This is a genomic window from Chitinibacter tainanensis DSM 15459 (assembly GCF_000429785.1).
GTDB classification, from domain to species: domain Bacteria; phylum Pseudomonadota; class Gammaproteobacteria; order Burkholderiales; family Chitinibacteraceae; genus Chitinibacter; species Chitinibacter tainanensis.
In genome coordinates, this window is sequence record NZ_AUCN01000017.1 from 55,623 (window position 1) to 166,710 (window position 111,088).

Genomic DNA, 111,088 nt, shown 5'->3' on the forward strand with positions numbered 1-111,088 from the left:
TTACCAGACGCAATATCTCAATCGCCTGATCGAAGGCGCGCGTGAGCTGGCCAGTCAAAAAGTCGGCTTTAACGCCAACGGCTGGCTGGATGCGGCCAGTGGGCAAACGGTAGCCAGCCTGCAGGCCAATGTGGGCGCGCTGGCGCGCTTATTGCGCGGCAATCCGGTAGGGCTGGAAGAATTTGTCACCAGCCGCAACGATGCCGAGCTCTGGCGCAAAGTGGAGGCGCCGCTGAGCCGGCTCGAGCAGGCTGCCAGCCAGCTTTCGGCCAGCCCAAGCCGGGATGAGGCCAAGGCCCTCGCGGATGCGGCCAATGCGCTGGCCGAAGTGTTGCAGCACGAGGTGGCGCCGAAAATGAGTATTCAAATCGGCAAAAAAGCTCAGTAAAGCAAGCGAGCCAGCGGCGGGCGTGCGGGCGGTATCGCCCCGCACGCTGCCGCTGCGCCCCTCTCTGTGGGGCGGCTTGCGCTGGCTCGCCTGGGCTGGGCGTTTATTCCAGCGTATCCAGCAGCTGGCCGCCCCAGCCCCAGTTTTCTTCTCGCGTTTCTTCAAAATTGATAATCACGTATTCGCGCGGTTTGCCGGCCACCCGTTCCATGGTGGCGGTCATTTCATCGACGATTTGCTGTTTTTGTTCGCGGCTGAGTTCGCCTGCTAAACGCACTTGAATATACGGCATGAAAAAGCTCCTGATGGCTAAGGGATGCGTTGCGCGCCGAGCACTTGTCACGGTACGGTCATATTAGCGACTTATGATGCGCGCTCTGTGATGTTTGTGGGAAGACTGCGCCATGCTACACCGATCAATCGCCCTTATGCTGCTTTTGGCGAGCTGGTTGCCCGCCGCCCACGCCGACATCACGGTCGGGATTTTGGTGTCGCGCAATGCCGAGCAAACGCTGGAAGACTGGCAGCCGGTGCTGGACGATATGGCCGCCGCCATCGGGCAGAAAGTCACCGGGGTGGTCACCAGCGATCGTGACGAGCTGCTGCGCAAATTCAAAGACAAGCAAATCCAGGTGGCCCGCGTGGATAACAAGCTGGCGCTGGATGCAGTCGAAACCGCCAATGCCCAGGTGTTTGCGCGCCTGAGCCTGATTGGCAATCTGAACGAATACCGCAGCCTGCTGCTGGTGCGCAAAAACAGCGGCATTGTTGATGCAGATAGCCTACTTAAACAGCCCAAAACCCTGCGCTACGCTGGCGGCAAAACCGGAACGACCGCGGAATATCTGATTCCGCATTACCATTTATTCTTTAAGCGCAATGTCTTGCCTGAGCAGTTTTTCAAGCAATATCAGCAATTTACTGCGGAGGGCGCCTTTGTAGCGCTGGCGCGTAACCAGGCCGATGTGGCGGTGAGCAATACCTTTGAGCTGGAACAGCTGAAAGAGAAATACCCGCGCGATTTCGCCCAGATGCGCATCGTGTGGCAATCGCCGCCGTTTGCCTTTGATCCGCTGGTGCTGCGCAATGATTTGAGCAACAAAGACAAAGCGGCGATCAGCCAGTTTTTCCTTGATTACGGCCGCAAAGGCAATACGGCACAGGCGCGGCAGCGCTTGTACTATGCCGATCAGTTGGCCGGCTTTGTTAAAGCCGACAACCGCAGCCTGCGCCAAGTGACCGACTTGCAGCTATTTCATGATTTATTCCGGCTCAATTTTGATACGGCTTTAAGCCCAGCGGCCAAAGAGGCCAAGCAAAAAGCCTACTATCAGCGCTTTGATCATTTGGTGGGTTTGCTGGGTGGGGCGAAATAAATCGCCCAGCGGGCTTGACGGGCTGACTGGCCTCATCTAATATGCGCTTTCTCTCGGGGGAGGTTACCCAAGCGGTCAACGGGTCCGGACTGTAACTCCGGCGGCTTAGCCTTCGAAGGTTCGAATCCTTCCCTCCCCACCAGAATTAAAAAAACCCAGCCTTGTGCTGGGTTTTTTGCTTTCTGTCGCCAGACCGCTTTGTCTGGCGAACTGCAACGGACCGGCCCGCTTACCAGTTGCCGCCGCCTAGCAGCGGTGGCTCGGCCATTGCCAGCAACTGCTGTTGCAGCTCTTGCGTGCGCTCTTGCCAGTAGTGCTCGCTGCCAAACCAGCTAAACGCAGCCGGAAAAGCCGGATCGCTCCAGCGGCGCGCCAGCCAGGCGCTGTAATGCAGCAAGCGCAGCGTGCGCAGCGCTTCAATCAACCGCAGCTCGCGGTAATCAAAATCGGCAAATTCCTCATAACCCGCCAGCAGATCAAGCAACTGGGCCTGCTGCTCATGCCGCTCGCCCGAGAGTAGCATCCACAAATCCTGAATCGCCGGCCCGCTGCGGGCGTCATCCAGATCGACAAAATGCGGGCCGGCTTCGGTCCACATAATATTGCTCAAATGGCAATCGCCGTGCAGGCGCAGGGTTGTGAGCGCGGGCACGGCGGCATAGCACTCGGCTACAGCGGCCAAGGCCTCGCCAGCCACGTGCAGATAATGGGCGCGTACCGCCAGCGGTAAGAGCGGGCAATCGGCCAGAAAGGCCAGCGGCTCCTCACCAAAGCTCGCCAGATCAAGGCTGGGGCGGGCGGCAAATGGCGTGCGCGCGCCGACGGTATGAATCCGCCCTAAAAAGCGGCCGATCCATTCGCGCGTACCGGCTTGATCCAGCTCGGGAACGCGGCCGCCCCGACGGGGAAACAGGGCAAATTGAAACCCGGCATACGTATGCAGGGTATTGCCTTCTAACTCAATTGGGGCAACGACGGGGATCTCATACCCTGCTAGCTCTAAGCTGAATGCGTGTTCTTCCAAGATCTGAGCGCGACTCCAGCGCGCCGGGCGGTAAAACTTGGCCACCAGATGGTTGCCCCACGGGCTAGGCTCGTCCAGCCCCAGCTGGTAAACGCGGTTTTCATAGCTATTGAGCGCCAGTAAATGGCCGCTGGTGCGCAGGCCCAGCCCATCGATGGCATTCAAAATCACATCGGGGGTGAGCTCGGCATACGGGGGCAGGGTAGAGTCAGTCATGGTTGGGCCGTTTTCAATCATGGCCCGACCATACGGCAAAAGCCGCGGGCTGACCAGTGTTCGCTTTGCGTGGCAGTGTGGGGTTGGCGCTGGCGAGCGGGGCAGGGTTTGGGGATAATTGGCTGAGCAGCTGGCGCGATGCCGCTGCCTTTCGGATAAAGCTGCCCATGCCCCACTCACAAACCGCCCCGGTCGATGGCCGTCTGGCTGATCGGCTGAATCTCGATCTGCGCCAGCAGCGCCAGCGGCTGATGCTGAGCCTACTGTGCCTCGCCCTGCTGGCGATGTTGTTGCAGGCGGCCAGTGGCTACCCGCTGTGGCTGGCACTAAGCTTGCCGGCGTTGGCTGCGCTTAGCTTGGGGCGCACGGCGTGGGCCTTGCAGCAGGCCGATAGCGGCTGGGAGCCTCGCGCTGATTGGCTGGCGGTGGGGTGGTTGCCTCTGCTGGCCACCCTCGCCGTACTGGCTAGCCCACGACCATGGTTGCCCACCGAGCTGGTATTGCCATTTATGCTGCAGCCGCAGCTATTACTGATGTCGGGCCTGCGGTTTCGGCCCTACGCGCTGGCGGTGCTGAGCAATCTGGGGCTGGCCACCTTGCTGATCGTGCTGGCGCCGGCCAGCACCCTTAATCAATTGCTGGGCTTGTTATGCGTGGCGCTGGCTACCGCGCTGGGGCTTAATTCGCTGCATCGCCGGCAAAGCCAGCAACGCTGGTTGCGCAACATGCGCCAGCACGTGGTTGAAACCAGCGAAAAAATGGCCGAGCGCCAGCAAAAAATGCGCAAGCTCGCCTTTGAAGACCCGCTCACGGGGCTCGCCAATCGGCTAGAGCTGATTAATCAGCTGCGCCGCAGCTTAAAAAACCCGCTCGAAGACGCGCGCCATTGCGTGGTGTATCTGATCGACCTCGATTTCTTTAAAACGGTGAACGATGAATACGGCCACGCCGCTGGCGATGCGCTGCTCACTGAAGTGGCGCAACGTTTTCGGGGCTTGGTGCGCCGTGGCGATCTGGTCTGCCGCCTGGGTGGGGATGAATTTGTGATTGTGGTGCGGGGCGTGAGCCGCGCGGCAGAGCAAGGGCTGATTGCCGACAAAATCTTGGCGGCGCTAGCGGAGCCGGTGCTGTATCAGGGTCAGCGCTTGCCGCTGGGGGGCAGTATTGGCGTAGCGCCGTGGTTTCCGCATTTGCGCTCGCCCGCCAGCTGGCTGGCTTGCGCCGATGCGGTGATGTATCAAGCCAAAACCGGTGGGCGCAATCGCTATGTGATCGCCGACCCCGATACCCCTTATCAGGTCGAGAGCGACAAGGGGGCCGAATGAGTACGCCCCCCTTGCTGGCGCTCGAGGCGCTGAGCCTGCAATTTGCCGGCCACGCCACGCCGGTGGTGCGCGAGATTACGCTCAGCATCGCGCGGGGCGAAAAAGTGGCACTGGTGGGGGAGTCGGGCTCGGGCAAAAGTGTGCTGGCCCGCGCGCTCTTGCAGCTGGACGCCGGCTTGCAATGTCAGGGCCAGATCCGGCTCGAAGGCCAGCCTTTGCTGGGCGTGCCCGGCGTGAATTGGCGGCAGATTCGTGGCCGCCGCATTGCGATGATTTTTCAGGAGCCGATGAGCGCGCTCAACCCCTTGCAACGGGTGGGGCAGCAAATTGCCGAAGTGGTGCAATTGCATCGCGGCTGGCCGGCCGCGCAAGCCTGGCAAGAAGCTGCGCGCCTGCTGGCGCAAACGGGGATTCACGACGCGGCCAAGCTGCAGCGCTACCCGCATCAGCTCTCGGGCGGCCAACGCCAGCGGGTGATGATTGCCATGGCGCTGGCGGGCGAGCCGGATTTACTGATCGCCGATGAGCCAACCACCGCGCTGGATGTCACGGTGCAGGCGCAGATTTTAGCGCTGCTGGCGCAATTGCAGCAGCAACGCGGGCTGGCGGTCTTGCTGATTTCGCATGATTTGCATCTAGTGCGCCGCTTTGCTGAGCGGGTAGCCGTGCTGCAGCAGGGGCAGCTGGTGGAGCTGGCCGCGACCGAAACACTGTTTCAAGCCCCGCGCCATGCCTATACCCGGCAACTGTTGGCGGCCCGGCCGCAGCGGGTGGCGACGGCCGTGGCAGCTGGCGCACCGGTGCAACTGGCCGTGCAGGGCTTAAGCCATGCTTATCCGGCCCCCGGGCGCTGGTTTTGGCAAAGCCGGCTGCAAACCCAATTGCAGCCGCTGGATTTCTCGCTGGCGCAAGGCGAAACGCTTGCCATTGTCGGCGAATCGGGCAGTGGCAAAACCACGCTGGCGCTGGCATTGCTGCGTTTATTAGCTGCCGGGCGTAGTAGCGGCGAAGTGCGCTGTTTCGCACAGGTGTTCTCGGCGCTGCGCGGCGCGGCGCTGGCACGCGCGCGCCGGCACATGCAGCTGGTGTTTCAAGACCCGTTTGCCTCCTTATCGCCACGGCAAACGGTACTGGAGCTGGTGGAAGAAGGCTTGCTGGTGCATGCGCCTGCGCTCAGCGCCGCTGAGCGACGGGAGCGGGTGTGTGCGGTGTTGGCCGAAGTGGGCCTGCCGACGGATATTCTCGGGCGTTATCCGCATGCGTTTTCCGGTGGGCAACGCCAGCGGCTGGCGCTCGCGCGGGCGCTGATTGTTGAGCCGCAGATTTTGCTCTTAGACGAGCCCACCTCGGCGCTGGATGCCAGCATGCAGCAGCAAGTGCTGAGCCTGCTGGCTACGCTGCAGGCGCGGCGCGGCTTGAGTTATATCCTGATCACGCATGATCTGGCGGTGGTGCAGGCCTTGGCGCATCAGGTGTTAGTGCTTAAAGACGGCGTGGTGGTCGAGCGTGGCCCCGTGGCGCAGGTATTTGCCCAGCCGCAGCAAGCCTATACCCAGCAGCTATTGCAGGCGAGCGAGGGGTATGCGCCTGAGGCGATTAATTGAATTGGCTTTTCTGGCTATACCAGTGGTGAGTACTTCTATGGTGGCTAACCCGTTACAGGGAGCGCGCCGAGGCTGCTTTAAAACTTGATGCAGGGCCGGCCCTTGGCCAGTGAATAACATTCGCAGTTGGCAAAACGGCCATCGGGATTTATTTCCAAGACATGTGGCCCCAGCTTGCACCAGCGCCCGCTGGCGGGCTCTTGCGCATGATCCACATCCCAGTCGCGGCGGCTTTGGCTATGGGCTGGAATCTGGTAATTACCATGATCGTCATCCCACACCACCACCGCTTGCGCGCTGCGATTATTGATTTCGCCATTCAATGGCCACGGCCAGTGGCCATCGCGCTCTTTTTCCTGCTGCACGGCAAACAGCGCCGCCGCTGCGGCGGCCAGCAATAGCAATATCACCAAGACCACAGCCCGTACCCGGCGCGCTGACATCAGTTGGCCTCGCGCTTGGCTTTGCGCCAATCCCATGGTGGGGTGGGGTTACTGTCTTGCCACAAGCCGCTGCGCTGGGCGCGGGCCTGTTGCTCGGCATCCTGGTACGCCTGATAGGCGCTGCGCGCTTGCGTTTTGGCGTAGCGGGTGTAATGCCAGGCTAGGCCCGCAGCCACTTGCTGCTGATTGATGTCTTGCCCTTGGTATTCGATCCGTGCGACGCCACGGCCATAGCGATCGACATCATCAATCTGCACGCTGACGGTTTTGCGGTAAATCAGGTCGGATAAATGCTGTTTGGATTTCTGCCCGTACGGCATGGCTTTTTCTGGCGCGTCGATATAGGCCAGCCGCAATTTGTATTGCTGGCGCTCGCTATCGAGCACGGTAACGGTATCACCATCTGCCACCCCCACCACTTCACCGCTGATGCGCATACCGGCTTGCAGCTGGCCGGGCTCGGCCGGGCGCTGGCAGGCCCAGCCGATCACGGCAAAGGCCACAATCAGCATGGCGCTGAGGCGCTGTTTCCAGTTGCTGGCGGTGAAGAGGCGCAGCACGGCGCGCTGCTGTTGTTGGGTGATTTTCATGAGTGCGAACATCCTGCGCTCGGGCGCGTGACAAACCAGGTGGCCTTGATGGCCTGATACAGAATCAGCGGCCAATCAAGGCCGCCAAGGGTTGGGCGGGCAGTATACACGTCGTAATCCACCGCCTTCAATTTGCGCAAAACGCGATCGGCCGACAGCACGATAGTGCGGATTTCCAGCCCGATGCGGCCGGGTAGGGCGCGGCCCAGTGGCGAGCCGGCAACGAGCATTTTGCGTATACGCTCGCATTGAAAAGCCAGCAGGCGTTTCAATTCGGGGGTGGCCTGGCCGGCTTGCAGCATGGCTTCGCTCACACCAAACCGCGCAAGCTCATCTTGCGGCAGATAAATGCGATCTTTGCGCAGATCAATCGCCACATCCTGCCAGAAATTCACCAGCTGCAAGGCGGTGCAGATGCCATCCGATTGCGCCAGCATCCGTGCATCCTGAAAGCCGAAAATATGCAGCAAAATCCGCCCCACCGGGTTGGCCGAGCGGCGGCAATAATCGATCACTTCGCCAAAATCGGCATAGCGGGTTTTCACTACATCCTGCCGAAACGCCGAAAACAGATCTTCAAACAGGCTGAGTGGAATCTGATACTGCGCAACCACCGGTGCTAGGGCCTGAAAACGGGCGGTGAGCGGGGCTTGGCCGGCGGCAATGCGCGCTAATTCTGCGCTGCAGGCCTCGAGCGCCGCCAAGCGCTCGGCGGTGCTAGCTTCGCCCTCATCGGCCAGGTCGTCGGCGTAGCGGGCCACGTGATACACCACGGCGACCGGGCGGCGGAACCGCCGTGGCAAGAGCCAAGAGCCGACGGGAAAGTTTTCGTAATGCTGAACCGTTTGATCGGCAGATAACATGCATTTTCCTTAAAAATAGCTGACGCTCACTGGTGTTCTGGGGCCGGAATGCTATAGTAGCCAGACGTAATTGGTATTACGTGTTGATTCAATAATTTTAAGGGGATTCTGATGTTTAAAAAACTACTGCTGGGTGTGATCGCTTCAATTTCTCTGTCTTGCGCGGCGTATGCCGCCGTGGATTTGAATACCGCCACCCAGCAACAGCTGGAAGCGCTCAATGGTATTGGCCCGCAAAAAGCCAAAGACATCATTGATTACCGCAGCAAAAATGGCCCATTCAAATCTGCAGAAGACGTGATGAAAGTACCCGGTATCAAAGAAGGTACTTTTGCCAAGATCAAAAGCGAAGTGACTGTCGGTGGCAAAGCCGCCGCTGCGGCACCGGCCAAAGCGGATGCAAAAGCCACGGCTAAACCCGCCGATGCCAAAGCCGCGCCAACGGCTAAGCCAGCTGAGGCAAAAGCCGCCAAAGCGACCGTTGCGCCAAAAGCCAGCGCACCAGCGAAAAAATAAGCGGTACTGTGGCGGCCAGCACTGTCTGGCTGCTCGCGCTGCCGATAATAAAAAACCGGATCAGCTGATCCGGTTTTTTATTGAGCCAAGATGCCGAATTATTCGGTCACTTTGGCTTTGGCTACCAGGTCGTCAACCAGTTTCTGGATGCGTTGACCTTGAACTTGCTGTTCCAGTTGTGGTTTCACTTCTTCGAAAGAAGGGCCTTTGGCTTCGCGCACGTCATCCAGCTTGATGATGTGGAAACCGAACTGAGTTTTCACCGGATCAGAGATTTTGCCTTTTGGCAGTTTCGCCAGTGCATCGCCAAACTCTTTCACGTAAGCGCTTGGGTTAGACCAACCCAGATCGCCGCCTTGCGCGCCTGAACCTTTGTCCAGTGATTTAGCTTTTGCCAGCTCGTCGAATTTTTTACCTTTTTTCAGGTCAGCTTCGATCGCATTGGCTTCAGCTTCGGTCGCTACCAGAATGTGACGGGCTTTGTATTCTTTGCCGCCAAAGTTGGCTTTGATCTTGTCGTATTCTTTTTTCAGATCCGCGTCGGTGATAGGGTTGGCTTTCACATATTGATTGATGTAAGCGCCGATCACGATGCGTTGCTTCAGCATATCCAGCTGAGCCATGGCTTCTGGGCTTTTATCCAGACCTTTTTTGATGGCTTCTTGGTAAACCACTTCGTTTTTCACCAGCTCGTCTTTGATTTTAGCGCGCAGTTCTGGTGAATCTTTTTGGCCGCGTTGGGCCAGTTCTTTCACAAATGCATCAGATTTGGCTTGTGGAATGGCGACGCCATTGACGGTGGCCACAGTACCTGGGGCCGCAATCACACCGGCAGAGAGGGTGGCAGCAGCAACGGCCAGCGCCAAACGGTTTGCTTTAAACATGCGTGTTCCTTCGTTAAAAATAGCCAACATCAAAATTCATCCGGCGTGAGCGCACGGATACTCAGTGCATGTATACGATGGGGAATCAGATCAGATAAGGGCTGGTAGACCATACGGTGCCGTTCCAGCGCTTTTTTACCGATAAACTCACTCGATACAATCGTTAATTCATAGTGTCCACCGCCGCCGGCTGCACCGGCATGGCCGGCATGGGCTGCGCTATCGTCAAACAGCTCAAGGCTTTCATAGCGCAGCGGTAACAACCGTTGGCGGATTTCATCAGCCAGGCTCATGATACCAGACTCTGCTTAGGGTAAAACATGACGGAAGGGTTTTACAACCACATCGGTAAAAATCCCGTCTTTGCTGTAAGGATCTTCACTGGCCCATGCCTGCGCGGCCGCCAAATCAGTAAATTCTGCCACGATCAGGCTACCGGTAAAGCCCGCCGGGCCCGGGTCGACATGATCAATCGCCGGAAACGGGCCAGCCAACACCAGCCGGCCGGCATCGACCAAAGCTTGAATTCGCGCCAAATGCGCAGGGCGCACCGCCAGGCGGTCAGCCAGAGAATCCGGTTTGTCGGTACCGATAATCGCATACAAAGGCATGGCAATACTCTTAAAGATTATTCAGTTTTTGTTTCATTCGTGCTGTCTTCAGGCAGCATGTGTTTGGACAGGTACATGCTTTGTGCCACGACGAACAGCAAGGTCAGCACCAAGGTGCCAAAGACTTTGAATTTCACCCACAGTGCTTCCGAGAACGCGTGGAAGACATAAATATTCAGCGCGCCCATGGCGAGGAAAAACACCGCCCACGCGTACATGGTTTTGGTCCAGATCGGGCGCGGCAGCTGCATGGCGCCGCCCATGAGTTTTTCGATCAGGTTTTTTTCCCGCAGATGCCAGGCCCCAACCAGCACCACGCTAAACAGCCAGTACAGTACGGTGGGTTTCCACATAATAAATTGCTTGTTGTGGAAGATGATCGTGAGGCCGCCCATGACGGTAATTAGCACCAAGCTAATCCACAGCATCTGGTCTACATGCTTGTGGCGGAACCAGCTGTAAATCACCTGTGCAAAGGTCGCGGCGATGGTAACGCCAGTGGCGAGATAGATATCGTCGGTATAACTATATGCGCCAAAAAACAGCAGGATAGGGAAGAGGTCGAAAAGGAATTTCATATGCGCTGCGTGTTCGCCAAATGAGTTGCGGCGATTATGCAGGCAGGGGCGGCAAGACACAAGGCGAAAAAAAACGCCGACCCGGAGGGATCGGCGTCAATGACCACTGGAGATACACGAAGCATCAGCTTGCGTAACGTATAGTGCGTGTTTTGGCTGGCTAGGGTATTGATGTGGCGCAATATTTGGCGCGCTCTGGCTCAGGGAAAACCCTAGTTGTCGGGCTTTGGGCAGCGATTCGGCCGAGAACATGCAGGCGCTATGGGCGCTACGCAGATGATCGCAACAGAATAAAAAGGGAGAGGTGGCGAGCCCGACCCCCGGCACTAGCATCAAAAGCTGTGGCTGCTTCCTTCCGGACCTGACCAGGTTCACCTTCTAGCTATGCGGGGAGACCCGCCGTCGACAGCGCCGCCACTTGCGTGACAGCAACAGTGAGGCCGCGACTATATCACAGCAGCGCTACCGATTGCCAGCGCTGCTGCAAAATAGCCGGCTCGGCTCGGCCGAGCTGGGTGTAAAGCCAAGTCACTGCCGCCTCCGCGCTGCGCCGGCCGGCAGGCCAAGCCCCGAGTTGATTCAAGCTATCGCCGGTAGCATACAAACCCTGGCGTACTTCACCGGCAATACACTGGGTGCAATTGATGATAATGCAGCCGGTGCTGGCCAATAGTTGCAAGGCGTCGTGCAGCGCCTGGCAGGCGGGCAGATTGCCGCTGCCATAGCTTTCTAACACCAGCCCGTCCAGCTGTTGGCTAGTCAGCCACTGCGCCAGCAGGGTTTCGCTCCCCGGATAGAGTTTCACGGCCACGATGCGCAGGCTAGGATCAACCCATTGCGGCGCGCCGTCGCCTGCCCAGGCTTGAGTCGGGGCATTGGGCGCACCAAAGGCGGCGTCGGCATCGGCGTCGAGCTTTTTGCTGGCAACGCCAGACAAAATCTCGCCCCCAAAGGCGATCTGTACCCCCGGTGCGCCTTGCGTGGCGGCGCGCAAAGCCAGCGCCACATTGGCTGGCGCATCGCTGCCAGGCTGTAACCAAGGGCATTGCGAGCCGGTAATAATCACCGGCATCTCCAATTGGCCGAGTTGCCAGTGCAAGGCCGCGGCGGTCCACGCCAGCGTATCGGTGCCATGCAAAATGATAATGGCCTGATAGTGTGGCCGCTGTGCCTGAATGGTTTCGGCGATTGTGCGCCAGTGGGTCGGGCCCATGCTGGAGGAGTCAAGCGGCGGGCTGAGTTCATGAAAATCGATCGTCCAGCCGGGTATCGTTTGCTGGGCAAGATCTCTGATGGGCTGGGTAAGAATACCGCTCTGGGGTATTAGACCGGTTGGGCTCGGGGCGCAGCCGATGGTGCCGCCGGTGTAAAGACAGAAAATCCGTTGCATGGTCAGTCAGTTGTTGCGGTGTTAGAATCGTTTCCTTTTGCTGTACAGGATGACACGGCATGGTCATCGCCGACAATCGCAAGGCGTTTCACGACTATTTTATTGAAGAACGGCTCGAAGCCGGTATGGTGCTCGAAGGCTGGGAAGTCAAAGCCATCCGGGCCGGCCGCGTGCAGCTCAAAGAATCGTATGTGATTTATAAAGGGGGCGATTTCTACTTGTTTGGTTGCCATATCTCCCCGCTGCTCAATGCCTCTAGCCATATTCACCCGGATGTCGTGCGCACGCGCAAATTGCTGCTCAAAGCCCGCGAAATTGAAAAGCTGGCCATGAAAGTAGAGCGCGCCGGTTACACCATTGTGCCCATCAATATGCACCTTACCCGCGGCTATCTCAAACTGGAAATCGGCGTGGCTAAAGGTAAAAAGCAGCACGATAAGCGCAATAGCGAGAAAGAGCGCGAATGGCAGCGCGAGAAAGCCCGTATTGTGCGCGATCACACCAAACAGGCGCGCTAAGGTGTTTGCCTGAGCAGCGCTTTGCGGGTCCAAGTCTTGATGCGTTAATAAGCTTTGCAACAAAAAAACCGAGCCGTAGCTCGGTTTTTTATTGTGTGGTTGATTCGATCAGCCTTCGCTGGATTTGGCTTTCTCGCCAATCTTGCCTTCTTTGCCGTTGATTAGCCCGATGATGTTTTGCTTGTGGCGCACGATGAGCAGGGCGCTGATGACGGCAACGGCCATCAGGTAGGGTTCCACCGGCAGCAGCCACCAGCACAGCAGGGGCGCGCAGATTGCGGCCACAATGGCGGAGAGCGAGGAGATTTTCAGCCCCTTGGCCACAAACAACCAAATGCCCAAGGTAGCCAGACCTAGCCACAAATTCAGGGCTAGCAAAATGCCGGCGGCGGTGGCAACGCCTTTGCCGCCTTTAAAACTAAAAAAGATCGGCCACATATGCCCGATGGTGACCGCCACGGCTACTAAGGCGATTAAGACATCAAATTGCGCGCCCTGCACGCCCGCGAGGGGGGCGATTTTTTGTGCGATGAAGACCGCAACCCAACCTTTGAGTGCATCGCCCAGCAGGGTGAGGGCGGCGGCTTTTTTGTTGCCAGAGCGCAAGACATTGGTCGCTCCAGGGTTGTTGGAGCCATAGGTGCGCGGATCGGCCAGACCCATCAGCCGGCTAACAATCACCGCAAAGGACAGCGAGCCCAAGAGATAGGCGGCGATAATGAATAATACGAAGGTGAGGTTCATCCCGAATTCCACTACAATCACGAGCTTTGGATTCTAAGCTAATCCGTTCGCCCCCTCAAACGGCGTGCGGCGATAGGCCCCTGATATGGACATCATTTATCTGCAGCAAGTGCGCGCCGAAACCGTCATCGGCTGGTATGACTGGGAGCGCACCCAGTCGCAAACGGTCGAGCTGGATCTGGAAATCGGCCTGCCTTCGGCGCGGGCCTGTGTGAGCGATGATCTGGTCGATACCATCGATTACGATCAGGTGGTGACGCATTTGCGGCAGGTGATGGCCGAAAAGCACTTTTTACTGATCGAGGCGCTGGCCGAGCATATCGCGCATATTTTGCTGCATGATTTTGGCGCGCCGTGGATCCGCGTGTCGGTCACCAAGCTCAATATCTTGAAAGATGTGGGCCGCGTGGGTGTGACGATTGAGCGTGGTCATCGCCCCGTCTAAATACCCTGGCGTGTATTGCCCCTTAGACTATTAAAAACAAAGCCCGGCGGCCTATACCCCGGGCTTTATTTTTAGCTGCCGCGCGAACGTGCGCTAAGCGGGGGATTGAACTTTTACCCGTTTGCCCCCACTAATGCAGCAGTACGATTACCCATTGTCCTTTTTCACATAGGAAAATCCATGGCCCAATTTCGCCAAACCCTGATGGTGGTCTTGATGAGCACCACGCTATTTGCCTCGCACCTGGCCGAAGCCAAGCGTCTGGGTGGTGGCCGTTCGAACGGGATGCAGCGCCAAGCGCAACCGGCGCCACAACGCCAGGCTCAGCCATATCAGGCGCCGCAACAGCAGCCGGCACCCGCTTACCAGCAAAAGAAAAGTGGCAGCATGCTGGGTGGCGTCTTGGGTGGCCTAGCCGTTGGCGGTTTGCTCGGCTATATGCTGGGCAATAATGCTTCGGGCGCGGCACAAGGCGAGAGCGGTATCCCGTGGGGCACATTATTGCTGCTGGGCGGTTTGACCGCGGGTGGTGTGTGGTTGCTGCGTCGACGCAAACCGCTGGCTCCGGCAGCTAGCCCCTACCAAGCCGCGCCTGTGCTAAATCCCGCCGGTTTCCCGGCCGGTAATCCGTCACCAGCGGCGAAAACCGACTACCAGCCAACTAGCTATCAGGCACAACCACCTGCTAGTGGCGGCGGCTGGGGTATTGGCCAAGGCATTGGCGGTGGTGTGTACACGGCGCCAGCCACCCCGATTACCCGTTTGCCCGATGGTACGGAAGCGGCCGCTTTCCTGCGCCAAGCCCGCGCGAGTTTTCTGCATATGCAGGCGCTCAATTCACCCGAGCAGCTGGAAGAAATGCGTCGCTATCTGACGCCTGAGCTCTTTACCGCGCTGAAAGATGAAATTGGCAACAACAGTGATCTGGCCGAATTCCCAGAGCTGAATCTGCAATTGGTGCAGGCGGTGAGCGAAGAAGGCCGCATGATCGCCAGTGTGGAATTTGCCGGCCGCGTGAGCGAAAGCCTGAATGCACCGGCAGAGCCATTCAAAGAAATCTGGCATTTTGTGCGCCCAATGCAGGGCGATCCACGCTGGTTGCTGGCGGGGATTCAGCAAGTCTGACGTTTTATTCTGTCGTAATTGGTCAAAGCCCGTTAGGTTGTTGCGACTTAACGGGCTTTTTGTCTTACAATTTACCTTGATTTATTGCCGAAAGGTGTGCTTGTGCAGGCGCTTAAACGAATGCTGGTGCTGTTGCCGCTCACCCTCTCCCTGACCGCATGCGATCAGGTGATGGAGCTGATCAACAAACCGAAAGCCAATGGCAAGGCCATTGGTGCGGCGTGTCGCCACAGTGGGCGCGCGCTGGAAGATTGTTATCGACGCAATGCCAAAATCCCCAAAGCCGATATTTTCGCCGGCTGGAAAGAAATGAACGAATACATGCAGGCGAAAAAAATCGACATCGTGCCCCCGCCGCCGGATGTTACAACTGGGCAACTGGCGCCGGAAGAAGGCCATGGTGCCGAAGCCGACAATGCCAGTGAAGCTGGCGAAGCTGCTTCAGCTCCGAGCGAGAAAGGCAGTAAACCCGAGAAAAAAGCCGGCCATTGAGGTGACATGACGTCCATTCTGGAAAAAGTAGATGTATTTGCCGGCTTGCCGAGCGAATCATTGCTGGAATTAGAAGCGCTGGCGATTCGCCGGCATTACGCCAAAGGCGTGCCGGTATTTTACGAAGGCGAGCCGGTTGAGCATTTGCTGGTGCTGATTGAGGGGCGTTTAAAGCTCTTTCATAGTAATGACTCTGGCCGCGAGTATGTTTATGGCGTGGCCGAACCAGGCCTGTCGTTTGGCGGGATCGGCCTGCTTACCGATGAGGTGCGCACCGTCTGTGCCGAAGCCGAAGACGATTGCGTGTTTTTATCGATCGCGCGCAGTAATTTCCTCGACTTTGTGGCCACGCATCCGCAAATCAAAGACGCCCTGCTGGCGGGCTCGATCCGGCTGATTAAACATCTGACCAAAACCGTGAGCGATCTGGCCTTGAATGACGTGTATGGCCGGATACGCCGCGTATTTGAAATGCTGGCGGTCAATACCCCCGAGGGGGATCTGATCGAGGGGCAAATTACCCAGCAAGATCTGGCCGACCGGGTCGGCGCCTCGCGCGAAATGATTGCCAAGGTGATGAAAGAACTGGTGGCCGGTGGCTATGTCGAGACTGGCCGCCGCCGTATTTTGATTTTGAAAAAACTGCCCGAACGCTTTTAAGTCCGGCCTGAGTGCCGGCACGGGCGATTAACAACCCAAGCCAACCTGACTAATAGGTATTGTTATGCTGGAAATCTTAAAAACCATCCCTCTGCTGCAAGGCTTTCCGGATGAGCAACTGGAATACATCCTGGCTACTGGCCTGAAACGCACCATGCCCAAGGGCTCATTTGTGTTTCGCGAGGGTGATCCGGCCGAATCGATGTATGTGCTGATCGATGGCCGTGCACGCTGTTTTGCCAGTGATAATCAGGGCAAAGAATTTGTCTTTATGGTGGTTGAGCCGGGTGATGCGATTGGCGAAATTTCGCTGATCGACAACGAGCCGCGCGGCTGGTCATGTCAATGTGAAGAAGACTCGGTCTTCCTGATGTTTAGCAAGCAAGAATTCCGCGAAGCGCTGGATCGTGAGCCGCATGTGAAAGAGCTGGTGATTCAAAACTTGGCGGCGATGGTGCGCCATTTGTCGACCACGATGAAAAACCTGGCCTTGCTCGATGTGTATGGCCGCGTGCGCGCGCTGTTTGAATCGATGCTGGTGACCGAAGACGGCGTGGAAATGGTGAGCCAGCCGCTCACCCAGCAAGCGATTGCCGATCGAGTGGGCTCGTCGCGCGAAATGATCGCCAGGATCCTGAAAGAGCTGGTGTTCGGTGGCTATATCCGCTTGGAAAACAAACGCATCATCATTTTGCAAAAGCTGCCTGAGCGCTTCTGAGCGACGCGCAAACAAAAAGCGGCCAAGGGCCGCTTTTTTATCGCCTGCACATTGGCGGCGGTGCCGCTGTGGCGCGTGAGTGGCTTTATTGCGTGCTCACGGCGCTGGCCTTGACGGCGGCGCTGGCGGCTTTGGCTGGTGCCTGAGTCGTTTTGGCTGGCGCCGGGGTGGTTTTGGCGGCCGGTGTGGCGGTGGGTAGATACAAGGGGCCTTTGTAACCACAGGCGGCGAGGAAGCTGGCAACAGTCAGCAGGGCAAGCAGTTTGCGCATGGCGGGGCAATCAATGGCAAAATGCCAGTTTATCATGTTGGAACCAAGCGATGACCGAATCTGAATTTCTAAGCGCCAGCGATGCGATTTTTAGCCAGATTGAAACGGCGCTGGACGCGGTTGATTTTGATGTCGATCCGCTGCGCGCTGGCAATGTGCTGGAGCTGGAATTTGAAGATGGCAGCAAAGTGATTGTGAATCGCCATACGCCGAATCAAGAGCTGTGGATTGCCGCACGCTCGGGTGGCTATCACTATCGCTGGCAGGATGGGCAGTGGCGCAATACCCGTGGCGAGGGTGAGTTTTTCGCCGATCTGGCTGCCGCCATCAGCACCCATGCTGGCGCACCCTTTGCATTTGCTTAAGCTGGTCCGTGCCGCATGTTAATGGCCGAATGGGGCTGGCTGGGTGCTTTGGCCCTGTCGGCGTTTACCTCGGCTACCTTGTTGCCAGGTAATTCTGAGCTGGCCTTTGCCGCGGCTTTGCATTACCAGCCGCAGTTATGGGTCTGGGCCTGGCTGGTGGCTGCGGTGGCCAATAGTGCCGGGGGCGCGCTCACCGTCTGGCTGGGGCGCCGTTTGCCGGCGCAGCCCAAGCACCGTTGGCTGCAGCGCAGTCTGGCCTTGGCTCAGCGTTTCGGGCCTGCCAGCCTGCTGCTGTCGTGGGTGCCGCTTTTGGGTGATGCTCTGTGCGGGCTAGCTGGCTGGTTGCGTTGGCCGTGGGGGCGCGTGTTGTGTTATTTAAGCCTTGGTAAAATTGCCCGCTATGGGGTAATTGTCTACTGGCTAGTTTAAATCTATTGTTGAGCCTCATACCCAGCCTGGGTATTTAGGAGGAGCTGCATGTCCCATCCCAAGCCCACCTGGGCGCGCCGCAGTCTGGCGCTGGTACTGAGTTTGAGTTTGTGCTGGCCCAGCGTCAGCCTGGCCACCAATTTGCCCGATTTGGGTGATGTGTCGCAGCAAGGCTTAAGCCCGCAGCAGGAGCGGGAAATCGGCGAGATGGCCATGCGCGAAATTCGCCGCAGCGGCGTGCTGCTGGATGACCCCGAGGTGGCGGCCTTTCTGAATACCATGGGTTATCGCCTGGTCGAGGCGGCCGAAGTGCGCGATACCCAGTTTACGTTTTTTCCGATTCTGGATTCGTCAGTGAATGCCTTTGCGATTCCGGGGGGGGTTATTGGCGTGCATACCGGTCTGATTATTCAGGCTCAGCATGAATCGGAAGTCGCCAGCGTGTTGGCGCACGAAATTGCCCACGTTTCGCAAAACCATCTGGCGCGGATGATTGAGGGCATGAAGGGTAGCCCTTGGTTGACCTTGGCCGGTATTGCCGCCGCGATTATCGCCGGCAGTATGGGGCGCGGCGATGCGGCGGCGGCGGCGATTGCTGCCACCACCGGCGCCAGCGTGCAACGGCAGCTGGATTTTACCTACTCGTTTGAGCAGGAAGCCGACCGCCTCGGTATGCAGACGCTGCAGCGCTCAGGCTATGATCCGCGCGCAATGGCGGTGTTTTTTGAGCGGCTGCAAAACCATAACCGGATTGTGGAAAGCAATGCGCCTGAATTTCTGCGCACGCACCCGGTCACGATGAAACGGATTTCCGAGGCGCAAAATCGCGTGGGCGAGCTGAAATATCGGCAAGTGCCCGATTCGCCCGAGTTTTTATTTGTGCGCGAAAAAGTGCGCGCCATGCAGCTGGGTGGGCGCGAAGCGATTAGCTATTTCCAGAAAACCATCGCCGAGAAGCGCTACGCCAGCGAAACCGCGCAGCGCTATGGCTTGGCCTATGCCTACTTTCTGGCGCGGCAATACGAGCCCGCGTGGGCCGCGCTGCAGCAGGCGCGCGATAGCTTTGCACCCAAACGTAGTCACCCGATGTTTGAATATCTGGCCGGGCAAATTCGCCTAGCCCAAGGGCAATCGGCCGAGGCGCTGAATGTACTTGGCGCCGCCAGCGCACGTTATCCGGCCAGCAAGGCGCTGCAATATGCCTTGCTGGATGCCCTGATTGATGCCGGCCAATTCAGCCGCGCCGAGAGCGAGCTGAAAGACCAGCTCAGCATGTATCCCAGCGATGCGCTGTTTTATCAGCGCGGGGCGCGGCTGTATGCCAAGCAAGGCAAGCTGATGCAGCAATATCAGATGCAGGGTGAGTATTACGCCCGGCTGAAGGAATACAACGCAGCGCTGGAGCAATTTAACCTCGCGCTGCGCCAGCCCGAGCAGGATTTTTATCTGCAATCTGGGATAGAGGCGCGGGTGCGCGAGCTGGAAAGCTTGCTGCAAAGCGATAGCAAAAAATAAACCGGAAAAAATATGCGCCCCATATTCCGACACAAAATCCTCGCCGTTTGCGAGCAAAAAATCGCGCAGAAAGGCGAAGGGGTAGGGGTGTCGTTTTATGCATTTTTCGCCAATAAAAACGACGATCCGGAGTTGCTAATGGAAGCGGCGACGTGGTGGATCCAAACGCACAGGCTGGATCATTTTGAGAAAGCGCAGAAAATCCGGCGCATGGTGCTGGCCGAACAAAGCCAAGCTAGCGCCATCTAGCCCCGACTAAGCAAAGCTATGCGCATAGACCCAAAGCACTGATAGTCGCAATGGGTATATGCCGGAAGGCTAATTGGGTTAAAGCTTGTGGGCCAATACCCGCGCTTAGCGAATCAGCTTAATCCGCTGACGCAAGCCATCCAGATAAATCGCTGGATCGGGCGCGCTTTGATTGCGCTGCGCTTGCCAGATCATTTCGCCTAAGCATTCGAGCATATCGTGCAGGGCTTTATGCGCGTCATTGTGCTGGGCGTGGAGCTGCTGATATAGCGCGCGCACCCCGGCGGGCTGATCGATCGAAAGCTGCTCGGCAATGGCCAGGTGCAGCGATAAATGCAGGAAGGGGTTGGTGTCGCCATGCTCAGGCGGCCAATCGCGATCGATATAATCTTCACTCAGGTACGCATGGTATTCCGGATGGGCGAGCAGCACATCGACGACCACGGCTTCTAGGTCTTCCAGATGCAGGCCTTGCTGGTGTTTTTGCCAGCTATGAATAAAAAAGCGCCGAGCTTGGTCGCGACTGGGGTTGAACAGCATAGCGTTTAATCTTTAATCAAAGAGAGCCAGAAGAACGCTATTGTCGACGACCCGGTTGAATTTGGCGAGCGGGATAATCTGCCCATTGCCATAAAAGCCGGCAAACGGCACCGCCGGTAGCGTGCGTCGCAATGTGTGCCAATCCGGCTCAGTGAGCCCATCGCCCGCCATGGCGCGGCGATGGCTGGAAAATGCCAATGCCCAGCGTGGCTGTGGGCGGCCAGCGAGTTGGCTAATGATCTGGCTGGCAAAACGCTGGCTGGCGGCGCTGCTATCAAAATGCCCCCAGCGTAGTTCATCGCCCGCCTGCAGGGGCTGCGCCAGCATTACGCTATCTGTACTCAAATCTCCGCCCAACACGGGCGCCCAATGGGCCGTTTCGCCCCGTCCGGCCGGGCGAATCGCGGCTTGCAGGCTTTCGAGCGGGTATTGTCCCAGCCAGGGGGCGAGGGTTTGCAATGCGGGTTGGTCGTCGAGCCGCTGTAGTTGCAGGCCGTCGGCCGCGGTGATGGTTTGCCACGGGCCAAGCTCGCTCAACCCATCCGAGACGATGATCGAGCGCGCCTCAAGCGGTAACTGAATAAAGCTAAAGCGCTGTTGGCCCGCTTGCCACAGTGCATATTGCCCTTTGCCAGTAGCATCGCCCGCAATCGCGCCAAACTTGGTGGCGCCATCATTGAGCCAGAATTGGTTCACCGCATTGGGCGCCGCGAGGGCCAGATGGGAATTGCGCTGGTGCAAAGGGTAATCCACCGGCAGCACGAGGGCCGCTGCGGCGGGTGAATCTAGGCTCCAGTCCTGCTCGGTAAAGACCCCGGCCGCACTGGCGCCGGCAATATCAATGCTGCCACAGACACTGGCCACTGCGCGCAGGCAAGCATCGATCTGGCCGTGAAAATGAGTGGAGAGAAACAGAAACACTTTTCCGGCCTGCGTCATGCCGCCGCGGGCCATGGCCGCGCTAACGGCAGCGATGGCCACTTGGGTGCTGGCGCGTGGGCCGTGGGCGTAACCGCTGGCAGGGTGGCTTATGGTATGGTGGGCGCTATCGGCAGACAATTTTGAGATTTCTTGCAATGAGTAAAGCAGCAGGGCCGGATTTTCCACTCACGCTCGCGGATGGCCAGCAAGTGCGCTGGTCCGATTATGCGGGTCAGGTGGTGCTGGTGGTGAATGTGGCCAGCCGCTGTGGTTTTACCCCGCAGTATGCCGGATTGCAAACTTTATATCAGCGCTACCGCGCACAAGGGCTGGTGGTGTTGGGTTTTCCGTGCCGGCAATTTGCCCAAGAGCTGGCGGCCGATGCCGCGATTGGTGAGTTTTGCCAGCGTAATTATGGGGTGGAATTTCCGATTTTTGCCCCGATCAAAGTCAATGGCCCTAACGCCCATCCGCTGTATCGCTGGCTGAAAAATCAGCGTCCCGGGGTGCTGGGCACGCGGCTGATCAAGTGGAACTTCACCAAGTTTTTGCTGAACCGGCAGGGGCAGGTGGTGGCGCGGTTTGCGCCCATTACCCCACCCAGCGCCATCGAACAGGCGATAGAAAGATTGCTGTAATGGCGCTAGCGTAGGCTGGCGGATAGGGCGTTAGCGTTGATGAAGAAGGGGTTTTAGGGTAGAATCCGGCTAATTTTGTATGCGTGAAACGGGGTGGGTCTTCCTATCCCGTTTTTCTACGTGTACCCCACGGATTTATGACTTTTTTGGGCGCAACGCCCTGGAGCCGCCACGTGTCTGCACCTGCCCCCACTCCAGTACAGACGCCAGCCTTGCTGGCGCTCGCCGACGGTACTCTGTTTTACGGCGTATCGATTGGCGCCGACGGTGAAACCCTCGGTGAAGTCGTGTTCAACACGTCGCTGACCGGTTATCAGGAAATTCTGACTGACCCTTCGTACACCAAGCAAATCGTTACCCTGACTTACCCGCATATTGGTAACTATGGCGTGAACAGCGAAGACGCTGAAAGCCGCGCTGTGTTTGCCGAAGGCCTGATCATTCGTGATCTGCCTTTGATGCATTCTAACTTCCGCGCCACCATGAGCCTGGGGGAGTATCTCAAGCAAAACGGCGTGGTTGCTATTGCGGATATCGATACCCGTAAACTCACGCGCATTCTGCGCGAGAAGGGCGCTCAAGCCGGTTGCATCGTGAGCGGCCAGAATATCGACGCCGCGGCTGCGGTTGAGAAAGCCAAATCGTTTGGCTCGATGGCCGGCCAAGATCTGGCCAAAGTGGTGACGTGCGAAAAGCCATTTGAGTGGACGACGGCCGAGTGGAAGCTGGGCGTGGGTTATACCGTGCAGAGTAACCCGAAATTCCACGTGGTGGCCTATGACTTCGGCGTGAAACACAATATCTTGCGCATGCTGGCTGAGCGCGGTTGCAAACTGACCGTGGTGCCAGCGCAAACGCCGGCTAGCGAAGTGTTGGCGCTCAACCCCGATGGCGTGTTCCTGTCGAACGGCCCTGGCGATCCTGAGCCATGTGATTACGCGATTAAAGCGATTCAAGAATTGCTGGCCACCAGCCTGCCGATCTTCGGTATCTGTTTGGGGCACCAGTTGCTTGGCTTGGCTGCCGGCGGCAAAACCAGCAAGATGAAGTTTGGTCACCACGGTGCCAATCATCCGGTGCAAGACCTGGATAGCAAACATGTGATGATCACGAGCCAGAACCATGGCTTCCAAGTGGACGAAACCAGCTTGCCAGCCAATGTGCGCGTCACTCACCGTTCGCTCTTTGATGGCACGGTGCAGGGCATCGCGCTGACCGACAAGCCGGCCTTCTCGTTCCAGGGCCACCCAGAGGCGAGCCCAGGCCCGCACGATGTGGCGTACTTGTTTGACAAATTTATCGATGCGATGAGCGCCCGCAAGGCTTAACAGTATGGATGGCCTAGCCCAGCACTTTGGTGCCTTCTTCACCTCGCACCCCGCCGGTTGGCTGGGGGCGCTGGTGCTGATAGTGGGCTGCTGGCTGTTCTCTCGCATCCTCAAAATGATTATTTCTTGCGTGTTGCTGATCGCGATTGCGGCTGGCTGGTACTGGTGGACTCACCAGCAACCAACAGGCTCCGCGAATGCCGTGACAACCGTGATCGAAAACAGCGATAAACACTAAGGACGAACAATATGCCCAAGCGCAACGACCTAAAAAGCATTCTGATTATTGGTGCTGGCCCGATCGTGATCGGCCAGGCCTGCGAATTTGACTACTCTGGCGCGCAAGCGTGTAAAGCCCTGCGCGAAGAGGGCTACAAAGTCATTCTGGTGAACAGCAACCCTGCCACCATCATGACCGACCCGAATATGGCCGATGTGACCTACATCGAGCCGATTACCTGGCAAGTGGTTGAGAAAATCATCGCCAAAGAGCGTCCAGATGCCATTCTGCCGACCATGGGCGGCCAAACTGCACTGAACTGCGCGCTGGATCTGTGGCGCAATGGCGTGCTGGATAAATACAGCGTCGAGCTGATCGGCGCAACGCCAGAAGCGATTGATAAAGCCGAAGATCGGCAAAAATTCAAAGTGGCGATGGATAAGATCGGTCTGGGTTCGGCCCGTTCCGGTATCGCCCATACGCTGGAAGAAGCGCTGGCCGTGCAGGCGCAGGTGGGCTTCCCGGCGATTATCCGTCCTTCGTTCACCATGGGTGGCTCAGGCGGTGGTATCGCTTATAACATCCAAGAATTCATCGAAATCTGTACCCGTGGACTGGATCTATCGCCGACCAATGAGCTGTTGATTGAAGAGTCGCTGCTGGGCTGGAAAGAGTACGAGATGGAAGTCGTGCGTGATCGCAACGACAACTGCATTATCGTGTGCTCGATCGAAAACTTGGACCCAATGGGCGTACACACCGGTGATTCGATCACCGTAGCTCCAGCGCAAACGCTGACCGATAAGGAATACCAGATCATGCGTAATGCATCGATCGCGGTATTGCGCGAGATCGGTGTGGATACTGGCGGTTCTAACGTGCAATTCTCGGTGAACCCGAAAGACGGCCGTTTGATCGTGATCGAGATGAACCCACGCGTATCCCGTTCATCGGCGCTGGCTTCCAAAGCCACTGGTTTCCCGATTGCGAAAGTCGCCGCGAAACTGGCGGTGGGCTACACGCTGGATGAGCTGAAAAACGAAATTACTGGCGGCAAAACCCCAGCGTCGTTCGAGCCATCCATCGATTACGTGGTGACCAAAATCCCACGTTTTGCCTTCGAGAAATTCCCGCAAGCCAACAACCGCCTGACTACACAAATGAAGTCAGTGGGTGAGGTGATGGCAATGGGTCGCACGCAGCAAGAATCGCTGCAAAAAGCCCTGCGTGGTCTCGAAACCGGCATGTCGGGTTTTGATGAAATCTCCACTGATCGTACCCTGATCGAATCAGAAATCGCGGCGCCTGGCCCTGAGCGCCTGTGGTACGTGGCAGATGCTTTCCGCGTCGGCATGAGCCTGGATGAAATCCACGCGATTTCGAAGATCGATCCATGGTTCCTCGCGCTAATCGAAGACATCCTGAAAGATGAAGCCGCACTGCGTGGTCGCAATGTAGATAGCCTGAGCAAAGAAGAGCTGCGTCGCCTGAAACGTAAAGGTTTCTCTGATCGCCGTCTGGCCACTTTGCTCGGTTGCGACCAGAATGCTGTGCGTAAAGCACGTCATGCGCTGAATGTACGCCCGGTGTATAAGCGTGTAGACACCTGCGCAGCTGAGTTTGCGAGCAATACCGCCTATATGTATTCAACCTATGAGGAAGAATGCGAGGCGCAGCCAACCGACAAGAAAAAAGTCATGATTCTGGGCGGTGGCCCGAACCGGATTGGCCAAGGTATCGAGTTTGACTACTGCTGCGTGCATGCGGCACTGGCGTTGCGTGAAGATGGTTACGAAACCATCATGGTCAACTGCAACCCAGAAACCGTGTCTACCGATTACGATACTTCCGATCGGCTGTACTTCGAGCCACTGACGCTGGAAGACGTGCTGGAAATCGTGGCGGTTGAAAAACCATTTGGCGTGATCGTGCAATACGGTGGCCAAACCCCACTGAAATTGGCACGCGCGCTGGAAGCCAATGGTGTGCCTATCGTTGGTACTACCCCAGACATGATCGATGCCGCCGAAGACCGCGAGCGCTTCCAGAAGCTCTTGCATGATCTGGGCCTGCGTCAGCCGCCAAATGCTACAGCACGTACCGAGCCAGATGCGCTGCACTTGGCCCGCGAGCTGGGCTACCCGCTGGTGGTGCGCCCATCGTATGTACTGGGCGGCCGCGCAATGCAGATCGTGCATTCGGAAGACGATCTGGCCCGCTATATGCGCGAAGCGGTGAAAGTATCGAATGACTCGCCCGTGTTGCTGGATCGCTTCCTGAACGACGCGATTGAAGTGGATGTGGATGCGCTGTCGGATGGGGAACAAGTCATCATCGGCGGCATTATGGAACACATCGAGCAAGCCGGCGTGCACTCAGGCGATTCAGCCTGCTCGCTGCCACCGTATTCGCTCTCGCAAACGCTGCAAGATGAGCTGCGTCGGCAGACCGTGGCAATGGCCAAGGCGCTGAACGTGGTTGGTCTGATGAATGTGCAATTTGCGATTCAAGGCAAAGGCGACGAAGCCGTGGTGTATGTGCTGGAAGTGAATCCACGTGCTTCACGGACGGTGCCGTATGTATCGAAAGCCACCAGCTTGTCGCTGGCCAAAGTGGCTGCGCGTTGTATGGTGGGCCAGACTTTGGCCGCGCAAGGCGTTACCCGCGAAATCATTCCATCGTACTACTCGGTGAAAGAAGCGGTCTTCCCGTTCAATAAATTCCCTGGCGTGGATACCATCCTCGGCCCAGAGATGAAATCGACCGGTGAAGTCATGGGCGTGGGTACAACCTTTGCCGAAGCCTTTGTGAAATCACAAATGGCCGCGGGCACCGTGTTGCCAAGCTCAGGCAGCGTGTTTATTTCGGTGCGTGAAGGCGATAAAGCGCAAGCCGTTGAGTGCGCGGGCATTCTGGCGAAGCTGGGCTTTAAAGTGCTGGCCACCAAGGGCACTGCCGCCGCGATCGAAGCGGCCGGGGTCGCCGTTACCGCGGTCAACAAAGTGACCGAAGGTCGTCCGCATGTGGTGGATATGATCGTCAACGGTGAAATCGGCATGATCTTCAATACCGTGGATGAGCGCCGCCAAGCGATTCAGGATAGCTACTCGATCCGTCACGAGGCACTGAAAGCCAAGCTGCCAGTGTTTACGACCATCGCAGGTGCTAAAGCGGCGTGTATCGGTTTGCGTGATATGAAAGAACTGAACGTGTATGACGTACAGGGCTTGCATCGCCTGCTGAATAACTGATATTTTTACGCCTGAACACAACCAAGCCGCCATGCTCATTCGAGCTGGCGGCTGTTATTTTTACAACCGGCCGCAGTGGGGCGACCGGGTGGAGAGCAGACATGAATAAAGTGCCATTGACCGTCGTGGGGGCGGAAAAACTGAAGGCAGAACTGGCGCACCTGAAAAGCGTCGAGCGTCCAGCCGTGATTGCGGCGATTGCCGAGGCTCGTAGCCACGGCGATCTGTCGGAAAATGCCGAATACGACGCCGCCAAAGAAAAGCAGGGCTTTGTGGAAGGCCGCATTGCCGAGCTGGAAGGCAAGCTCGCCAACAGCCAGATTATCGATCCGAAGAGCATGGCCGATTCGGCTGAGGGCCGGATTGTGTTTGCGGCCACCGTGGTGCTGCAAGACTTGGATAACGAAAGCGAAGTTACCTACCAGATCGTTGGTGATGACGAAGCCGACATCAAAGAAGGCAAAATTTCGGTGTCGAGCCCCATTGCCCGCGCCCTGATCGGCAAATACGAAGGCGATGTGGCCGAGGTACAGGCACCGGGCGGCATTCGTGAATATGAAGTGCTGGCTGTTCAATACATCTAATTATTAAGAGGCTGGGTATAGCCTGCTAAGCCTTATCAAGCATTGGCTGTACGCTGATACATCGTATGGGTAATGGGTTGAAGAACCTGCTGACCACTGTGTGGATTGGCGGCATGTGGATCATCGGCATCGTGGTGGCGCCGGCTTTATTCAGTAGCCTGGATAAAGCTGTGGCTGGCATGGTAGCCGGCAAATTGTTTCATGCCATCGGCTGGATCGGCATTGTGGCCGGGCTGTTTTTGCTGATCTGGTGGATCTGGATGGATGGCGCCCGGGCCTTTAAAGGGCAAAAGCTCTGGCTGATTATCGGTATGCTGCTGTGCACGCTGATCAATCAGTTTGCGATTTTTCCGCTGATTGCCGAAATCAAACCTGCGGTGAGTAACGCCGCCGAAGGCATGTTTGGGGGCGGCTTAGCCCAATGGCACACGATTTCCAGCCTGATTTATCTGCTGCAAAGCGTGTTGGGCCTGATCTATATCTGGAAAGAATAAAGCGCAAAACAAAAGGGCGCCTTGGGCGCCCTCTTTGTTTTTAGCCAAACGCGATTAAGCGGCTTTCTTTTTGGCTTTAGGCAGCAGGATTTTTGGTTTGTCGGTATTGCTTGGGCGGTAGATCAGCAGCAGTTTGCCCAGAAGTTGCACCGGTGCCGCGCCCAGATCGGCGCAGATTTGTTCCATATACTGCTTGCGTGCTTCGCGATCGTCGCCCAGTACGCGAACTTTGATCAACTCGTGTGCGTCCAGATTAACGGCTATTTCCCGCATCACCGCATCAGTGAGACCATTGTTCCCAATCATCACCACCGGATTAAGGTGATGCGCCAAGCTGCGCAAATGACGGCATTGATCCGGGGTAAGTTCTAACATATTGATTAAATCCTTGAATTCTTGACTAACAGGACAGTTTAACCGATGGCAGGTATCAATTCCAGTAGTGCTTGGCTGCACGAGCATGTGAACGACCAGTATGTCCAGATGGCAAAAAAAGAAGGCTATCGGGCTCGCGCAGCCTACAAACTGCTGGAAATCGACGAAAAAGACAAACTCCTCAAGCCCGGCTTGTGGGTGGCTGACTTGGGCGCTGCGCCCGGCAGCTGGTGTCAGGTGGCCAAGAAAAAGGTCGGTGGCAATGGCCGGGTTTTTGCCTTGGATATCTTGGAAATGGATCCCATCCGCGATGTGGAGTTTGTGCAGGGCGATTTTCGCGAGCAGGAAGTCCTTGATCGTTTTAATGCCTTATTGGATGGTCGGCAGGTAGACCTTGTAATCTGCGATATGGCCCCCAATATGAGTGGTAATGCCGTAACCGATCAGGCGCGCAGTATGTATCTGTGCGAGCTGGCCCTCGAATTTGCCCGTGAACAACTTAAACCTGGCGGACATTTTCTGGTCAAAGTCTTCCAGGGCAGTGGTTTTCAAGAATATATGGCGGAAATGCGGGAAACTTTTTCTGCCGTTGTGACACGAAAACCAAAAGCCTCGCGTGATCGTAGCCCCGAAGTCTATCTGCTGGGTAAGCAAAAAAAGGCTTAACGCTGCGGTTGAAGCGAGTAAAATAGTTTTGTCATTCCCAATGTTGGGAAACACAGGAGTAAGGCCGTGAACAATCTCGGCAAGAATGTCGCAATTTGGCTGGTCGTCGGCATCATTTTGATGACGGTGTTCAACCAGTTCTCCAAACATCAAGATACCTCGACCCAGGTGCCGTATTCGCAATTTATGGCGGATGTAGAGCAGGGGCGCATCGCCACGGCTGAGATTGAAGGCAGCCCGCTGCGTGGGCAATGGATTCGCGGGAAGAAAACCGATGGCAGCAATTATGCCACTCTGGCGCCATTCGATTTCCGCATGGTCGATACCCTCATCAAACACAATGTGAAATTCGCGGCTAAGCCAGAAGAAGAGCCAAGCTTGTTGATGAGCATCTTCGTTAACTGGTTCCCCATGCTGCTGCTGATCGGGGTGTGGATTTTCTTCATGCGCCAGATGCAGGGTGGTGGCAAAGGCGGCGCATTTAGTTTTGGTAAGTCCAAAGCCAAGATGCTGGATGAAAGCAATAACGCGGTGACTTTCGCGGATGTTGCTGGTTGCGATGAGGCTAAAGAAGAAGTTGCGGAGATCGTCGACTATCTGCGTGATCCAAGCAAATATCAGAGCCTCGGTGGCCGCATGCCACGCGGTATTCTGATGGTGGGCTCACCCGGTACAGGTAAAACCCTGCTCGCTAAAGCCATTGCTGGTGAAGCGAAAGTGCCATTCTTCTCGATTTCCGGTTCGGATTTCGTCGAGATGTTTGTCGGCGTTGGTGCTGCCCGGGTACGGGATATGTTCGAAAACGCCAAGAAAAATGCACCGTGCATTATCTTTATCGACGAGATCGATGCGGTGGGGCGCCAGCGTGGTGCTGGGCTTGGCGGTGGTAACGATGAGCGCGAACAAACCTTGAACCAAATGCTGGTCGAGATGGATGGTTTTGAAGGCAATTCCGGCATTATCGTAATTGCAGCCACCAACCGTCCTGATGTGCTGGATCCTGCTTTGATGCGTCCGGGTCGTTTCGATCGTCAGGTGGTGGTTTCACTGCCCGATATTCGTGGTCGTGAGCAGATTCTGGGCGTGCACATGCGCAAAGTGCCGATTGCCAATGACGTTGATGCTTCTGTTTTGGCGCGTGGCACTCCGGGTATGTCCGGTGCTGACTTGGCCAATCTGGTGAACGAAGCGGCACTGTTTGCCGCGCGCCGTAACAAGCGCTTGGTCGATATGGCCGACTTTGAATCCGCCAAAGACAAAATCTACATGGGCCCTGAGCGCCGTAGCATGGTGATGACCGAAGAAGAGCGTCGTGCTACCGCTTACCATGAATCTGGGCACGCTGTAGTGGCTGAAATGCTGGAAGGCACTGATCCGGTGCACAAAGTTACCATCATGCCGCGTGGTCGTGCATTGGGTTTGACTTGGCAGCTGCCTGAACGTGACAAGTTCTCGATGTACAAAGATCAGATGCTGAATGAGCTTGCCATCCTGTTTGGTGGCCGTGTGGCGGAAGATCTATTCGTACACCGCATTTCGACCGGCGCATCGAATGACTTCGAGCGGGCCACACGCATGGCGCGTGACATGGTGACCCGCTACGGGATGACCGAGAAGCTGGGGCCGATGGTCTACGGTGAGAACGATGGTGAGGTATTCCTTGGTCGTTCGGTGACCACGCACAAAAATGTGTCTGAAGCCACCATGCAGCAAGTGGATGCCGAAATTCGCCGCATTATCGATGAGCAGTATGCGCTGGCAGTCAAAATCCTCGACGAGAACCGTGACAAAGTTGAAGCGATGACTACGGCACTGATGGATTGGGAAACCATTGATCGCGAGCAGATTCTGGATATTATGGCTGGCCGCCCACCGCGCCCACCGAAAGATCTGCCGCCACCGCGCAAAACGGTGAGTAGCGAAGAAACGCCAAGTGGCGGGGCCGAAGTGCCTCACGCACCGGCGGCTGAAGCGTAAGCAATTACACTCAAACATCAAGGCGGCGTGAGCCGCCTTTTTCTTTGGACGATAACAGCATGCAAATTTGGCAGTGCGGCCGGTTTAGCTTGTCGCTAGAGCGCCCCTTGGTCATGGGGATATTGAATGTGACCCCCGATTCATTTTCCGATGGTGGTCGCTATGTAGGCTTGGATGCGGCTAAAGCACGCATCGAGGCCATGTTAGCTGCAGGAGCCGATATCATCGACATTGGTGGCGAATCCACACGCCCGGGGGCGACACCTGTTCCCTTGCAGCAGGAGCTTGAGCGGGTATTGCCGGTCTTGGCGCTTGCTCAGCAGTATCAGGTGCCTATTTCGATCGACACCTGCAAAACTGAAATGATGCAAGCCGCCTTGGCCGCTGGCGCCGACATTATTAACGACATTGCGGGGCTTGAAGCGCCCGGCGCCATTGCGGCGTTACAGCGTAGTCAGGCCGGGGTGTGCTTGATGCATAAGCAGGGCCAGCCACAAACTATGCAGAGCGAGCCGCACTATCACGATGTCGTCACTGTAGTAGGCGATTATCTACTGGCGCGTGCCGCAGCCGTGGTGCAAAGCGGCGTGGCCGCCGCGCGGATTGTACTCGACCCTGGCTTTGGCTTTGGCAAAACGCTGGCACACAATCAGGCGCTCTTTCGTGCGATGCGCAACTGGCAGCAATGGCCTTACCCGCTGCTAATTGGTGTATCGCGCAAGCGAATGCTAGGCGAGCTAACGGGGCGGGAGATTGCCGAGCGCATGGTGCCCAGCGTGGTGGCCGCAGTGCTCGCCGCGCAGCAAGGCGCCAAAATTATCCGTGTGCACGATGTAAGTGAAACAGTGGATGCGTTAAAGATTTGGCAAGGGTTAAAATAAGCCCGATTAAAAATTAAATCGCGAAGGATAGAGTAATGGCACGTAAGTATTTTGGTACCGATGGTGTGCGTGGTTTGGTGGGCGAAGCGCCAATCACCCCCGATTTTGCGATGCGTCTGGGTTATGCCGCCGGGCGGGTCTTGGTGGCTGAAAGCGCGAAGCAGGGGCGCAATGATCATCCTGGCGTGCTGATTGGTAAAGACACCCGCATCTCGGGCTATATGCTGGAAGCAGCACTGCAGGCCGGCTTTAATGCCGCCGGTGTCGATTGCCATCTGACGGGTCCGCTACCGACCCCGGGGATTGCTTATCTGACCCGCGCATTGCGCCTGTCGGCCGGGGTGGTGATCTCTGCCTCGCACAATCCCTACCACGATAACGGGATCAAGTTTTTTGGGGCTAGCGGTAAAAAATTGCCCGATGCGGTTGAGCTGGCGATTGAGGCGGCTATCGATGAGCCGCAGACCTGCGTAGCCTCGAAGCAAATTGGCCGCTCATGGCGGATTAATGATGCGGCTGGCCGCTACATCGAATTTTGTAAATCGACGTTTTCGAATGAACTGGATTTACGTGGCATGAAGCTGGTAGTGGATTGTGCGCACGGTGCCACCTATCACATCGCACCGCACGTCTTTCACGAGCTGGGTGCGGAAGTCGTGAGCATGGGCGCGCAACCGAATGGCTTTAACATCAACGAAGAAGTCGGCGCCACCCATCCCGAAGCGCTGCGCCTTAAAGTGCTATCAGAAGGCGCGCACTTTGGTGTGGCCTTGGATGGTGATGGCGACCGGCTGATCATGGTTGATCGCGACGGCACGATTGTGGATGGCGACCAGCTCTTGTATGTGCTGGCCCTGCATCGCCAACAAAAAGGCACCCTGGGTAGTGGGGTAGTGGGTACGCTGATGACCAACCTTGGCGTGGAAAATGCCCTGAAACAACGTGGCATTGGTTTTGTGCGCGCCAAAGTAGGTGATCGCTATGTGCTGGAGCAGCTAGATGCACAAGGCTGGTTAGTAGGCGGCGAAGGCTCAGGCCACCTCTTGTGTCTGGATAAGCACACCACCGGTGATGGCATCGTATCCGCACTGCAAGTGCTGGAGGCATTGAAAGAATCTGGCCAAACGCTGGCGGGTTTCTGCAAAGACTTGCGGCTCTCGAAACAAGTGCTGAAAAACGTGCGCATTGCCAAAGGCTTTGATTGCCATGGTTCGGAGGCGATTGCAGCCAAGGTGCAGGAAGCGGAAGCAGCTATGGGCACCGAAGGGCGTGTGCTGTTGCGTCCGTCTGGCACCGAGCCCGTGGTGCGGGTGATGGTCGAGCATACCGATGCAGTGCAAGCGCGGGAATGGGCGGATAAGATTGCCGCTGTGGTTACTGCCGAGGCTGAGCAATCGGATGCTTGATGGGGTATATGGCTGAAGTGATTATTTATTAATTACTTCGGCTATATACATGGGGTGAGTATTGATTGGCTTCAACGCTTGAATTGAACTCACAAATAAAAAGGACTGCCGCGGCAGTCCTTTTTGTTGGGGCGTTATCGCCAGTAGCTGCTTAGCCAAATTTACCGGTGATGTAGTCTTCGGTGGCTTTTTTGCTTGGTGCGGTAAAGATGGTATCGGTTGGACCCATTTCCACCATTTCACCCAAATACATATAAGCGGTGTAGTCAGACACGCGAGCCGCCTGTTGCATATTGTGAGTCACGATGGCGATGGTGTAGTCCTTCTTCAGCTCGTGCACCAGCTCTTCCACGCTTGCAGTTGAGATCGGGTCGAGGGCAGAAGTCGGCTCGTCCAGCAGCAATACTTCAGGTTTCACGGCAACGGCGCGGGCGATACACAAACGTTGTTGCTGACCGCCAGACAAACCCAGGCCTGATTGTTTAAGTTTGTCTTTTACTTCATTCCACAGTGCCGCTTTCGACAACGCCCACTCCACACGGTCATCCATCTCGGCTTTTGACAGCGATTCATACAGCTTCACCCCAAAGGCCACGTTGTCATAGATCGACATCGGGAATGGTGTTGGCTTTTGGAATACCATGCCGACTTTGGCGCGCAGCATGTTCAAGTCAATGCCTGAGCGCAGGATATTATCGCCGTTCAGGATGATCTCACCCTCGGCCCGCAGTTTTGGATACAGATCGTACATGCGGTTAAAGGTGCGCAGCAGCGTTGATTTACCGCAGCCTGATGGGCCGATGAAGGCGGTGACTTTGCCTTCCAGAATATCGAGGTTGATGTTCTTCAGGGCGTGGAAATTGCCGTAGTAAAAGTTCAGGTTTTTTACGGCGAGTTTTGCGTTATTTGGCTTGCTCATGATTTCAATCCAATCTCAATATTAATGTTGTTTCGGCTCACGCAGCATTACGCGCGCAATCACATTCAGACCCAGTACAAACAAGCCAATCAGCAGCGCACCAGCCCAAGCCAGGGTATGCCAATCTTCATATGGACTCATCGCAAACTGGAAGATCACCACTGGCAAGTTGGCCATTGGCTGATTCATGTTCGAGAAGAACTGGTTATTCAGGGCGGTGAACAGCAGTGGGGCAGTTTCACCGAGAATCCGCGCAACCGCCAGCAAGATACCGGTGGCAACACCCGCCTTGGCGGCACGCAAGGTCACAAATAGAACCATTTTCCATTGCGGGGCGCCCAAGGCATAAGCCGCTTCGCGCATGGCAGAAGGCACCAGACGCAGCATGTTTTCGGTGGTACGCAACACAACTGGAATCACCAGCAGCGACAAGGCAATACCGCCAGCCCAACCGGAGAAGTGCTCAACTTGTGCCACATAAATCTGGAACACAAACAGACCAATTACGATGGAGGGGGCTGCCAGCAAAATATCGTTAATAAAGCGTGTTGCCGGGGCTAACCAACCACGATCGCCGAATTCAGCCAGATAGGTACCGGCCATGATGCCAATCGGGGTACCGATCAGCACGCCGACCAGTGACATTTGCAAGCTACCCAAAATGGCATTGGCCAAACCACCGGCGCTACCTGGCGCCGGGGTAGTTTGGGTGAACAGCGCCATATTGATGCCGGGCAAGCCATTGCTAAACAGCGTATGCAGAATCCAGAACAGCCAGAACAAGCCAAAGCACATCGCAAATAAGGAAATGCCCAGACTGATGTAATTAATCAAACGACGGCGAGTATATAAATTCATGATGATTCCTTAGGAATGTGCGCCTTCACTACGTTGCAGACGCAGCAGCAGCAATTTCGAGAGCACCAGTACGATGAAGGTGATCACAAACAGCAGCAGACCCAATTCGATCAGTGAGGCGGTGTAGAGCTCACCATGGGCTTCGGTAAATTCATTCGCCAATGTGGCTGAAATGGTGGTGGCCGGGTCAAACAAGGAAGGCATCACTTGCTGCGCGTTACCAATCACGAAAGTCACGGCCATGGTTTCACCCAAGGCGCGGCCCAGGCCCAGCATTACACCACCGACAATCCCGTTTTTGGTGTAGGGCACAACGACATTCCAAACGACTTCCCAAGTGGTAGAGCCCAAACCGTATGCCGACTCTTTCAGCATGGGTGGGACCACTTCAAATACATCGCGCATTACCGATGAAATGAAAGGAATAATCATGATGGCCAGAATCAGTGCGGCGGTAAACATGCCGATCCCCATCGGAGGGCCGGCAAACAGCTCACCAATCAGTGGCCAGTTGGCGGTGGTTTCGGTCAGCCAAGGTTGCACGTGGTCGGCAAACAGCGGAGCAAAAATAAACAGACCCCACATCCCGTAAATAATCGATGGCACACCAGCCAGCAATTCGATTGCAATCCCGAGTGGGCGGCGCAGCCACACAGGCGCCAGCTCGGTCAGGAAGAGGGCAATACCAAAAGACAGTGGTACGGCGATCAAGAGCGCAATAAACGAAGACAGCAAGGTGCCGCGGATCGAAGGCCAGGCGCCGAATTGCTCGGTAACTGGGTTCCATTCGGTCGAAGTGATAAAGCTCAGGCCAAAAGCCTTAATGCTGGGCATGGCACCATAAATCAGCGAAATAATGATGCCGCTGAGGGTGGCCAAAACTAGAAATGCAAAAAAACGGGTGCTGCCAACAAAAAGCGCATCTTGCAGACGCTGCATTTTCATTCGCTTGGCTTGGTCAGACATCAAATTTCTCCACTGCAGACCACAGATAAACACCCAATAGGTGGTGGGCCTATTGGGTGTGTTGGAATTGCGCGATTGTAACGTCTAGATCACGTTTGGCAATCGGCGCAGAGGCTTATTTCCAAACTTTGGCGCCGCCGGCAGAGATTTGTGCGGTCCAGTTGGCTTTGATCATGTTCACAACATTGTCTGGCATCGGGATGTAATCCAGATCCAGCGCAGTTTGGTCGCCGTTAGCGTAAGCCCAGTCAAAGAATTTCAGCACTTCAGCAGCTTGTTTGCCATCAGCCTGATTTTTGTGCATCAGGATGAAGGTCGCGCCAGCGATTGGCCATGAAGTTTTGCCTGGAGCGTTAGTCAGAACCAAGAACATGCCTGGTGCTGCCTTCCAATCCGCGCCAGCTGCGGCTGCTTTGAAGTTGTCTTCAGATGGCTCTACATAAGTGCCAGTGCTGTTTTGCAGTTGGGTGTGAATCAGTTTGTTTTGTTTGGCATAAGCAAACTCAACGTAGCCGATTGAGCCTTTGATACGTTGTACGTAGTTTGCAACGCCTTCGTTACCTTTACCGCCCACACCAGTCGCCCACTGAACGGCAGTGTTGGCACCTACTTTTTCTTTCCACTCTGGCGATACTTTGCTCAGGTAGTCGGTGAACAGGAAGGTAGTGCCTGAACCATCAGAACGACGTACAACGGTGATGTTTTGGTCTGGCAGCGCCACTCCTGGGTTCAGCGCAGTTAGAGCAGGGTCATTCCATTTTTTGATTTTGCCCAAGTAGATGTCGGCCAGAACTTGGCTGCTCAGCTTCACTTGGCCTGGTTTGATACCTGGTACGTTGATGACCGGTACAACACCGCCCACCACGGTTGGGAACTGCAGCAGGCCGGCTTTTTCCAGTTCTTCTGGTTTCAGTGGCATGTCAGATGCACCGAAATCGACGGTTTTGGCTTGAATCTGTTTGATACCACCGCCAGAGCCGATGGATTGGTAGTTCAGGCCAACACCAGTTTTAGCTTTGTATTGCTCAGCCCATTTGGCATACAGCGGATATGGGAAAGTCGCGCCGGCACCGGTGATGTCGCCAGCGATTGCGTGGGTGAACAAACCAGCGAGCAGGCCAGCACTAACGATCAGTTTACGAGCTAAAGTCATGCTAATTAATCTCCAGAGCGGAAAGAGGTATCAGTTGATTCGATGGGTCGCATCTTAGTCGGTCAATGTTTCCAAAATATTACAAATATTCCAGTGGGCGTCGAAGCTAGGGGAATTCTCGGTTTGACGGGGTAGGGGGGGGTTGTTACCATGCCCCATCATCAGGTTTCGGGAGTAAACCATGGCCCAGCAAATGGTCATTGGGAATTGGAAACTGCATGGCAGTATTGGTCAGATCAAGACGGTGCTCGGTGACGTGGCGCAGGCGGGGTTAGGGCCAAATGTTGGGGTGTGTGTGCCTGCCCCTTACATCATGCTGGCCAAGCAGATCTTGCAACATACCCGGGTGCAGTGTGGCGCTCAAGACGTTAGCCAGTACCACATTGGGCCATATACCGGTGAGGTGTCGTCTGGCATGCTGGCCGACGTGGGTTGCGAAATGGTGATTGTGGGTCATTCTGAACGCCGCCGCTTGTTTGGCGAAACAACCGAGCAGGCTGGCGTGAAGCTGCGCTCTGCGCTTGATGCAGGTTTGTTTGGTGTGTATTGCGTGGGCGAGTCGGCGGAAGAACGCCGGCAAGGTATGGCTGAGAAAGTGGTGGCGGCGCAGCTTGAAGTGGTGCGTGGCTTGCCGATTGGCTTGTTTGCGGTGGCGTACGAGCCGTCGTGGGCGGTGGGGAGTGGGGTGGTGGCCTCGGGTGAGCAGATCTCACCGATGCACCAGCTGATTAAATCCCAGCTCGATAGCCGAGTGAAGGTGTTGTATGGCGGTAGCGTGAAGTCAAATAATGCTGCTGAAATATTAGGGTTTAACCATGTTGACGGAGTGTTGGTGGGTGGTGCAGCACTTTCGGCGTTTGAGTTCCTGGCAATTTGCCAAGCCGCACGCTGATTGGTACAATTCACGCCGCCAAGGGAATGGAAAAAATGAATTTTATTACGAGTTTGGTTTTGATCGTTAACGTGATTTCAGCGTTGGCGGTAATCGTTTTGGTGCTGTTGCAGCACGGCAAAGGCGCCGATATGGGCGCTGCGTTCGGTTCTGGTTCTGCGGGTAGTGTGTTTGGTGCAGCAGGTTCGGCGAACTTTTTGAGCCGTTCTACTGCAGTGGCCGCTGCATGCTTTTTTGTGACCTGCATGGGTCTGGTGCTGCTGACTGCGCCTAAGTCAGCCAAAAATGATCTCGGCGTAATGTCAGGTGCGGCGCCAGCTGCTGCCGCCTCTGCGCCAGCTTCTGCACCCGCTTCGCAAAAGATTCCTGACTAATCGGTATTGGCCGGTTGGAACGCAGCGTGCTGAAGCTGCGGCAGTGAATATAGCTAAGCCACCGCCAAGGTGGTTTAGTTATTTATAAAAAAAGCAGTATTAATAACTGCTATTCTGTCTTTTTGTATTACTTCTGAACTGGGGATTTTCATGCTGCAAGACTACTTCCCCATCCTGCTGTTCTTGGTAGTCGGTTTGCTGGTCGGGGTTGCCCCGCTGCTGCTGGGTGCTGGGGTCGGTAAGGTCTTGGGAACGGTTCGGCCAGACTCGGCAAAATTATCACCTTACGAATGTGGTTTCGAAGCATTCGAAGATGCGCGTATGCAGTTCGATGTGCGCTACTACTTGGTGGCAATTCTTTTCATTCTGTTCGATTTGGAAGTTGCGTTTTTGGTTCCTTGGGCCGTGGTGCTGAAAGAGCTGGGGATGTTCGGCTTTGTTTCCATGATGATCTTCCTGGCCATTCTGGTGGTCGGCTTCGTCTACGAATGGATGAAGGGTGCGCTGGAGTGGGAGTAAAATAATGGAAGCTCAAAGTCTCGAAAAAGGATTTGTGACGACGACCGTTGATGCTGTCATCAACTGGACGCGTACAGGTTCATTGTGGCCAATGACCTTCGGTCTGGCCTGTTGTGCGGTTGAAATGATGCATGCGGGTGCTGCCCGTTATGATCTGGACCGCTTTGGGATGGTGTTTCGTCCCTCTCCACGTCAATCAGATTTGATGATTGTGGCGGGTACCCTCTGTAATAAGATGGCGCCTGCATTGCGCAAAGTTTACGATCAGATGCCTGAGCCACGTTGGGCGATCTCGATGGGCTCCTGTGCGAATGGTGGTGGTTACTACCATTATTCCTATTCGGTGGTGCGCGGCTGTGATCGCATTGTGCCGATCGATATCTATGTGCCGGGCTGTCCTCCGACGGCTGAAGCGCTGTTGTACGGTTTGATCCAGTTGCAAAACAAGATCAAGCGTACCAACTCTATTGCGCGCTCGTGAGGTGGTCATGGCCAATAAACTTGAAGTTTTACAAACCGCACTGACGACCATTCTGGGTGAAGACAAAATTCAAAGCCTGAAACAGGCATTGAACGAAGTTACTCTCGAAGTCCCTGCTGCGCATTGGGCAGAAGTTGCGCTCACCTTGCGTGATCATCCTGAGCTGCGCTTTGAGCAGTTGGTAGATGCCTGTGGCATGGATTACAGCGATTACCAAGAGGGTGCTTGGACAGGCTTGCGCTTCGCCGTGGTCTATCATCTGCTGTCTTTCACGCACAATGTGCGTCTGCGGGTACGCGTATTCTGTGCGGATGATTCATTCCCGCTGATTAACTCGGTGGTAGATGTTTGGCCGGCAATCAACTGGTTTGAGCGTGAAGCTTTTGACCTGTTTGGTATTGTCTTCCAAGGGCATCCAGATCTGCGCCGTATCCTGACCGACTATGGCTTTGTGGGTCATCCATTCCGCAAAGATTTCCCGGTGTCTGGTTATGTAGAAATGCGTTATGACCCTGAGCAGGCGCGTGTTGTTTATCAGCCAGTAACGATTGAGCCGCGCGAGATTACTCCGCGTATCATCCGTGAGGAGAACTACGGTGGCTGCTGAAATCCGTAATTACACGCTAAACTTTGGTCCTCAGCACCCGGCTGCACACGGCGTATTGCGCTTGGTGTTAGAGCTGGATGGTGAGGTCGTTGAGCGTGCTGACCCGCATATTGGCCTGTTGCATCGTGCAACTGAAAAACTGGCCGAAAGCAAAACCTTTATCCAGTCGTTGCCTTATATGGACCGTCTCGACTATGTGTCGATGATGTCCAATGAGCATGCTTACTGCATGGCCATTGAAAAGCTGCTGGGGCTTGAAGTGCCGCTACGTGCACAGTACATCCGAGTGATGTTCGATGAAATCACGCGGATTTTGAACCACCTGATGTGGGTGGGCGCACACGGTCTGGACTGTGGGGCGATGACGATCTTCCTGTATGCTTTCCGTGAGCGCGAAGATTTGATGGACTGCTATGAAGCAGTTTCCGGTGCCCGGATGCACGCGGCCTATTATCGTCCTGGTGGCGTTTACCGCGATCTGCCGGATGAAATGCCGCAATATCAGGCTTCGAAAGTGCGTAATGCCAAAGCGATTGAAGAGCTGAACAAGAACCGTCAGGGCAGTATGCTCGACTTCTTGGAAGACTTCACTAATCGTTTCCCTACCTATGTTGATGAATATGAAACCCTGCTGACCGATAACCGGATCTGGAAACAGCGTACCGTAGGTATCGGTGTGGTTGATGCAGATCGTGCGAAAGCTTTGGGCTTTAGTGGTGCGATGTTGCGTGGTTCTGGTGTTGAGTGGGATCTGCGTAAAACCCAGCCGTATGAAGTATACGACCAGCTGGACTTTGATATCCCTGTGGGTAAAACCGGTGACTGTTATGATCGGTATCTGGTGCGTATTGAAGAAATGCGCCAATCAAACCGGATTATTAAGCAGTGTATCGCATGGCTGCGGGCCAACCCAGGCCCAGTCATTACCGACAACCATAAAGTGGCGCCACCATCGCGTGAAGCGATGAAAGCCAATATGGAAGAACTGATTCACCACTTTAAGCTGTTCACCGAAGGGATGCATGTTCCAGAAGGTGAGGCCTATGCCGCAGTAGAGCATCCGAAGGGTGAGTTTGGTATTTATCTGGTGTCGGATGGTGCCAATAAGCCATATCGCCTGAAAATTCGTGCTCCCGGCTATGTGCACTTGTCTGCGCTGGATGAAATGGCTCGTGGTCATATGATTTCCGACGTGGTGGCCATTATCGGTACACAAGATATCGTATTTGGGGAGATTGACCGCTAATGTCACTAACCAATCTTCTGTCTGCTGAGTCGATTCAGCAAATTGATCGCGAAGTGGCCAAATATCCGGCCGAACAATCTCGTTCGGCAGTGATGGGGGCTTTGCGCATCGCGCAAACAGAAAAACGCTTTCTGACCAACGAGTTGATTGAAGCGGTTGCACTGTATTTGAATATCGCGCCGATGGCAGCGTATGAAGTAGCAACCTTCTACAACATGTATGACATGAAACCAGTTGGTAAATACAAACTGACCGTTTGTACCAATTTGCCCTGTGCTCTGTCGGGCGGTTACACCACTGCCGACTATCTGAAGCAGAAACTGGGTATCGGTTTCAATGAAACAACTGCAGATGGCAAATTCACGCTGAAAGAAGGCGAATGCATGGGCGCCTGTGGTTATGCACCAGTAATGCTGGTGAACAATCACAGCATGTGTAACCACATGACGCCAGAAGCAATTGATAAAAAACTGGCGGAGCTTGAATAATGACCGTCTATGTAAAAGGTGTCGTATTCGGCGATGTGGATTTTGATAATCCCGATTGCTGGCGACTCGAAGAGTATGTAAAACGCGGCGGTTATGCGGCGCTGAAAAAAATCATCAACGAGAAAATCTCGCAAGATGACATCATTGCCGAAATGAAGACCTCAAGCTTGCGTGGCCGTGGTGGTGCAGGTTTCCCGACGGGCCTGAAATGGTCTTTCATGCCGCGTAGTTTTCCAGGTCAGAAATATCTGGTCTGTAATACCGACGAAGGCGAACCAGGTACTTTTAAAGACCTTGATATCATTGTGTACAACCCGCACGCCTTGATCGAAGGCATGATCATCGGCGGTTATGCGATGGGTATTACCGTAGGATATAACTACATCCACGGTGAAGTCTTTGAGGCTTATCAACGATTCGAAGAAGCGCTTGAAGAAGCCCGTGCTGCCGGCTTCTTGGGTGACAATATCCTTGGTTCGGATTTTAGCTTCCAACTGCATGCCCACCATGGCTATGGCGCCTACATCTGCGGCGAAGAAACTGCGCTGTTGGAATCACTGGAAGGTAAAAAAGGCCAACCACGCTTTAAGCCACCATTCCCAGCATCATTTGGTTTGTATGGCAAACCTACCACGATTAATAACACCGAGACCTTTGCTTCGGTGCCATACATCGTACGTGAAGGTGGTCAGAAATTCCTAGAGTTGGGCAAGCCAAATAATGGCGGGACCAAGCTATTTTCTGTTTCAGGCCATGTAAACCGCCCTGGCAACTATGAAATTCCGCTGGGTACACCATTTGCCGATTTGTTGGAAATGTGTGGTGGGATGCGTGATGGCAAAAAACTGAAAGCGGTGATCCCCGGTGGTTCGTCTGCGCCAGTATTGCCAGCCGATATCATGATGCAATGTACGATGGATTACGACTCGATCGCCAAAGCCGGCTCAATGCTCGGTTCAGGTGCCGTGATCGTGATGGATGAAACCGTGAGCATGGTTAGTGCGCTGGAGCGTCTGTCGTACTTCTATCACGAAGAGTCATGCGGCCAATGTACGCCATGCCGTGAAGGTACTGGTTGGCTGTATCGCGTTGTGCACCGGATTGCGAAGGGTGAAGGTCGCCCTGAAGATCTGGATTTGCTGTCACGCGTAGGGGACAACATTGCCGGGCGCACCATTTGTGCGCTGGGTGATGCTGCGGTATTCCCTGTACGTGGCATGTTGAAGCACTTCCGCCATGAATTCGAAGATCTGATTAAAGACGCACAAACAGCTAAGCCGCTGTAAGTGATCAAGATCCGGATTTTCTTTTGAATTATTGCCTTTGAATCGAGTCGAGCATGCTGGAAATCGAAATCGACGGTAAAAAGCTGACAGTCCCTGGTGGAAGCACCGTGATGGACGCTGCCAATTCTATTGGTGTGCATATCCCTCACTTTTGCTATCACAAAAAACTGTCCATTGCCGCAAACTGCCGTATGTGTCTGGTTCAGGTTGAAAAAGCACCTAAGCCACTCCCGGCCTGTGCCACACCTGTTACTGACGGCATGAAAGTCTTTACCCATTCTGATCAGGCGGTTACCGCTCAGAAAGGCGTGATGGAGTTTCTTCTGATCAACCACCCATTGGATTGCCCAATTTGTGACCAAGGTGGTGAGTGCCAATTGCAAGATTTGGCCGTAGGCTATGGCCAATCAAGCTCTGACTACGCAGAAGAAAAACGCGTAGTCGCTAATAAAGATCTGGGCCCGCTGATCTCTACCGACATGACGCGCTGTATTCATTGCAGCCGCTGTGTTCGCTTTACTGAAGAGATTGCTGGCTTCCAAGAGCTGGGCATGGCAAACCGTGGTGAATTTACTGAAGTTATGCCGTTTATTGGCAAAACTGTAAATTCAGAAATCTCGGGTAACGTGATTGATCTGTGTCCGGTTGGTGCTTTGACTAGCAAGCCTTTCCGTTACAGCGCGCGTACGTGGGAACTTTCTCGTCGTAAATCGGTTGGTGCCCACGACGGCCTTGGTTCTAACTTGATCGTTCAAGTTAAAAATCACAAAGTAATGCGCGTGTTGCCACTGGAAAATGAAGCGATCAACGAGTGCTGGTTGTCTGATCGTGATCGTTTTTCATACGAAGCGCTGAATAGCGCCGAACGTTTAACTGCGCCAATGCTGAAGCAGGGCGGGGTATGGCAGCAAGCCGATTGGCAAACTGCATTAGAGTACGTTGCCAACGGTCTGAAGCAAATCGTTGCCGAACACGGCAAAGACAGCGTTGCGGTAGTTGCTTCACCAAACTCAACGGTCGAAGAATTGTTTGCGCTGCGCAAATTGATGGCCGGTCTGGGTGTAGAGCAAGTGCAAGCATTTGCACGTCAGGCAGACTTTGCGGCTCGTACGCAAGGTGCTAAATGGTTAGGTCAAAGCATTGAAGAGTTGGCTCAAAACGAAGCGATTCTCTTGGTTGGCTCAACGCTGCGTAAAGAACAGCCACTGCTGGCACAGCGCCTGCGTCAAAGTGTGAAAAAAGGTCTGCTGCTTTCGGCTGTTAATCCTCATCGCGATGATCTGCTGACAAAAGTGGCTGCAGAGCTGCTAGTTCGTCCTGATCAGCTCGTGGAAGGCCTGCTGCAAGTCGTAAAAGCGGTGGCCGAGCAACAAAATGCTACCGTGCCTTCGCACATTGATCTGAGTGGCGTGGTTGTCTCTGCTGAAGCCGCTGCAATTGCGCAAACGCTGATTGGTAAAACCAAAGCAACTGTGCTGCTGGGTAATCTGGCGCAAAATTCAGCTCGTTTTGCAGAAGTTTATGCCGCGGCTGAAGTTCTGGCGACGCTCACTGGCGCAAAACTGGCTGTGCCAGCGATTGCTGCTAACTCGGTTGGTGCTGAGTTGATTGGCGCTGATGTGGGTGGCAATGTGTTTGCTATGCCGAAAAAAGCCTATGTCTTCCTCGGTGTTGAGCCAGAGTTTGACGCACACAATGGCGCGCAAGCGCTGGCTGCCGCTCAACAAGCCGAAATGGTTGTGGTATTGAGCCCATTCCAGAGCTGTGCGCTGGAGTACGCTGATGTCATGCTGCCAGTGTCACCGTTTACTGAGACCTCAGGGACTTTCGTAAACATGGAAGGTAAGGCACAGAGCTTTAATGGCGTAGTTCGCCCGCTGGGCGAAACCCGTCCAGCCTGGAAAGTATTCCGCGTGCTGGGTAATGTGCTGGGCTTTAGTGGCTTTGACTACAACTCATCAGAAGAAATTCGCGATGAAGCGCTGGCCGGTGATATTGCCAGTCGCCTGAGCAATACCCTGGTAACCCCAGTAGCGGTTAAAGCACAAGCTGCGACTGGCTTGGTTCGCTTGGGTGAAGTACCGGTATATGGTACCGACAGCATTGTGCGTCGTGCGCCAAGCTTGCAAGCATCTGCGGATGCAAGCCTTGCCCAAACCTTGCGTGTTAATGCGGCTACGGCCAGCAAACTGGGCTTGGTGGCAGGTGGTATGGCGAAAGTGAACCAGGCTGCTGGCGAAGCTGAATTGTCTGTGGCGATCGATGATGGCTTGCTGGACGACGTGGTGCGCGTAGCTGCGGCTACACCGTTAACCCGCAATCTGGGCGATCTGGTTGGCGCGATCAGCGTGGCTAAGGCTTAAGGGAGCGTGATGATGGAATTTCTACAAAACTCGCTTCATCTTGATCCAAACATCGCTTTCCTGATTTGGACGTTACTCAAGATCGTCTTGATTGTGGCGCCAATCATGGGGGCGGTAGCCTACCTGACCTTGGCTGAGCGCAAAGTGATCGGCTACATGCAGATCCGTATCGGCCCGAACCGGGTTGGTCCGTTTGGTTTGCTGCAGCCGATTGCTGACGGCGTGAAACTGCTGCTAAAAGAGATCATCGCGCCAAGTGCGGCCGATAAGAAACTCTTTTTCATGGCTCCGGTGATGGTATTGATCCCCGCGCTAGCAGCGTGGGCGGTTGTACCCTTTTACCCCGGGTATGTATTGGCTGATGTCAACGTCGGTTTGCTCTACGTGATGGCCATTACCTCGATGGGTGTCTATGGCGTTATTCTTGCCGGTTGGGCTTCAAACTCAAAATATGCCTTCTTGGGGGGGATGCGTGCCGCTGCGCAGGTGATCTCTTATGAGTTGGCCATGGGTTTCGCCTTGGTGGGTGTGATTATGGTTTCGGGTAGTTTGAACCTGACCCAAATCGTAGCCCAGCAGGGGGCCGGTATCGGTGGTGGCTCGATTCTGTCGTGGAATCTGATTCCACTGCTGCCACTGTTCATCGTGTATTTCATCGCTGGTGTAGCTGAAACCAACCGTGCGCCATTTGACGTGACCGAAGGTGAGTCAGAAATCGTCGCCGGTCACATGGTGGAATACTCGGGCATGAGCTTCGCGCTGTTCTTCTTGGCCGAATACGCCAACATGATTCTGATTTCTGCGATGGCATCGATCATGTTCTTGGGTGGTTGGCTGTCACCATTCCCTGCTTCATGGCCAGTGCTGGGTGCGGCGAGCCCGCTGTGGTGGGTGTTGAAGGTTGCTTTCTTGCTGTTCTGTTTCCTGTGGTTCCGGGCTACTTTCCCGCGCTACCGGTATGACCAGTTGATGCGTTTGGGTTGGAAAATTTTCATCCCTGTGACCTTGGTATGGATCATTGTGGTTGCTGCTTGGATGCAGACACCATGGTCGATCTGGTAATCGGAACGCAGAGGACAGAGGATCATGGAGAAAATGACTCATTTCTTTAAAACCTTCCTGCTGGTAGAGCTGGTGAAGGGCCTGATGTTGACTGGCCGTCACTTCTTCCAGCGGAAGATTACCGTCCAGTTCCCGGACGAAAAAACCCCGTACAGCCCACGCTTTCGTGGTTTGCATGCTCAGCGCCGCTACGCCAATGGCGAAGAGCGTTGCATTGCCTGCAAATTGTGTGAAGCGGTATGTCCGGCAATGGCCATCACCATCGAATCTGAGGCGCGCCCAGACGACAAAACCCGTCGTACGACTCGCTACGATATCGATCTGACTAAATGTATCTTCTGCGGTTTCTGTGAAGAAGCCTGTCCGGTTGATGCCATTGTAGAAACTCACATTTACGAGTATCACGGCGAGAAGCGCGGCGATCTCTACTACACCAAGCCAATGTTGTTGGCAGTTGGTGATCGGTATGAGGATGAAATTGCCAAGCGTAAAGCTGCTGATGCGAAGTACCGCTAAGGATTGCGAACCATGGATTTGAGTTTAGCGATTTTCTATGTATTCGCCGTGGTGCTGGTGTTTGCCGCATTCCGTGTGATTACAGCCAAAAACCCGGTGCACGCTGTGCTGTATCTGGTGCTTTCATTCTTTAACAGCGCGGTGCTGTGGATGCTGATGAAGGCTGAGTTCCTTGCTGTGTCGCTTATTGTTATTTATGTCGGCGCGGTGATGGTGTTGTTCCTTTTTGTGGTGATGATGTTGGATATCAACTTCGAGGCGCTGCGTAAGAGTTTCTGGAAATTCTTACCGGTGGCCGGCACCGTGGCTGGGATCATGTTGGTTGAGATGGTGCTGATCCTGACGCACCGTTATGCCAAGATCGATGCAGCTCGGATCGTTGAGCCTTCATTCAATACGGCTTCAGCCGAAGTGCTGGGTAAATTGATTTACACCCAATACTTCCTGCCATTCCAGTTGGCTGCAGTATTGCTGCTGGTGGGTATGGTGGCAGCGATTGCCTTGACGCTGCGTAAGCGCAAAAACACTAAATATCTGAATCCTGGTGATCAGATCAAAGTGAAGCGTGAAGATCGCGTCCGTATTGTCAAAATGCAGTCTGAGCCACGCATCGTTGCTGATGATGCGGCAGCTGACGACAAGCCAGCGGCTTAAGGGGACGAGATTATGTTATCGCTAACTCATTTTCTGGTGCTGGGTGCCATCATGTTCGCTGTGAGCGTGTTTGGTATCTTCATGAACCGCAAAAACCTGATTGTATTGTTGATGGCCATCGAGTTGATGCTGCTGTCGGTCAATATGAATTTCATCGCGTTCTCGCAGTATTTGGGCGACACCGCGGGTCAGATTTTCGTCTTCTTTATCCTGACGGTGGCGGCTGCCGAATCGGCAATTGGCCTCGCGATCTTGGTTGTTCTGTTCCGTAATCTGCGGTCGATCAACGTTGAAGATCTGGATAGTCTGAAGGGTTAAACCGGACAACATTAATCGGACAATAATACCAATGGACATGAAATCGATTTATCTGCTAATCCCGCTGGCACCGCTGGCTGGTGCGCTGATCTCCGGCCTTTTAGGCTGGGTGATTGGCCGCCGGGCTGCACACTGTGTCACCATCGCGGGCGTTGCAACTGCCTTTGGCCTATCCGCCTACGTGTTGAACTATCTGTTAAATGGCGGTGCGCCATTTAACGGTACGGTTTATACCTGGCTGACCGTAAACGGGGTTGACCTGAACGTAGGTTTCCTCGTTGATAACCTCACTGCCATGATGATGTGCGTGGTGACCTTCGTATCGCTGATGGTGCATATCTATACCATTGGCTATATGCATGAAGATCCCGGGTATCAGCGCTTCTTTAGTTATATTTCGCTGTTTACCTTCTCAATGCTGATGTTGGTCATGAGTAACAACTTCGTGCAGTTGTTCTTTGGCTGGGAAGCTGTGGGTCTGGTGTCTTATCTGCTGATTGGTTTCTGGTTCAAGCGTCCTACGGCGACTTTTGCCAACCTGAAAGCCTTCTTGGTCAATCGGGTGGGTGACTTCGGTTTCCTGTTGGGTATTGGCTTGGTGTTAGCGCACTTTGGTACTCTGGATTACGCCGAAGTATTTGCAAAATTGCCAGAGCTGCAAAATGCCACCATCAGCATCATTCCAGGGACTTCATGGTCTTTGATGACCGTGACTTGTATCTTGCTGTTCATCGGTGCAATGGGTAAATCAGCACAGTTCCCGCTGCATGTTTGGCTGCCAGATTCGATGGAAGGCCCAACGCCGATCTCCGCCCTGATCCACGCGGCAACGATGGTAACGGCAGGTATTTTCATGGTATCGCGCATGTCACCAATGTTTGAGCTGTCGGAAACGGCGCTGAACTTCGTCTTGGTGATTGGTGCAATTACTGCACTGTTTATGGGTTTCTTGGGGATTATCCAGAACGACATCAAACGCGTTGTGGCGTACTCAACCCTCTCGCAGCTGGGCTACATGACGGTTGCACTGGGTGCTTCGGCTTACTCGGTGGCGGTGTTCCACCTGATGACCCATGCATTCTTTAAAGCATTGCTGTTCCTTGCTGCGGGTTCGGTCATCATGGGTATGCACCATGATCAGGACATCCGCAATATGGGTGGCTTGCGTAAGTACATGCCAATTACTTGGATTACTTCGCTGATCGGTTCGTTGGCCTTGATCGGTACGCCTTTCCTGTCAGGTTTCTACTCGAAAGACTCGATTATTCTGGCGGTAGAAGCTTCTAAACTGCCAGGCGCTGGTTTTGCGTACTTCGCCGTGATTGCCGGTGTGTTTGTGACCGCATTCTACTCGTTCCGCATGTATTTCTTGGTCTTCCACGGCAAAGAGCAGTGGATGCAAAAGAAAGACGACCACCATGTGCATGGCCATGATGATCATGACCATCACCACGGGCTGGGTCCGAACGACAAACCGCATGAATCACCATGGGTAGTTACACTGCCACTGGCCTTGCTGGCGATTCCATCGCTGCTGATCGGTGCCTATGCCATCGGCCCGATGCTGGCAGGTGACTTCTTCAAAAATGTGATCTTCGTGAATCATGAAGCGCATGGCGCAATGGAAGTGGTTGCTGAACACGCCCATGACTGGGTGCATATGGGTCTACATTCATTCATGACGCTGCCGTTCTGGCTGGCGCTGGGTGGTGTAGTTGCAGCTTACGTCTTCTACATGGTTAATCCGGCGATTCCTGCAGCATTTGATCGCTTCTTCACTTCAATCGGTATTAAGAAACTGATGGAAGAGAAGTACTACATGGATCACCTGTACATCAACGTCTTTGCGGCGGGTGGCCGTGCGTTGGGTACCTTGTTGTGGAAAGTGGGTGATACCCTGCTGATTGATGGTCTGGTCGTGAATGGTTCTGCCAAGTTGGTAGGCCTGTTTGCCAGCCTGACACGTCGCCTGCAAAGCGGCTACATCTATCACTACGCATTTGCCATGATTCTCGGCGCCTTGTTGCTGCTGACGATCTGGTTGGGTGGTGTACTGCAAGTGCAGTGATCAGTGGTTCACTGATTGCCGGATTTAATTCATTACAAGTAGGTTAACTATGACGGGTAATCTCCTCAGCCTCGCGATCTGGCTGCCAGTGGTGGCAGGCTTGGTCGTGCTCGCAACGGGTGGCGACAAAAATGCGCCTGTTGCGCGCTGGCTGGCGCTGATCGGCGCTTTGGCCTCTTTCCTTGTGACCATTCCGTTGTACACAGGGTTTGATTCATACCATGGCGGCATGCAGTTCGAAGAACTGAAGCCTTGGATCGAAGCTTTAAACATCAATTACCATCTGGGTGTCGATGGTCTGTCGATGTTCTTTGTCATCCTGAACAGCTTTACCACCCTGATGGTGGTATTGGCTGGCTGGCAAGTCATTGAAAAGCGTGTAGCGCAATACATGGCCGCATTCCTGATCATGTCGGGACTGATTAACGGTGCGTTTGCTGCGCTGGATGCCATCCTTTTCTACGTCTTCTTCGAGGCGATGCTGATCCCGATGTATCTGATCATCGGTGTTTGGGGTGGTCCACGCCGCGTGTATGCATCGGTGAAGTTCTTCCTCTACACACTGCTCGGTTCGTTGCTGACGCTGGTTGCGTTCATCTATCTGTACTATCAGAGCGGCGGTAGTTTTGATATTGCCAGCTACCACCGTCTGCCACTGACGATGGCGGCCCAAACCTTGTTGCTGGTGGCTTTCTTCTTCGCTTTTGCGGTAAAAGTGCCGATGTGGCCAGTGCATACCTGGTTGCCTGATGCCCACGTTGAAGCACCGACTGGTGGTTCGATGGTGCTGGCGGCAATTACGCTGAAACTGGGTGCCTATGGTTTCCTGCGGTTTGCGTTGCCGATCGCACCAGATGCGTCGCGTGAATACGCATGGGTGTTTGTCGCGCTGTCGCTCGTGGCTGTGGTGTATATCGGCATGGTGGCCTTGGTGCAAACCGATATGAAAAAGCTGGTGGCTTATTCGTCGATCTCACATATGGGCTTTGTCACACTGGGCTTCTTTATGTTCGGTGGCGTGGCAGGTAAAGAGCTGAATGCTTGGGCGGTTGAAGGTGCCTTGGTGCAGATGATCTCTCACGGCTTTGTCTCTGCTGCGATGTTCTTCTGTATTGGGGTGATGTACGACCGTGTGCATAGCCGCAAGATCGCCGATTACGGCGGTGTGGCGAACAAAATGCCAATCTTTGCCGCCTTCATGATGTTGTTCGCCATGGCGAACTCAGGTTTGCCAGCCACTTCTGGTTTTGCGGGCGAATTCATGGTGGTGCTGGGCGCGGTACAGGTGAATTTCTGGTACGCCGTTGCTGCCGCAACTACGCTGATCTTCGGTGCGGCTTACACCTTGTGGATGTACAAGCGCGTGATTTTTGGTGACGTAGCGAATGAAAACGTGGCTGAGCTCAAAGATGTGAATGCCCGTGAATTCCTTGTCCTGGCCATTCTGGCGGTTGCGGTGTTGGGGATGGGTCTTTATCCAAAACCATTTACCGATGTGATGCACCAATCAGTGAATGATCTGATCTGGCATGTATCGCAATCGAAATTGCCACAACTTCCATAAATTTGAATACTACAAGTAGGCTAGAACCATGAATTGGACCAGTCTTAATCCTTGGGTGGCCACGCCGGAGATCTTTCTCCTGTGTGCAGTCTGCGCCATCCTCTTACTTGATCTTTTTATTAGCGATGCCAAGCGTGGTGTGACTTACGTGCTCACCTTGCTCACTTTGCTGGTAACCGGCGTACTGGTTGCCTCAGGCGTTTCGGCGCCGGCTGAGTATGGTTATAGCGAAAGCTTCTTGGTGGATCCGCTCTCCAGCTATGCCAAGCTGACCATGATTGTGGGTGTGGCGCTGGTATTGGTCTACGGCCGTTCATACGCAAAGGCTCGCGGGCTATACCGGGGGGAGCTATTCACGCTGTCCATGTTCTCCTTGCTCGGGATGATGGTGATGGCATCCGCGGTGAACTTCCTGACTCTGTATGTGGGTCTGGAACTGATGTCACTGTCGATCTACGCCATGGTAGCCCTGAACCGTGATTCAGTCGCTTCAACTGAAGCGGCGATGAAATACTTCGTGCTGGGTGCACTGGCTTCAGGGATGCTGCTGTACGGCATGTCGATGCTGTATGGCGCGACCGGTTCACTGGATGTATTTAAAGTTGCTGCGGCCATTCAGTCTGGCGCTGCCAATCAATTGCTGGTGGTGTTTGGTCTGGTATTTGTGGTGACCGGCTTGGGCTTTAAGTTTGGTGCGGTGCCATTCCATATGTGGGTGCCTGATGTTTACCAAGGCGCGCCAACCCCAATGACACAGCTCATTTCAACTGCGCCAAAAGTGGCGGTGTTAGTGCTGGCACTGCGTGTGCTGGCCCAAGGTCTGGAAGGCTTTGCCCCAGATTGGCGCGGTATGTTGATGATTCTGGCGGTACTGTCGATTGCCCTGGGTAACCTGACTGCAATTGCGCAAAGCAATATCAAACGTATGCTGGGTTATTCAACCATTTCGCATATGGGTTTTGTATTGCTGGGTTTGCTGGTCGCGAATGTCAATGGCTATGCTGCTTCATTCTTCTACGTAGTGAGCTACGTGCTGATGGGCGCAGCCGGCTTTGGTATTCTGATGCTGCTGTCCCGCGCGGGTTTTGAAGCGGAACAAATCAACGATCTGAAAGGTCTGAACCAACGCAGCCCTTGGTTTGCACTGATGATGTTGTTTGTGATGTTCTCAATGGCAGGTATTCCGGTGTTCCTCGGTTTCTTTGCCAAGCTGTCAGTGCTGAAAGAGCTGGTTAATATGCATCTGGTTTGGCTGGCAGTGTTCGCGGTGATCTTCTCGCTGATTGGTGCGTTCTACTACCTGCGGATCGTGAAAGTGATGTACTTTGATGACGCAGAAAGCCATGAGCCTTTGCAGGCTTCACTGGATGCCAAAGTCGTGCTGTCAGTGAATTGCGCACTGTTGCTGGTATTGGGCTTGATGCCAAACCAGCTGATGAGTGTGTTGATTGATGCGGTACAGCGCTCGATTGTGGTAGTAGCTTACTAACCGGATCAAGATGCAAAATCTGTTGTTGATCGGTACATTGGCGGCTTTGGCCGCCAATTTGCCTTTTCTAAGTGAAAAAATATTCTGGGTGCGTCAACCGCAAGATGAGCAGAAAGCGTTTGCTTGGCGCCTGCTGGAGATGGCGGTTGGCTTTGTACTCGTAGGGCTAGTGGCTCGGCTGGTTGAAGGTCAACAGGCCATCGTGCACACACAAAACTGGCAATTTTATGCGGTGGTGCTGGCCCTGTTTGTCGTGTTGGCTTGGCCGGGCTTTGTGTGGCGATATTTCTGGCGTCGGCCTGGATTGTAAGCTGCCCGACTTGCCAAAAAACTATGCGCCGTTTATGATTGCGCTTCTTTAGGCACGTAGCTCAGCTGGTTAGAGCACCACCTTGACATGGTGGGGGTCGTTGGTTCGAGTCCAATCGTGCCTACCAAAATTTTGAGGACAAGACATGCAACGAACGACAACAACAACCGTTTCTACTCAGAATGGTTAGCCGTTTGCAGTCTTGTTAAATGAAAGTGCGGCTAGTCCGCACTTTTTTTTTGCTTAATTCTGGCCGTTGTGGCCGCTCACCGTGTAAAGGCGGAAATCATGCCCGTAGTGACTCTTCCAGATGGCTCGCAGCGCCAATTTGAATCTGCGGTAACTATTGCTGAAGTGGCGGCCAGTATTGGTGCCGGGCTGGCACGTGCCGCGCTGGCTGGTAAGGTTGATGGTCGCTTGGTGGATACCAGCTATCTGATCGAACAAGATGTACAGCTGGCCATCGTCACGGATAAAGATGCCGACGGCTTGGAAGTGATTCGCCACTCCACGGCCCACTTGTTGGCGTATGCGGTGAAACAGCTGTTTCCAACTGCCCAAGTTACGATTGGCCCCGTGATCGAGAATGGCTTTTACTACGATTTTTCGTATGAGCGCCCATTTACACCAGAAGACCTGCAAGCCATTGAAAAGAAAATGCAGGAGCTGGTTAAGAAAGACATCCCCGTTGAGCGCTATGAGTTATCGCGCGATGAGGCAGTGGCTTATTTCAAAGGCATTGGTGAGCATTACAAGGCCGAGATCATTGAATCGATTCCGGCCGATCAGGTGCTGAGCTTGTACCGCGAGGGTGAATTTACTGATCTGTGTCGCGGTCCGCACGTGCCTTCGACAGGCAAGTTGAAAGTATTCAAGCTGATGAAAGTAGCTGGCGCCTACTGGCGCGGGGATAGCAAGAATGAAATGCTGACCCGCGTTTACGGCACGGCTTGGGCAAAAAAAGAAGATATGGAGCAATATCTCCATATGCTGGAAGAAGCTGAAAAACGTGATCACCGTAAAATCGGCAAACAGCTTGATTTGTTCCATATGCAAGACGAAGCCCCCGGGATGGTGTTCTGGCATCCGAAAGGCTGGACTTTGTGGCAAACCATCGAGCAATATATGCGCCGCAAGCTTGGGCAGCATGGCTATGAAGAAATCCGCACCCCCATGGTGATGGATCGTACTTTGTGGGAAAAATCTGGCCACTGGGAAAACTACCGCGAAGGCATGTTTACCACCGAGTCGGAAAAGCGCGACTATGCCGTGAAGCCAATGAATTGCCCGGGCCACATTCAAGTGTTTAACCAAGGCTTGCGCTCGTATCGCGATTTGCCGTTGCGTTACGCCGAGTTTGGCTCTTGCCACCGTAATGAGCCATCGGGCTCACTGCATGGCATTATGCGGGTGCGTGGTTTTGTGCAAGATGATGCGCATATTTTCTGTACCGAAGAGCAGGTGCAGGCTGAAGCCGCCAAATTCATCGATCTCTTAAAAGAAGTTTATGCTGACTTTGGTTTTGATGAGATCCTGGTCAAGCTGTCGACTCGCCCAGAAAAACGAGTAGGTACCGAAGAAGCTTGGGATAAAGCCGAGGCAGCACTGGCAGCCGCGTTGCAATCCAAAGGCCTAGAGTTCGAATATCTGCCGGGTGAGGGAGCATTCTACGGCCCGAAAATTGAGTTCACCCTTAAAGATTGCTTGGGCCGCTTGTGGCAGTGCGGCACCTTGCAGATCGATCCGAACTTGCCAGAGCGCTTGGGCGCGGAATACGTCGGTGAAGATAATGCCAAACATCGGCCGATTATGCTGCACCGCGCGGTACTGGGCTCGCTCGAGCGTTTTATTGGTATTTTGATTGAAAATCATGCTGGTGCATTCCCAACTTGGTTGGCGCCTGTGCAGCTGGTAGTGATGAATATCTCTGAATCTCAGCGTGAATATGCCCAACAAGTGACCGCCCGTCTTACGCAAAGCGGCCTGCGGGCAATTGCTGACTTGAGAAATGAGAAAATAACCTATAAAATTCGCGAACATAGCTTGCAACGCCTTCCTTACCAACTAATCATTGGTGATAAAGAGCGCGATGCAGGGTTGGTGGCCGTGCGTAAACGCAATGGCGAAGACTTGGGGCAAATGACCGTGGAAGCGTTAATCGCGCTGATTCAGGCCGAGTTGCCACAAGCCTAAGCCATGCCGAGGCACGGTTTTGTTTTTGAATGACTTGGAGTAAAGACAATAGCTGCTCAGGACAAAGGCCCGCGGATCAATGGTGAGATCACCGCGCGCGAAATTCGTTTACAAGGTGTGGATGGCGAACAACTCGGTATTGTTACGCTGAATCAAGCGCTTCAAATGGCTGAAGAAGCGGACGTAGATCTGGTTGAGATCGCGCCAACTGCGCAGCCACCGGTGTGCCGACTGATGGATTACGGCAAATACCGTTACGAAGAGGCCAAGAAGAAGCACGCTGCCAAGCTCAAGCAAAAACAGGTTCAGGTCAAAGAGATCAAACTCCGTCCAGGTACTGACGAAAACGACTACCAAGTTAAATTGCGTAGCGCGATTCGTTTCCTGAACGATGGTGATAAGTGCAAATTCACGCTGCGTTTCCGCGGTCGTGAAATGGCCCACCAAGAACTCGGTATGGCCCAGCTGAAACGTGTTGAAGCCGACTTGCTGGAACTGGCGACCGTTGAGCAACATCCCAAGCTGGAAGGCCGGCAAATGGTGATGATGCTGGCACCGAAGAAAAAATAACGGACTGACGACTGTGTCTGTTAAGGAATGGGCGTAAGCCCCGACCAACAGTCGTAACATAAGCGTGGTGGCAGGTATTAAGCACTGGGTAACCAGACGCCTGTCGCCTGATCTAACAGCTCATCGGAGCAATGCAATGCCTAAGATGAAAACCAAGAGCAGCGCAAAAAAGCGCTTCAAAGTGCTTGGCAGCGGTGGTGTTAAGCGCGGTCACGCGTTCAAACGCCACATCTTGACCAAGAAAACCACTAAAACCAAGCGTCAATTGCGCGGTACCTCTATGGTCGACGCGACCAATATGGGTCACGTTCGTGCAATGTTGCCTTACGCTTAACCAAGGAGAAGAACCATGCCTCGCGTTAAACGTGGTGTAACCGCACGTGCTCGTCACAAAAAAGTATTTGCCCTCGCTAAGGGTTTCCGTGGTCGTCGTAAGAACGTCTATCGCGTCGCCAAACAGGCGGTGATGAAAGCCGGTCAATACGCATACCGTGACCGTCGTCAGAAAAAACGTCAATTCCGTCAATTGTGGATCGCGCGTATCAACGCCGCTTCACGTGAGTGCGGTCTGGCGTACAGCCGCTTCATGAACGGCCTGAAAAAGGCTGGCATCGTGGTTGACCGTAAAGTGTTGGCTGACTTGGCTGTATTCGACAAACCAGCTTTTGCTGCTTTTGTTGAAAAAGCTAAAGCTAGTCTCGCTGCCTAATCGGTTCTGCTGATGAGAAGGGAGGCTTAGCCTCCCTTTTTTAATTCCCAGCAATTCCCAGTGCCAGAGCCTGCGCTTACAATAGCGCTTTTCCTGCAGATTGCTGTGGCAACGCGGCTGCCTTTGTAGCCGTATTGCTTCAACAATTTCCATTCACCATCAAGATCGGGCGCAAAACCATGGTTGCGAACGTGCAAACGTTACTCGATGCCGGTCTGGCCGCTCTCGCAGCGACCAATGACCCGGTAGAGCTAGAAAATGTCAAAGCCCAATACATCGGTAAACAGGGCGAAATTTCCCAATTAATGAAGCAGCTGGCGAGCTTGTCCCCCGAAGAGAAGAAAACCTTCGGCGCGACAGTGAACCAGGCCAAGCAAGCCTTTGAGGCCGCTTTAACGGCCAAGCGTGATGCCATTGCCGCGCAAAAGCTGGCGGCACAGCTCGCAGCCGAGGCGCTGGATATCACCCAACCTGGGCGAGGTCACGCCACAGGTGGCCTGCATCCGGTCACACTGGTGCAGCAGCGGATTGAAACGCTGTTTGCCAGCATGGGCTTTGCCGTGGCGGATGGCCCGGAAATCGAAAACGATTTTCATAATTTTGAAGCGCTGAATATCCCGAAAAATCACCCTGCGCGGGCGATGCAGGATACGTTCTACGTCGAAAACGCTGGCGAGCCGCTCGTGCTGCGCACTCATACTTCGCCGATCCAGGTGCGTTACATGCTGGATAACCAGCCACCAATCAAAATCGTGGCGCCAGGTCGTGTATTCCGCGTTGATTCAGATGCCACTCACTCGCCGATGTTCCACCAAATGGAAGGCCTGTGGGTTGATGAAAATGTTTCGTTTGCGGATCTCAAATCGGTGATTGTCGACTTCCTGCGCCGCTTCTTTGAGCGTGATGATCTGGAAGTGCGTTTCCGTCCGTCTTTCTTCCCGTTTACTGAGCCATCGGCCGAAATCGACGTGAAATGGTCGAAAGGCTGGATGGAAGTGGGCGGCTGCGGCATGGTGCACCCCAATGTGCTGAAAAACGTAAATATCGATCCGGAAAAATACACCGGTTTCGCGTTTGGGATTGGCCTGGACCGCTTTGCGATGCTGTATTACGGCGTGAATGATCTGCGCTTGTTCTTCGAGAACGACCTGTCATTCCTGTCCCAATTCAAATGAGCCGTGCAAAATGAAATTCTCTGAACTGTGGTTACGCAGCTGGGTGAACCCAGCTATCAACTCGGATGAATTGTCGCACTTGCTGACAATGGCCGGGCTGGAAGTAGAAGAAAACGAGCCTGCCGCACCGGAATTTACCTCGGTGGTCATCGCCGAAGTGCTGTCGGTGACTAAGCACCCTGATGCTGATCGACTGAATGTGTGTTCGGTTAATGTTGGCGAAGCCGAGCCGTTGCAGATTGTCTGCGGTGCGCCCAATGTGGCCGCCGGCCTGAAAGTGCCGTGTGCCCGGGTAGGTGCAGTGCTGCCAGGCGACTTTAAAATCAAGCAAGCCAAAGTCCGTGGCATCGAATCATCGGGCATGTTGTGCTCAGGCGATGAGCTGGGTATGCCATCCGATGTAGATGGCCTGCTGATTTTGCCGGCCGATGCGCCAGTGGGTACTCCTTTGCGCGATTATCTGACGCTGGATGATCGCCTGATGACCCTCAAGCTCACGCCTAATCGTTGCGATTGTTTGTCAATCCGCGGCCTGGCCCGCGAAGTGGCGGCGCTAACCAAAGCGCCTCTGCACGCGGTCGATACGCCGGCGGTGGCGGTAACGAGCACGCTACAGCGCCAAGTGAAACTCGATGCGGGTGATGCCTGCCCCCGGTATGCTGGTCGAGTGATTGCTGGCGTTAATCAAGCGGCGCATACCCCCGATTGGATGAAGCAGCGCCTCGAGCGTTGCGGTGTGCGTCCGATTTCTGCGATTGTCGACGTCACCAACTATGTGCTGCTCGAGCTTGGGCAGCCGATGCATGCCTTTGATCTGGCCAAGCTGGAAGGCGACATTCAGGTGCGCTTCGCCAAAGCGGGCGAGCAGATCAAGCTGCTGAACGACAAAGAATTGGCTCTCACCGACGATCTCTTGGTGATCGCCGATGAGGCAAAACCCGTGGCCTTGGCCGGGATTATGGGCGGTGCGGACACCAGCGTAGAAGCCGGTTGTACCGATATTTTCCTTGAGTCGGCCTTCTTTGCGCCCAATGTGATCGCCGGTAAAGGCCGTCGCTTTGGTTTCTCGTCGGATTCGAGCCATCGCTTTGAGCGTGGTGTGGATTTTGGCTATGTGCGGGAAGCGCTGGAGCGCGCCACGGCCTTGATTATTGATATTTGCGGTGGCGCTGCCGGCCCGATTACCGAGGCCTTGGCAGAATTGCCAGCGCGCCCAGCTGTGGCCTTGCGCGTATCCCGCGTGGCCAAAGTTTTGGGCGTCCAGCTACCAGCGGCGGAAATCTTAGATTTGTTGCTGGGGCTGGGCCTGCGTAGCAGCTTGGCTGGCGATGTGATCACCGTAACGCCACCATCGTATCGCTTTGATATCGAAATCGAAGAAGACCTGATCGAAGAAGTAGCACGGGTTTACGGTTACGATCGGATTCCGGTGGCGGCATCTAACGCCAAAATGGCGATGTTGCCGCAAGCAGGGCATCTGCGTAGTAAACACAGCCTGAAGCAAATTTTAGCTGGCCGTGGTTACCAAGAGGCAATCAATTACGCCTTTGTGGAAGCGCAGTGGGAAGCCGATTTTGCTGCCAATGCCGCGCCGATCAAGCTGATTAACCCCATCGCGAGCCAAATGAGCGTGATGCGCTCAACGCTGCTGGGTGGGCTGATTGCCGGCCTGCAACACAATATCAATCGCAAGCAAGACCGCGTGCGCCTGTTTGAGCTGGCCCGCGTGTTCAATGGCCTGGCCGCCGACACTCAACCGGAAAAAATCGCCGCCCTGGCATGGGGCGGGCGCTTTGCTGAGCAGTGGGGCGCGGGCAAAGAGCGGGTTGATTTCTTTGACGTAAAAGCCGACGTGGAAGCGCTGCTGGCGCCGCGTGTGGCCGAATTCCGCCGCGCCAATCATCCTGCCCTGCACCCAGGCCGCAGTGCCGAAGTGGTGCTGAACGGGCAGGTGATCGGCGTGCTGGGCGAATTGCATCCACAGTGGGTCCAGCAATACAGCCTGGTGCATGCGCCGGTGGTGTTTGAGCTGGATGTGGCCGCGCTCACACAAGTCGATAAATTAAAAGCCAGCGCAGTGTCTAAATTCCAGCCCGTGCGCCGTGATTTGGCCCTGCTGATGGATGAAGCCGTAACGGTGGCGGAGCTGAAAGCAGCTTTTGCCAGCGCCAAGCAAGCCATCGTGGCGGAAGTGGAAGTCTTTGACGTTTATCGCGGCAAAGGCTTGCCAGAAGGGAAAAAGAGCCTTGCATTCAAAGTGTTATTGCAAGATACTCACAAAACTTTAACTGATGAAGAAGTCGATGCTGCCATGACAGCATTGCTGAAGAAGGCAGAGAAATGCGGCGCGATCTTGAGAACATAATGCAATACGAAGCCCCTACCCTCACGCTGACCAAGGCCGATCTGGCCGATATGCTGTTTGACAAAGTAGGTTTGAACAAACGGGAAGCCAAAGACATGGTCGAGGCTTTTTTCGATGAAATCCGCAATGCCCTCGCGGAAGGTGATTCGGTGAAATTGTCGGGTTTTGGCAATTTCCAGCTACGTGAAAAACCGCAGCGCCCGGGTCGCAATCCAAAAACCGGGGAAGAGATTCCGATTTCAGCCCGTCGCGTGGTGACCTTCCACGCCAGCCAGAAACTCAAAGGAATGGTTGAAGTTCACTATGCAAAACTCCAGCAGCGTTATTCCAACCAGTGATTTGCCGCCGATTCCAGCCAAACGCTACTTCACCATCGGTGAAGTCAGCGATTTGTGCGGGGTGAAGCCGCATGTACTGCGCTACTGGGAGCAGGAGTTTACCCAGCTTAAGCCGGTGAAACGGCGCGGCAACCGCCGCTATTACCAGCATCATGAAGTCTTGCTGGTGCGGCGGATTCGGTCGCTGCTGTATGAGCAGGGCTTTACCATCAGCGGGGCACGTAATCAGCTGGGCACTTTACTCAGCGAGGCCGACCACGCGGGCAATGGCGAGATTTCTCTCACCGAAATCCGCCACGAAATCGAAGACCTGCTGGCCTGGCTGGAAGATTAAACGGCCAGCTTACCCTAGAGGCCAATGCCGCGGCATTGGCCTTTTTCTTGGCCGAACCACCCGCGCAAGCAGGTAAAATAACGGCAACCTACACGCAGAGAACAGCATGCGGCAGATTTTTCTCGATACTGAAACCACCGGTTTGCGGGTGGAAGATGGCAACCGGATTCTAGAAATCGCAGCGGTTGAAATGATCGATCGCAAGCTCTCGCCCGCCGAGCGGCATTTGCATCGCTATATCAACCCGGAACGTGATTCGGAAGAGGGCGCGCTGAATGTTCACGGCTTAAGCACCGAATTTTTGCGCGATAAGCCCAAATTCGAGCAGATCGTCGATGAATTTCTGGCCTTTGTCACCGATGCCGAGCTGATTATTCATAACGCCCCGTTTGACGTGGGCTACCTGAATATGGAGCTGGGCCGCTTGGGCCGCGGCAAGATTCAAGATTACGTCGACAAGATTACCGACACGCTGGCCATGGCCAAAGACTTGTGGCCGGGCAAACGCAATAGCCTTGATGCCCTCTGCGATCGCTACGAAGTCGATCGCTCGGGGCGGACTTTGCACGGCGCGCTGATCGACTGCGAGCTCTTGGCCGAAGTGTATATGGCGATGACCCGCGGGCAAGATAGCCTGCTGATCGACTTTGCCCCCAGTGTGGAAGAGGCCGCCAGTAACGCCGCCCGCCGTAGCGCCCGCGCGCCGCTCAAATTGGCCAGCGTTAGTGCCGAAGATCTGGCCGCCCATCAGGCCTATTTGGCTGAACTCGATAAAATCGTCAAAGGTGATTGCCTGTGGCGTACCTATGATCCGCTGCCGCCTGCAAGCGATGCAGGTGAGGCGGCCTAAATGAGCGTTTGCATGAATACCACCGAACTCAAAGCCGCCGCGCAGCAAGCGTGGGAAGACGACGATCTGGCCCAAGCCGAGCAGCATTTTCTGGCGGCGCTGGCCATCGACGAGCAGGACGCCGGCACGCATTATGAGCTGGCCCTGCTGTATAAAAACATGGAGCCCAGTAATTGGGCCAAAGCCCAGCAGCACAACGCCCGTGCGCTGGCCCTGAACCCCAGCGACGAAGCCGCCGCCTGGAATCTCGGCCTCGCCGCCACCGCCAACCGCGATTGGGCCACGGCCGCCGCCGCCTGGACCGCCTTTGGCGAGCCCGCCACGGCCGAGCAACTGGTGCAAGCGCAGCCCGGCGCCGAAATCGCCATTCGCATCCGGCTGGATAAACAGCAGGAAGTCATCTTCGCCCATCGCCTCGACCCTGCCCGTGCGCTGGTTACCGGTATTCCGCTGCCCGATCTGGGCATCGGTCATGGCGATATCCTGTTGCTCGATGCCGTACCGCGCGGTGTGCGAGAGAAAAACGGCATCAGCTATCCGGTATATGAAGTGCTTGAACGTTGGCAAGCAGGTACCCCTGCCACGTATGTGCTGGAAGCCGAAGTACCTGATGAGGCTGCGCAAGATACCCTCTTTAAGCTCGCGGCTGAGCATCAGCTGCCTGTGGCGGACTTTGATTTCAATGTCGCCAGCGAAGCCCCGAAATGGCTGGTGGTGCGCCAATACGGCGTCGCCGCCGATGAAGATCAGCCCGTGGCCGATCTGATCGCTGCATGGCTCACTACGCGTAGCGATGTGATTATTCGCGATGTGTACGTGGCGTATCCGGAAGAGTAAAACCGAGGCTACGCAGGCCGGATTTGGTGTTTGCCAAATTTGGCCTATTCAAGCTCAACCACAGCCGCATGCCTGTATTGACTGCGGGTCTTCGGTTTTAGGGAGCTTTGCTTTAGCCTACTTGCTCGCCTAGGCGGGCTCAATTGACGAATGTGTTGCCATCCACGATGAAAAAAATTGCCTTGGTGCCCGCCGCCGGTAGCGGCAGCCGCATGGCCAGCGCCACACCGAAACAATACCTTGATCTACTAGGCCAGCCGTTGATCGCGTACACGCTGCGCGCGCTGCTTGGCGCGGCGCAGATTGATCAGGTCGTCGTCGTGATTTCGCCTGAAGACGAATGGTGGGGCAGCTATGATTGGGCGGCTTTGCTCGGCAGTCTAGAGCGCCTGCAGGTGTTGCGCGTTGGTGGCGCGAGCCGCGCCGAGTCGGTGTTGAATGGCTTGGCTGCAATCGATGCTGCCGATGGGAGCTGGGTGCTGGTGCACGACGCAGCGCGGCCTTGCCTGACCAGCGCGCAGGTGGATAGCATGATTACCCAGCTAGAGTATGATCCGGTAGGCGGCATCCTGGCTGTGCCAGTGGCTGATACCCTGAAGATTGCAGCGGCAGAACAACGCATTGCGCGCACCACACCACGCGATGGCCTGTGGCAAGCGCAAACCCCACAGATGTTCCGGCACGGTGAATTACTGGCCGCGCTGCAAGACGCCTTACCCGGTCACGTGACAGAGATCACTGACGAAGCCAGCGCCCTCGAACGCCTTGGTAAATCACCCAAGCTAATTATGGGTAGCCCGTGGAATTTGAAAGTGACTTATCCGCAGGATTTAGAATTGGCGAGTTTATTGTTGCAGCGCTAAAGCCTTCATCTCATTTCGTTCTTAATCTGGAGCACAACCATGTTGCGTCGTAGTTTATGCTTGGCCGTATTTTTACTTGCCCCAACCCTGAGCTGGGCGGGTGCTTATGCCGATGATTTGCAGCGCTGCATGGTGAATTCAACCACTGCTGCAGATAAAAATGCCTTGGTGAAGTGGATGTTCGTCGAGTTTGCTGAGCATCCAAGTTTGGCTGAGTTTCGCGTCGTCGAGGCTGCGACAAAAGTGCAGATCGAGAAAAACATGGCCGTAATATTGCAACGCTTATTAGTCGATCAATGTGCCAAGCAGGCTCGAGCCGCAATGCAAAATGAGGGCATGCTGGGTTACACCAGCGCTTTTCGCGCACTGGGCGAGGCGGCAGGCATGAGCCTGATGCAAGATCCTAAGGTGTCCAAAGCGATGCAAAGTTTTGTGCAGTATGTTGATTTGGCTAAAGTACAGGCGGCCTTACAGGCGCCGACTGAGTAAGCAGAGCCAAACAGCTCGCGTCGCTCGTTCGGCAATCGCAAATTAATGAGGATGACGTTTGATGGCATTACCATTTCGCATCGGCCAAGGCTGGGATGTTCACCGTATGGTGCTGGAGCGCCCGTTAATACTTGGCGGTGTGCATATACCCTATGAAAAAGGCCTGCTTGGCCATTCCGATGCCGATGCCTTGTTGCACGCGATTACCGATGCGGTGCTGGGGGGCGCGGGCTTGGGCGATATTGGCCGGCATTTTCCTGATACCGCGCTGGAATTCAAAGGCGCAGATAGCCGCGTCTTACTGCGCGAGGCGGTGCGCCGGGTGCACGAGGCCGGCTGGCAAGTGGGGAATGTGGATGCCTCTATCCTGATTCAGCAGCCGAAAATGGCGCCGCATATCCCGGCCATGGTGGCGAATATTGCCGCTGATTTGGGCATCGAAGCCGCCTGCGTCAATGTCAAAGCCAAAACCTACGAAAAGCTCGGCCCAGTCGGGCAGGGCGAGGCGGTTGAGGCTCAGGCGGTGGCTTTACTATTACCCATAGTGCCTTAAGCCACAGACTTTGGGGCAAATACAAAAGCCCGGTTATGCCGGGCTTTTGCGTGCGGGGATTTAACCGCGTTGCTTGCGTCGTGCCATCGCTAAGCTAAGTAGGCCAAGCCCCATCAGTGCATAAGTTTCAGGTTCTGGTACTGGAGCTACGCCTTGTAATTGCACTGCGTCAATTTCTTCCCAGGCATTAAGATTGTGGTTGGTATTGACATGAATTTTCAGTGCATGGGTCAGAAAGCTGGTTGCTTGCCAGCTGGTACGAAAATCGACTACCTGACCGGGCTGACTAGTGTCGATACCCTGCCAAACGGTATGCAATTGGCCCTGGGCATCTAGGGCGTCGATTTGCGTTACGAAACCGTTACCATAGGTCTCCCTGATCAGGGCGCCAACAGAGTGCACGGGATTTGCAAAGGCAAGGGTAATAAACTCCATGCCGTTGTTTTTGTTAAGGGTTGCCCAAGCCGTGCCAATATCGCCATAGCTATTGGTATTGGGCGCACCTAGTGCCTGGGCCGCTGACCAGTTATTAGTGCCGTACTGCGAGCTGAAGCCAACAACTTGTGTGGCCCATTGTTCTACAACGGTGGCTTGAGCTGGGCTGCTGATTAGCAAGGTGGCTGCGATAGCGCTCAACAGTGGTTTGATCATATGCAAATCTCGAATTCGATGACAGAAATTCGCAGAGCATATGACAAATATTACATTTTTAGCAAGGTTTGTTTGGGGTGGGTGTAACTGTGGTCATAGTTCGACCATGACACCCAAAACAAACGCCCGAGGCAAGCTCGGGCGCAAAGTGGGTGTTGATCTTGTTGTTATGGGGAATGCGCGCTTCCCTCTGGCTTAGAAGCGATGGTTCAGACGTAGACCCACTTCGGTACGATCGCCATCCTGATTGTCGGCATTGTGGCGATACACAGCGTTAAAGCGCACGCGGGTGTATTTATCCATTTTCCGGCTGTAGCCGAATTCCAGATCCGTTTCGGTGGCGGGCGATTGCAGATCGACCGCATAGCGTTGATGGCTGATCGCGCCGGTTTCCATATCCACAATCGGTAGTTGCAGATTCATTTGCCCTGACAGCACACGTAGCGGCTGGCTCACGGCAAAGCCCAGCGCATCGTGCTCGTGCAGCAGCGCTTGCTGATACCAGCCCAGGCTCCAGCCGGCCGTGGTGGTTTGGCTATCGCCCACCAGCCCTTGGCCAGCGCTACGGGTGTTACCAAGATTAAATTGCGCCATCAGCTGGCTTTTCGCGCTCAGCGGCAATAGGCCGGTGACAGTGGTATAGAGCGTGCTGCTGCGATCAAAATCCAGCGCGCCAGTTTGCGTGCCGCTGGCACCAAGCAGGCTACCTTGCTCGATCAGTTGGCCCACGCCGAGTTTGATTTCACCAGCACCGAGTTTCTGGCTAAATTCGGCGGCCCAGCCGTTTTGTTGCAGCTGATTGCGCAGTGGCTGATTCGGGTCGGCGGCCAGATCGGTGCTATTGAGCAAGGCAAAGCGGATTTGCTGATTAGCATTGAATTGATAACCCAAGCCCATATAGCTCAGCGCTTGTTCGTTCAGATTAAAGTAGGGGTTGCTAAAGCGAGTGGTGAGCGGTAGCTCGCCCAGCTCGGCGCCGATGCCCATGAAATGCTCGATCATGCCTTGGTTACCGGTGGCGATGGTGGTGCGGTCATCCAGCTTGTGAATCAGATTGTAGCTACCCACCACGGTATTGCCTTCGCGCTCGGTCAGGCTGTATTGCAGCCGGGTATTGGGCGTGCGCTGCTCTAGCATGCCAAGCTGGCGATCCATCTGACTGAACATTTCGTTTAAACCGCCGCTGCTGCGCTGGCTGGTGAGGCTGCCCATATCGTAGCTGTAGGCGCGGCCAAAATCGTCGGTGGCAGTGAGCGCTACGCCACCAAAGACTTTGCTTTGCACCAGTTTATTGGTGCTCAGGGCCAGCGGAGCCAATGCATAATAGCCGGCGTTGTACACGGCGACTTTTGGTGCGCCAACGGGTTGCAAAGCCCGCTCGGCATTCACTAGCCCCCAGCCATACACCACATCAGGGGTGCCGGCGGCTGAGGTGCCGAGTTTATCGGCAGTTTTGAAAATGATGCTGGCGACTTGGTTGGCGCTCAGATACATCCAGCGGCTATAGATATCCGCAGCCAGGCCGGTAACCACCGGGGCGGCCATCGACGTGCCCGACATATAGGCATAGCGGTTGGCGGTGTAGGTGGAGGCGATATTTACCCCCGGCGCCACGACATAAAAGTAACGGGTGTCGCCCGCGCGATTGGAAAAGCTGGCGATTTGATTATTGCTATCGACCGCGCCAACCACAATCATTTGCCCTTTGGCCCAGGCTTCTTTGGCGTAGCGGGCCGGCCACTCGGGGTTGGCGAGGCCGCTGTTGCCAGCCGCGACGACCACGAGTTTACCGGCGTTCACAACTTGTTGGATTCCGCTAGCGCCAAAAGGCCCTGGTGCACCTAGGCTAAGGTTCAGTACTTTGGCCGATGATTTGGCCGCAAAATTCATCCCGGCATTAAAGCTGGCTTCGCTGCCCGAGCCGGCGGCATTGAGCACCTTAATCGGGATCAGTTTTACATCGGGCGCGCCACCCACCACCATGCTGCCGTCGGCAGCCGCGCCAATAATGCCGGCCACATGGGTGCCATGACCATGATCATCCATGGCGGTACGGGTGGGGGCGAAGGCGTTATAGCCGGCCAGCAGCCGCCCACGAAATTCCACATGATTGAGATCGATGCCGGTATCCACGACCGCCACATTCACGCCAGCCCCGCGCGCGCCCATCAGATAGGCGGCGTTGAGCTTAATTTTGGATTGCCACCAGTTGTAACTGTTGCGCAGTTCGCTGGGCAGGGTTTTGTTGCTTGAGATATCCTGAATCTGTACATCCAGTTCGGGCAGATTTTCTTCGGCGTGGGCAAAGCCGGTGCAGAGGATGAGGAGCAATAGAGGGCGGCGCAGAACGGGCATGGGATCGACTCCTGTGCAGTGCGTTTTCAATATTAGCGATTGCTAATCTATGCCTGCACTATGCCAATGGCAAATGCTTCCTGACAGCCGGTCTTTCTTTCTTACAGATTCAGCTGCAGGTAGTTTTACCCCGCGCTCAAGCGTGATGGGTTTGTATTAAATTGGGGTATATCTATGAATTCATTATCAAAAATAGCTTTGGCAGCAATACTTATGGTGGGTATGCTGCTGGTGCAGGCGCAAAGCCTGCTGACCTACCCGCCACGTCATCAGTTGGCCACCGATCTGGCGCCGCAGCTCCAAGCCGTGCTGCCACAGGCCATCGTGCGGGCGTTTAATGGCCAGCTGATTATCAGCGCGGCGGATGAAGCCACGCTAACGCAGGCGCGGCAATTACTGCAGGCACTGGATCAGCGCAGCAAAATGCTGCGCATCAGCGTGCGCCAGAGCGAGCTGAGTGCCACCCGCCAATGGCAGGTGGGGGTGGATGGCGTCTTGCGCTGGCCGGGCGAGAGCGAGCTGAGTTTGAATGCCAATGCCGAGCAAAACCGCCAGCAGCGCAATCTGGCGCAAACCCTTAGTGTGGTCGAGGGTGGTGAGGCGATGATTAGCCTTGGGCTGCAGCGCTTTATCCCGCAGCTGACTTTTCGCTATCGCCCCGGCTATCAGGTGCAAAGTTATGGCGGGCAATGGCAAAGCGTAGATAACGGCTTTTATGCGCAAGCAAACACGCTGGGCGAGCGGGTGCGGGTGCGTTTGCACCCATATAGCGCGACCATTGGCCGCGATGGCGTGGTGCAACAGCAGCAAGCTTATAGCGAGGTGGAAGGGCGTTTGGGTGAATGGCTGCCGGTGGGGGAAACCCGGCAGGAGGCCAGCTCCGACCGGCGGCGGATTAATGGCGTTGATCAGCAGGAAACCCAGGCTAGCTACGTGATCTGGCTGAAGGTCGAAGTCGCCAGTGCGAATTAATGGCGGGCCAGAAAATCGAGCACGGCGGCTTCCTGCACGGCGTAAAACGGATTATGCCGCAGCCGCAAGAGCTGATTGCCATGCACTTTGAGTACGCCGCGCTCACCCTGTAACAGCTGCACCAGATATTGCCCGCTTTGCAGCTGTGCCGCATCGGGTATCCCGACCACCGGATCATTCGGCGCAAAAGGCAGCGCCACATGCGAGAGGGCATACAGCTGCGCGGGCCAGCTAACATTCAAAGGCGTGCGGCTTACCGGCCCCGTGCCCTGCCGGCTTTCCCGCCACAGCTGCTGCGCGGTGGGGACGCTGCGATTGCTGATTAACACGCGCTGATAGGGTTTGGCACTGGGGTGGTCAAACCAATTGAGCGCCCATTGCGCGCGGGGCAGATTCAGCAAGGGCTGAAACGGCTGATAACGGTTGAGATCATACACCCACAGCTGATGCGGCCCGGCGGGCAGCCGTTCAAACAAAATACTAGCCACGGGCGCAGCCAGCACGGTGTCATCTACGCTCGTTAGATAGGCCTGTGTGGGCGGCCAGCCTTGTAAATCTTGCCCCGCCAGCCCGCTTTGCACCCGGCGGGTTAGCTCATCAATCTGCACGGCGGCGTTAAAAGGAAACGAGTTGTACTTGTAGGGGTCGTATTCGGGCGCCAGCTCGCTCCAGGCGGCGGCGCCAATGCCACTCAGTGGAGCCAGCAGGCGGGCATATTTGGCGTAGCCCGCGCTTTGCGTGACCGCAAGTGCCGGGGAGATTAAGGTCAGGCTGGCGATCGGGGGTAGCGCTTCGCCACCGAGCCGGGCCAGTTGATATTCACAGCCCAGCGTGGCGCCAGTGGAATAGCCGATGTAATCAATCCGGCTATGCCGCCGCGCCAGATCGCGCATGGCCAGGCGCACTGCTGCGGCGGCATCTTGCCAGCGCAAGCGAGTCAGCGCCCCGGGTACGGTGCCATGCCCAGGCAGACGCAGCCCCACCACGGTATACCCGCGCGCCTGCAAACTCAGCCCCAGCGCGCGCAGGCTAAACGGTGAATCGGACAAACCATGCACCAGCAAGGCCGCCGGCCCGCCGGGGCGGCCGGGCAAGATAAAGGTGCGATTCCAGTTGTGCTGATAATCCAGCGGATTACTGATACTGCCGCGCACATAGCGGCTAATGGCGCCCGGCTGCGGTGCTAGCTCGGCATGCTGGCGGATTTCGGCTAGCAGTTGCTGTTCTTGTTGCTGATACTCGGCCAGGGTATCAATGGCCGAGTCTTGTTTGTATTCGTGTTCTGGCACATACGTATGCCAAGGCTGCAAATCCGGCAGCTGATATAGCCACCAGCCCAGCCCGCCCAGCAAAGGCAGGCAAATACCGAGGGCGAGATAAGTCAAACGCAGAAACAGGGCGCGACGCAGCATGGCAGGGCGGAGGTAAAGTAAAAACGCATCATACGATAGCCTTGCGCTAGCCGACAGCTTCGCCGTAGCCGCGGCGCGCAACTGCCACAGCGCCAGCGTAGGTTGGGCTTAAGGCGTGCGTGCTGAGTGCAGAGGGATTAATCCGCCAGCGGCCACGGCGCGCCAGTGAGGGTATGCAGGCTGGCGCGACCCGCTTCCCAGCGTAAATAGCCGCCTGCGCCGGCATGCCAGTCGGGCAAGACCCAGCGAGTTCCTGCGGGGTATGTGTGTCGGGCCGGCTTGTGGGTGTGGCCGTGGATCATTACCCGGGTGGTGTATGCCTGTAGGGCGGCTGTAATCGCGGCCGGGTTGACATCCATGATGTCGGCGCTTTTCACCCGATTCATCTGCTGTGAGCGGGCACGCAGCTTCGCCGCCTGCTGATCACGCCAGCGCCGCGGCGTATGTAGCCACAGCCATTGCACCAGCCGGTTGCGCGCCAGACGGCGATAGCGTTGGTAGGCGACATCATCGGTGCAATAGGCATCGCCGTGCGCAAGCAAAATGCGCTCGCCATCCAGCTCAATCAGGGTTGGGTCGGGCAATATCTGTGCGCCACTGGCTGCGGTAAAGCGCGGGCCGGGCAGAAAATCGCGATTGCCGGGCATGAAATACACCGCCACGCCGTTTGCAACCAAAGCCCGCAAATCTGCGGCAATTGCCGCATCAAATGGATCGCTGAGCTGATCGTCGCCCAGCCAGTATTCAAACAGATCGCCCAGGATATACAGCGCTGCAGCCTGCGTGGCGGTGGTACGCAAAAAGGTTTGCCAGGCCGCAACGGTGGCCGGGTCGGCGGGGCTGAGGTGCAGATCGGAGATAAACAGCGTGGGGTGGGTCATGGCGGTGGGCAATGAAAAAGCGCGGCGAACCGCGCTTGGAACAGGCTTGGTAAGCTTAAGCCAGCACTTCGGCTTTCAGGATCACCACGTCTTCTTTAGGTACATCTTGGTGGAAGCCATTGCTGCCGGTTTTCACTTTTTCGATCGCATCCACGATGTCTTGGCCTTCGGTCACCACGCCAAACACGGCATAGCCCCAGCCTTGGGCGGTTTTGCTGCGGAAATTCAGAAAATCGTTGTCAGCAGCATTGATAAAGAATTGCGCAGTGGCTGAATGCGGATCTGGAGTGCGCGCCATGGCGATGGTGTAGATCTCGTTTTTAAGGCCGTTGTCGGCTTCGTTTTGAATGCTGGCGCGTTTGTCTTTTTTCTCTTTCATGCCTGGCTCAAAACCGCCGCCTTGAATCATGAAACCTTCGATCACGCGGTGAAAAATGGTGCCATCGTAATGGCCGTCAGTCACGTAATGCAGAAAGTTTTCGACGGTGATTGGCGCTTTTTCTGCGTTCAGCTCCAGTACGATGTCACCTTTGCTGGTCGTCAGTTTTACTTTGCTCATCAGATTACTCCTTGGTCGATGTCGAACCGCAATGCGGCTGGATGTTGCTTTGGTTTTATTTGGCTTTGCTCGCCTTGCTGGCGGCTTTTTCGGCTTTGGCTGGTAATTCGCGGGCGCTGCTCACCACGATGTTTTCCACCGGCTGATCGCCCGGTTTGGTCGGCGCTTTGGCAATCTGATCTACGACATCCATGCCGCTCACCACTTTGCCAAATACGGTGTAGCCCCATTTGTCAAAAGAAGGATAGTTCAGATTATCGTTATCGTTCAGATTGATATAAAACTGGCTGGTGGCCGAATGCGGGTTGGCGGTGCGGGCCATGGCCAAGGTGCCGCGATCATTTTTCAGGCCTTTTTCCAGCGCCTGTTTGGCTTCGTTTTCGACTGGCTGCTTGGTGGGTTTTTGTTCCATTTCGGCGGTATAGCCGCCGCCTTGCACCACAAAGCCATTAATCACGCGGTGAAAAATCGTGCCGTCGTAGTGTTTGCTTTTTACATATTGCAGAAAATTCGCCACCGATTTCGGCGCGGCTTCCGGGTACAGTTCCAGCACAATTTTGCCCTTGCTGGTATTGAGTTCAACTTGAGGGTTGGCGGCAGCAGCGGTCAGGCTGCAGAAGGCCAGCGTAGCGGCAAGCACAAAACGTTTCATCAGAAATCCTGCAAAACTGGGTGAATGGGCGGGAAATAATCAAACAATCATACCACGAGGGCGGTGTAGAATTGTCGGGAACAAGGAGCATGTGTGATGTTGAAATTGCCTACCGTTGACCAATTGATTGGTGAATTCGATACCGTTTTGCGCACTTTAGCGGCCCCTGCCAGCAGTGTGCGCCCGCACCCCGATCAGGGCTTGCCCGAGGCCGAGCTGAGCGCCGAGGAAAAGCGCCATGCCGCCGGCTTGATGCGGGTAAATCATTGTGGTGAAGTTTGCGCGCAGGCCTTGTATCAGGGCCAGGCGCTTACCGCCCGCAGTGATACGGCGCGTGAAGCTCTGCGGGAAGCGGCGCATGAAGAAGTTGAGCATCTGGCCTGGACTCGCCAGCGGCTGGATGAGTTGGGCAGTCACCGTAGCCTGCTCAATCCCTTGTGGTATGCCGGCTCGTTTGCCATGGGCGTCACCGCCGGGGTGATTGGCGATAAGTGGAATTTAGGCTTTCTGGCCGAAACCGAGCGGCAAGTCACTGCGCATTTGCGCAGCCATTTGGCCCAGCTGCCCGAGCAAGACGCTAAAAGCCGCGCGATTGTGACGCAGATGGCGATTGATGAAACCAGCCATGCCGAGCAGGCTGTCGCGCTGGGCGCTGCCGAGCTGCCACTGCCGGTGGCCACCTTGATGACCGCTACCTCGAAAGTAATGACCACCCTGTCGTACCGCATTTAAAGGCGGCCGCCGGTGCCTTCGGCGGATTTGCGCTAGATCAGAAAGCGGCCAAAAAGCGGCATGCCAGGTGAATTTTTGGCAGCCGCGGGCCAGTAGAACGCGATATAAACGAGCTATGGTTTTTTCTGGTAGGTGAACGCGATGTCGAATATGCTGGCCCCAAGCGGGATTGTGGATTACGTCGAGCACAGTGCGCTCGATAAAGTGGCGCTGCCGCAAGCGCGTCTGTGGGTAATGGCGATTATCGGTGGGATGTTTATCTCGCTGGGGGGCCTTTTGGCGCTGGTGGTGGCGGGGGGCTCGCCCGGGCTGGCGGCCAGCAACCCTGGCTTGCAAAAATTTGTGTTCGGGGCCGTGTTTCCGATGGGCTTCATCGCCGTCGTGCTCACCGGCGTAGATCTATTTACTTCCAATTGCGCCACCCAGATGGTGCCCCTGCAGCGCGCGCGCATTGATCTGGCCACCGTGGCTCGCGTGTGGAGTGTGTCGTATCTGGGTAATTTTGTCGGCGCCTTGCTCACCGCTTGGGCCTTTGCCTATATGACCGGTATTTTCAAGCCGGGCGAGCCGGCCACCAATTTCTTGCTGAATGTCGCGCATCACAAGCTGGAAAACCCATTTATCACCACTTTTTTTAAAGGCATGCTGGCCAATATTCTGGTCTGTGTGGCGGCTTGGCAGGCTTATTCGGCCAAAGATACGCTGGGGCGGATGATGGCCATCTGGCTGCCGGTGATGGCTTTTGTCGCACTGGGCATGGAGCACAGTATTGCCAATATGTTCTTTATACCGGCGGCAATGCTGATGGGGCTGGATGCGAGCTTTGGCGATTTTCTGCTGCACAACCTCTTGCCCGCCACGTTGGGTAATATTGTGGGCGGCGCGCTGGTGATCGGACTGCCTTATGCTTGGATTTACCAGCCTAGTGGCGATCAGCATTAACTACTAGGGGTATGGCGCTGCGAGCTCATATGAATAAAGATGCTGGCGCTATACCCGCGAGGGTATTTTGATGCGGACTTGCAGAGCTGAGTAGCCCGGTGGCAACAGGCTCGGATAGCCATACGCGCAGTTATCGCACTCATAAATATAAAAAGAGCTCGAATAGAAATAACAAAGGCCGCGTTTGCGGCCTTTGTGCTGTTCAGTGCGCCGAAGCGCTCGCTGGTGCTGGCGCTTTAGTCGGCTTCCCGCACTTCAAAATCATGGGTAATCGGCACCACTTGGCCCAGCATAATCGAGGCCGAGCAGTATTTTTCGGCCGAGAGCTTGATCGCTCGCTCTACTTGTTCGGGTTTGAGCCCTTTGCCGGTCACGATAAAGTGCAGATGAATTTTGGTAAATACTTTGGGATCGGTGCTGGCGCGATCGGCATCCACTTCCACCACGCAGTCGCGCACGTCGGCCCGGCCTTTTTTCAGGATGTGGATCACATCGTAGGTCGAGCAGCCAGTCATCCCCATCAGCAGCATTTCCATCGGGCGTGGGCCCAGATTGCGGCCGCCGCCTTCGGGCGGGCCATCCATCAGAACCGCATGGCCGGATTCCGATTGTGCAAGAAAGCTGACTTCTTCAACCCATTTCACGCGTACTTTCACGGTGCATTCCTTTCATGTCGAATTGGCGGCAGAGGGGGATTATTCTACCGGCAAATGCCCGCTTTGGCTTGTGGGCTGCGGCTTGCCAACTTTTGGTGCAGCCGTCTATCGCGTTGCACCAAATTTGCTTGCCTTACGTGGAAATGTCAGACATAATCGACCGTGACATCAGGCCTGCTTGGTGTCGTCTCCTCCATCCTCCATTTTTGGTGGACTTCGCGCAATCTGGGGTAACCGGGTTGCGTTTTTTTTTTGTATGACCTCCGTATTAATTATGCGCCGGCCTGCAAAATAGTTTTGACAGCGGGTGGCGACGTTCGCTACAATCGCCGACTTTCATTGAAATCAAAAACGTGGACTAGCAGTCATGAAAACCTTTTCTGCCAAGCCGCACGAGGTTAAGCGCGAGTGGTTCGTTGTGGACGCCACAGACTTAGTGCTGGGCCGTCTCGCCGCCGAGATCGCCAAACGCCTGCGTGGCAAACATAAAGCTGAATACACTCCGCACGTCGATACAGGCGATTACATCGTTGTGGTTAACGCAGACAAGATCCGCGTTACTGGCGATAAACTTACCTCTAAGAAATACTACCGCCACACTGGTCACCCAGGCGGTATCTATGAGCGTACCTTCACCGAAATGCAAAACAAATTCCCAGGCCGTGCGCTGGAGTTTGCTGTTAAAGGTATGCTGCCGAAAGGCCCGCTGGGCTATGCAATGATCAAGAAGATGAAGGTTTATGCTGGCAGCGAGCATCCGCACGCAGCCCAAGAGCCTAAGACCCTTGCTCTGTAAGCTACTGCGAACTTAAAGGAATTGCATCATGGTAGGTAAATACAATTACGGTACCGGCCGTCGCAAGAGCTCAGTAGCTCGCGTATTTCTGGTTAAAGGTACTGGCAATATCGTAGTAAACGGTAAAGGTCTGGATCAATACTTCGCCCGTGAAACTGGCCGTATGATCGTTCGTCAGCCACTGGAACTCACTAACAACCTCGAATCGTTCGACATCATGGTCAACGTAGTAGGCGGCGGTGAATCTGGTCAAGCTGGTGCCGTTCGTCACGGTATCACTCGCGCTCTGATCGACTTTGACGCTGCTCTGAAGCCAACGCTGAAATCAGCTGGCCTCGTGACTCGTGACGCTCGTGAAGTTGAGCGTAAAAAAGTGGGTCTGCGCGGTGCACGTCGTCGCAAACAGTTCTCAAAACGTTAATTCGTTTTTCGAGCTGCCAAGAAAGCCATCCTCTGGGGTGGCTTTTTTTACGTCCAAATTGGGCTGGCTGATGGGCACAATCTGCGCCGCTATGGCCAAAACACTGTGCTGGAATGGCGGTTTTGCTTTAATATCGCGCTGATATTCTCAGGGGGAAGTGAACATGATCAAAGTAGGGATTGTTGGCGGCACAGGCTATACCGGCGTTGAATTACTGCGTCTGCTGTCTCGCCATCCACAGGTCGAATTAGTGGCCGTAACCTCGCGCAAAGAAGCCGGCATGAAAGTGGCTGAGATGTATCCAAGCCTGCGCGGGCGCGTGGATATTGCTTTCTCTACTCCTGAAGATGCGCAGCTAACCCAATGTGACGTGGTGTTTTTCGCTACCCCGCATGGCGTGGCGATGGCGCAGGCGCGTGAACTCCTCGACGCTGGCGTGAAAGTCATCGACTTGGCGGCCGATTTCCGCCTGAAAGATCCGGTTGAGTTTGCCAAATGGTATGCGATGGAGCATAGCTGCACCGATTTGCTCGCCGAAGCCGTGTATGGTTTGCCCGAAGTCAATCGCGAGGCGATCAAAGCGGCGCGGCTGATCGGGATGGCCGGTTGCTACCCAACGTCAGTGCAGCTCGGTTTGTTGCCATTGCTTGAAAATGGCGCCCAATTGATCGAAACCAGCGGTATCATCGCCGATTGTAAATCGGGTGTGTCCGGTGCCGGCCGCAAGGCCGAAGTCGGTACACTCTTTGCCGAAGCCGGCGATAATTTCAAAGCCTATGGTGTGAAAGGCCATCGCCATTCACCGGAAATCATGCAAGGTTTGTCGGCCATTCACGGCGCGCCGGTTGAGCTGACTTTTGTGCCGCACCTCACGCCAATGATTCGCGGCATTCACTCTACGATCTATGCGCGCTTGACCGAAGCTGGCAAAGCCGCCGATATCCAGACATTATTTGAAGCGCGTTTTGCTGGCGAGCCCTTTGTCGATGTGATGCCGGCTGGTTCTTGCCCCGAAACCCGTTCGGTACGCGGCAGCAATACCGCCCGCATCGCCGTGCATCGCCCCGGCAATGGCGATTTATTGGTGATTTTGGTGGTGGAAGACAATCTGGTTAAAGGTGCTTCCGGCCAGGCGGTACAGGTGATGAATCTGATGTTTGGCCAGCCGGAAGCGGCCGGCCTAGATATCGTGCCATTGCTGCCTTAATCCATCCGCATGCCATTAAAGCGTTTATATCGCTTGCAACGGGCGCGGCTGACCGCTGCGCCACTGTCTTTGCGCCCGCAAGCCAGTTGGCGCATGCGCTGTGTGCGTGGGGTATTGCTCGCTAGCCTAGGTACTGCCTTATGTGTGGGCGGATACCTCTATGGCCAGCAGCAATTACAGCAGCAAATGGCCGCGCAAAGCAGTAGCCAGCAGGCGCGTGGCCAGCAAGCGCAACAGCAGATTGCCTCGTTGCTGAACGAAAAAGCCCTGCAAGCCCAGCAGCTTACCATTGTGCTGGCCGAGCGTGACGCCTTGCTGGCTGCGCAAAAGCAGCAACAACAAGAACTCTCTGCCACGCGAGAAACGCTGTCGTTTTTCGAGTCGTTATTGCAAAGCAATGATCGCTCGCGGCTGGCGAGTTTCGTGGCCTGCGAATTGCAGCCTTTGGAAGCGGGCAAATACCGCTACCGGCTGTTGCTGGTGCAGGGCATGAATCGCACCGATGAATTGCTTGGGCGTTTGCAGGTAAGTCTGCAATACCAGCACGAAGGCAAAAAAGGCCGCATCAGCCAAGGGCAAAGCAGCCCGATCAAGGTGCAAGCCAGGCATTACGCCAAACTGGAAGGCGAGCTAGAGCCGCCTGAGGGCGCCAGCAATCTACTGCTGGACGTCCAATTTTTTGGTGAACAGGGCAATCAGGTGCAAGCCAGTTGCCAGAAGAAAATCTGAGGAGAAGCCGTGTTTAGCAAGAAAAAAGGCAGTACCAAGATTGATAGCCTGATTGGCCAGGGCACCAGCCTGACTGGCGATGTGCAATTTGCCGGCGGCTTGCGGGTGGATGGCGTGATTGTGGGCAATGTCAGCATGGCTGATGCCAAGCAAGGCACGCTGGTGGTGAGTGAAAAAGCACGTATTGAAGGCAAGGTGCAATGCAGCCATCTGATTTTGAATGGCGAGATTCGCGGCCCGATTGAAGTGAGCCAGTATGTCGAGCTGCAATCGAAATCGCGCATTGTTGGTGATCTGGCGTATAAAACGCTGGAAATGCATCCCGGCGCGGTCATCGAGGGGCATCTGGTGCATGTGCATAACGGCAAGCGCGAAGAAGTGTCGCCAGAGGATGTGCCTCGGGTTGAGCCCAGCAAATCCTGACCAGCGGCCCCGGCAGCATTGACCGCAGCGCACGAGCAGCGGATAATAAACCCTATTGTTTTAGTCAACTATTTTCGGAGCTGTAATGACCACCGAAACCGATATGCCCATGCCGTTTGTCTTCACCGACAATGCCGCTGCCAAAGTCAGCGAACTGATCGCCGAAGAAGGCAACCCAGATCTGAAACTGCGCGTGTTTGTGACCGGCGGTGGCTGCTCGGGTTTCCAATACGGCTTTACCTTTGATGAAATCGTGAATGATGATGATACGCCGGTAACCAAAAATGGCGTGACGCTGCTGGTTGATCCGATGAGCTACCAGTATCTGGTCGGCGCTGAGATCGATTACGTAGAAAGCCTGGAAGGCTCGCAGTTCACCATCAAGAACCCGAACGCTCAATCGACTTGCGGCTGTGGTTCTTCTTTCTCGGTTTAAGCTGCACGGCTTACCAGAAGACAAAGCGGCCAAGCGGCCGCTTTTTTCTTGGCTGCCCACTATTGATGATGCCAACGCTTAGCCAATTTAGCCTTACCGATCTGGCGCAGCCGCTGACGGCGCAGCAGCAAGCCGCCGTGCTGGCTCAGCTTGATGCTCTGCAAACCGAACGGCTGCAGAGTATCTGTGAGCCCGCTCGTTTGCAGCAGGCCCTGCAGGCGAGGCAGCAGGCACAGCATTTACTGGCCGCGGCCGGGGTCTCAACACAACTGGCGCAGACAGCGGCCGGCCGCCCTTACGCGCCAGCATGGCCGGCGCTGGAGGGCTTGTCGTGGACCCATTGCCCGCACGCAGCGGCTGCTGCCTTGGGGCAGGGGAGGGTGGGGATTGATCTGGAATATCCGCGCCGCAGTACACGGATGATGGCGCTAGCGCAGCGCTATTTCAGCCCCCGCGAAGCGGCGCAACTCGCAGCCACGCCCGCCGTGGAGCTGTCCGCCCATTTTTACCTGCGCTGGGTGGCCAAAGAGGCGCTGCTTAAAGCTTTGGGTACCGGCATCGTTGGCGGCTTGGCGCGTTTTGAATTGCTGCAGACGGCGCAAGGCTGGCAACTATTGACCACCGAGCCTGGCTACTGGCAGGTGGACATCTGGCAGGTGGCGGAGCGCGGCTGGCTGGCGCTGGCCAGTGATCAGGCGCAAAGCTGGCAGGTACTGCACGCCGACATCAGTCTGACGCGAATATGCTCAATTCATAAAGCTTTGGATGGCGATCACTGCTAAGCATTCCTATAGTGGTGTTATCACGACCACAAGGCTTGGCGCATCATGCTGGAATCCCCTCACAACGGCACCGCAGTGCATAACCCTGATCTGAACTGGAGCCAAGTGCAGGAAACGATCCTGATGCTCGGCATTGTGGTGGCGCAGGTGCGGCATGCGATGCAGGATAGTGGCGCTTCGCTCAATACCTTGTCCGAGTCCTTTCAGACTACTGCCACCCACATTGAAAGCTTGCGCGACGCTTTGCTCGAAGTCGGCCAGCAGCTACCGGCGGAATTAGCGATCGAGAGCAAAGTGGAAGAAATCCAGCAACAAAATGTGCGTTCGGTGATGGCATTTCAGTTTTTTGATCGGCTCTCGCAGCGTATGGATCATGTGTGCGGCACCATCAGTGCGCTGGCTGAGCTGGTCTCCGACCGGCAAGCCATGTTTTTGCCGCATGAGTGGCATCGCTTGCAGCAGCGCATTCGCTCGCAATACACGATGGAACAAGAAAAACAGCTGTTCGATGCCATTTTGCAGGGCATGCCGATTGCCGAAGCGATTACGCTGGCCGGGAATGTGCAGCTGGCGGAAAGTAAGCCGCTGGCGGGCGATATCGAGCTCTTTTAGTGAATTCATCTGCGCACGATCTATTCAACCCGGCCCTCGCCGGGTTTTTATTTAGATGGGGTATCATGCTGGCCATCAGAATCTGATTACTGTTGCGATGCATACCCTCGAACAACTGCGCAGCGGCGCGCTGCATGGACTGCGCCGGCTGGATCTCGCCGCCGATCTTACCGAGTTTCCCCGCGAGATTTTTACGCTGGCAGATAGCCTTGAAATCTTGAATCTCAGCGGCAATCAGCTCAGTAGCCTGCCCGCCGATTTACCGCGCTTGCGGCAGCTTAAAGTGATTTTTTGCTCGAATAATCGCTTTACCGAGCTACCGGCGGTATTAGGGCAATGCCCAGCGCTGGAGATGGTGGGGTTTAAAAGTAACCAGATTCGTGTGGTGCCGGCTGCGGCTTTGCCAGCGCGTTTGCGCTGGCTGATCCTCACCGATAATCAGATTGGCGAGCTGCCCGCCGCGCTGGGGCAGTGCACGCGGTTGCAAAAGTTGATGCTGGCGGGCAACCACTTGCAGCACTTGCCGGCAAGCCTCGCCCAGTGCCAGCAGCTTGAATTACTGCGCATCGCCGCGAATGATTTTCACTCCTTGCCCGCCTGCCTGTGGGACTTCCCCGCGCTGGCCTGGCTGGCGTTTGCGGGTAACCCCTTCAGTGCCGAGCTTGAAGCTGCGGCCTTGCAGCGCTCTGTGCCGGAAGTGGTATGGCCCGCGCTGCAGCTTGGCGAGCGGCTGGGCGAGGGTACTTCGGGGCAGATTTTTGCTGCCAGCTGGCAGGGGCAAGCCACGGCAGTGAAATGCTTTAAAGCCGGGCTGGGGAGTGATGGCTGGACCGAATCTGAGCTGGCTGCCAATCTGGCCGCTCCGCCTCACCCGAACTTGATACGGCTACTGGCGCGGGTGCAGGATGCGCCCGCAGGGCAGGCAGCCCTTTTGTTTGACCGCATTGGGGCCGAATTTAGCGTAATGGCTGGCCCGCCGAGTTTAGAGAGCTGTACCCGCGATGTGTATCCTGCAGATCTGCGCTTCACACGAGCGCAAGCAGAGGCCATATATGGGGGTATTGCCAGCGCGGTCAATGCCATGAACGCTGCTGGGCTAATACATGGCGATGTATATGCGCATAATCTGCTCTGGTATGGCGAGCACAGCTATCTGGGAGATTTGGGCGCGGCCAGTTTGTTTGATCCGGCCGATCAGCCATTAGCGCGTCGGCTGCAGGTGATTGAGGCGCGGGCCTTGGCGCATTTGCGTGCCGAATTGTTTAGCCGGGTATCTGCTGACTGATATTGCGTAGCACGCGGCGCAGCTCGGTAATATCCACTGGCTTGGCGAGGAAATCATCCATCCCGGCGGCGAGGTATTGTTCGCGCGAGTCGCTCAGCACATCGGCGGTGAGCGCCACAATCGGCAAGCTGAGCCATTCGCCGCCCAGGGCGCGAATTTGTCGCGTGGCCTCGGCGCCGCCCATGATCGGCATTTGCCCATCCATCAGCACCAGGTCGTAGCGTAGCTGCTGCACCATCTCTAAAGCTTCCTGGCCATTGGTGGCGTAGGCCACTTGCTGGCCCATTTTTTCCAAAATGCTGCCGATGACCTTCAAATTAACCGGGTTGTCGTCCACGGCCAGCACATGCAGTGGGCGAATACCGCTATTGTCCTGCAGGATCGGCCGTAGTTGCGGCGGTGGGCAGTCTTGGCGAGGTAGCTGAATATGGAAGGTGGAGCCGCGCTGCGGCTCGCTCTGCACGCTGATATTGCCCCCCATCAGCAGCACCAAATTGCGCGAGATTTCCAGCCCTAGCCCGGTGCCACCATATTTGCGGGTGGTGGTGGCATCGGCCTGGCTAAAGCGCTGGAATAACTGGCTGAGCGTTTGCTCTGACATGCCGATGCCGCTGTCGCTAATACTGATATGTAGGCGCTGCGGGTCGCTCCAGACATGCAGATGCACGCTGCCTTGCTCGGTAAATTTCACCGCATTACCTAGCAGATTAAACAGCACTTGCCGCAGGCGGATTTCATCACCGAGCTGCCAGGCCGGCAAATCATCGGCCAGATCCAAGCTTAAACTCAGCTGTTTGGCCTGGGCCTGCACAGTAAACAGCTGATGCACTTCGCGGATTAGCTGCGGCAGCGAGTAAGTTTGCTGGCTGAGTGAGAGCTTGCCTGATTCCAGCTTGGCCACATCCAAAATATCATTGAGCAAGGCCAGCAAATGCCGCGCCGAATGGCCGGCGGTGTCGATAATCTCACGCTGCTCTTGATTGAGCGGCGTGTCGCCCAAGAGCTCCAGCATACCCAATACGCCATTCATCGGCGTGCGGATTTCATGGCTCATATTGGCCACAAACTGGCTCTTGGCGCGGCTGGTTTGCTGAGCCAGCTGGCTGGCTTCTTCCAGAGTGCGATTCAGGATTTCCAATTCCAGCCGGCGGCGGGTGGCGCTGGCGTGCTGGCGGTAAATCAGCAGCATCACCACCACTAGCAAAACAAACTGAAATACGGCAATGGCGGTGGAGACTTTGAGCTGTTTTTGCACCGTGATCGAGCGCATTTCCGCTTCCACCGCCGCATTATGATTGGCTTGCTGCACAAAGCGAGCCACGCCTTCATCCAGCTGGATTAGCTCGCGGCGCAGCTGGGTGAGCCACAGTGGGTCGTATTTAAAATGCAGCTCGGCATTCAGGCGCTGATCGGCAAAGGTGATCAGCCGTTGTAGCCCCTGCATGGTGGGCTGATTGTCGGGGGATTGGCTCAGTGGCAGGCTGGATTTACCATTTAGCAAAATCTCGACCCGGCTGACAAAAATATCGTAGCGGGTTTGCAGTTCTTCCAGCTCTTCGGGCCGACCCTGGTTGAGCAAGGTGCGGTCGATTTGCCCGATCAGCCGGTGGTATTCGAGGCTGAGCTGGGTATAGGGCCAGACCGGGTTGTCAAAGCCCATCGGCGCGAACTGGCGCAGCGTGCCCATTTGGCGCTGCTGCAGCACCAAGAGCGCCACAAAGCTGCAAAACAAAAAAATGGCAGCGCCGATCAACAGGCGCATTTCCATTTTTTGCCAGCGGCCGTAGTTGAGTTGCATCGATTATTTCACAGCGATTTTGTTGATTTGCCAGGCCGAGCGTGAGTAATACAGCTCGCTTTGCAGCTTTTTATTGCTGTCATAGGGGTAAACCAGAAACAAGGGGCCTTTATCGCGCGCCTGTAGCGGTTTGCCATTGTGCATGCGCGCCAGAATCGGCTGCCATTCGGCGGCATCGGCCAGCGGCACGGTGGTGATGTAGTCGTTCAGCGCTTTGATTTCCAACGTTTGCCCCTGCGCCCCTACTAGCTGCAGTACATCTTGCAGGCGCGGGCCACGGAATACGCTCACGCCCGGATACCATGGTGTACTGGTGCGGATTTCGACCCAAGGCAGTTTATCCAAGAGCTGCGCATCCAGAGCGGCGAGCTCACCTTGGTTTTTATGGCTGATTTTCCCGCTGAAGGTCACAAGTACTTTGCCACTGGGCGCATCCAAGGCCCAGCTGGGCAGGGCAAGCCCCAAGGTCAGGGCACACAGTAACAGGCAACGGCGCAACATGTTGAATTCCTTGATTGTGAGGCTGTGCACTCAGGTTAGACTATTCACACCATTCTGGCTTACATACTCGCGGCTTTGCCGCGTATTGGTGCGGGCCTTGGTGCATAAAAGAAAACCGGCCCCGCAGGGCCGGTTGGTGGGGTATATGCTAGCAGAATTTATCTAGCTTGCCTTATAGGGCTATACCCGAGGTGGTATTAGTCTTGCAGCGCCAGCATCAGGCCATTCAGACGTTTTACGAACGCAGCTGGGTCGGGCAGCTGGCCACCTTCGGCCAGCAGCGCCTGATCAAACAGCAATTGCGTCCAGTCGCCAAATTGGCCGCTGCTGCTTTGGGCTTTCAGCTTGTTCACCAGTGGGTGGCTTGGGTTCACTTCCAGAATCGGTTTGCTGCCTTGAACATCTTGGCCGGCCGATTTCAACAGGCGCTCCAAATTCGCGCTCATATCGGTGTTTTCCACCACCAAGCACGCCGGGCTATCGGTCAGGCGGTGGGTTACGCGAATGTCTTTCACCGATTCGCCGAGCACGCCTTTCATTTGCTCCAGTACGTCTTTGAGCTCGGTCGCGGCCGCTTCTTGCTGTTTTTTCTCTTCTTCGTCGGTGAATTTTTCGAGGTCTAGCTCACCTTTAGCCACCGATTGCAGTTTTTTGCCTTCAAATTCGGTCAGGCCGCTAAACGCCCATTCGTCCACGCGGTCGCTCAGCAACAAGACTTCGATGCCTTTCTTGCGGAAGACTTCGAGGTGCGGGCTGTTTTTTGCGGCGGCAAATGAATCGGCGGTGATGAAGTAGATCAGCTCCTGGCCATCTTTCATCCGCGCGATGTAGTCTTTCAGCGAGACGGTTTGTTCGGCCGAATCGGTATGCGTTGAGGCAAAACGGCACAGGCCGGCAATGCGCTCTTTATTCGCAAAGTCTTCACCGACGCCTTCTTTCAGTACGCGGCCAAATTCGCTCCAGAATTTCGCATATTTCTCTTGCTCTGCCGCATCTTCCGAATTAGCCAGGCCTTCGAGCATACCAAGTACTTTTTTCACGCAACCGGATTTGATTTGCTCGATGTCTTTGCTGTGCTGCAAGATTTCGCGCGATACGTTCAGTGGCAGGTCAGATGAGTCGATCACGCCGCGGATAAAGCGCAGGTATTGCGGCAGCAATTTTTCGCTGTCTTCCATGATAAACACACGGCGCACATACAGCTTCACGCCGTGACGACGCTCGCGATCATATAAATCAAACGGCGCGCGTTGCGGCACATACAATAGCTCGGTGTATTCCTGCCGACCTTCGACTTTCGCGTGGCTCCAGGCCAGTGGCGCTTCAAAGTCGTGGGCAACGTGTTTGTAGAATTCGGTGTATTGCTCGTCGGTAATCTCAGACTTGCTGCGCGTCCACAAAGCATTGGCCTGGTTAACGGTTTCGTCACCTTCCGCAGGCTTGATCGAGCCGTCTTCGTTGTAGCCGGCTTGGGCAGCCATCACGATCGGCAGGGTAATGTGATCTGAGTATTTACGGATAATGCTGCGCAGGCGCCAATCGCTGAGAAATTCCTCTTCGCCGTCTTTCAGGTGCAGCACAATCTCGGTACCGCGGCTCTCTTTTGCTACGTCTTCGAGCGTGAATTCGCCATCACCAGCCGATTCCCAGCGCGTAGCGGCGGTTTCGCCGGCGCGGCGGGTGGTTAGGCTGACTTTGTCGGCCACGATAAAGGCCGAATAAAAGCCCACGCCAAATTGGCCAATCAGATGCGCGTCTTTTTGTGCGTCGCCTGAGAGTTGGCTGAAAAATTCTTTGGTGCCCGAGCGCGCGATGGTACCGATGTTTTTGATGACCTCTTCGCGGCTCATCCCGATACCGTTGTCGCTGATGGTGACGGTTTTGGCGTCTTTATCAAAGCTCACGCGGATTTTCAGCTCAGGGTCGCTGCCGTACAGGCTGTCGTTATTGATGGCTTCAAAGCGCAGCTTGTCGCATGCGTCAGAGGCGTTGGATACCAGCTCGCGCAGGAAAATCTCTTTGTTGGAATACAAAGAGTGAATCATCAATTGCAGCAATTGTTTAACTTCGGCCTGAAAGCCTAGGGTTTCTTTACTCATGGTTCTTCTATCCCTGTGGGGTTACAGACAAGTAATAGAGCCGCGTTGGCGGCGATCTTTGTCTAAATGGGGCTAAGTTAATCGGCTTCAAGACCCTGCATACACTACGGGTATGGCGTTGCCTTGATGACACGAGACTGACGCGTACATCGGCGGCGCAGCAGGGCAGTGGTATAGTGGGCGCAGCATGATGGATGCGGCGAAACGGGGTGGCAGACGATGTTGCGACGGGTGGTGTTCAATCAGAAGGGCGGGGTGGGCAAATCCACCATTACGGTCAATCTGGCGGCGGTGGCTGCGGCGGCCGGCAAGCGGGTATTGGTCGTTGATCTTGATCCACAGGGCAATTCCACCCATTACCTGATGGGGGTATCGGGCGAGCAGCTCGAGCCCAATCTCGCCGGCTTTTTCGAGCAAGTGCTGAATTTTTCGCTCTATGCCAAAGGCCCGGCCGAGTTTATCCACGCCACGGGGCTCGACAATCTATTTGTAATGCCCTCGCATCCGGCAATTGCCGAGCAGCAAAGCAAACTCGAATCCCGCTACAAAATCTACAAATTGCGCGAAACGCTGGCCGAGCTCACCGGCCAGTTTGATGAGGTGTATATCGATACGCCGCCGGCGCTTAATTTCTTCACTCTCTCGGCGCTGATCGCCGCCACCGGCTGCCTGATTCCGTTTGATTGCGATACTTTCTCGCGCGATGCCTTGCTGGGGCTGTTGGCGCGGGTAGAGGAAATTCGCCAGGATCACAATGCCGATCTGCAAATCGAAGGCATTGTGGTCAATCAATTTCAGCCGCGCGCCAGCCTGCCGCAGCGGCTGGTGCAAGAGCTGGAAGCCCAGCATTTGCCGGTATTGCAAACCCGGCTGTCCAGCTCGGTGAAGGTGCGCGAATCGCACGAACGCAGCCTGCCGCTGGTGGCGCTGGATCCGCGCCACAAATTAGCGCAAGAATTTGTCGCCCTGTACGCTGAATTAGCCAGTGCTGATCAAGCAGCGTATATTGCCGAGTAAGCCATGTATGACGAGGACGTTGCAATGAATCCCACCGCCAAACCCGGGCGTGTTCTGATCGTCGATGACGAACCATTCAATCTGGAAATTCTCTCCGAGCATCTGCACGATGCCGGCTACGAGACTGCCACCGCGATGGATGGAGAAGAAGCGTGGGAAGTGCTGCAAAGCGATCGCATCGGCTTTGATACCATCTTGCTCGACCGCATGATGCCGCGCATGGATGGCATGCAGGTGCTGGCCAAACTCAAGCAGCACCCCGAATTCCAGCATGTGCCCGTGATTATGCAAACCGCGGTAGGTGCGGCGGAAAACGTGCAAGAAGGCCTCGCCGCGGGCGCGTATTACTATCTGATCAAGCCGTTTCAACGCGAAATGCTGCTGGCGATTGTGGCTGCCGCGGTGGGCTTTCACACCGAGCGCAGCCAGCTAGAGCGCGAAATCGCCGAGCACGCCGATTCGTACAAATTGCTGGTGAATGGCCAATTTCACTTTCGCTCGCTCGACGAAGCCCGCCAGCTGACCTTGCTGCTCTCCCGTGCCTGCCCCGATCCGCAACGGGTGGCGCTGGGCTTATCCGAGCTCTTGGTGAATGCCGTCGAGCACGGCAATTTGGCGATCAGCTACGGCGAAAAAACCCGCCTCTTGCAAACCGGCCGCTGGCAAGATGAAGTCGAAGCTCGCCTGCAAGACCCAACGTACAAAGATCGCGTGGTGGTGGTGCAATTTGCCAGCGCGGCCGAAGAAGTACAGATCCGTATCAAAGACGAAGGCCGCGGCTTTGATTGGCAGCCCTTCCTCGAGTTTTCACCCGAACGCGCCTTCGACCCGCATGGCCGCGGTATTTCAATGGCGCGGATGCTCTCGTTCGACAGCGTGGAATATCAGGGCTGTGGGAATGAAGTGCTGGTGCGAATTAAGAAAAACTGATGATTCAACAAAAAACCGCCGTGAGGCGGTTTTTTGTTGGGGCGGCTAACGACCCATTTCCGACACTTGACTCGTTCTTTTAAAGCTGCAACATTGGTGCCGATTAATTAAATTGATACTTATTTGTTTGTCCGAAACAGGTTAAAGAGTATGGTTTGTGTGAGGGTATTCCACAATGCAGACATTAAAAACACCACTCATTATTTTTACCGTAGTGACAGGCCTAATTGTGCTGTTATTTTACGATAATATTCGCGGCTATTACCGCTTCAAGGCGATTTGCGAAAAAGAAGGTGGACTGCGGGTTTATCAGAAGCTGGAGCCGGGAGTGGGATGGATGGCGGATAGCGAGTACTATGCAAGGTCAGCCGCATTGCTAAAAAATGTTGGATTCGCACGTTACACCAACCCAACCACTCATATTTCCTACGATATCCGTTACCTTAAAGGAAATCCTGGAAATGACGCATCATTTGACAAGAGACCTGCTGATTTAGCCCTGCCTGTATTGTATGCTTGGGAAAGGGTTAGCGTCCAAATTCAAGGGGAGCTTCGATTGAAGCGTTTTGGCTATGAGATTACCGATTTACAAAAACAACAACTTGTTGCTCGTATATATGAATTTAGCTATAGCCAATTTAATCAAGACAAAACCTTGCTTGCGGCTCCATCTTTGAGATTTTGTGCAAGTGACGATATTTGGGCGTCAGAGAATGAAGCAAAACTATTCAAAAATTAAAAGGGAAATACAAAGATTATGGTCAAATGACAGCTCTTGGCCGACAGCAGTCCGCCCCCATTTCGCCTAGTCTAATCTTTTTTCCTAGTCGCAGCAGCTTGCGTGTACCGCGTGGTGTTTCGGTGCGACGGCGGTGTGCTAGGCAAATTTCTGCGCAGTGTGTCTTCCGCTGTTTGCGTTGCGCTACTTGATATGCTGGCATCTATACCTGCCTTGGTATTGCTGTGAAATCTATGAAAATCAAGGCTTCTGTCGCTATACGTGTTTGCGAGTTGGCGAAGTGGGTTCTTAAGTGCCATTCCTCGCGCGTAGACTGAATCTTGCGCTCAGCAAAAACCCCGCTAGTGCGGGGTTTTTGTTTGGTTCAGGGTGAAGCCCAGTAGGTTTACAGCTTGATGCGCTCGGCCAGATAAGCTTTCACTTGCTCTGTATCGGCGGCGATGGCGTCAAAGTGCTGTGGCAGCTCTTCGAGACCAGCCAAACCGGCTGGGCGGGCTGGCGGTTGATTCAGGGCTTCGAGCATGGTGGTTTCAAACTTGGCCGGCAGGGCGGTTTCCATGATGACCATCGGCACGGCCGGGTTGCGGTGCGCTTTGGCGGCTTTGTAGCCATCGGCGGTGTGCGGGTCGATCTGCACGCCAAATTGGGCGAATACTTCGCGGATATGCGCCACGCGGTCGGCGTGGGTGCTGGCTTCAGATTTAAAGCCATACACATCGCGCATGCGGGCAAAGTCTTCGGCTGGCAGATCAAAGCCGCCACCACTTTCTACTGCTTGCCACATGGCGGCCAGCTTGCTGGCATCGCGCCCCACCAGATCAAACACAAATCGCTCCAGATTCGAGGCTTTGGTGATGTCCATCGATGGGCTGGTGGTTTCGTAGGTGCGATCGAGCCCACGTGGGTGGTAGCCTCCGGTTTTGAAGAATTCGTCCAGTACGTCGTTTTCGTTGGTGGCCACGATCAGCTGACCAATCGGCAAGCCCATCTGGCGGGCGATATGGCCGGCGCAGATATTGCCGAAATTGCCCGATGGCACACAGAAATCGACGCTATCGCCCACGGCGCGGCCGGTGGCGGCGATAGTGGCGAAATAGCCTTTGAAGTAATACACCACCTGCGCCACGATGCGGCCCCAGTTGATCGAATTGACCGCGCCGATTTTGTATTTGGCTTTGTAGGCCGCGTCTTTGTTCACGTCTTTGACGATGTCTTGGCAGGCATCGAAAAAGCCGTGGACGGACAGGTTGTAGATGTTTTCATCTTGCAGGCTGAACATCTGCGCGCGCTGGAATGGGCTCATTTTGCCAAACGGCGACAGCATAAAGACATTCACGCCTTTTTTGCCGCGCATGGCGTATTCCGCCGCCGAGCCGGTGTCGCCCGAGGTGGCGCCCAGAATATTTACTTGCTCGCCTTTGGCGGCCAGCACGTATTCGAACAAATTGCCGAGCAATTGCATCGCCATGTCTTTGAAGGCCAGTGTCGGGCCGTTCGACAGCTCTTGCACGTACAGCGTGTCATCGAGCTTAATCACCGGCGTGATCTGGTCGGCGTCGCTGGCATTGCGGCCATTGCAGTACACGGCAGCGGTGTAGGTTTTGTCGATCAGCGCTTTCAAGTCGGCCGCCGGAATGTCATCCACAAAGCGGCTGATCACGGCAAATGCCAAGTCGCGGTAGTTCAATGTGGCCAGCTGCGCGAGCTCGGCGGTGGCAAACTGCGGGTAGCTTTCCGGAATCGACAAACCACCATCGGCCATCAGGCCACCAAGCAGGATATCGCTAAATTGCTGGGCGGCAACGCCACCGCGGGTAGAGATGTATTTCATGGGTATAGGCCCGTGATGTTTATTTTGATTGATCTGTGTTTAGATACCTTGGTTGGGTATCATTGAGTGGTGGTCTTTTTCTCACCGCTTTGCAGTTGCTCTTTTAGAATCGCGGAAGCGCAAGCAAAAGCGAGCTGCATGGTCTTACCGCCAATCTGTTTTTTGCTGGTCTCCGCACTTAACTGCGTATTTGCATCCGCACTGAGTAAAACCGCTTTAAGTTGTGGGTCGCGGATGAGGTTGCCCCCAACGCAATTGCAGAGAGATTTTTGATCCAGCGTGAGATCAAATTGGGCTAAGTTTTTGCCCAATGAGGCAAGGCCACTGGCATCGCGCATGCATGAACTGACCAGTGCATAGCGGAAAATATCCAGTTTCAGCTCATCGGTATTGGCTTTTTCATCCGCAAAAGTAAAACCAGTCAGTGTGCAGCTCAGCAGTAATGAGATCAGTCGATGGCGTAAAAGCACACGCATAAAGCACCTTGTGTAGGAAAAGAGCGGCATTAAAGCGCCGCTCATAGCCAAATTAGCCGTTTAAGTGTTCCAGACGCAATTTCACAATCTTGCCATTGCACGACGCCAGTGCTTCGATCTTGGCAATGGCGGCGTTGACGTTTTTCTCGACCGCGGTATGGGTCACGATCACGATCTCGGCGCTGTCACCGGCAGGTTTTTGCAGCATGGCATCTACCGAAATCTGGCCTTCGGCGAGGATGGTGGTGACATCGGCCAGCACACCCGGCAGGTCTTTCACGCTCAGACGCAGGTAGTAGCAGGTTTCCACTTCGTCGATCGGCAGAATCGGCAGATTGGCCATCGCGCTAGGCTGGAAGGCCAGATGCGGTACGCGGTGCTCTGGGTCGGCGGTGTGCAGGCGGGTGATATCGACTAGGTCGGCAATCACCGAAGACGCGGTCGGCTCGGCGCCGGCGCCCGGGCCGTAATACATGGTGGCGCCCACGGCATCGCCTTTGACCAGTACGGCATTCATCACGCCATCCACATTGGCAATCAGGCGGCCAGCCGGAATCAGGGTGGGGGATACGCGCAGCTCAATGCCGTTTTCGCGGCGGCGGGTCATGCCCAGCAGCTTGATGCGGTAGCCGAGTTCCGCGGCGTATTTGATGTCGGCGGCTTCCAGTTTGCTGATGCCTTCCAGGTAGGCTTTGTCGAACTGCACCGGAATACCAAATGCAATCGCGCTCATGATGGTGAGCTTGTGCGCGGCATCGTGGCCTTCGATGTCAAACGTTGGATCCGCTTCGGCATAGCCAAGGCGTTGGGCTTCAGCCAGTACGTCGGCAAAAGCTGAGCCTTTATCACGCATTTCGGTCAGGATAAAGTTGCTGGTGCCGTTGATAATGCCGGCCACCCATTCGATCTGGTTGGCGGTCAGGCCTTCGCGCAGCGCCTTGATCACCGGAATACCGCCCGCAACGGCGGCTTCAAACGCGACCATCACGCCTTTGGCTTGCGCTTTGGCGAAGATTTCGTTGCCGTATTCGGCGATCAGTTTTTTATTAGCGGTAACAACGTGTTTGCCGTTTTCGATTGCGGCCAGCACCACGTCTTTGGCGATGGTGGTACCACCGATCAATTCAACCACGATGTCGATCTCGGGGTGGTTGACCACGTCCATCGCGTTGTCGGTGATGATGACGTCATCGCCACACAATTCTTTGGCACGCGCCAGATCACGGTTGGCGGCCATTTTGACCACGATAGGGCGGCCAGCACGGCGGGCGATTTCATTGGCATTGCGTTGCAATACGGTGGCAGTGCCGCCACCAACAGTACCGACACCACACAGGCCTACGTTAATTGCTTTCATGTTCATTTCCTTGCAAGCCGAGGTCGAACCTCGCAGTTTTTTAAGAATAAGGTGCTTATTTGCTGGCAAATTCGCCGGTGCCATGCCGTTTGCGCCAATTTTGCAAGAAGCGGGCCACACGGCTCAGCGCTTCGGTCAGATCGTCGACATTTGGCAGGAAGACCACGCGGAAGTGATCGGGCTGATGCCAGTTAAAGCCAGTACCTTGTACCAGCAGTACTTTTTCTTCGGTGAGTAATTCCAGCATCAGCTGCTGATCGTCGCTCACCGGGTAAATGGCCGGATCCAGTTTCGGGAACATATACAAAGCCGCTTTCGGTTTAACGACACTCACGCCGGGAATGGCATTGAGCATCTCGTAGGCGAGGTCGCGCTGCTTCGCCAGCCGGCCGCCTTCTTTAACCAGATCATCAATACTCTGATAGCCGCCCAAGGCGGTTTGAATGGCGTATTGGGCTGGCACATTTGCACACAAACGCATCGTGGCCAGCATATTCAGGCCTTCGATATAGTCTTTGGCCGGCTTTTTATTGCCTGACACAATCATCCAGCCAGCGCGGTAGCCGCAAGCCCGGTAGTTTTTCGACAGGCCATTGAAGGTGACAAACAGCACATCATCGGCCAGCGAGGCGATGGAGGTGTGTTTTACGCCGTCGTACAGCACTTTGTCGTAGATTTCATCGGCGTAAATGATCAGGCCATGCTCGCGCGCCAGCTCGATAATCTGCAGCAGCAATTCATCCGGATACAGCGCGCCGGTGGGGTTGTTCGGGTTGATCACCACAATCGCGCGGGTTTTGTCGGTGATTTTGGCGCGCATATCGTCAATCGATGGGTACCACTGATTGCTCTCTTCGCACACATAGTGGCGTGGCTTGCCGCCAGCCAGGCTGACTGCGGCCGTCCACAGTGGATAATCTGGGGCAGGCACCAAGACTTCATCGCCATTATTCAGCAGGGCCTGCATGCTCATCACGATTAGCTCTGATGCGCCATTGCCGATGTAAACATCATCGACGGTGACATCTTTGATGTTTTTCTGCTGGGTGTAATGCATGACCGCTTTGCGGGCCTGAAACAGACCTTTGCTATCCACGTAGCCCGCGGCATTGGATAGATTGCGGATCACGTCTTGCACCACTTCTTCGGGCGCATCAAAACCAAAGTTGGCCAGATTACCAATATTGAGCTTGATAATGCGGTGGCCGTCCTCTTCCATCTGCCGCGCTCGCTCCGGGATCGGGCCGCGGATTTCGTAACAGACATTCAGCAATTTATTGGATTTGAGGATGGCTTCCATCGGGGTGGCGTCCGTGCGCTGGTTTTTCAGGGAAACCCCGTATTGTAGCGAAAGATTCGGTTGGCGGAACAAACAATTAAGTATCAATTCGCACAGCACACAGCCAGCAGGGCTTGCTTTAAAATACCAGCCAGTTTGTTAGCGAGGTTTGCCATGAAATTGCACCAGTCCAAAGTCGAGCATTTAAACCAGATTACCGCCTACGATGCCGAATCGGTGCAGGTCAATGAAGTGCGACATGCCGGTAGCCTGCTGATTTTGCCCGATTATCTGCAGCCATGGCGCCCAGCCAGCTTTGCCGAGCTGACTGCTGATGACTTTAGCCAGTTGCTCGATTATCAACCCGAGCTGGTGCTGCTGGGGACTGGGGCAGCGATCCAGTTTCCGCATCCGCAGCTTTATGCGGCTTTGTCTGCCAAGCGCATTGGCGTAGATGTGATGGGCACGGGCGCACTCTGCCGCACCTTTAATGTGCTGGTGGCGGAAGATCGGCGCGTGCTGGCGCTGGTGTTGCATCGCTAAGCCAGCGCACTGGCAACTGATCAACGGTGAAATCAGCCACAGCGGGGCAAGTGGTATTACACCTGACAGATTTAAACGGTTGTTTTAAAGGCGTTTGCCGGGCTGTTGTCTTATGTCTACAGCCGTTTATTGCTTTGTCTGAAAGAAAAAGACTCTGGTAAGATAAGAAACCAGTGCCGCGCTAGACGGCGCAGACAGACATGAGATGAAGGCAGTGGTGTTGCCGGGCTAACTGCTCTAACGCCAATTGCCGACTTTCACTTGCTCGTACCAGAGAGATTGGCAATGCCCATAGCCCTGTTAAAGTCGCTGACCTTGCGGCTGCGAATTGCCTTTATCGTCGTGGCCGCCACGACCCTGATCGCGGGTCTGGCGGCGTTTTGGGTTTTCCGCTCCGTCGATCAAACCTATAGCAATATTTCCCGCGAAAGCTATCCCGCAACCCGCGCCGTGGCCGGGCTGGAAACCAATAGTTTAGAGTTGGCGCTGGCCCTGCATCAGCTGTCCTCGGCCACCAATGATGCCGAGCGCCGTGAGGCTTTTCGTACTTTGCAGCAATTGCAGGGTGGCGCGCCGCTGTATCTTGATGCCATCCGCGCTCTGAAGCTCACCGAATCGGGCCCCGCCGACATCAGCCGCTTGCAAAAACATTATCAGCTGCTGGCCAAACAAGCGGTCGAAACCAACCAAATCGTCACCGACCTGATCGAAATCGAAAAGCAAAACATGGCCGTGTTGGCCCAAGTGGATGAGCAGCGCCAACAGTTTGAGCAAAAAATCGAGCCTTTGCTGCATAAAGCGCAGGAAGAAATGCTCTTGGCCACCGGCCGTGCCTCGGTGGCTGCCGGCCAGCAATGGGCCAAACTCACCGAGCAAGATCAAAACGAGCGCTTGGCCACCAATCTGATTCGGGCGGATATCTTTCGCCTGGCCAGCCTGATCGCCGTGGAGGGCGAAGAGGGCTATCGCCGCAAGGGGTCGGAAATCTTGGAGAGGCTGGAAAAGCAATTTCAGCTCACTGATCCGGAGTTTCGCGATGAAGGGCTGAAAATGCTGAAAATTTTGCGCGGGCCGATGCGTTCGGTGTCGCGCGAGGCGCTTGGCGCGATGATGGATTTTTATCGCAACGCCAGCAAATTCAATCAGCGGGAAATGGCCGAACACAACCGGCAGGGTGATCTGATTACCCAAAGCGCCACGGCCTCAGTGGTGAATTTAGTCAATACCCAGGTGCAAACCTTAACCGCCAGCGAGCAACTCAAAAGTGATTATCTGGAGTTAAGTAATACCTTGCGCCGCACGATCGCGGCCAAGAGCCAGCAAGAGCTGGCGCAAGGGCGAAAAGATTTCGCGCAGCTGTATCAGCATGCGCAGGCTGCTGGGCAAAAAATCGTGCTGCCACAGATTCGTAGTGGCCTAGGCCCGAGCCTGAATGCGGTGGTGTTGCTGAACGAGCAGTCGCGCAAGGTGTTTGAGCTGGCTCAGCGCCGGCTGACGCTAGAGGCGTTGCTAGAGAAAATCGCCCGTGAAAACACGCAGATTACGCAAGATTTCCTGCAAACCACGCAGCAATTGGGGCAAGCCATTTCGGGCGCGCTGAGTGGCAAAGTGGTGTCGCTAGATCAGGATATTCGCAGCAGTAGCTGGTGGCTACTGGGGGCGGCTGGTTTGGCGGTGGTGGTGGCGCTGGTAATGGGCTGGTTTTACATCTCGAACAATATCAATCGCCGGCTGGAGCGCTTGGCGCAGTCGATGCGGCAATTGTCGGAAGGCGAATTGGCTGAGCCGATTATTGTGCAGGGCGATGATGAGATTTCCGATATCGAGCGTGGGGTGATGCAATTTCGCGCCCTCCTGCAGCAGCAAAATAGCCAGCAGCAAGCGCTGATCGAAGCGCGTGATGAGGCGCAGGCCGCGGCCAAGATCAAGAGCGAATTCCTCGCCAATATGAGCCACGAAATCCGCACCCCGCTGTCGGCCATTCTGGGCTACACACAGCTGGTGAGCGAAACGCCATTATCGAGCTTGCAGCAGCAATACCTGACCCGGGCGCAAAGCTCGGCGCAGATGCTGTTGGGCGTGGTGAATGATGTGCTCGATTTCTCGAAAATCGAAGCGCATAAGCTTGAAGTCGAGCGCGAGCCTTTTGATCTGATGCAGCTCTTGAGCCAGCTGGCCGGCACGGTCGCCATTCAGGCGCAGGATAAAGATTTGCGGCTGAATTTCGAAATTGACCCGCGGGTACCGCATCAGTTGGTGGGCGATTCGCTGCGGCTGGGGCAGGTGCTGTTGAATCTACTCAATAACGCCGTGAAGTTTACCGAGCGCGGCGATGTGACATTAAGCCTGCTGCAAACGGCGGCTGAGGCGCATGAAGTCGAGCTGGCCTTTGCGGTGCGCGACTCAGGGATCGGGATTAACCCTCAGGCGCGTGAGCGGCTGTTTCAGCTCTTTAGTCAAGCCGATTCATCCACCACCCGCCGCTTTGGGGGCTCGGGGCTGGGGCTGGCGATTAGCCAGCAGCTGATTCAGCTGATGGGCGGCTGTATTGAGGTGGATAGCGAGCCGGGGCTAGGCTCCTGTTTCCGCTTTACGCTGCGAATGCCGCGCGGCCCGCAGGCGGTGAGCTTGCCGCAATTTAGCGAGCGCCATGCCGTAATCGCCGATCAAAATGAAGACCACGCCGCGCATTTGGCGCTGCATCTGGCGGCGCTGGGGATCAGCTCGACAGCGCTGAATAATCCGGCCCAGCTGGCGGCGTATTTCGAGGGCGGGCATCCGCTGGATCTTTTGTTGATTCAGCCGCAATTCTGCCTGACTGATCAAGGCCCCTGTCCGCAGATTGTGGCGCAAGTGCAGGGCGGCTTGCCGCTCATACTGCTGTGCTACGGCGCGGATGATATGGCCAGCAGCCAGTTGCCAGCGTTTGGCGGCGCCCCGCTGATTAGTAAACCGTATATCCCGAGCCAGATTGTGCAGGCCGTGGCGCAACAGCTGGCGCGTGACGAGCGGGCGCTGGCCTTGGCGGTAGGGGCAGACGCCAGCATGGCGCTGTCCGGTTTGCGGGTGCTGCTGGTGGAAGACACCGATGTTTTGTTAGACCTGGGCGCCACAGTGCTGCGTAATCTGGGCGCGCAGGTGACGCCGGTGGGCAGTGGCAATGCCGCGATTGCGGCGCTGATGAGTATGCCGATTGATGTGGTGCTGATGGATGTGCAGATGCCGGAAATGGATGGGCGCGATACCACGCGCGCCATTCGGGCCCTGCCAGGCTTTGCCGACCTACCAATTATTGCCCTGACCGCGCATGCAATGGAAGGCGAGCGTGAGCTGTGTTTGGCGGCTGGGATGAACGAGCATCTGAGCAAGCCAATTGATGCTCAAAAATTGCAGCAAGCCTTACGGCCGTATTGCCGTGGCGATAGGCAAGGCGAAGCGGTGGTGCCGGCAGAAACTGCACTCATGGCGACCATGCCCCCGGCGGCGGATGCAGACGCATTGCTGGATTTTCCCGCCGCTTTGCAGCAGATGGGCTCGCTGAAATTGCTACATAAAATGTTGCCGCGCTTTGTTGAGCGCTTTGCCGATTGTGAAGCTGTGCTGCGCCGGCACTTGGCGGCCGGGCAGTTTGCCGATGCGCAGCGCTATGCGCATACCCTGAAGGGCGTGGCCGCCCAAGTTGCGGCGGGGCCAATTTATGCGCTGGCGGGCGAATTGGAGCTGCAATTGCAGGCCGGAGTGTTGCCTGAGGAGGCAGCGCTGGTGCGGCTGGGGCAATTACAGGCGCAGGCTGGCGATTTGATTGCCCAGTGGTTGGCCAAGCAGGAAGAAGCCACGCCGGTATAAGTCGGTAGCTGTTGTTGGGTAATGTAATAAAAAGGCCGGGTATATTACCCGGCCGCAGATTGATGACCACCCCCACTCGCGAAGCGAGGCTCCCCTCAAGGAGGGGACGGGAGGGGTGGGAATAGAACATCAAGGCTGCAGATTCAGAACCATATTTCCTCGGCTCGGCTATGCCGAGACTTGAAGCATATAGTTCTTCCGCTGGGTTAGTAGCCTGAGGCTATGTATATTGCCTGACCTGTTTATTGATAATGCTTTCAGTCTAATACACTAGGTGGGTATTAGTCTTCTTCGCCCAAGAAGCCGCCACTTTGATGCGCCCACAGCCGCGCATAAATGCCATTGTGCGCCAGCAGCTGCGCGTGCGTGCCTTCCTCGACAATCCGCCCCTGATCCAGCACGATCAACCGATCCATCGCCATAATCGTCGACAGCCGATGGGCGATGGCGACCACGGTTTTGCCTTCCATGAGCTGATACAGGCTGTGCTGAATGGCGGCTTCCACTTCCGAATCCAGCGCGCTGGTGGCTTCATCCAGCAGCAAAATCGGGGCGTTTTTCAGCATTACCCGCGCAATCGCAATCCGCTGGCGTTGACCGCCCGAGAGCTTCACTCCGCGCTCGCCCACATGCGCATCGTAGCCTTGCCGCCCCTGTGGGTCGGTGAGCTGAGCGATAAAATCGTGCACTTCCGCGCGCCGGGCGGCATCGATCATGTCTGCATCACTGGCATCAGGCTGGCCGTACAGAATGTTATCGCGCACCGAGCGATGCAAGAGCGAGGTGTCTTGCGTGACCATGCCGATCTGCCGGCGCAGGCTATCTTGCGTCACCGCTGCGATATTCTGCCCATCGATGCAGATTTCGCCAGCTTGTAGATCGTAAAAGCGCAGCAGTAAATTCACGATGGTGGATTTACCCGCGCCCGAGCGACCGACCAGCCCGATTTTCTCGCCAGGCTGAATGCGTAGATTCAGCGCATCCACCACGGGTTTGCTATCGGGACCATAGGCAAAGCGCACTTGCTTAAATTCGATCAGCCCTGCGCGCACTTGCAGCGCCGGCGCTTCGGGCGCATCAAGCACCGTCGCTGGTTTGGCCAAGGTGTTCAGGCCATCTTGCACGGTGCCGATGTTTTCAAACAGCCCAGCCATTTCCCACATAATCCAGTGCGACATCCCACTCAGGCGCAGCGCCATGGCGGTAGCGGCCGCCACCGCGCCCACCCCCAGCTCGCCTTGCAACCACAACCACAGGGCAATACCGGCAGTGGCCGCGATCAGCAGCATGCTTAAGAGATGATTCACAATCTCGAACAGACTCACCAGTCGCATCTGGCGGTGCACGGTGAGCATGAATTCCTGCATCGCGGTTTTCACAAATCCCGCCTCGCGGTTGGCGTGCGAAAACAGTTTCACCGTCGTGATATTGGTGTAGGCATCGGTTACGCGCCCGGTCATTAGCGAGCGGGCATCGGCTTGCGCCTGCGAAACCCGGCTTAAGCGCGGTACAAAAAACACCATCACCGCGATATACAGCGCCAACCAGGCAAAAAATGGCCCCATCAGGCGCAGATCAAAGCCGCCGGCAACCACGGTCATGGTGACAAAATAAATCACCACAAACACCAGAATATCCATGCAGGTGAGCACGGTATCGCGTACCGCCAGCGCGGTTTGCATCACCTTGGCCGAAATCCGGCCGGCAAATTCATCCTGATAAAAGCTCATGCTCTGATTGAGCATCTGGCGGTGAAACTGCCAGCGCAAACGCATCGGGAAATTACCGGCCAGCGTTTGATGTTTGATCAGCGTTTGCAGCGCAATCAGTAATGGGCTGGCCAATACAATACCCAAGAGCAGCAATAAATTGTGTTTTTGCAGCGCCCACAATTGCGCAGGCGGCGTATCGCTCAGCCATTCCACCACATTGCCCAACATGCTGTAGAGCAGGGCCTCAAACGCACCGGTGGCGGCGGTAAATAAGGCAAGCCACACAATATGCGCGCGCGCCCCTTGGGTGCAGCTCCACACAAAAGGCAGCAGCTGCGCCGGCCGGCGCGGGAGGTTTTCCGGGTAGGCGTCAATCAGGCGTTCAAAGTAATTAAACATCGGCAGGCGCAGGGGCGGTTATTAATTGAATAAACGCCATCATACGCGGACAGTAGAGGGGCGGCCATTGCTGTGACTGCTTTTAGGGGTATGTGGCTGTAGGTTATTTATTGATTTTCCTGTACGGATATACCGCCCTGGGTATAGGGTTAATGAGAAAGGTTCTTGCTGCTGAGTTTTGGGCGGTGAGTGTTTCGTGGTGTGGCCAACGCCTTTTGTTTGGCGTGTCGGCAATAAAAAACGGCAGCCGAAGCTGCCGTTTTTGTTGGCTTATACCAAGCCGATTACTTGGTGTTGTCGACCACGATCTGGCCGTTGAACTTCACCTGGCCGCGGAAGAAGTAATCCACGCAGGCTTTGTAGTCGCCGGTATTGGCCAGGCTAAATGGGGTTTGGTAGCTCACCAACTGACACGCCCACGATACGCCACCTGGGTTGTTGCCGTTGTAGCCCCAGTTTTTGTCCAGATAGGTTTTGGTGGCCGCGGCTGAACCATCGGTAAAGCCTTTCGATGTGCCGCAAGTCAGTTGCTCGTTGCTGATATCAATGCCCAGCTCTTTGGTGAACTCTTTATACGCCGCGATCCGGTTCAGCGATTGCTGCGCTTCGGAGCCTTTGCCACACTCGATACCACCATTAATGATGTAGGTGGTGGCGCCAAATCCAGGTTTCATATTGTTGGCAATATCCACCTGATTCGGCTGCCAAGTGCCATCAACAACCCAAGTCATTGGTGGTTTTGGCGATTGTGGGTAGACGGCAAACCAGATGGCAGAGGCGAAGTTCATCCAGGTGTCCGCCACCAGGCCTGGGTTGTCGAGCAAGACATTCACGTCCCCGTACAGCGATTTGCTGAATGGGCCGTAATTGTAGTTCCACGACAATTGCTTCGAGCCGCGACCGAAGTAGCTAAAGTACTGGCCTTGGGCGTTTTTACCGCATGGATAGAAGATCGAGAAGATCGAGCCACCCGCGCCGTTAAAGCAATCTTGGTAACCACCCACGCCCGAACCTTCTTGCATGCCTTGTTCACGCAGGAACCACAGACCTTGGCGGAAAGTTGGAATCGCGGTGTTTTGCTCCATAGTGGCCAACACAGCGTTGTTCTGATCGGCGTAGCCTCGGGCCGTTGCCGGCGTCAGTGCAGGCCAGTTGGCGCCGGTTTCTTGCGCGAAGTGCGCAAATGAAGTGGCCAGCAGTTTTTTACAGATCAGGTCTGAGTCGCGACCATCGGTATAGGTTTTGCAATAAGCCGGGAATTTCGCCACGCCTTTGAGCAGATTTTCGTAGGTGTATTTCACATTGCGCACCGGGAAGAAGTAATCAAACTTCGCCCGTGGCAATACGCGCTCAACGCGTTGTACGTTATCTGGGTTGCTGGCTAGCCCCGGTGCCACCGCATCGACCACGCTATCGGCGCGTACTTGTAGCGCTTCGCGAATGCGGTCGATGGTTTGGGCATCGCCACCGGCTTGGCTATACAGCGCACGTTCAGCCGCGGTGAATTGGGCGTCGGTCGGGTAGCCCGCTGGCGCGGTAATGTAGGTGATTTGTGGCTTGTAGGCTGCTGGTGCGCTAGTTGGCGCAGCCGTTGGGCCTGCGGTGACCACTGGGGTTGGCGCTACCGTTACCACAGGGGTGGCGGTCGGCGTGGCTGTTGGTTTTACCGTTACTACTGGTGTAGCAGTTGGCGTCGCAGTTACGACTGGCGTAGCGCTTGGCTTGGCCGTTGGGGTAGCGGTCACCACTGGGGTTGCGGTTGGGGCAGGCGTGCTACCACCGGTGCTGCAGTTACCGCCGGCTTTCCAGAGAGTTGGGGTCGCAGCTGGATTCCAGTTCGCGCCCACATAGGCGGTGTGAGTCGATAGGGCGGTATAGCTGGCGCCGCCAAAATTCACCACGTCGCCGGCTTTGTAGCTATTGCCTTCAACCCAGGTCGCGCAGCTGCCAGCCGCTGGTGGGGTGGTCGGCGTGGCGCTTGGTTTAGCCGTTGGCGTGCTGGTTGGCGCGCTTGTTGGGGCTGTAGTCGGCGCCGTCGTTGGGGCCGCTGTCACCACCGCGGTGGGGGCTGGTGTGCTGCCGGTGCTGTTGCCAACGAGTTCCCATGGGCCCCACTGTTCGGTGCCGGGGATGTTATTCAGTGTCCACCATTTGGCTTTGTAATCTTTGCCTTGGTAGCTCACAACTTGACCGCCGGTGTAAACCGTTTTGCTGTCCCAAGCGGTGGCGGCCAGGACCTGGGCCGAGCAGATGGCAGCCGGAATCGCAGCCAGCATCCATTTATTGAACTGGATCATCTTGATGTCTCCATCCTTCTTATGCCGGTCCTAACGGGCCGTGCTTTGTGTGAAAACGGCTTTTGCCGTGGCTGCCATAGTAAGCGAAGCTGACAAGCTTTGCCTAGTGTGTCAGCACACGTTTGTCGTTTTAATTCATTCACTTATTTAAATTACGGCGTTGTAATTTTAGAGATATTTGTGCGTCATTTTTGACTTTGATTCGGGTCAAATTCGAACCAAAAGCGACTTGAATTTAGGCGTATTTATTGTGCAGAAAAATGACGTTGGTATGTGGCTGGGGTGGCTTTAAGCGGCTGGCCAGGGCAGGGCGTCTAGTGAGCCTAAGCTCGCTAGCTGGGCGCTGCAGGCTGTGGCTAGAAAAGCCGTACCAGTGCTTGGTGGGCATTGGTAGTGATAGGTATGTTCGTGTAGGCTAAATGCTAGCTCGTATGCATGCAGATACCCCCGGTCACTTTCGCCGCCGGCATAGCGGCTGTCGCCGAGAATCGGGCTGCCCAGGCTTTTGAGCGTGACACGCAGCTGATGGGTGCGGCCAGTGAGTGGTTTGAGCGCAAACAGCCGTAAGCCTTCGCCGAGGCCATAACTAAAAAACTGCGTGATCGCCAGTTGCCCGCCTTCGCGCACCAGGCGGTAGCTGCCGCCACGACCTTTTTCGATGCCGCCGCGCACTTTGCCCTGTTTCTTACTGGGTTTGTGCGCGCTGATGGCCAGATAATATTTGCGAATCTGGTGCTGGCTAAATAGCTCCCCCAGCGCGCTGGCAGCGGCGCTGCTACGCGCAAGGAGCAAGAGCCCAGAGGTGAGTTTATCCAGCCGGTGCACGGCATACAGCTCGGTTAAACCCGTTTGTGCGCGTACCAGCTGCACCAGCCCTGCGGAGCCATCCTGGCTGTGAAAGTCGAGCCCGGCGGGTTTATCCACCACGATAAAGTCGGGCTCTTGCGCCAGAATAGGGATAGTGATGCTCATGGCTGCTCTGGTGCTATCGATCAGGCGTTGCGCGCGCTGGCGAACTGATCGCCAAAATTAACTAGCAGCACGCCCACGACGATCAGAGCGGCGCCCGCGAGCCGTGGCCAGGAAAGCTCGCGCAGCGGCAAGCCCAGCCAGCCAAAGCGGTCAAACAGCAAAGAGGCGATGACTTGTCCGGTGATAATCAGCGCCATCATCGAGGCCGCGCCGAGCTTGGGCGCGATCAGGGTGGTGCCAAACACGAACATCGCGCCCAGTAAACCGCCCGCCAGCATCCACGGCTCGGCTTTGGCGATGCCGGCCAGTGCGCCCAGCTTTTGTCCGCTGGCCAGAGAAATGAGCAGCAAGGTAATGCAACCCACTACGAACGACACCAGCGCCGCTAGCAAGGTGCTGCCCCCAATCATGGCTTTAAGCTGATTATTAATCGCGGCCTGCAGTGGCACCACCAGCCCAATCACCAGGGCAAACAGAGCGTAAAAGCTATTCATGCGGGGGCTATCCGAAAAGAAATCAGGCCCCGATTGTACTGGCTTGGCTGATTTTTGCCGCAAAATTTGCTATCAAGGTAAGTGGGAGTCCGTACAATAGCGGAGCTTTTTTGACCCGAGACGGACCTGATCATGCAGCACTTAACCCCTGTTGAACTGAGCCAGTGGCTAGCCGATGCCGAGCGAGCGGCGCCTAATTTGCTGGATGTGCGTGAACCATGGGAATTTGCCCTGTGCCAAATCCCCGGCAGCATCAATATTCCGATGGGTCATATCCCGAGCGAGCAAGCGCGGCTAGATCCGGATGCCTGCTATGTGGTGATCTGCCATCACGGCGTGCGTAGCTATCAGGTGGCCGGCTTTCTGGAGCGGCAGGGGTTTGCTGAGATGATCAATCTGGATGGTGGCGTGGCGGCGTGGGCCGATGAAGTTGACCCGACGATGGCGCGTTATTAAGTAATTAATGCCCCTGGGTATGTGCCTAGGGGTCAATAAAATAAAGGCGGCTAGGCCAATACCCATGGAATTACGCCGAATTGAAGAGTTTCTATCGCTGCTCGAACATGAGCTGGCGCATAACCCCGATCTGTATGCCGACATGCGCGCGGTGATGCAGTTTGAGCCCTATGATTTCCTACCCTGGCTGCCTTTGCTGGACATCGCCATCGAAAAGCTGGGCGATCTGCCCACCGTGGTGAAATGGCTAACCTGCCCGCATCACGATCTGCACGGCGCCGCGCCTGCTACCTTGGTGGGCACAGAAAACGGCGTTGAGCTGGCGCGCCAGCTGCTGTTGCAATACGACCCGCTGCCGCCGTGGCGGCAAGCCGGCGCCGAATAAGCGCGCTCATTCAAGCAACTTAAAACTTAAACCTCTTTTCGTTTCAGCACATGCTGGCGGCGAGCCTGCGCTAGCGGTTATCGGCGCAGGCTCAAACTTCAGCCGGATGCGGTGACGGCTTAGTGGCCGTAGCCGTCCGGTTTGCTTTTATAAAAGGTAATGGTTTGGGCATTGGCCGTCGTCGGCGGTGGCGATTTCAGAATATGTGATTTCATCTTGCCGACCACATGCATTTCGCACGGTTTACAGTCAAATTCCAGCCGGTAACTTTCGCTGCCTGAGCTCAGCGTCATCGGTTCGGCGCGAATCTGCCCCTTCACCCCGATCACCCCTTTGGCCTGTTTCGGACACAGATTGAACGAAAAGCGCAGGCAATGTTTGGTGACCATCAGCGGTACTTCGCCGGCTTCTTCGTGCGCCTCGTAAGCTGCAGCAATCAATTTAACCCCATGCTTGGCGTAAAACTCGCGTGCTTTGGCGTTGTAAACATTGCCCAGAAATGACAGCGTGTCTTCGGGATACACCGGCGGCGGGTTTAGCTCGGCTTTGCGCTCGGGCCGCACCCACGCGGCGCTGCGGGCTGCCTCTAATCGCTCCACCGCCTCGCGGCGCAGTGCATTAATCACCGAAGCGGGCGCAAACCATGGTTGCGAAAGATTGAGCGCCACGTCTTCGGCATAGAACATTGTATTGCCCAATTTGGCTAGATTATCGCTCAACGTGCTCCAGGCTTTATCCGCGTTTTGCGCCACTTCAAGCGCCAGCTCGACTTGCGCCGTGGCCGTACAGCCGTCGGCGTCGGTCATTGTCAGTGCCAGCCCAGAGCTGGTTTCATTCAAGCTGAGCCAAGCGCCGATTTTGCGCTCGGCCGATTTTTTCGTCAGCGCCTGCTCCCATGCGTGATCGCGGTTGCGATGAATCGGCGTACCGGCTTTCAGGCCCACCAATTCGCTCATCATTTCATTCGGGAACACGCGCCATATGCCGGCGGCTTTATTCGCGGCTTCAACGGTGTTCGCTTGCACGCCAATCACTTCACGCTTTTTCATGAAGTTCAGCCCATCACCATTACTCATTGCGTCGTTCTGATCGGCGACTTCCAGCTCGAAATACTTATCGGTCACCTTGGTGACAGTGCCCAGCGGTACACCCACATATTTGGGCGAATCAAAGGCGCCGATGTCTTCTTTACGGCCGGTGGCAAAATAATCGGTGTGGCCACGGTGGAACGATTTATCCACATTCGGGCGGAAAAACAGCTCGGTACGCCCGCTGGAAGCGGGGGCAAATTCACTGCGCTCGGCCATGATTTTGTCGAGCAGCAGGCGATAATGTGCGGTGATGTTTTTCACATACTGCATGTCTTTGTAGCGGCCCTCGATCTTGAATGAGCGCACGCCTGCGTCGATCAGCGCTTCCAGATTATTGGTCTGATCATTGTCTTTCATCGACAGCAAATGTTTATCAAATGCCACCACCCGGCCATTTTGGTCGGTGAGGGTATAGGGCAGACGACAGGCTTGCGAGCAATCGCCACGGTTGGCGCTGCGGCCGGTGTGTGCGTGGCTGATATTGCACTGGCCCGAAAATGCCACGCACAGTGCGCCGTGAATAAAGTATTCAATCGTGGCGCGATCACCCATGTAATCACTGATCTGTTTGACCTTGCCCAAGCCCAACTCGCGTGCTAACACCACTTGCGAAAAGCCTGCGTCGGCCAAAAAGGCGGCTTTTTCGGGAGTGCGAATATCGCATTGCGTGCTGGCGTGCAGCTGAATCGGTGGAATATCCAGAGCGAGCACGCCCATGTCTTGCACGATCAGTGCATCCACACCCGCGTTGTAAAGCTCAATAATCTGCTGGCGCGCCGGCTCAAGCTCGGAGTCATGCAAAATCGTATTGAGCGTAACGAAAATCCGCGCGTGATAGCGATGGGCAAATTCAACCAGCCCGGCAATATCCGCCACCGAATTGGCGGCATTATGCCGCGCGCCAAAGCCCGGCCCGCCGATATACACGGCATCGGCGCCATGCAGGATGGCTTCGCGGCCGATTTCGGCGGTTTTGGCCGGGGCAAGCAATTCGAGTTGGTGCGGCAACAGCATGGGTCAATCCGGTATGTGAAGCATTAAGGCGCGGAAGTATAGCGGAATCAAAGGCTTGTGCGGCAGATTTGCCAAGGAAATTCTTCACATTAGCCGGCTAGCGGCAGCGGGATTTGGTGCTGGTTTTTTCGCGATACATGGCTTGATCGGCCTGCGCGATTAAGGCATCGGCGGTGAGTGGCTCAGGGCCGCCAAATGCGGCGCTGCCCACGCTGAAGGTCACGCCGTATTCCTGTGCTAGCGGCTTGGCCCGCTGACAGAGGGCCAGTATCCATTGCTGCGGGTTTTGTGCGCCCAACAGCGCCACAAATTCATCACCACCCAAGCGATACGCCACCACCTCGGGGGCCTGAATATAGTGCGCGCAGCGCTTGAGCACTTCGTCGCCCACTTCATGGCCAAAGCGATCATTCACGGGCTTAAAATTATTCACATCGATATAGAGTAGGGTGCCGCTTTCGCCGGCAGCGATTTTTGCTTGTAAGGTTTCAAACAGGGCGCGGCGATTGCCCAGTTGTGTGAGTTCATCGCTATAGGCTTGCTGATACAAAGTTTGCTGCAGCGCCTGGCTGCGTTGATTTTCGCTATGGAGCTGGGCGATTAGGTGATTGCGATCGTGCATCACCCGGACAAAAGCAATGCCGATCAGGCAAAAGCCCACCGCAAACAAGATGTCATCCAGAATATCGGCGTTGTGCCCCCAAAAGCCCTGGCCCTGATGCAAACCATCGATGTAATCAAACACATGGCCCAGCCAATAAATCAGCACGCCAATCAAAAAAGGCCGCAATAAGCGCTCTTGATAACTAAAACGCCGCCAGATCACTACCAGCACCAGGCTGGTGATTAGCAAGCCGTAGAAATCGTGCACATCCGGCAGCGGAATAAACTCCAGCAGCGCCCGGACCCCCAGCAGCAATACCAGCCATTGCCAGGTTGTGATTTTATCCATTCCTACTCACCGCGTTGGAAATGACCTCAGGATGAGGTCGGCTCTGGCAGTATAGTTGCTGGGGTGGCTAAATATGTCGCTGTTTGATTGCTTTGGGTCAGGCTTTTAAAAGATTTTGTTGGCAACTTTTACGTGAGTATATGCTGGAATGCTAATTTATATCGGCGCTATATCCGTATACTACCAAGGGGTATTGAGACTTTTCTGTTGTATTGATGCAGAAAAAAACCAGTGGCTGGGGTTTTGTCAAAAGGCTGCCTAAAAAATGCGCTACATTCGGGCTGTCGCGAATCTGAATTCCCCTCTAGCTGATGTCTACCCGCCCGCTTTTCCTGCTTCCTTTGCTGCTGGCCAGCAGTTTTCATACTGTCAGCTTTGCGGATGACCCGCGCACTTACGAGTTGAACGCCAGCGATGTGGCACGAACATCTTTGCGTTATCGGGTGGTCGAGAGCGAAGCGCCGCGTGGCCCGCGCGAGATTGAAGAACAAACAGTGCAAACCTATTCGCTGCGGCATGTGCAGTATTTTGCGCTGGCCGATCAGCTGGCCTACGCGGGGATTCAAGTCCCGTATCGCCAGATCGAACAGGATTTTCGCAATAGTCGCCGTCGGGGCGATGATCAGTCGGGGCTGGGCGACCCGATGCTGTCGTTTGGCATGGGCGTTTACCGCATGCCGGCGCTCAGCTGGGAAGAGCTAAAACGCTATAACCGCGATGGTTTCAGCAGCGGCTGCCAGCTGCTGGTGTCGTTACCGCTGGGCTCGTATGACAGCCGGCGCGGCAGCAACCCGGGCAGCAATCGCTGGATGGTGATTCCGGAATGCCAGCTGGGCTACACCCAAGGGCGCTGGCTGGTGGAAGGCTTTGCCAGTATGAATTGGTTTTCGGATAACGACGATTACCGCGGCGGCACCTTTAGCCAAGACCCGCTCTACAACTTCAAACTCAGCACCAGTTATGGTTCGATGCGCGATTACTGGCTGGCCGTCTCGGCCGAATATCACCACGGCGGCGCCACCACCCGGCTAGGGCGGGCGGATAACAACGGCGAAAATGATTGGGATGGGGAAGTGGCGCTGTATTACAACTTTGGCGGCGGCAATAGCATGAAACTGTTTGCCGAATGGCCTCTGAGCAATTCGGCCGGCACTAGCAAATCACGTAATTTCTCAGTGGTGATGTCGCATACTTGGCGCTGATATACCTAGGCAGGTATATCTCCAAACGCATTGCTGCGTAATCGCTTAAGAGTGATACCCTGCTAATTAGGCGCGCCATAGCGCAGCAAAATCGGCGGCGCCTGAGTGGCGAGCTGGCGGATTGCCTGTTTGAGCTGCTCGGCCGGGACTTGCGGATTGCTGCTGAGTAGGCAATAGGTGTCGCGAATATCCAGCGTTTGCACAATGGGTACGCGTAGCTGCGGCGCTTGCTGGCGGTTAAATTCATCCACGATCAGCCGGTTGACCACACTCAGATGCAATTGCCCGCTCTGGGTAAAACGCAGCAAGGCTTGCTGGCTGGGCGCATCAATGCGGCGATACTGACCGCGCAGAAAGTAGGGCTCAAGCAGCGGGTAGCGAAACCCCAAGACCGTGCCAATGCTGCGATGCTCGCCCCGATCGAGCTTGAACGGCGCATGGGCATGCTGCGGGGCGTGGATAATGACATTTTCCTGTCGCAAAAAAAGGCTGCTCCAGCGTTCGGGCGGATAGCTGCGTTCTTGCCAGCTGGGGTTGGTGTGGCACCACAGATCGATCAGCCCTTGCTCTAGCGCTTGTGGCAAGCGTTTGCGGGGTAGCTGTAGCCATTCCGGCGTGGCATTCACATTGCGGGCAATTTGTAGCAACAGCTCGTAATACAGGCCCCCCACCGGCTCGCCATTATCGAGCACCACCTGCGGCGGCGCCCAGGCCGAATCCAGCGCAATGCGCAGCTTGAGGGGCTCGGCATGCGCGGCAAGGCTTAGCCAACACACTGACAACAGGCCGGCAAGCGGGCGAGAGAGCAGGCGGGAAAACACGAATACGGATCTTTTTCAGTCAAACAATATGCCATTGTAGTGGCCTTTGATGACATTTCCTACTGTAGATTACACGCGCAGCAAGGCTTCGCGCCCCGGTAGCCAGCGATCAAGGTGCGGCTGGGCCAGCTCGGGTTGATGCGCAAGGATGTCTTCGGCGGTGGCGCGGGCTTCTTCCAGCAGATCGGCGTCAGCTTCCAGATCGGCAAAGCGCAGCATGGGTACGCCCGATTGCCGTACCCCGGCCAGCTCGCCCGGCCCACGAATCTGTAAATCCTGCCGGGCAATTTCAAAGCCATCGGTGTGCTCGTAAATCACTTTCAGCCGCGCTTTGGCGGTGTCGCCCAGCGGGCCGGTATACAGCAAGATACACAGGCTGGCATGCGCGCCACGGCCGACGCGCCCGCGCAGCTGATGCAATTGCGAGAGCCCCATGCGCTCGGCGTGTTCGATCACCATCAGGCTGGCATTGGGAACATCTACACCCACCTCAATCACGGTGGTGGCCACCAGCACCTGCAGCTCGTTGCGGGCAAAAGCGGCCATGGTGTTGGCTTTTTCATCAGGTTTCATTCGGCCGTGCAGTAGGCCCACGGCGATGCCGGGTAGCTCTTCCACCAGCTGGGCGTGGGTGTCGACAGCGGTTTGGAGTTGCAAGGTTTCCGATTCTTCGATCAGCGGGCACACCCAGTACACTTGGCGGCCCTCGGCCACTTTGGCCGCGATGCGGGTGATGATTTCATCGCGGCGCGCGTCTGATACCAGTTTGGTCACAATTGGCGTGCGCCCCGGTGGCAGCTCATCGATGATGCTGACATCCAGATCGGCATAAAAACTCATCGCCAAGGTGCGCGGAATCGGGGTGGCACTCATCATCAGCTGATGCGGGCTGCCACCTTTTTCGCGCAGCGCCAAGCGTTGGGCCACGCCAAAACGGTGTTGTTCATCCACAATCGCCAGCCCCAGCCGGTGTAGCGTTACGCTGGCCTGAAAAATGGCATGCGTGCCTACTAGCAGCTGGCCGCTGCCATCTTCCGCGGCGGCGAGCGCCGCGCGTTTTTCTTTGGCTTTCAGACTGCCGGTCAGCCAGATCACGCGCACGCCCAGCGGGCTGAGCCACTGGCTGAGTTTTTGATAATGCTGCTCGGCCAGAATCTCGGTCGGCGCCAGCATGGCCACCTGATAGCCCGCCTCAATGGTTTGGCACGCCGCCACGGCGGCGACAATGGTTTTGCCCGCGCCCACATCGCCTTGCAGCAGGCGCTGCATGGGGTGGGATTGCTGCAAATCTTGGGTGATTTCCAGCAAGACTTTTTTCTGCGCGCCCGTCAGGCCAAAGGGCAGATTGCCGACCAGCTGGGCGGCCAGCGCCCCGCTTGGTGCGATGACCGGCGCCGTCCGTTCGCGGCGGATCGCGCGTGCCAAGCGCAGCGAGAGCTGCTGGGCCAGCAGCTCATCAAATTTCAGCCGCCGCCAGGCTGGGTGAGTGCGGGCGGTGAGTAAAATCTGCGGGATATCCGGCGTGGGGTGGTGCAGCAATTTTACGCTGCTGGCAAAGTCGGGTAGCCCCAGTTCGTGCAGTAGCGGTGCGGGTAAGGTATCGGACAGCGGGGTGCTGGCCAGCGCCTTGGCAATCAGCCCCGCCAGCTGGTGCTGCGCCAGCCCTGCGGTGGTGGGGTACACCGGTGAGAGCGCGTCTTGCAGGCTGACTTCACCGCCGACGCGGATTTTCGGGTGCACCATTTCCGGGCCAAAATAGCCACGGCGGATTTCCCCATACAGCCGCACCCGTTTGCCAACGGCCAGCTGCTGGGCCTGACTCGGGTAAAAATTAAGTAGCCGCACCATCACACTGCCGGTGTCATCTTTCACGCGCGCGACCAGTTGTTTGCGTGGCTTAAAGGTGACTTCGCAGGAGGTGACTTCGCCCTCGACCAGCGCAGGGCTACCCAGCGGGGCTTCGGCCAGCGGGTAAAGCTGGGTTTGATCTTCGTAGCGCAGGGGCAAATGCAGCACCAGATCCAGCGGGCGCTGGATGCCCAGCTTGGCCAGGCGGGCTTGCTGTGCGGCGGTGAGCTTGGCGAAATCCATTATGGAACAATCGTTCTGTAATGCGCCTACTGTAGCGGCAAATGCGCCGCAAGGCAATCTGCGCGCGGCTTAGCGCCGGATTTTGGCGAGAAAGCGATCCAGGCTGCGGCCAAAAGCTTGCCGATCGCTGGCGCTAAAGGGCGCGGGGCCACCCAGCTGCTGGCCGCTACTGCGCAGGGTTTCCATAAAATCGCGCATATTCAGCCGCTCGCGAATATTTTCGGCGCTGTAAAATTCGCCACGCGGATTGAGCG

The 111,088-nt window shown here is 55.6% G+C and carries 117 protein-coding genes, 2 tRNA genes and 1 other RNA gene (2 of these 120 only partly in view); 77 read left to right on the forward strand and 43 right to left on the reverse strand.

Features of this window, described 5'->3' with window-relative positions; all coding sequences use genetic code 11:
* Window positions 1-388, forward strand: the end of a protein-coding gene (locus G482_RS0104960; protein ID WP_034618970.1) for an imelysin family protein. 713 nt of this gene lie to the left of the window's left edge; only the last 388 of its 1,101 coding nucleotides appear in the window; the start codon falls outside the window, past its left edge; its stop codon occupies window positions 386-388.
* Window positions 389-491: 103 nt separating this feature from the next.
* Here the strand turns inward: G482_RS0104960 and G482_RS0104965 are convergent, their stop codons facing one another.
* Window positions 492-680, reverse strand: a complete 189-nt coding sequence (locus tag G482_RS0104965) for a tautomerase family protein (protein WP_028449109.1) — start codon at window positions 678-680, stop codon at window positions 492-494.
* A gap of 112 nt (window positions 681-792) precedes the next feature.
* On the opposite strand from G482_RS0104965, the gene phnD reads away from it, so the two are divergent.
* Window positions 793-1,764 carry a phosphate/phosphite/phosphonate ABC transporter substrate-binding protein gene (gene phnD / locus G482_RS0104970; protein ID WP_084414461.1) on the forward strand — a complete coding sequence of 324 codons (972 nt, stop codon included), beginning with the start codon at window positions 793-795 and terminating at the stop codon, window positions 1,762-1,764.
* Window positions 1,765-1,820: 56 nt separating this feature from the next.
* Window positions 1,821-1,906 (forward strand) — tRNA-Tyr (locus G482_RS0104975).
* Between the two features lie 87 nt (window positions 1,907-1,993).
* On the opposite strand, the gene G482_RS0104980 is transcribed toward G482_RS0104975, so the two are convergent.
* Complete coding sequence (locus G482_RS0104980) at window positions 1,994-3,004, reverse strand: serine/threonine protein kinase (RefSeq protein ID WP_028449111.1); 1,011 nt, start codon at window positions 3,002-3,004, stop codon at window positions 1,994-1,996.
* A gap of 167 nt (window positions 3,005-3,171) precedes the next feature.
* On the opposite strand from G482_RS0104980, the gene G482_RS0104990 reads away from it, so the two are divergent.
* Window positions 3,172-4,329, forward strand: coding sequence for a GGDEF domain-containing protein (locus G482_RS0104990; protein WP_028449112.1), 1,158 nt, complete (start codon window positions 3,172-3,174; stop codon window positions 4,327-4,329).
* A complete protein-coding gene (locus G482_RS0104995; RefSeq protein ID WP_028449113.1) occupies window positions 4,326-5,933 on the forward strand; it encodes a dipeptide ABC transporter ATP-binding protein in 1,608 nt (535 codons plus the stop codon). The genes G482_RS0104990 and G482_RS0104995 overlap by 4 nt, the downstream gene beginning before the upstream one ends.
* A 77-nt stretch (window positions 5,934-6,010) precedes the next feature.
* On the opposite strand, the gene G482_RS0105000 is transcribed toward G482_RS0104995, so the two are convergent.
* From G482_RS0105000 to hpnC, 3 genes are read right to left on the reverse strand one after another with little or no spacing between them, the layout of a single operon-like run.
* The gene (locus G482_RS0105000; protein WP_028449114.1) at window positions 6,011-6,376 is read right to left on the reverse strand and encodes a hypothetical protein; all 366 of its coding nucleotides are present in this window, start codon (window positions 6,374-6,376) and stop codon (window positions 6,011-6,013) included.
* Complete coding sequence (locus G482_RS17360; protein WP_034618975.1) at window positions 6,376-6,966, reverse strand: thermonuclease family protein; 591 nt, start codon at window positions 6,964-6,966, stop codon at window positions 6,376-6,378. Before G482_RS17360 ends, G482_RS0105000 begins: the two co-directional genes overlap by 1 nt.
* Window positions 6,963-7,829 carry a squalene synthase HpnC gene (gene hpnC, locus G482_RS17365; RefSeq protein ID WP_051258744.1) on the reverse strand — a complete coding sequence of 289 codons (867 nt, stop codon included), beginning with the start codon at window positions 7,827-7,829 and terminating at the stop codon, window positions 6,963-6,965. The genes G482_RS17360 and hpnC overlap by 4 nt, the downstream gene beginning before the upstream one ends.
* 111 nt (window positions 7,830-7,940) lie before the next feature.
* On the opposite strand from hpnC, the gene G482_RS17370 reads away from it, so the two are divergent.
* Window positions 7,941-8,345, forward strand: coding sequence for a ComEA family DNA-binding protein (locus G482_RS17370; protein WP_034618978.1), 405 nt, complete (start codon window positions 7,941-7,943; stop codon window positions 8,343-8,345).
* A gap of 98 nt (window positions 8,346-8,443) precedes the next feature.
* On the opposite strand, the gene G482_RS0105020 is transcribed toward G482_RS17370, so the two are convergent.
* The 6 genes from G482_RS0105020 to G482_RS0105040 all read right to left on the reverse strand — a co-directional run bounded on the left by G482_RS0105020 (window position 8,444) and on the right by G482_RS0105040 (window position 11,808).
* Window positions 8,444-9,229: a peptidyl-prolyl cis-trans isomerase gene (locus tag G482_RS0105020; protein WP_028449116.1), complete on the reverse strand. Its 786-nt coding sequence runs from the start codon at window positions 9,227-9,229 to the stop codon at window positions 8,444-8,446.
* 29 nt (window positions 9,230-9,258) lie between these two features.
* Window positions 9,259-9,522 (reverse strand): BolA family protein, encoded by a 264-nt coding sequence (locus tag G482_RS0105025; protein WP_028449117.1) that lies wholly within the window; start codon window positions 9,520-9,522, stop codon window positions 9,259-9,261.
* A gap of 15 nt (window positions 9,523-9,537) precedes the next feature.
* Complete coding sequence (locus tag G482_RS0105030) at window positions 9,538-9,840, reverse strand: YciI family protein (RefSeq protein WP_028449118.1); 303 nt, start codon at window positions 9,838-9,840, stop codon at window positions 9,538-9,540.
* Between the two features lie 17 nt (window positions 9,841-9,857).
* The gene (locus tag G482_RS0105035; RefSeq protein WP_028449119.1) at window positions 9,858-10,418 is read right to left on the reverse strand and encodes a septation protein A; all 561 of its coding nucleotides are present in this window, start codon (window positions 10,416-10,418) and stop codon (window positions 9,858-9,860) included.
* A gap of 303 nt (window positions 10,419-10,721) precedes the next feature.
* Window positions 10,722-10,819: signal recognition particle sRNA small type (gene ffs / locus G482_RS20005), an RNA gene on the reverse strand.
* Window positions 10,820-10,869: 50 nt separating this feature from the next.
* Entirely contained in the window at window positions 10,870-11,808 is a 939-nt protein-coding gene (locus G482_RS0105040) for an asparaginase domain-containing protein (RefSeq protein WP_084414462.1), read from the reverse strand.
* A 59-nt stretch (window positions 11,809-11,867) separates the two neighbouring features.
* Here G482_RS0105040 and smpB point away from each other — a divergent pair, with 59 nt between their 5' ends.
* A complete protein-coding gene (smpB, locus tag G482_RS0105045) occupies window positions 11,868-12,326 on the forward strand; it encodes an SsrA-binding protein SmpB (protein WP_028449121.1) in 459 nt (152 codons plus the stop codon).
* A gap of 108 nt (window positions 12,327-12,434) precedes the next feature.
* Here smpB and plsY read toward each other — a convergent pair whose 3' ends face one another.
* Window positions 12,435-13,070, reverse strand: coding sequence for a glycerol-3-phosphate 1-O-acyltransferase PlsY (plsY, locus tag G482_RS0105050; protein ID WP_028449122.1), 636 nt, complete (start codon window positions 13,068-13,070; stop codon window positions 12,435-12,437).
* 85 nt (window positions 13,071-13,155) lie between these two features.
* Here plsY and G482_RS0105055 point away from each other — a divergent pair, with 85 nt between their 5' ends.
* From G482_RS0105055 to G482_RS0105075, 5 genes are all read left to right on the forward strand, one after another.
* Window positions 13,156-13,515, forward strand: a complete 360-nt coding sequence (locus G482_RS0105055) for a dihydroneopterin aldolase (RefSeq protein ID WP_028449123.1) — start codon at window positions 13,156-13,158, stop codon at window positions 13,513-13,515.
* A gap of 180 nt (window positions 13,516-13,695) precedes the next feature.
* Entirely contained in the window at window positions 13,696-14,640 is a 945-nt protein-coding gene (locus G482_RS0105060) for a Tim44 domain-containing protein (protein WP_028449124.1), read from the forward strand.
* Window positions 14,641-14,760: 120 nt separating this feature from the next.
* Window positions 14,761-15,132 (forward strand): hypothetical protein, encoded by a 372-nt coding sequence (locus tag G482_RS0105065; RefSeq protein WP_051258745.1) that lies wholly within the window; start codon window positions 14,761-14,763, stop codon window positions 15,130-15,132.
* Between the two features lie 6 nt (window positions 15,133-15,138).
* Window positions 15,139-15,792, forward strand: coding sequence for a Crp/Fnr family transcriptional regulator (locus tag G482_RS0105070; protein ID WP_028449126.1), 654 nt, complete (start codon window positions 15,139-15,141; stop codon window positions 15,790-15,792).
* 64 nt (window positions 15,793-15,856) lie between these two features.
* Window positions 15,857-16,510 carry a Crp/Fnr family transcriptional regulator gene (locus G482_RS0105075; RefSeq protein ID WP_051258746.1) on the forward strand — a complete coding sequence of 218 codons (654 nt, stop codon included), beginning with the start codon at window positions 15,857-15,859 and terminating at the stop codon, window positions 16,508-16,510.
* 85 nt (window positions 16,511-16,595) lie between these two features.
* On the opposite strand, the gene lptM is transcribed toward G482_RS0105075, so the two are convergent.
* Window positions 16,596-16,781: an LPS translocon maturation chaperone LptM gene (lptM, locus tag G482_RS17375; protein WP_156905349.1), complete on the reverse strand. Its 186-nt coding sequence runs from the start codon at window positions 16,779-16,781 to the stop codon at window positions 16,596-16,598.
* Between the two features lie 50 nt (window positions 16,782-16,831).
* On the opposite strand from lptM, the gene cyaY reads away from it, so the two are divergent.
* Genes cyaY through G482_RS0105100 form a run of 4 tightly spaced genes read left to right on the forward strand, consistent with a single transcriptional unit; the run spans window position 16,832 to window position 19,339 of the window.
* A complete protein-coding gene (cyaY, locus tag G482_RS0105085; protein WP_028449128.1) occupies window positions 16,832-17,146 on the forward strand; it encodes an iron donor protein CyaY in 315 nt (104 codons plus the stop codon).
* A gap of 15 nt (window positions 17,147-17,161) precedes the next feature.
* On the forward strand, window positions 17,162-17,575 hold the full coding sequence (locus tag G482_RS0105090) for a YqaA family protein (protein WP_211227568.1): 414 nt from the start codon (window positions 17,162-17,164) through the stop codon (window positions 17,573-17,575).
* Window positions 17,576-17,623: 48 nt separating this feature from the next.
* Entirely contained in the window at window positions 17,624-19,090 is a 1,467-nt protein-coding gene (locus G482_RS0105095) for a M48 family metalloprotease (RefSeq protein ID WP_034618982.1), read from the forward strand.
* Between the two features lie 12 nt (window positions 19,091-19,102).
* Window positions 19,103-19,339: a DUF6500 family protein gene (locus tag G482_RS0105100; protein ID WP_028449131.1), complete on the forward strand. Its 237-nt coding sequence runs from the start codon at window positions 19,103-19,105 to the stop codon at window positions 19,337-19,339.
* 105 nt (window positions 19,340-19,444) lie between these two features.
* Here G482_RS0105100 and G482_RS0105105 read toward each other — a convergent pair whose 3' ends face one another.
* Both G482_RS0105105 and G482_RS0105110 read right to left on the reverse strand, forming a co-directional pair.
* Window positions 19,445-19,879, reverse strand: a complete 435-nt coding sequence (locus G482_RS0105105; protein WP_156905350.1) for a DUF1841 family protein — start codon at window positions 19,877-19,879, stop codon at window positions 19,445-19,447.
* A 12-nt stretch (window positions 19,880-19,891) separates the two neighbouring features.
* Window positions 19,892-20,938, reverse strand: a complete 1,047-nt coding sequence (locus G482_RS0105110; RefSeq protein WP_156129001.1) for an FIST N-terminal domain-containing protein — start codon at window positions 20,936-20,938, stop codon at window positions 19,892-19,894.
* A 17-nt stretch (window positions 20,939-20,955) separates the two neighbouring features.
* Here G482_RS0105110 and G482_RS0105115 point away from each other — a divergent pair, with 17 nt between their 5' ends.
* From G482_RS0105115 to G482_RS0105140, 6 genes are all read left to right on the forward strand, one after another.
* Window positions 20,956-21,438, forward strand: coding sequence for a glutathione peroxidase (locus tag G482_RS0105115; RefSeq protein ID WP_028449134.1), 483 nt, complete (start codon window positions 20,956-20,958; stop codon window positions 21,436-21,438).
* A 173-nt stretch (window positions 21,439-21,611) separates the two neighbouring features.
* Entirely contained in the window at window positions 21,612-22,766 is a 1,155-nt protein-coding gene (gene carA, locus G482_RS0105120) for a glutamine-hydrolyzing carbamoyl-phosphate synthase small subunit (protein WP_034619049.1), read from the forward strand.
* A gap of 4 nt (window positions 22,767-22,770) precedes the next feature.
* On the forward strand, window positions 22,771-23,004 hold the full coding sequence (locus tag G482_RS0105125) for a hypothetical protein (RefSeq protein WP_028449136.1): 234 nt from the start codon (window positions 22,771-22,773) through the stop codon (window positions 23,002-23,004).
* 11 nt (window positions 23,005-23,015) lie between these two features.
* Window positions 23,016-26,237, forward strand: coding sequence for a carbamoyl-phosphate synthase large subunit (carB, locus tag G482_RS0105130; protein WP_028449137.1), 3,222 nt, complete (start codon window positions 23,016-23,018; stop codon window positions 26,235-26,237).
* Between the two features lie 101 nt (window positions 26,238-26,338).
* On the forward strand, window positions 26,339-26,821 hold the full coding sequence (gene greA / locus G482_RS0105135) for a transcription elongation factor GreA (RefSeq protein WP_028449138.1): 483 nt from the start codon (window positions 26,339-26,341) through the stop codon (window positions 26,819-26,821).
* Window positions 26,822-26,886: 65 nt separating this feature from the next.
* Complete coding sequence (locus tag G482_RS0105140) at window positions 26,887-27,315, forward strand: DUF4149 domain-containing protein (protein ID WP_028449139.1); 429 nt, start codon at window positions 26,887-26,889, stop codon at window positions 27,313-27,315.
* Between the two features lie 54 nt (window positions 27,316-27,369).
* On the opposite strand, the gene yhbY is transcribed toward G482_RS0105140, so the two are convergent.
* Window positions 27,370-27,690 carry a ribosome assembly RNA-binding protein YhbY gene (gene yhbY, locus G482_RS0105145; RefSeq protein WP_028449140.1) on the reverse strand — a complete coding sequence of 107 codons (321 nt, stop codon included), beginning with the start codon at window positions 27,688-27,690 and terminating at the stop codon, window positions 27,370-27,372.
* Window positions 27,691-27,735: 45 nt separating this feature from the next.
* Here yhbY and rlmE point away from each other — a divergent pair, with 45 nt between their 5' ends.
* The 4 genes from rlmE to glmM all read left to right on the forward strand — a co-directional run bounded on the left by rlmE (window position 27,736) and on the right by glmM (window position 32,620).
* On the forward strand, window positions 27,736-28,356 hold the full coding sequence (rlmE, locus tag G482_RS0105150; protein ID WP_028449141.1) for a 23S rRNA (uridine(2552)-2'-O)-methyltransferase RlmE: 621 nt from the start codon (window positions 27,736-27,738) through the stop codon (window positions 28,354-28,356).
* Window positions 28,357-28,422: 66 nt separating this feature from the next.
* Entirely contained in the window at window positions 28,423-30,333 is a 1,911-nt protein-coding gene (gene ftsH / locus G482_RS0105155; protein WP_028449142.1) for an ATP-dependent zinc metalloprotease FtsH, read from the forward strand.
* Between the two features lie 59 nt (window positions 30,334-30,392).
* Window positions 30,393-31,214 (forward strand): dihydropteroate synthase, encoded by an 822-nt coding sequence (gene folP / locus G482_RS0105160; RefSeq protein ID WP_034618989.1) that lies wholly within the window; start codon window positions 30,393-30,395, stop codon window positions 31,212-31,214.
* 35 nt (window positions 31,215-31,249) lie between these two features.
* A complete protein-coding gene (glmM, locus tag G482_RS0105165; RefSeq protein ID WP_028449144.1) occupies window positions 31,250-32,620 on the forward strand; it encodes a phosphoglucosamine mutase in 1,371 nt (456 codons plus the stop codon).
* Window positions 32,621-32,771: 151 nt separating this feature from the next.
* On the opposite strand, the gene pstB is transcribed toward glmM, so the two are convergent.
* The 4 genes from pstB to pstS all read right to left on the reverse strand — a co-directional run bounded on the left by pstB (window position 32,772) and on the right by pstS (window position 36,516).
* Window positions 32,772-33,539, reverse strand: a complete 768-nt coding sequence (gene pstB / locus G482_RS0105170; protein ID WP_028449145.1) for a phosphate ABC transporter ATP-binding protein PstB — start codon at window positions 33,537-33,539, stop codon at window positions 32,772-32,774.
* Window positions 33,540-33,560: 21 nt separating this feature from the next.
* The gene (gene pstA / locus G482_RS17380) at window positions 33,561-34,397 is read right to left on the reverse strand and encodes a phosphate ABC transporter permease PstA (RefSeq protein WP_081986553.1); all 837 of its coding nucleotides are present in this window, start codon (window positions 34,395-34,397) and stop codon (window positions 33,561-33,563) included.
* Between the two features lie 9 nt (window positions 34,398-34,406).
* Window positions 34,407-35,363, reverse strand: a complete 957-nt coding sequence (pstC, locus tag G482_RS0105180; RefSeq protein ID WP_028449146.1) for a phosphate ABC transporter permease subunit PstC — start codon at window positions 35,361-35,363, stop codon at window positions 34,407-34,409.
* A 115-nt stretch (window positions 35,364-35,478) separates the two neighbouring features.
* On the reverse strand, window positions 35,479-36,516 hold the full coding sequence (gene pstS / locus G482_RS0105185; protein WP_028449147.1) for a phosphate ABC transporter substrate-binding protein PstS: 1,038 nt from the start codon (window positions 36,514-36,516) through the stop codon (window positions 35,479-35,481).
* A gap of 181 nt (window positions 36,517-36,697) precedes the next feature.
* On the opposite strand from pstS, the gene tpiA reads away from it, so the two are divergent.
* The 31 genes from tpiA (at window position 36,698) to ispF (ending at window position 64,029) form a co-directional block, all read left to right on the forward strand.
* Complete coding sequence (gene tpiA, locus G482_RS0105190; protein ID WP_028449148.1) at window positions 36,698-37,408, forward strand: triose-phosphate isomerase; 711 nt, start codon at window positions 36,698-36,700, stop codon at window positions 37,406-37,408.
* Between the two features lie 35 nt (window positions 37,409-37,443).
* The gene (gene secG, locus G482_RS0105195) at window positions 37,444-37,782 is read left to right on the forward strand and encodes a preprotein translocase subunit SecG (RefSeq protein ID WP_028449149.1); all 339 of its coding nucleotides are present in this window, start codon (window positions 37,444-37,446) and stop codon (window positions 37,780-37,782) included.
* Window positions 37,783-37,932: 150 nt separating this feature from the next.
* Window positions 37,933-38,301 carry an NADH-quinone oxidoreductase subunit A gene (gene ndhC / locus G482_RS0105200; RefSeq protein WP_028449150.1) on the forward strand — a complete coding sequence of 123 codons (369 nt, stop codon included), beginning with the start codon at window positions 37,933-37,935 and terminating at the stop codon, window positions 38,299-38,301.
* A gap of 4 nt (window positions 38,302-38,305) precedes the next feature.
* Window positions 38,306-38,782: a NuoB/complex I 20 kDa subunit family protein gene (locus G482_RS0105205; RefSeq protein WP_028449151.1), complete on the forward strand. Its 477-nt coding sequence runs from the start codon at window positions 38,306-38,308 to the stop codon at window positions 38,780-38,782.
* A 7-nt stretch (window positions 38,783-38,789) separates the two neighbouring features.
* Window positions 38,790-39,389 (forward strand): NADH-quinone oxidoreductase subunit C, encoded by a 600-nt coding sequence (locus G482_RS0105210; RefSeq protein WP_028449152.1) that lies wholly within the window; start codon window positions 38,790-38,792, stop codon window positions 39,387-39,389.
* Window positions 39,379-40,635: an NADH-quinone oxidoreductase subunit D gene (locus G482_RS0105215; RefSeq protein ID WP_028449153.1), complete on the forward strand. Its 1,257-nt coding sequence runs from the start codon at window positions 39,379-39,381 to the stop codon at window positions 40,633-40,635. The genes G482_RS0105210 and G482_RS0105215 overlap by 11 nt, the downstream gene beginning before the upstream one ends.
* The gene (gene nuoE, locus G482_RS0105220) at window positions 40,635-41,123 is read left to right on the forward strand and encodes an NADH-quinone oxidoreductase subunit NuoE (RefSeq protein WP_028449154.1); all 489 of its coding nucleotides are present in this window, start codon (window positions 40,635-40,637) and stop codon (window positions 41,121-41,123) included. The genes G482_RS0105215 and nuoE overlap by 1 nt, the downstream gene beginning before the upstream one ends.
* Window positions 41,123-42,409, forward strand: coding sequence for an NADH-quinone oxidoreductase subunit NuoF (gene nuoF / locus G482_RS0105225; protein ID WP_028449155.1), 1,287 nt, complete (start codon window positions 41,123-41,125; stop codon window positions 42,407-42,409). Before nuoE ends, nuoF begins: the two co-directional genes overlap by 1 nt.
* A 53-nt stretch (window positions 42,410-42,462) precedes the next feature.
* Window positions 42,463-44,772: an NADH-quinone oxidoreductase subunit NuoG gene (nuoG, locus tag G482_RS0105230; protein ID WP_028449156.1), complete on the forward strand. Its 2,310-nt coding sequence runs from the start codon at window positions 42,463-42,465 to the stop codon at window positions 44,770-44,772.
* A 12-nt stretch (window positions 44,773-44,784) separates the two neighbouring features.
* Window positions 44,785-45,834 (forward strand): NADH-quinone oxidoreductase subunit NuoH, encoded by a 1,050-nt coding sequence (nuoH, locus tag G482_RS0105235; RefSeq protein ID WP_028449157.1) that lies wholly within the window; start codon window positions 44,785-44,787, stop codon window positions 45,832-45,834.
* 24 nt (window positions 45,835-45,858) lie between these two features.
* A complete protein-coding gene (gene nuoI / locus G482_RS0105240; RefSeq protein WP_028449158.1) occupies window positions 45,859-46,350 on the forward strand; it encodes an NADH-quinone oxidoreductase subunit NuoI in 492 nt (163 codons plus the stop codon).
* Window positions 46,351-46,362: 12 nt separating this feature from the next.
* Window positions 46,363-47,004: an NADH-quinone oxidoreductase subunit J gene (locus tag G482_RS0105245; RefSeq protein WP_028449159.1), complete on the forward strand. Its 642-nt coding sequence runs from the start codon at window positions 46,363-46,365 to the stop codon at window positions 47,002-47,004.
* 12 nt (window positions 47,005-47,016) lie between these two features.
* Window positions 47,017-47,322 (forward strand): NADH-quinone oxidoreductase subunit NuoK, encoded by a 306-nt coding sequence (nuoK, locus tag G482_RS0105250; RefSeq protein ID WP_028449160.1) that lies wholly within the window; start codon window positions 47,017-47,019, stop codon window positions 47,320-47,322.
* 31 nt (window positions 47,323-47,353) lie between these two features.
* On the forward strand, window positions 47,354-49,390 hold the full coding sequence (gene nuoL, locus G482_RS0105255) for an NADH-quinone oxidoreductase subunit L (protein ID WP_028449161.1): 2,037 nt from the start codon (window positions 47,354-47,356) through the stop codon (window positions 49,388-49,390).
* Window positions 49,391-49,439: 49 nt separating this feature from the next.
* The gene (locus G482_RS0105260; protein ID WP_028449162.1) at window positions 49,440-50,954 is read left to right on the forward strand and encodes an NADH-quinone oxidoreductase subunit M; all 1,515 of its coding nucleotides are present in this window, start codon (window positions 49,440-49,442) and stop codon (window positions 50,952-50,954) included.
* 28 nt (window positions 50,955-50,982) lie between these two features.
* Window positions 50,983-52,443: an NADH-quinone oxidoreductase subunit NuoN gene (gene nuoN / locus G482_RS0105265; protein ID WP_028449163.1), complete on the forward strand. Its 1,461-nt coding sequence runs from the start codon at window positions 50,983-50,985 to the stop codon at window positions 52,441-52,443.
* Window positions 52,444-52,480: 37 nt separating this feature from the next.
* Window positions 52,481-52,753 carry a DUF2818 family protein gene (locus G482_RS0105270; protein ID WP_245575250.1) on the forward strand — a complete coding sequence of 91 codons (273 nt, stop codon included), beginning with the start codon at window positions 52,481-52,483 and terminating at the stop codon, window positions 52,751-52,753.
* A gap of 50 nt (window positions 52,754-52,803) precedes the next feature.
* Window positions 52,804-52,880: transfer RNA gene (locus tag G482_RS0105275), tRNA-Val, on the forward strand.
* A gap of 161 nt (window positions 52,881-53,041) precedes the next feature.
* Entirely contained in the window at window positions 53,042-54,946 is a 1,905-nt protein-coding gene (thrS, locus tag G482_RS0105280) for a threonine--tRNA ligase (protein WP_028449165.1), read from the forward strand.
* A 48-nt stretch (window positions 54,947-54,994) separates the two neighbouring features.
* A complete protein-coding gene (gene infC / locus G482_RS0105285) occupies window positions 54,995-55,516 on the forward strand; it encodes a translation initiation factor IF-3 (RefSeq protein ID WP_081986554.1) in 522 nt (173 codons plus the stop codon).
* Between the two features lie 136 nt (window positions 55,517-55,652).
* Entirely contained in the window at window positions 55,653-55,850 is a 198-nt protein-coding gene (gene rpmI, locus G482_RS0105290; protein ID WP_028449167.1) for a 50S ribosomal protein L35, read from the forward strand.
* 15 nt (window positions 55,851-55,865) lie between these two features.
* Window positions 55,866-56,225: a 50S ribosomal protein L20 gene (gene rplT / locus G482_RS0105295; protein WP_028449168.1), complete on the forward strand. Its 360-nt coding sequence runs from the start codon at window positions 55,866-55,868 to the stop codon at window positions 56,223-56,225.
* 179 nt (window positions 56,226-56,404) lie between these two features.
* A complete protein-coding gene (gene pheS / locus G482_RS0105300; protein WP_028449169.1) occupies window positions 56,405-57,400 on the forward strand; it encodes a phenylalanine--tRNA ligase subunit alpha in 996 nt (331 codons plus the stop codon).
* A gap of 10 nt (window positions 57,401-57,410) precedes the next feature.
* Complete coding sequence (pheT, locus tag G482_RS0105305) at window positions 57,411-59,765, forward strand: phenylalanine--tRNA ligase subunit beta (protein WP_028449170.1); 2,355 nt, start codon at window positions 57,411-57,413, stop codon at window positions 59,763-59,765.
* The gene (locus G482_RS0105310; protein ID WP_034618993.1) at window positions 59,765-60,103 is read left to right on the forward strand and encodes an integration host factor subunit alpha; all 339 of its coding nucleotides are present in this window, start codon (window positions 59,765-59,767) and stop codon (window positions 60,101-60,103) included. The genes pheT and G482_RS0105310 overlap by 1 nt, the downstream gene beginning before the upstream one ends.
* A complete protein-coding gene (locus G482_RS0105315; protein WP_051258748.1) occupies window positions 60,069-60,437 on the forward strand; it encodes a MerR family transcriptional regulator in 369 nt (122 codons plus the stop codon). The genes G482_RS0105310 and G482_RS0105315 overlap by 35 nt, the downstream gene beginning before the upstream one ends.
* 106 nt (window positions 60,438-60,543) lie before the next feature.
* Window positions 60,544-61,287, forward strand: coding sequence for a DNA polymerase III subunit epsilon (gene dnaQ / locus G482_RS0105320; RefSeq protein ID WP_028449173.1), 744 nt, complete (start codon window positions 60,544-60,546; stop codon window positions 61,285-61,287).
* Window positions 61,288-61,299: 12 nt separating this feature from the next.
* Window positions 61,300-62,124 carry a hypothetical protein gene (locus tag G482_RS0105325; protein WP_028449174.1) on the forward strand — a complete coding sequence of 275 codons (825 nt, stop codon included), beginning with the start codon at window positions 61,300-61,302 and terminating at the stop codon, window positions 62,122-62,124.
* Between the two features lie 167 nt (window positions 62,125-62,291).
* The gene (gene ispD, locus G482_RS0105330) at window positions 62,292-62,987 is read left to right on the forward strand and encodes a 2-C-methyl-D-erythritol 4-phosphate cytidylyltransferase (RefSeq protein ID WP_034618995.1); all 696 of its coding nucleotides are present in this window, start codon (window positions 62,292-62,294) and stop codon (window positions 62,985-62,987) included.
* Window positions 62,988-63,026: 39 nt separating this feature from the next.
* Complete coding sequence (locus G482_RS0105335; protein WP_028449176.1) at window positions 63,027-63,476, forward strand: hypothetical protein; 450 nt, start codon at window positions 63,027-63,029, stop codon at window positions 63,474-63,476.
* 61 nt (window positions 63,477-63,537) lie between these two features.
* Window positions 63,538-64,029, forward strand: coding sequence for a 2-C-methyl-D-erythritol 2,4-cyclodiphosphate synthase (gene ispF, locus G482_RS0105340; RefSeq protein WP_034618996.1), 492 nt, complete (start codon window positions 63,538-63,540; stop codon window positions 64,027-64,029).
* A gap of 60 nt (window positions 64,030-64,089) precedes the next feature.
* Here the strand turns inward: ispF and G482_RS20470 are convergent, their stop codons facing one another.
* Both G482_RS20470 and G482_RS19445 read right to left on the reverse strand, forming a co-directional pair.
* On the reverse strand, window positions 64,090-64,680 hold the full coding sequence (locus tag G482_RS20470; protein WP_028449178.1) for a PEP-CTERM sorting domain-containing protein: 591 nt from the start codon (window positions 64,678-64,680) through the stop codon (window positions 64,090-64,092).
* A 195-nt stretch (window positions 64,681-64,875) separates the two neighbouring features.
* A complete protein-coding gene (locus G482_RS19445; protein WP_051258749.1) occupies window positions 64,876-67,035 on the reverse strand; it encodes a S8 family peptidase in 2,160 nt (719 codons plus the stop codon).
* A 213-nt stretch (window positions 67,036-67,248) separates the two neighbouring features.
* Here G482_RS19445 and G482_RS0105355 point away from each other — a divergent pair, with 213 nt between their 5' ends.
* Complete coding sequence (locus G482_RS0105355; RefSeq protein ID WP_028449179.1) at window positions 67,249-68,007, forward strand: hypothetical protein; 759 nt, start codon at window positions 67,249-67,251, stop codon at window positions 68,005-68,007.
* Here the strand turns inward: G482_RS0105355 and G482_RS0105360 are convergent.
* The 4 genes from G482_RS0105360 to G482_RS0105375 form a co-directional block, all read right to left on the reverse strand.
* Window positions 68,004-69,419, reverse strand: coding sequence for an alpha/beta hydrolase (locus tag G482_RS0105360; protein ID WP_028449180.1), 1,416 nt, complete (start codon window positions 69,417-69,419; stop codon window positions 68,004-68,006). The genes G482_RS0105355 and G482_RS0105360 overlap by 4 nt on opposite strands.
* Window positions 69,420-69,556: 137 nt before the next feature.
* Window positions 69,557-70,300 (reverse strand): UDP-2,3-diacylglucosamine diphosphatase, encoded by a 744-nt coding sequence (locus G482_RS0105365; RefSeq protein WP_051258750.1) that lies wholly within the window; start codon window positions 70,298-70,300, stop codon window positions 69,557-69,559.
* A gap of 55 nt (window positions 70,301-70,355) precedes the next feature.
* A complete protein-coding gene (locus G482_RS0105370) occupies window positions 70,356-70,859 on the reverse strand; it encodes a peptidylprolyl isomerase (RefSeq protein WP_028449182.1) in 504 nt (167 codons plus the stop codon).
* 55 nt (window positions 70,860-70,914) lie between these two features.
* Window positions 70,915-71,511, reverse strand: coding sequence for a peptidylprolyl isomerase (locus G482_RS0105375; protein WP_028449183.1), 597 nt, complete (start codon window positions 71,509-71,511; stop codon window positions 70,915-70,917).
* 96 nt (window positions 71,512-71,607) lie between these two features.
* On the opposite strand from G482_RS0105375, the gene coq7 reads away from it, so the two are divergent.
* Window positions 71,608-72,243, forward strand: coding sequence for a 2-polyprenyl-3-methyl-6-methoxy-1,4-benzoquinone monooxygenase (gene coq7 / locus G482_RS0105380; RefSeq protein ID WP_028449184.1), 636 nt, complete (start codon window positions 71,608-71,610; stop codon window positions 72,241-72,243).
* Between the two features lie 141 nt (window positions 72,244-72,384).
* On the forward strand, window positions 72,385-73,185 hold the full coding sequence (locus G482_RS0105385; protein ID WP_028449185.1) for a formate/nitrite transporter family protein: 801 nt from the start codon (window positions 72,385-72,387) through the stop codon (window positions 73,183-73,185).
* Window positions 73,186-73,421: 236 nt separating this feature from the next.
* Here G482_RS0105385 and G482_RS0105390 read toward each other — a convergent pair whose 3' ends face one another.
* Window positions 73,422-73,841 (reverse strand): OsmC family protein, encoded by a 420-nt coding sequence (locus G482_RS0105390; RefSeq protein WP_028449186.1) that lies wholly within the window; start codon window positions 73,839-73,841, stop codon window positions 73,422-73,424.
* Window positions 73,842-74,208: 367 nt separating this feature from the next.
* Here G482_RS0105390 and rplM point away from each other — a divergent pair, with 367 nt between their 5' ends.
* The 9 genes from rplM to G482_RS17400 all read left to right on the forward strand — a co-directional run bounded on the left by rplM (window position 74,209) and on the right by G482_RS17400 (window position 80,532).
* Window positions 74,209-74,637, forward strand: a complete 429-nt coding sequence (gene rplM / locus G482_RS0105395; RefSeq protein WP_028449187.1) for a 50S ribosomal protein L13 — start codon at window positions 74,209-74,211, stop codon at window positions 74,635-74,637.
* A gap of 28 nt (window positions 74,638-74,665) precedes the next feature.
* Window positions 74,666-75,058, forward strand: coding sequence for a 30S ribosomal protein S9 (gene rpsI / locus G482_RS0105400; RefSeq protein WP_028449188.1), 393 nt, complete (start codon window positions 74,666-74,668; stop codon window positions 75,056-75,058).
* Between the two features lie 163 nt (window positions 75,059-75,221).
* Complete coding sequence (gene argC, locus G482_RS0105410) at window positions 75,222-76,265, forward strand: N-acetyl-gamma-glutamyl-phosphate reductase (RefSeq protein ID WP_028449189.1); 1,044 nt, start codon at window positions 75,222-75,224, stop codon at window positions 76,263-76,265.
* Window positions 76,266-76,274: 9 nt separating this feature from the next.
* Window positions 76,275-76,994 (forward strand): DUF6776 family protein, encoded by a 720-nt coding sequence (locus G482_RS0105415; protein WP_028449190.1) that lies wholly within the window; start codon window positions 76,275-76,277, stop codon window positions 76,992-76,994.
* Window positions 76,995-77,003: 9 nt separating this feature from the next.
* Window positions 77,004-77,417: a bactofilin family protein gene (locus G482_RS17390; protein WP_034618997.1), complete on the forward strand. Its 414-nt coding sequence runs from the start codon at window positions 77,004-77,006 to the stop codon at window positions 77,415-77,417.
* Window positions 77,418-77,502: 85 nt separating this feature from the next.
* Window positions 77,503-77,853 (forward strand): iron-sulfur cluster insertion protein ErpA, encoded by a 351-nt coding sequence (gene erpA / locus G482_RS0105425; protein ID WP_028449191.1) that lies wholly within the window; start codon window positions 77,503-77,505, stop codon window positions 77,851-77,853.
* Window positions 77,854-77,918: 65 nt separating this feature from the next.
* Window positions 77,919-78,635: a 4'-phosphopantetheinyl transferase family protein gene (locus G482_RS19450; RefSeq protein WP_051258751.1), complete on the forward strand. Its 717-nt coding sequence runs from the start codon at window positions 77,919-77,921 to the stop codon at window positions 78,633-78,635.
* A gap of 45 nt (window positions 78,636-78,680) precedes the next feature.
* Window positions 78,681-79,247 (forward strand): hypothetical protein, encoded by a 567-nt coding sequence (locus tag G482_RS0105435; RefSeq protein WP_028449192.1) that lies wholly within the window; start codon window positions 78,681-78,683, stop codon window positions 79,245-79,247.
* A 97-nt stretch (window positions 79,248-79,344) separates the two neighbouring features.
* Entirely contained in the window at window positions 79,345-80,532 is a 1,188-nt protein-coding gene (locus G482_RS17400) for a leucine-rich repeat-containing protein kinase family protein (protein WP_169721051.1), read from the forward strand.
* Here the strand turns inward: G482_RS17400 and G482_RS17405 are convergent.
* From G482_RS17405 to htpG, 3 genes are all read right to left on the reverse strand, one after another.
* Window positions 80,510-82,330 (reverse strand): ATP-binding protein, encoded by a 1,821-nt coding sequence (locus tag G482_RS17405; RefSeq protein ID WP_084414464.1) that lies wholly within the window; start codon window positions 82,328-82,330, stop codon window positions 80,510-80,512. The two genes, G482_RS17400 and G482_RS17405, sit on opposite strands and share 23 nt — an antisense overlap.
* A gap of 3 nt (window positions 82,331-82,333) precedes the next feature.
* Entirely contained in the window at window positions 82,334-82,831 is a 498-nt protein-coding gene (locus tag G482_RS0105450) for a putative pterin-binding protein (RefSeq protein WP_034618998.1), read from the reverse strand.
* Window positions 82,832-83,028: 197 nt separating this feature from the next.
* On the reverse strand, window positions 83,029-84,930 hold the full coding sequence (htpG, locus tag G482_RS0105455; protein WP_028449194.1) for a molecular chaperone HtpG: 1,902 nt from the start codon (window positions 84,928-84,930) through the stop codon (window positions 83,029-83,031).
* A gap of 219 nt (window positions 84,931-85,149) precedes the next feature.
* Here htpG and G482_RS0105460 point away from each other — a divergent pair, with 219 nt between their 5' ends.
* The 3 genes from G482_RS0105460 to G482_RS0105470 all read left to right on the forward strand — a co-directional run bounded on the left by G482_RS0105460 (window position 85,150) and on the right by G482_RS0105470 (window position 87,616).
* Window positions 85,150-85,947: a ParA family protein gene (locus G482_RS0105460; RefSeq protein ID WP_211227569.1), complete on the forward strand. Its 798-nt coding sequence runs from the start codon at window positions 85,150-85,152 to the stop codon at window positions 85,945-85,947.
* Between the two features lie 24 nt (window positions 85,948-85,971).
* On the forward strand, window positions 85,972-86,877 hold the full coding sequence (locus G482_RS0105465; protein WP_028449196.1) for an ATP-binding response regulator: 906 nt from the start codon (window positions 85,972-85,974) through the stop codon (window positions 86,875-86,877).
* A gap of 175 nt (window positions 86,878-87,052) precedes the next feature.
* Entirely contained in the window at window positions 87,053-87,616 is a 564-nt protein-coding gene (locus G482_RS0105470; protein ID WP_028449197.1) for a hypothetical protein, read from the forward strand.
* 385 nt (window positions 87,617-88,001) lie between these two features.
* Here the strand turns inward: G482_RS0105470 and thrC are convergent, their stop codons facing one another.
* From thrC to G482_RS0105490, 4 genes are read right to left on the reverse strand one after another with little or no spacing between them, the layout of a single operon-like run.
* On the reverse strand, window positions 88,002-89,447 hold the full coding sequence (thrC, locus tag G482_RS0105475) for a threonine synthase (protein WP_028449198.1): 1,446 nt from the start codon (window positions 89,445-89,447) through the stop codon (window positions 88,002-88,004).
* Window positions 89,448-89,506: 59 nt separating this feature from the next.
* Window positions 89,507-89,968: a hypothetical protein gene (locus G482_RS0105480; protein ID WP_156905351.1), complete on the reverse strand. Its 462-nt coding sequence runs from the start codon at window positions 89,966-89,968 to the stop codon at window positions 89,507-89,509.
* Between the two features lie 7 nt (window positions 89,969-89,975).
* On the reverse strand, window positions 89,976-91,280 hold the full coding sequence (locus tag G482_RS0105485) for a homoserine dehydrogenase (protein WP_028449200.1): 1,305 nt from the start codon (window positions 91,278-91,280) through the stop codon (window positions 89,976-89,978).
* Between the two features lie 55 nt (window positions 91,281-91,335).
* Window positions 91,336-92,580, reverse strand: coding sequence for a pyridoxal phosphate-dependent aminotransferase (locus G482_RS0105490; protein WP_034619000.1), 1,245 nt, complete (start codon window positions 92,578-92,580; stop codon window positions 91,336-91,338).
* 153 nt (window positions 92,581-92,733) lie between these two features.
* Between G482_RS0105490 and G482_RS0105495 the strand changes: the two genes are divergently transcribed.
* Together G482_RS0105495 and G482_RS20810 are read left to right on the forward strand one after the other, a co-directional pair.
* Window positions 92,734-93,102 carry an Mth938-like domain-containing protein gene (locus tag G482_RS0105495; RefSeq protein ID WP_028449202.1) on the forward strand — a complete coding sequence of 123 codons (369 nt, stop codon included), beginning with the start codon at window positions 92,734-92,736 and terminating at the stop codon, window positions 93,100-93,102.
* Between the two features lie 285 nt (window positions 93,103-93,387).
* The gene (locus G482_RS20810; RefSeq protein WP_034619001.1) at window positions 93,388-96,948 is read left to right on the forward strand and encodes an ATP-binding protein; all 3,561 of its coding nucleotides are present in this window, start codon (window positions 93,388-93,390) and stop codon (window positions 96,946-96,948) included.
* A 281-nt stretch (window positions 96,949-97,229) separates the two neighbouring features.
* Here G482_RS20810 and G482_RS0105505 read toward each other — a convergent pair whose 3' ends face one another.
* From G482_RS0105505 to G482_RS0105525, 4 genes are all read right to left on the reverse strand, one after another.
* A complete protein-coding gene (locus G482_RS0105505) occupies window positions 97,230-99,059 on the reverse strand; it encodes an ABC transporter ATP-binding protein (protein WP_028449203.1) in 1,830 nt (609 codons plus the stop codon).
* A gap of 284 nt (window positions 99,060-99,343) precedes the next feature.
* Window positions 99,344-101,356 (reverse strand): glycoside hydrolase family 19 protein, encoded by a 2,013-nt coding sequence (locus G482_RS20010; RefSeq protein WP_084414466.1) that lies wholly within the window; start codon window positions 101,354-101,356, stop codon window positions 99,344-99,346.
* A gap of 288 nt (window positions 101,357-101,644) precedes the next feature.
* Window positions 101,645-102,328, reverse strand: coding sequence for a TIGR01621 family pseudouridine synthase (locus tag G482_RS0105520; protein WP_028449204.1), 684 nt, complete (start codon window positions 102,326-102,328; stop codon window positions 101,645-101,647).
* Between the two features lie 20 nt (window positions 102,329-102,348).
* A complete protein-coding gene (locus G482_RS0105525; protein ID WP_028449205.1) occupies window positions 102,349-102,822 on the reverse strand; it encodes a DMT family transporter in 474 nt (157 codons plus the stop codon).
* A gap of 132 nt (window positions 102,823-102,954) precedes the next feature.
* Between G482_RS0105525 and G482_RS0105530 the strand changes: the two genes are divergently transcribed.
* Together G482_RS0105530 and G482_RS0105535 are read left to right on the forward strand one after the other, a co-directional pair.
* Window positions 102,955-103,278 carry a rhodanese-like domain-containing protein gene (locus G482_RS0105530; protein ID WP_028449206.1) on the forward strand — a complete coding sequence of 108 codons (324 nt, stop codon included), beginning with the start codon at window positions 102,955-102,957 and terminating at the stop codon, window positions 103,276-103,278.
* Window positions 103,279-103,342: 64 nt separating this feature from the next.
* Window positions 103,343-103,663 carry an antitoxin Xre/MbcA/ParS toxin-binding domain-containing protein gene (locus tag G482_RS0105535; protein ID WP_028449207.1) on the forward strand — a complete coding sequence of 107 codons (321 nt, stop codon included), beginning with the start codon at window positions 103,343-103,345 and terminating at the stop codon, window positions 103,661-103,663.
* Window positions 103,664-103,782: 119 nt separating this feature from the next.
* Here the strand turns inward: G482_RS0105535 and G482_RS0105540 are convergent, their stop codons facing one another.
* Both G482_RS0105540 and G482_RS19455 read right to left on the reverse strand, forming a co-directional pair.
* Entirely contained in the window at window positions 103,783-105,768 is a 1,986-nt protein-coding gene (locus G482_RS0105540) for a peptidase U32 family protein (protein ID WP_028449208.1), read from the reverse strand.
* Window positions 105,769-105,865: 97 nt separating this feature from the next.
* Window positions 105,866-106,720, reverse strand: coding sequence for a GGDEF domain-containing protein (locus G482_RS19455; RefSeq protein ID WP_028449209.1), 855 nt, complete (start codon window positions 106,718-106,720; stop codon window positions 105,866-105,868).
* Between the two features lie 311 nt (window positions 106,721-107,031).
* Between G482_RS19455 and G482_RS19460 the strand changes: the two genes are divergently transcribed.
* Complete coding sequence (locus tag G482_RS19460; RefSeq protein WP_028449210.1) at window positions 107,032-107,922, forward strand: transporter; 891 nt, start codon at window positions 107,032-107,034, stop codon at window positions 107,920-107,922.
* A gap of 62 nt (window positions 107,923-107,984) precedes the next feature.
* Here the strand turns inward: G482_RS19460 and G482_RS0105555 are convergent, their stop codons facing one another.
* From G482_RS0105555 to G482_RS0105565, 3 genes are all read right to left on the reverse strand, one after another.
* Window positions 107,985-108,743: a transporter substrate-binding domain-containing protein gene (locus G482_RS0105555; protein ID WP_028449211.1), complete on the reverse strand. Its 759-nt coding sequence runs from the start codon at window positions 108,741-108,743 to the stop codon at window positions 107,985-107,987.
* 69 nt (window positions 108,744-108,812) lie between these two features.
* A complete protein-coding gene (recG, locus tag G482_RS0105560) occupies window positions 108,813-110,891 on the reverse strand; it encodes an ATP-dependent DNA helicase RecG (protein WP_276324776.1) in 2,079 nt (692 codons plus the stop codon).
* A gap of 12 nt (window positions 110,892-110,903) precedes the next feature.
* A protein-coding gene (locus tag G482_RS0105565; RefSeq protein WP_051258753.1) for a YaiI/YqxD family protein crosses the window boundary here: on the reverse strand, window positions 110,904-111,088 show its 3' portion. It continues 313 nt past the right edge of the window; only the last 185 of its 498 coding nucleotides appear in the window; the start codon falls outside the window, past its right edge; it ends in the stop codon at window positions 110,904-110,906.

What these genes read in the sequence shown, in the direction of transcription:
- G482_RS0104965 (WP_028449109.1), bottom strand. Translation starts at nt 680, where the DNA reads ATGCCGTATATTCAAGTGCGTTTAGCAGGCGAACTCAGCCGCGAACAA.
- phnD (WP_084414461.1), top strand. Translation starts at nt 793, where the DNA reads ATGCTACACCGATCAATCGCCCTTATGCTGCTTTTGGCGAGCTGGTTG.
- G482_RS0104980 (WP_028449111.1), bottom strand. Translation starts at nt 3,004, where the DNA reads ATGACTGACTCTACCCTGCCCCCGTATGCCGAGCTCACCCCCGATGTG.
- G482_RS0104990 (WP_028449112.1), top strand. Translation starts at nt 3,172, where the DNA reads ATGCCCCACTCACAAACCGCCCCGGTCGATGGCCGTCTGGCTGATCGG.
- G482_RS0104995 (WP_028449113.1), top strand. Translation starts at nt 4,326, where the DNA reads ATGAGTACGCCCCCCTTGCTGGCGCTCGAGGCGCTGAGCCTGCAATTT.
- G482_RS0105000 (WP_028449114.1), bottom strand. Translation starts at nt 6,376, where the DNA reads ATGTCAGCGCGCCGGGTACGGGCTGTGGTCTTGGTGATATTGCTATTG.
- G482_RS17360 (WP_034618975.1), bottom strand. Translation starts at nt 6,966, where the DNA reads ATGAAAATCACCCAACAACAGCAGCGCGCCGTGCTGCGCCTCTTCACC.
- hpnC (WP_051258744.1), bottom strand. Translation starts at nt 7,829, where the DNA reads ATGTTATCTGCCGATCAAACGGTTCAGCATTACGAAAACTTTCCCGTC.
- G482_RS17370 (WP_034618978.1), top strand. Translation starts at nt 7,941, where the DNA reads ATGTTTAAAAAACTACTGCTGGGTGTGATCGCTTCAATTTCTCTGTCT.
- G482_RS0105020 (WP_028449116.1), bottom strand. Translation starts at nt 9,229, where the DNA reads ATGTTTAAAGCAAACCGTTTGGCGCTGGCCGTTGCTGCTGCCACCCTC.
- G482_RS0105025 (WP_028449117.1), bottom strand. Translation starts at nt 9,522, where the DNA reads ATGAGCCTGGCTGATGAAATCCGCCAACGGTTGTTACCGCTGCGCTAT.
- G482_RS0105030 (WP_028449118.1), bottom strand. Translation starts at nt 9,840, where the DNA reads ATGCCTTTGTATGCGATTATCGGTACCGACAAACCGGATTCTCTGGCT.
- G482_RS0105035 (WP_028449119.1), bottom strand. Translation starts at nt 10,418, where the DNA reads ATGAAATTCCTTTTCGACCTCTTCCCTATCCTGCTGTTTTTTGGCGCA.
- G482_RS0105040 (WP_084414462.1), bottom strand. Translation starts at nt 11,808, where the DNA reads ATGCAACGGATTTTCTGTCTTTACACCGGCGGCACCATCGGCTGCGCC.
- smpB (WP_028449121.1), top strand. Translation starts at nt 11,868, where the DNA reads ATGGTCATCGCCGACAATCGCAAGGCGTTTCACGACTATTTTATTGAA.
- plsY (WP_028449122.1), bottom strand. Translation starts at nt 13,070, where the DNA reads ATGAACCTCACCTTCGTATTATTCATTATCGCCGCCTATCTCTTGGGC.
- G482_RS0105055 (WP_028449123.1), top strand. Translation starts at nt 13,156, where the DNA reads ATGGACATCATTTATCTGCAGCAAGTGCGCGCCGAAACCGTCATCGGC.
- G482_RS0105060 (WP_028449124.1), top strand. Translation starts at nt 13,696, where the DNA reads ATGGCCCAATTTCGCCAAACCCTGATGGTGGTCTTGATGAGCACCACG.
- G482_RS0105065 (WP_051258745.1), top strand. Translation starts at nt 14,761, where the DNA reads ATGCTGGTGCTGTTGCCGCTCACCCTCTCCCTGACCGCATGCGATCAG.
- G482_RS0105070 (WP_028449126.1), top strand. Translation starts at nt 15,139, where the DNA reads ATGACGTCCATTCTGGAAAAAGTAGATGTATTTGCCGGCTTGCCGAGC.
- G482_RS0105075 (WP_051258746.1), top strand. Translation starts at nt 15,857, where the DNA reads ATGCTGGAAATCTTAAAAACCATCCCTCTGCTGCAAGGCTTTCCGGAT.
- lptM (WP_156905349.1), bottom strand. Translation starts at nt 16,781, where the DNA reads ATGCGCAAACTGCTTGCCCTGCTGACTGTTGCCAGCTTCCTCGCCGCC.
- cyaY (WP_028449128.1), top strand. Translation starts at nt 16,832, where the DNA reads ATGACCGAATCTGAATTTCTAAGCGCCAGCGATGCGATTTTTAGCCAG.
- G482_RS0105090 (WP_211227568.1), top strand. Translation starts at nt 17,162, where the DNA reads ATGTTAATGGCCGAATGGGGCTGGCTGGGTGCTTTGGCCCTGTCGGCG.
- G482_RS0105095 (WP_034618982.1), top strand. Translation starts at nt 17,624, where the DNA reads ATGTCCCATCCCAAGCCCACCTGGGCGCGCCGCAGTCTGGCGCTGGTA.
- G482_RS0105100 (WP_028449131.1), top strand. Translation starts at nt 19,103, where the DNA reads ATGCGCCCCATATTCCGACACAAAATCCTCGCCGTTTGCGAGCAAAAA.
- G482_RS0105105 (WP_156905350.1), bottom strand. Translation starts at nt 19,879, where the DNA reads ATGCTGTTCAACCCCAGTCGCGACCAAGCTCGGCGCTTTTTTATTCAT.
- G482_RS0105115 (WP_028449134.1), top strand. Translation starts at nt 20,956, where the DNA reads ATGAGTAAAGCAGCAGGGCCGGATTTTCCACTCACGCTCGCGGATGGC.
- G482_RS0105125 (WP_028449136.1), top strand. Translation starts at nt 22,771, where the DNA reads ATGGATGGCCTAGCCCAGCACTTTGGTGCCTTCTTCACCTCGCACCCC.
- carB (WP_028449137.1), top strand. Translation starts at nt 23,016, where the DNA reads ATGCCCAAGCGCAACGACCTAAAAAGCATTCTGATTATTGGTGCTGGC.
- greA (WP_028449138.1), top strand. Translation starts at nt 26,339, where the DNA reads ATGAATAAAGTGCCATTGACCGTCGTGGGGGCGGAAAAACTGAAGGCA.
- G482_RS0105140 (WP_028449139.1), top strand. Translation starts at nt 26,887, where the DNA reads ATGGGTAATGGGTTGAAGAACCTGCTGACCACTGTGTGGATTGGCGGC.
- yhbY (WP_028449140.1), bottom strand. Translation starts at nt 27,690, where the DNA reads ATGTTAGAACTTACCCCGGATCAATGCCGTCATTTGCGCAGCTTGGCG.
- rlmE (WP_028449141.1), top strand. Translation starts at nt 27,736, where the DNA reads ATGGCAGGTATCAATTCCAGTAGTGCTTGGCTGCACGAGCATGTGAAC.
- folP (WP_034618989.1), top strand. Translation starts at nt 30,393, where the DNA reads ATGCAAATTTGGCAGTGCGGCCGGTTTAGCTTGTCGCTAGAGCGCCCC.
- glmM (WP_028449144.1), top strand. Translation starts at nt 31,250, where the DNA reads ATGGCACGTAAGTATTTTGGTACCGATGGTGTGCGTGGTTTGGTGGGC.
- pstB (WP_028449145.1), bottom strand. Translation starts at nt 33,539, where the DNA reads ATGAGCAAGCCAAATAACGCAAAACTCGCCGTAAAAAACCTGAACTTT.
- pstA (WP_081986553.1), bottom strand. Translation starts at nt 34,397, where the DNA reads ATGAATTTATATACTCGCCGTCGTTTGATTAATTACATCAGTCTGGGC.
- pstC (WP_028449146.1), bottom strand. Translation starts at nt 35,363, where the DNA reads ATGTCTGACCAAGCCAAGCGAATGAAAATGCAGCGTCTGCAAGATGCG.
- pstS (WP_028449147.1), bottom strand. Translation starts at nt 36,516, where the DNA reads ATGACTTTAGCTCGTAAACTGATCGTTAGTGCTGGCCTGCTCGCTGGT.
- tpiA (WP_028449148.1), top strand. Translation starts at nt 36,698, where the DNA reads ATGGCCCAGCAAATGGTCATTGGGAATTGGAAACTGCATGGCAGTATT.
- secG (WP_028449149.1), top strand. Translation starts at nt 37,444, where the DNA reads ATGAATTTTATTACGAGTTTGGTTTTGATCGTTAACGTGATTTCAGCG.
- ndhC (WP_028449150.1), top strand. Translation starts at nt 37,933, where the DNA reads ATGCTGCAAGACTACTTCCCCATCCTGCTGTTCTTGGTAGTCGGTTTG.
- G482_RS0105205 (WP_028449151.1), top strand. Translation starts at nt 38,306, where the DNA reads ATGGAAGCTCAAAGTCTCGAAAAAGGATTTGTGACGACGACCGTTGAT.
- G482_RS0105210 (WP_028449152.1), top strand. Translation starts at nt 38,790, where the DNA reads ATGGCCAATAAACTTGAAGTTTTACAAACCGCACTGACGACCATTCTG.
- nuoE (WP_028449154.1), top strand. Translation starts at nt 40,635, where the DNA reads ATGTCACTAACCAATCTTCTGTCTGCTGAGTCGATTCAGCAAATTGAT.
- nuoF (WP_028449155.1), top strand. Translation starts at nt 41,123, where the DNA reads ATGACCGTCTATGTAAAAGGTGTCGTATTCGGCGATGTGGATTTTGAT.
- nuoG (WP_028449156.1), top strand. Translation starts at nt 42,463, where the DNA reads ATGCTGGAAATCGAAATCGACGGTAAAAAGCTGACAGTCCCTGGTGGA.
- nuoH (WP_028449157.1), top strand. Translation starts at nt 44,785, where the DNA reads ATGGAATTTCTACAAAACTCGCTTCATCTTGATCCAAACATCGCTTTC.
- nuoI (WP_028449158.1), top strand. Translation starts at nt 45,859, where the DNA reads ATGGAGAAAATGACTCATTTCTTTAAAACCTTCCTGCTGGTAGAGCTG.
- G482_RS0105245 (WP_028449159.1), top strand. Translation starts at nt 46,363, where the DNA reads ATGGATTTGAGTTTAGCGATTTTCTATGTATTCGCCGTGGTGCTGGTG.
- nuoK (WP_028449160.1), top strand. Translation starts at nt 47,017, where the DNA reads ATGTTATCGCTAACTCATTTTCTGGTGCTGGGTGCCATCATGTTCGCT.
- nuoL (WP_028449161.1), top strand. Translation starts at nt 47,354, where the DNA reads ATGGACATGAAATCGATTTATCTGCTAATCCCGCTGGCACCGCTGGCT.
- G482_RS0105260 (WP_028449162.1), top strand. Translation starts at nt 49,440, where the DNA reads ATGACGGGTAATCTCCTCAGCCTCGCGATCTGGCTGCCAGTGGTGGCA.
- nuoN (WP_028449163.1), top strand. Translation starts at nt 50,983, where the DNA reads ATGAATTGGACCAGTCTTAATCCTTGGGTGGCCACGCCGGAGATCTTT.
- thrS (WP_028449165.1), top strand. Translation starts at nt 53,042, where the DNA reads ATGCCCGTAGTGACTCTTCCAGATGGCTCGCAGCGCCAATTTGAATCT.
- rpmI (WP_028449167.1), top strand. Translation starts at nt 55,653, where the DNA reads ATGCCTAAGATGAAAACCAAGAGCAGCGCAAAAAAGCGCTTCAAAGTG.
- rplT (WP_028449168.1), top strand. Translation starts at nt 55,866, where the DNA reads ATGCCTCGCGTTAAACGTGGTGTAACCGCACGTGCTCGTCACAAAAAA.
- pheS (WP_028449169.1), top strand. Translation starts at nt 56,405, where the DNA reads ATGGTTGCGAACGTGCAAACGTTACTCGATGCCGGTCTGGCCGCTCTC.
- pheT (WP_028449170.1), top strand. Translation starts at nt 57,411, where the DNA reads ATGAAATTCTCTGAACTGTGGTTACGCAGCTGGGTGAACCCAGCTATC.
- G482_RS0105310 (WP_034618993.1), top strand. Translation starts at nt 59,765, where the DNA reads ATGCAATACGAAGCCCCTACCCTCACGCTGACCAAGGCCGATCTGGCC.
- G482_RS0105315 (WP_051258748.1), top strand. Translation starts at nt 60,069, where the DNA reads ATGCAAAACTCCAGCAGCGTTATTCCAACCAGTGATTTGCCGCCGATT.
- dnaQ (WP_028449173.1), top strand. Translation starts at nt 60,544, where the DNA reads ATGCGGCAGATTTTTCTCGATACTGAAACCACCGGTTTGCGGGTGGAA.
- G482_RS0105325 (WP_028449174.1), top strand. Translation starts at nt 61,300, where the DNA reads ATGAATACCACCGAACTCAAAGCCGCCGCGCAGCAAGCGTGGGAAGAC.
- ispD (WP_034618995.1), top strand. Translation starts at nt 62,292, where the DNA reads ATGAAAAAAATTGCCTTGGTGCCCGCCGCCGGTAGCGGCAGCCGCATG.
- G482_RS0105335 (WP_028449176.1), top strand. Translation starts at nt 63,027, where the DNA reads ATGTTGCGTCGTAGTTTATGCTTGGCCGTATTTTTACTTGCCCCAACC.
- ispF (WP_034618996.1), top strand. Translation starts at nt 63,538, where the DNA reads ATGGCATTACCATTTCGCATCGGCCAAGGCTGGGATGTTCACCGTATG.
- G482_RS20470 (WP_028449178.1), bottom strand. Translation starts at nt 64,680, where the DNA reads ATGATCAAACCACTGTTGAGCGCTATCGCAGCCACCTTGCTAATCAGC.
- G482_RS19445 (WP_051258749.1), bottom strand. Translation starts at nt 67,035, where the DNA reads ATGCCCGTTCTGCGCCGCCCTCTATTGCTCCTCATCCTCTGCACCGGC.
- G482_RS0105355 (WP_028449179.1), top strand. Translation starts at nt 67,249, where the DNA reads ATGGTGGGTATGCTGCTGGTGCAGGCGCAAAGCCTGCTGACCTACCCG.
- G482_RS0105360 (WP_028449180.1), bottom strand. Translation starts at nt 69,419, where the DNA reads ATGCTGCGTCGCGCCCTGTTTCTGCGTTTGACTTATCTCGCCCTCGGT.
- G482_RS0105365 (WP_051258750.1), bottom strand. Translation starts at nt 70,300, where the DNA reads ATGACCCACCCCACGCTGTTTATCTCCGATCTGCACCTCAGCCCCGCC.
- G482_RS0105370 (WP_028449182.1), bottom strand. Translation starts at nt 70,859, where the DNA reads ATGAGCAAAGTAAAACTGACGACCAGCAAAGGTGACATCGTACTGGAG.
- G482_RS0105375 (WP_028449183.1), bottom strand. Translation starts at nt 71,511, where the DNA reads ATGAAACGTTTTGTGCTTGCCGCTACGCTGGCCTTCTGCAGCCTGACC.
- coq7 (WP_028449184.1), top strand. Translation starts at nt 71,608, where the DNA reads ATGTTGAAATTGCCTACCGTTGACCAATTGATTGGTGAATTCGATACC.
- G482_RS0105385 (WP_028449185.1), top strand. Translation starts at nt 72,385, where the DNA reads ATGTCGAATATGCTGGCCCCAAGCGGGATTGTGGATTACGTCGAGCAC.
- rplM (WP_028449187.1), top strand. Translation starts at nt 74,209, where the DNA reads ATGAAAACCTTTTCTGCCAAGCCGCACGAGGTTAAGCGCGAGTGGTTC.
- rpsI (WP_028449188.1), top strand. Translation starts at nt 74,666, where the DNA reads ATGGTAGGTAAATACAATTACGGTACCGGCCGTCGCAAGAGCTCAGTA.
- argC (WP_028449189.1), top strand. Translation starts at nt 75,222, where the DNA reads ATGATCAAAGTAGGGATTGTTGGCGGCACAGGCTATACCGGCGTTGAA.
- G482_RS0105415 (WP_028449190.1), top strand. Translation starts at nt 76,275, where the DNA reads ATGCCATTAAAGCGTTTATATCGCTTGCAACGGGCGCGGCTGACCGCT.
- erpA (WP_028449191.1), top strand. Translation starts at nt 77,503, where the DNA reads ATGACCACCGAAACCGATATGCCCATGCCGTTTGTCTTCACCGACAAT.
- G482_RS19450 (WP_051258751.1), top strand. Translation starts at nt 77,919, where the DNA reads ATGATGCCAACGCTTAGCCAATTTAGCCTTACCGATCTGGCGCAGCCG.
- G482_RS0105435 (WP_028449192.1), top strand. Translation starts at nt 78,681, where the DNA reads ATGCTGGAATCCCCTCACAACGGCACCGCAGTGCATAACCCTGATCTG.
- G482_RS17400 (WP_169721051.1), top strand. Translation starts at nt 79,345, where the DNA reads ATGCATACCCTCGAACAACTGCGCAGCGGCGCGCTGCATGGACTGCGC.
- G482_RS17405 (WP_084414464.1), bottom strand. Translation starts at nt 82,330, where the DNA reads ATGCAACTCAACTACGGCCGCTGGCAAAAAATGGAAATGCGCCTGTTG.
- G482_RS0105450 (WP_034618998.1), bottom strand. Translation starts at nt 82,831, where the DNA reads ATGTTGCGCCGTTGCCTGTTACTGTGTGCCCTGACCTTGGGGCTTGCC.
- htpG (WP_028449194.1), bottom strand. Translation starts at nt 84,930, where the DNA reads ATGAGTAAAGAAACCCTAGGCTTTCAGGCCGAAGTTAAACAATTGCTG.
- G482_RS0105460 (WP_211227569.1), top strand. Translation starts at nt 85,150, where the DNA reads ATGTTGCGACGGGTGGTGTTCAATCAGAAGGGCGGGGTGGGCAAATCC.
- G482_RS0105465 (WP_028449196.1), top strand. Translation starts at nt 85,972, where the DNA reads ATGAATCCCACCGCCAAACCCGGGCGTGTTCTGATCGTCGATGACGAA.
- G482_RS0105470 (WP_028449197.1), top strand. Translation starts at nt 87,053, where the DNA reads ATGCAGACATTAAAAACACCACTCATTATTTTTACCGTAGTGACAGGC.
- thrC (WP_028449198.1), bottom strand. Translation starts at nt 89,447, where the DNA reads ATGAAATACATCTCTACCCGCGGTGGCGTTGCCGCCCAGCAATTTAGC.
- G482_RS0105480 (WP_156905351.1), bottom strand. Translation starts at nt 89,968, where the DNA reads ATGAGCGGCGCTTTAATGCCGCTCTTTTCCTACACAAGGTGCTTTATG.
- G482_RS0105485 (WP_028449200.1), bottom strand. Translation starts at nt 91,280, where the DNA reads ATGAAAGCAATTAACGTAGGCCTGTGTGGTGTCGGTACTGTTGGTGGC.
- G482_RS0105490 (WP_034619000.1), bottom strand. Translation starts at nt 92,580, where the DNA reads ATGGAAGCCATCCTCAAATCCAATAAATTGCTGAATGTCTGTTACGAA.
- G482_RS0105495 (WP_028449202.1), top strand. Translation starts at nt 92,734, where the DNA reads ATGAAATTGCACCAGTCCAAAGTCGAGCATTTAAACCAGATTACCGCC.
- G482_RS20810 (WP_034619001.1), top strand. Translation starts at nt 93,388, where the DNA reads ATGCCCATAGCCCTGTTAAAGTCGCTGACCTTGCGGCTGCGAATTGCC.
- G482_RS0105505 (WP_028449203.1), bottom strand. Translation starts at nt 99,059, where the DNA reads ATGTTTAATTACTTTGAACGCCTGATTGACGCCTACCCGGAAAACCTC.
- G482_RS20010 (WP_084414466.1), bottom strand. Translation starts at nt 101,356, where the DNA reads ATGATCCAGTTCAATAAATGGATGCTGGCTGCGATTCCGGCTGCCATC.
- G482_RS0105520 (WP_028449204.1), bottom strand. Translation starts at nt 102,328, where the DNA reads ATGAGCATCACTATCCCTATTCTGGCGCAAGAGCCCGACTTTATCGTG.
- G482_RS0105525 (WP_028449205.1), bottom strand. Translation starts at nt 102,822, where the DNA reads ATGAATAGCTTTTACGCTCTGTTTGCCCTGGTGATTGGGCTGGTGGTG.
- G482_RS0105530 (WP_028449206.1), top strand. Translation starts at nt 102,955, where the DNA reads ATGCAGCACTTAACCCCTGTTGAACTGAGCCAGTGGCTAGCCGATGCC.
- G482_RS0105535 (WP_028449207.1), top strand. Translation starts at nt 103,343, where the DNA reads ATGGAATTACGCCGAATTGAAGAGTTTCTATCGCTGCTCGAACATGAG.
- G482_RS0105540 (WP_028449208.1), bottom strand. Translation starts at nt 105,768, where the DNA reads ATGCTGTTGCCGCACCAACTCGAATTGCTTGCCCCGGCCAAAACCGCC.
- G482_RS19455 (WP_028449209.1), bottom strand. Translation starts at nt 106,720, where the DNA reads ATGGATAAAATCACAACCTGGCAATGGCTGGTATTGCTGCTGGGGGTC.
- G482_RS19460 (WP_028449210.1), top strand. Translation starts at nt 107,032, where the DNA reads ATGTCTACCCGCCCGCTTTTCCTGCTTCCTTTGCTGCTGGCCAGCAGT.